At 64.8% G+C, this 115,094-nt stretch carries 103 protein-coding genes (2 of these 103 only partly in view); 37 read left to right on the top strand and 66 right to left on the bottom strand.

Features of this window, described 5'->3' with window-relative positions; translation table 11 throughout:
• The 6 genes from QCE62_RS30345 to QCE62_RS30320 form a co-directional block, all read right to left on the bottom strand.
• A protein-coding gene (locus QCE62_RS30345; RefSeq protein ID WP_309820144.1) for a branched-chain amino acid ABC transporter permease crosses the window boundary here: on the bottom strand, positions 1-578 show its 5' portion. It extends 295 nt beyond the left edge of the window; the window shows 578 of its 873 coding nt (coding positions 1-578); it begins with the start codon at positions 576-578; its stop codon lies beyond the left edge, outside the window.
• Positions 579-664: 86 nt separating this feature from the next.
• A complete protein-coding gene (locus QCE62_RS30340) occupies positions 665-1,873 on the bottom strand; it encodes an ABC transporter substrate-binding protein (RefSeq protein ID WP_404987799.1) in 1,209 nt (402 codons plus the stop codon).
• Positions 1,874-2,221: 348 nt separating this feature from the next.
• A complete protein-coding gene (gene dhaK / locus QCE62_RS30335; protein ID WP_309926261.1) occupies positions 2,222-3,211 on the bottom strand; it encodes a dihydroxyacetone kinase subunit DhaK in 990 nt (329 codons plus the stop codon).
• 21 nt (positions 3,212-3,232) lie between these two features.
• On the bottom strand, positions 3,233-3,868 hold the full coding sequence (dhaL, locus tag QCE62_RS30330) for a dihydroxyacetone kinase subunit DhaL (protein ID WP_309926259.1): 636 nt from the start codon (positions 3,866-3,868) through the stop codon (positions 3,233-3,235).
• 82 nt (positions 3,869-3,950) lie between these two features.
• Entirely contained in the window at positions 3,951-5,789 is a 1,839-nt protein-coding gene (locus QCE62_RS30325) for a glycoside hydrolase family 15 protein (RefSeq protein ID WP_309926257.1), read from the bottom strand.
• A gap of 106 nt (positions 5,790-5,895) precedes the next feature.
• Complete coding sequence (locus tag QCE62_RS30320) at positions 5,896-6,120, bottom strand: hypothetical protein (protein WP_309926255.1); 225 nt, start codon at positions 6,118-6,120, stop codon at positions 5,896-5,898.
• Positions 6,121-6,260: 140 nt separating this feature from the next.
• Here QCE62_RS30320 and QCE62_RS30315 point away from each other — a divergent pair, with 140 nt between their 5' ends.
• Positions 6,261-7,880, top strand: a complete 1,620-nt coding sequence (locus tag QCE62_RS30315; protein WP_309926253.1) for a Na+/H+ antiporter — start codon at positions 6,261-6,263, stop codon at positions 7,878-7,880.
• Here QCE62_RS30315 and QCE62_RS30310 read toward each other — a convergent pair whose 3' ends face one another.
• Together QCE62_RS30310 and QCE62_RS30305 are read right to left on the bottom strand one after the other, a co-directional pair.
• Positions 7,881-9,149, bottom strand: coding sequence for a hypothetical protein (locus QCE62_RS30310; RefSeq protein WP_309926251.1), 1,269 nt, complete (start codon positions 9,147-9,149; stop codon positions 7,881-7,883).
• A 391-nt stretch (positions 9,150-9,540) separates the two neighbouring features.
• Entirely contained in the window at positions 9,541-10,332 is a 792-nt protein-coding gene (locus QCE62_RS30305) for a TerC family protein (RefSeq protein WP_309926250.1), read from the bottom strand.
• Positions 10,333-10,475: 143 nt separating this feature from the next.
• On the opposite strand from QCE62_RS30305, the gene QCE62_RS30300 reads away from it, so the two are divergent.
• The gene (locus QCE62_RS30300; RefSeq protein ID WP_309926248.1) at positions 10,476-11,357 is read left to right on the top strand and encodes a LysR family transcriptional regulator; all 882 of its coding nucleotides are present in this window, start codon (positions 10,476-10,478) and stop codon (positions 11,355-11,357) included.
• 95 nt (positions 11,358-11,452) lie between these two features.
• Positions 11,453-11,878 carry an HPF/RaiA family ribosome-associated protein gene (locus QCE62_RS30295; protein WP_309926246.1) on the top strand — a complete coding sequence of 142 codons (426 nt, stop codon included), beginning with the start codon at positions 11,453-11,455 and terminating at the stop codon, positions 11,876-11,878.
• Between the two features lie 58 nt (positions 11,879-11,936).
• Here QCE62_RS30295 and QCE62_RS30290 read toward each other — a convergent pair whose 3' ends face one another.
• Positions 11,937-12,179 carry a hypothetical protein gene (locus QCE62_RS30290; RefSeq protein ID WP_309820123.1) on the bottom strand — a complete coding sequence of 81 codons (243 nt, stop codon included), beginning with the start codon at positions 12,177-12,179 and terminating at the stop codon, positions 11,937-11,939.
• 407 nt (positions 12,180-12,586) lie between these two features.
• Here QCE62_RS30290 and QCE62_RS30285 point away from each other — a divergent pair, with 407 nt between their 5' ends.
• From QCE62_RS30285 to QCE62_RS30270, 4 genes are all read left to right on the top strand, one after another.
• Positions 12,587-13,606 carry an aminotransferase class I/II-fold pyridoxal phosphate-dependent enzyme gene (locus QCE62_RS30285; RefSeq protein ID WP_309926244.1) on the top strand — a complete coding sequence of 340 codons (1,020 nt, stop codon included), beginning with the start codon at positions 12,587-12,589 and terminating at the stop codon, positions 13,604-13,606.
• Positions 13,607-13,615: 9 nt separating this feature from the next.
• The gene (locus QCE62_RS30280) at positions 13,616-14,722 is read left to right on the top strand and encodes a hypothetical protein (RefSeq protein ID WP_309926243.1); all 1,107 of its coding nucleotides are present in this window, start codon (positions 13,616-13,618) and stop codon (positions 14,720-14,722) included.
• Positions 14,719-16,473 (top strand): pyridoxal-dependent decarboxylase, encoded by a 1,755-nt coding sequence (locus tag QCE62_RS30275; protein WP_309926241.1) that lies wholly within the window; start codon positions 14,719-14,721, stop codon positions 16,471-16,473. The genes QCE62_RS30280 and QCE62_RS30275 overlap by 4 nt, the downstream gene beginning before the upstream one ends.
• A gap of 151 nt (positions 16,474-16,624) precedes the next feature.
• A complete protein-coding gene (locus QCE62_RS30270) occupies positions 16,625-17,629 on the top strand; it encodes a hypothetical protein (RefSeq protein WP_309926239.1) in 1,005 nt (334 codons plus the stop codon).
• Here QCE62_RS30270 and QCE62_RS30265 read toward each other — a convergent pair.
• The 8 genes from QCE62_RS30265 to QCE62_RS30230 form a co-directional block, all read right to left on the bottom strand.
• Entirely contained in the window at positions 17,626-20,013 is a 2,388-nt protein-coding gene (locus tag QCE62_RS30265) for a DNA polymerase II (RefSeq protein WP_309926237.1), read from the bottom strand. The two genes, QCE62_RS30270 and QCE62_RS30265, sit on opposite strands and share 4 nt — an antisense overlap.
• Before the next feature lie 163 nt (positions 20,014-20,176).
• Entirely contained in the window at positions 20,177-20,836 is a 660-nt protein-coding gene (gene flhC, locus QCE62_RS30260) for a flagellar transcriptional regulator FlhC (RefSeq protein WP_309926235.1), read from the bottom strand.
• Positions 20,837-20,854: 18 nt separating this feature from the next.
• Entirely contained in the window at positions 20,855-21,172 is a 318-nt protein-coding gene (gene flhD, locus QCE62_RS30255; protein ID WP_309926234.1) for a flagellar transcriptional regulator FlhD, read from the bottom strand.
• A 526-nt stretch (positions 21,173-21,698) separates the two neighbouring features.
• A complete protein-coding gene (locus QCE62_RS30250; RefSeq protein ID WP_309926233.1) occupies positions 21,699-22,850 on the bottom strand; it encodes a purine nucleoside permease in 1,152 nt (383 codons plus the stop codon).
• A 131-nt stretch (positions 22,851-22,981) separates the two neighbouring features.
• Positions 22,982-25,555 carry a mechanosensitive ion channel domain-containing protein gene (locus QCE62_RS30245; protein WP_309926232.1) on the bottom strand — a complete coding sequence of 858 codons (2,574 nt, stop codon included), beginning with the start codon at positions 25,553-25,555 and terminating at the stop codon, positions 22,982-22,984.
• A gap of 466 nt (positions 25,556-26,021) precedes the next feature.
• Positions 26,022-26,957 (bottom strand): cation diffusion facilitator family transporter, encoded by a 936-nt coding sequence (locus tag QCE62_RS30240; RefSeq protein WP_309926229.1) that lies wholly within the window; start codon positions 26,955-26,957, stop codon positions 26,022-26,024.
• Between the two features lie 34 nt (positions 26,958-26,991).
• A complete protein-coding gene (selD, locus tag QCE62_RS30235) occupies positions 26,992-28,038 on the bottom strand; it encodes a selenide, water dikinase SelD (protein ID WP_309927507.1) in 1,047 nt (348 codons plus the stop codon).
• Positions 28,039-28,116: 78 nt separating this feature from the next.
• Positions 28,117-28,662, bottom strand: coding sequence for a putative glycolipid-binding domain-containing protein (locus QCE62_RS30230; RefSeq protein WP_309926227.1), 546 nt, complete (start codon positions 28,660-28,662; stop codon positions 28,117-28,119).
• Between the two features lie 232 nt (positions 28,663-28,894).
• Here QCE62_RS30230 and QCE62_RS30225 point away from each other — a divergent pair, with 232 nt between their 5' ends.
• On the top strand, positions 28,895-29,317 hold the full coding sequence (locus QCE62_RS30225) for a BspC domain-containing protein (protein ID WP_309820088.1): 423 nt from the start codon (positions 28,895-28,897) through the stop codon (positions 29,315-29,317).
• A gap of 15 nt (positions 29,318-29,332) precedes the next feature.
• Here the strand turns inward: QCE62_RS30225 and QCE62_RS30220 are convergent, their stop codons facing one another.
• Positions 29,333-29,857, bottom strand: a complete 525-nt coding sequence (locus QCE62_RS30220) for an Rrf2 family transcriptional regulator (protein ID WP_309926226.1) — start codon at positions 29,855-29,857, stop codon at positions 29,333-29,335.
• A gap of 422 nt (positions 29,858-30,279) precedes the next feature.
• On the opposite strand from QCE62_RS30220, the gene QCE62_RS30215 reads away from it, so the two are divergent.
• Positions 30,280-30,501, top strand: coding sequence for a hypothetical protein (locus tag QCE62_RS30215; protein WP_309820084.1), 222 nt, complete (start codon positions 30,280-30,282; stop codon positions 30,499-30,501).
• An 87-nt stretch (positions 30,502-30,588) separates the two neighbouring features.
• Here the strand turns inward: QCE62_RS30215 and QCE62_RS30210 are convergent, their stop codons facing one another.
• The 5 genes from QCE62_RS30210 to QCE62_RS30190 form a co-directional block, all read right to left on the bottom strand.
• A complete protein-coding gene (locus tag QCE62_RS30210; RefSeq protein WP_309926223.1) occupies positions 30,589-31,383 on the bottom strand; it encodes an anti-sigma factor in 795 nt (264 codons plus the stop codon).
• Positions 31,380-31,904, bottom strand: a complete 525-nt coding sequence (locus QCE62_RS30205; RefSeq protein ID WP_309820080.1) for an RNA polymerase sigma factor — start codon at positions 31,902-31,904, stop codon at positions 31,380-31,382. The genes QCE62_RS30210 and QCE62_RS30205 overlap by 4 nt, the downstream gene beginning before the upstream one ends.
• Positions 31,905-31,959: 55 nt before the next feature.
• A complete protein-coding gene (locus QCE62_RS30200; protein ID WP_309926221.1) occupies positions 31,960-32,097 on the bottom strand; it encodes a hypothetical protein in 138 nt (45 codons plus the stop codon).
• Positions 32,098-32,182: 85 nt separating this feature from the next.
• Positions 32,183-32,566 (bottom strand): hypothetical protein, encoded by a 384-nt coding sequence (locus tag QCE62_RS30195; protein ID WP_309820075.1) that lies wholly within the window; start codon positions 32,564-32,566, stop codon positions 32,183-32,185.
• Between the two features lie 165 nt (positions 32,567-32,731).
• On the bottom strand, positions 32,732-33,739 hold the full coding sequence (locus tag QCE62_RS30190; RefSeq protein ID WP_309926219.1) for an AraC family transcriptional regulator: 1,008 nt from the start codon (positions 33,737-33,739) through the stop codon (positions 32,732-32,734).
• A gap of 216 nt (positions 33,740-33,955) precedes the next feature.
• Here QCE62_RS30190 and QCE62_RS30185 point away from each other — a divergent pair, with 216 nt between their 5' ends.
• A complete protein-coding gene (locus tag QCE62_RS30185) occupies positions 33,956-34,996 on the top strand; it encodes an aldo/keto reductase (protein ID WP_309926217.1) in 1,041 nt (346 codons plus the stop codon).
• 202 nt (positions 34,997-35,198) lie between these two features.
• Entirely contained in the window at positions 35,199-36,380 is a 1,182-nt protein-coding gene (locus tag QCE62_RS30180) for a 4-hydroxybenzoate 3-monooxygenase (RefSeq protein ID WP_309926215.1), read from the top strand.
• A 46-nt stretch (positions 36,381-36,426) separates the two neighbouring features.
• Here QCE62_RS30180 and QCE62_RS30175 read toward each other — a convergent pair whose 3' ends face one another.
• Positions 36,427-38,703: an amylo-alpha-1,6-glucosidase gene (locus QCE62_RS30175; RefSeq protein ID WP_309926214.1), complete on the bottom strand. Its 2,277-nt coding sequence runs from the start codon at positions 38,701-38,703 to the stop codon at positions 36,427-36,429.
• 179 nt (positions 38,704-38,882) lie between these two features.
• Here QCE62_RS30175 and QCE62_RS30170 point away from each other — a divergent pair, with 179 nt between their 5' ends.
• Both QCE62_RS30170 and QCE62_RS30165 read left to right on the top strand, forming a co-directional pair.
• Complete coding sequence (locus QCE62_RS30170; RefSeq protein WP_309927505.1) at positions 38,883-39,677, top strand: sulfite exporter TauE/SafE family protein; 795 nt, start codon at positions 38,883-38,885, stop codon at positions 39,675-39,677.
• Positions 39,678-39,903: 226 nt separating this feature from the next.
• A complete protein-coding gene (locus QCE62_RS30165; RefSeq protein ID WP_309926213.1) occupies positions 39,904-41,625 on the top strand; it encodes an acid phosphatase in 1,722 nt (573 codons plus the stop codon).
• 16 nt (positions 41,626-41,641) lie between these two features.
• Here QCE62_RS30165 and QCE62_RS30160 read toward each other — a convergent pair whose 3' ends face one another.
• Complete coding sequence (locus QCE62_RS30160; RefSeq protein ID WP_309926211.1) at positions 41,642-42,034, bottom strand: RidA family protein; 393 nt, start codon at positions 42,032-42,034, stop codon at positions 41,642-41,644.
• Positions 42,035-42,233: 199 nt separating this feature from the next.
• Here QCE62_RS30160 and QCE62_RS30155 point away from each other — a divergent pair, with 199 nt between their 5' ends.
• Entirely contained in the window at positions 42,234-43,139 is a 906-nt protein-coding gene (locus tag QCE62_RS30155) for an NAD-dependent epimerase/dehydratase family protein (RefSeq protein ID WP_309926209.1), read from the top strand.
• A 76-nt stretch (positions 43,140-43,215) separates the two neighbouring features.
• Here the strand turns inward: QCE62_RS30155 and QCE62_RS30150 are convergent, their stop codons facing one another.
• The 3 genes from QCE62_RS30150 to QCE62_RS30140 all read right to left on the bottom strand — a co-directional run bounded on the left by QCE62_RS30150 (position 43,216) and on the right by QCE62_RS30140 (position 48,556).
• A complete protein-coding gene (locus QCE62_RS30150) occupies positions 43,216-44,325 on the bottom strand; it encodes a malate/lactate/ureidoglycolate dehydrogenase (protein ID WP_309926208.1) in 1,110 nt (369 codons plus the stop codon).
• A 183-nt stretch (positions 44,326-44,508) separates the two neighbouring features.
• Positions 44,509-45,978, bottom strand: a complete 1,470-nt coding sequence (locus QCE62_RS30145; RefSeq protein ID WP_309926206.1) for a M20 family metallopeptidase — start codon at positions 45,976-45,978, stop codon at positions 44,509-44,511.
• 130 nt (positions 45,979-46,108) lie between these two features.
• Positions 46,109-48,556, bottom strand: a complete 2,448-nt coding sequence (locus tag QCE62_RS30140) for a penicillin acylase family protein (RefSeq protein WP_309926204.1) — start codon at positions 48,554-48,556, stop codon at positions 46,109-46,111.
• Positions 48,557-48,730: 174 nt separating this feature from the next.
• Here QCE62_RS30140 and QCE62_RS30135 point away from each other — a divergent pair, with 174 nt between their 5' ends.
• Entirely contained in the window at positions 48,731-48,910 is a 180-nt protein-coding gene (locus tag QCE62_RS30135) for an oxidoreductase-like domain-containing protein (RefSeq protein WP_309926202.1), read from the top strand.
• A gap of 140 nt (positions 48,911-49,050) precedes the next feature.
• Positions 49,051-49,560, top strand: a complete 510-nt coding sequence (locus QCE62_RS30130) for a DUF1993 domain-containing protein (protein WP_309926200.1) — start codon at positions 49,051-49,053, stop codon at positions 49,558-49,560.
• 44 nt (positions 49,561-49,604) lie between these two features.
• Here the strand turns inward: QCE62_RS30130 and QCE62_RS30125 are convergent, their stop codons facing one another.
• Both QCE62_RS30125 and mprF read right to left on the bottom strand, forming a co-directional pair.
• A complete protein-coding gene (locus QCE62_RS30125) occupies positions 49,605-50,900 on the bottom strand; it encodes an AcvB/VirJ family lysyl-phosphatidylglycerol hydrolase (protein WP_309926197.1) in 1,296 nt (431 codons plus the stop codon).
• Complete coding sequence (mprF, locus tag QCE62_RS30120) at positions 50,897-53,491, bottom strand: bifunctional lysylphosphatidylglycerol flippase/synthetase MprF (protein ID WP_309926196.1); 2,595 nt, start codon at positions 53,489-53,491, stop codon at positions 50,897-50,899. Before mprF ends, QCE62_RS30125 begins: the two co-directional genes overlap by 4 nt.
• Before the next feature lie 366 nt (positions 53,492-53,857).
• Here mprF and QCE62_RS30115 point away from each other — a divergent pair, with 366 nt between their 5' ends.
• Positions 53,858-54,214: a hypothetical protein gene (locus tag QCE62_RS30115; RefSeq protein ID WP_309926193.1), complete on the top strand. Its 357-nt coding sequence runs from the start codon at positions 53,858-53,860 to the stop codon at positions 54,212-54,214.
• A gap of 18 nt (positions 54,215-54,232) precedes the next feature.
• Here the strand turns inward: QCE62_RS30115 and QCE62_RS30110 are convergent, their stop codons facing one another.
• Both QCE62_RS30110 and QCE62_RS30105 read right to left on the bottom strand, forming a co-directional pair.
• Positions 54,233-54,739, bottom strand: coding sequence for a hypothetical protein (locus QCE62_RS30110; RefSeq protein WP_309926191.1), 507 nt, complete (start codon positions 54,737-54,739; stop codon positions 54,233-54,235).
• A gap of 149 nt (positions 54,740-54,888) precedes the next feature.
• Positions 54,889-55,584: a response regulator transcription factor gene (locus QCE62_RS30105; protein ID WP_309926189.1), complete on the bottom strand. Its 696-nt coding sequence runs from the start codon at positions 55,582-55,584 to the stop codon at positions 54,889-54,891.
• 192 nt (positions 55,585-55,776) lie between these two features.
• Between QCE62_RS30105 and QCE62_RS30100 the strand changes: the two genes are divergently transcribed.
• A complete protein-coding gene (locus QCE62_RS30100; RefSeq protein ID WP_309820036.1) occupies positions 55,777-56,229 on the top strand; it encodes a histidine kinase in 453 nt (150 codons plus the stop codon).
• A 109-nt stretch (positions 56,230-56,338) separates the two neighbouring features.
• Here the strand turns inward: QCE62_RS30100 and QCE62_RS30095 are convergent, their stop codons facing one another.
• The 9 genes from QCE62_RS30095 to QCE62_RS30055 all read right to left on the bottom strand — a co-directional run bounded on the left by QCE62_RS30095 (position 56,339) and on the right by QCE62_RS30055 (position 64,780).
• The gene (locus QCE62_RS30095) at positions 56,339-57,253 is read right to left on the bottom strand and encodes an aldose epimerase (protein WP_309926188.1); all 915 of its coding nucleotides are present in this window, start codon (positions 57,251-57,253) and stop codon (positions 56,339-56,341) included.
• Positions 57,254-57,329: 76 nt separating this feature from the next.
• Complete coding sequence (locus QCE62_RS30090; protein ID WP_404987798.1) at positions 57,330-58,169, bottom strand: ABC transporter permease; 840 nt, start codon at positions 58,167-58,169, stop codon at positions 57,330-57,332.
• 68 nt (positions 58,170-58,237) lie between these two features.
• Entirely contained in the window at positions 58,238-59,104 is an 867-nt protein-coding gene (locus QCE62_RS30085; protein ID WP_309926185.1) for a sugar ABC transporter permease, read from the bottom strand.
• On the bottom strand, positions 59,101-60,177 hold the full coding sequence (locus QCE62_RS30080) for an ABC transporter ATP-binding protein (RefSeq protein WP_309926183.1): 1,077 nt from the start codon (positions 60,175-60,177) through the stop codon (positions 59,101-59,103). Before QCE62_RS30080 ends, QCE62_RS30085 begins: the two co-directional genes overlap by 4 nt.
• A 90-nt stretch (positions 60,178-60,267) precedes the next feature.
• Positions 60,268-61,440 carry an extracellular solute-binding protein gene (locus tag QCE62_RS30075; protein ID WP_309926182.1) on the bottom strand — a complete coding sequence of 391 codons (1,173 nt, stop codon included), beginning with the start codon at positions 61,438-61,440 and terminating at the stop codon, positions 60,268-60,270.
• Positions 61,441-62,009: 569 nt separating this feature from the next.
• Positions 62,010-62,702 (bottom strand): FadR/GntR family transcriptional regulator, encoded by a 693-nt coding sequence (locus QCE62_RS30070; protein WP_309926181.1) that lies wholly within the window; start codon positions 62,700-62,702, stop codon positions 62,010-62,012.
• A gap of 193 nt (positions 62,703-62,895) precedes the next feature.
• Complete coding sequence (locus QCE62_RS30065; protein ID WP_309926179.1) at positions 62,896-63,732, bottom strand: 3-keto-5-aminohexanoate cleavage protein; 837 nt, start codon at positions 63,730-63,732, stop codon at positions 62,896-62,898.
• Positions 63,733-63,935: 203 nt separating this feature from the next.
• Complete coding sequence (locus tag QCE62_RS30060) at positions 63,936-64,364, bottom strand: DUF3303 family protein (protein WP_309926177.1); 429 nt, start codon at positions 64,362-64,364, stop codon at positions 63,936-63,938.
• 59 nt (positions 64,365-64,423) lie between these two features.
• Positions 64,424-64,780 (bottom strand): hypothetical protein, encoded by a 357-nt coding sequence (locus tag QCE62_RS30055; protein WP_309926176.1) that lies wholly within the window; start codon positions 64,778-64,780, stop codon positions 64,424-64,426.
• Between the two features lie 258 nt (positions 64,781-65,038).
• Between QCE62_RS30055 and QCE62_RS30050 the strand changes: the two genes are divergently transcribed.
• The 4 genes from QCE62_RS30050 (at position 65,039) to QCE62_RS30035 (ending at position 68,173) form a co-directional block, all read left to right on the top strand.
• Complete coding sequence (locus QCE62_RS30050; protein WP_309926174.1) at positions 65,039-65,341, top strand: EF-hand domain-containing protein; 303 nt, start codon at positions 65,039-65,041, stop codon at positions 65,339-65,341.
• Between the two features lie 31 nt (positions 65,342-65,372).
• Complete coding sequence (locus QCE62_RS30045; protein WP_309926172.1) at positions 65,373-66,095, top strand: response regulator; 723 nt, start codon at positions 65,373-65,375, stop codon at positions 66,093-66,095.
• Positions 66,092-67,420, top strand: a complete 1,329-nt coding sequence (locus QCE62_RS30040; RefSeq protein WP_309926170.1) for an ATP-binding protein — start codon at positions 66,092-66,094, stop codon at positions 67,418-67,420. Before QCE62_RS30045 ends, QCE62_RS30040 begins: the two co-directional genes overlap by 4 nt.
• A gap of 75 nt (positions 67,421-67,495) precedes the next feature.
• A complete protein-coding gene (locus QCE62_RS30035; RefSeq protein ID WP_309926169.1) occupies positions 67,496-68,173 on the top strand; it encodes a helix-turn-helix domain-containing protein in 678 nt (225 codons plus the stop codon).
• A 317-nt stretch (positions 68,174-68,490) separates the two neighbouring features.
• Here QCE62_RS30035 and QCE62_RS30030 read toward each other — a convergent pair whose 3' ends face one another.
• Positions 68,491-68,739: a hypothetical protein gene (locus tag QCE62_RS30030; RefSeq protein WP_309926167.1), complete on the bottom strand. Its 249-nt coding sequence runs from the start codon at positions 68,737-68,739 to the stop codon at positions 68,491-68,493.
• A 70-nt stretch (positions 68,740-68,809) separates the two neighbouring features.
• On the opposite strand from QCE62_RS30030, the gene QCE62_RS30025 reads away from it, so the two are divergent.
• Complete coding sequence (locus QCE62_RS30025) at positions 68,810-69,193, top strand: DUF3564 family protein (protein WP_309926166.1); 384 nt, start codon at positions 68,810-68,812, stop codon at positions 69,191-69,193.
• 17 nt (positions 69,194-69,210) lie between these two features.
• On the opposite strand, the gene QCE62_RS30020 is transcribed toward QCE62_RS30025, so the two are convergent.
• Complete coding sequence (locus QCE62_RS30020; protein ID WP_309820007.1) at positions 69,211-69,402, bottom strand: DUF2964 family protein; 192 nt, start codon at positions 69,400-69,402, stop codon at positions 69,211-69,213.
• A gap of 319 nt (positions 69,403-69,721) precedes the next feature.
• Between QCE62_RS30020 and QCE62_RS30015 the strand changes: the two genes are divergently transcribed.
• Positions 69,722-70,147, top strand: coding sequence for a phasin family protein (locus QCE62_RS30015; RefSeq protein WP_309926165.1), 426 nt, complete (start codon positions 69,722-69,724; stop codon positions 70,145-70,147).
• 69 nt (positions 70,148-70,216) lie between these two features.
• On the opposite strand, the gene QCE62_RS30010 is transcribed toward QCE62_RS30015, so the two are convergent.
• On the bottom strand, positions 70,217-72,436 hold the full coding sequence (locus tag QCE62_RS30010; protein WP_309926163.1) for a protein kinase domain-containing protein: 2,220 nt from the start codon (positions 72,434-72,436) through the stop codon (positions 70,217-70,219).
• A gap of 478 nt (positions 72,437-72,914) precedes the next feature.
• Between QCE62_RS30010 and QCE62_RS30005 the strand changes: the two genes are divergently transcribed.
• Positions 72,915-73,145 (top strand): hypothetical protein, encoded by a 231-nt coding sequence (locus QCE62_RS30005; protein WP_309926162.1) that lies wholly within the window; start codon positions 72,915-72,917, stop codon positions 73,143-73,145.
• 22 nt (positions 73,146-73,167) lie between these two features.
• Here the strand turns inward: QCE62_RS30005 and QCE62_RS30000 are convergent, their stop codons facing one another.
• A complete protein-coding gene (locus QCE62_RS30000) occupies positions 73,168-77,553 on the bottom strand; it encodes a DEAD/DEAH box helicase (protein WP_309926160.1) in 4,386 nt (1,461 codons plus the stop codon).
• Positions 77,554-77,809: 256 nt separating this feature from the next.
• Between QCE62_RS30000 and QCE62_RS29995 the strand changes: the two genes are divergently transcribed.
• A complete protein-coding gene (locus tag QCE62_RS29995; protein WP_309926158.1) occupies positions 77,810-80,206 on the top strand; it encodes a phosphoketolase family protein in 2,397 nt (798 codons plus the stop codon).
• A 4-nt stretch (positions 80,207-80,210) separates the two neighbouring features.
• A complete protein-coding gene (locus QCE62_RS29990; protein WP_309926156.1) occupies positions 80,211-81,317 on the top strand; it encodes an acetate/propionate family kinase in 1,107 nt (368 codons plus the stop codon).
• A 744-nt stretch (positions 81,318-82,061) separates the two neighbouring features.
• Here QCE62_RS29990 and QCE62_RS29985 read toward each other — a convergent pair.
• The 8 genes from QCE62_RS29985 to QCE62_RS29950 all read right to left on the bottom strand — a co-directional run bounded on the left by QCE62_RS29985 (position 82,062) and on the right by QCE62_RS29950 (position 90,560).
• Positions 82,062-83,411 carry an MFS transporter gene (locus QCE62_RS29985; RefSeq protein WP_309926154.1) on the bottom strand — a complete coding sequence of 450 codons (1,350 nt, stop codon included), beginning with the start codon at positions 83,409-83,411 and terminating at the stop codon, positions 82,062-82,064.
• Between the two features lie 31 nt (positions 83,412-83,442).
• A complete protein-coding gene (locus tag QCE62_RS29980; protein WP_309926153.1) occupies positions 83,443-84,390 on the bottom strand; it encodes a hydroxymethylglutaryl-CoA lyase in 948 nt (315 codons plus the stop codon).
• Positions 84,387-85,580: a CaiB/BaiF CoA-transferase family protein gene (locus QCE62_RS29975; RefSeq protein WP_309926151.1), complete on the bottom strand. Its 1,194-nt coding sequence runs from the start codon at positions 85,578-85,580 to the stop codon at positions 84,387-84,389. Before QCE62_RS29975 ends, QCE62_RS29980 begins: the two co-directional genes overlap by 4 nt.
• Positions 85,581-85,700: 120 nt before the next feature.
• On the bottom strand, positions 85,701-86,630 hold the full coding sequence (locus tag QCE62_RS29970; RefSeq protein WP_309926148.1) for a LysR family transcriptional regulator: 930 nt from the start codon (positions 86,628-86,630) through the stop codon (positions 85,701-85,703).
• A 16-nt stretch (positions 86,631-86,646) separates the two neighbouring features.
• On the bottom strand, positions 86,647-87,036 hold the full coding sequence (locus QCE62_RS29965) for a PaaI family thioesterase (protein WP_404987610.1): 390 nt from the start codon (positions 87,034-87,036) through the stop codon (positions 86,647-86,649).
• Positions 87,037-87,352: 316 nt separating this feature from the next.
• Positions 87,353-87,550 carry a hypothetical protein gene (locus QCE62_RS29960; RefSeq protein WP_309926146.1) on the bottom strand — a complete coding sequence of 66 codons (198 nt, stop codon included), beginning with the start codon at positions 87,548-87,550 and terminating at the stop codon, positions 87,353-87,355.
• 283 nt (positions 87,551-87,833) lie between these two features.
• Positions 87,834-89,006, bottom strand: a complete 1,173-nt coding sequence (locus QCE62_RS29955) for an FAD-binding oxidoreductase (protein WP_309926144.1) — start codon at positions 89,004-89,006, stop codon at positions 87,834-87,836.
• A 54-nt stretch (positions 89,007-89,060) separates the two neighbouring features.
• Complete coding sequence (locus QCE62_RS29950; protein ID WP_309926142.1) at positions 89,061-90,560, bottom strand: aldehyde dehydrogenase family protein; 1,500 nt, start codon at positions 90,558-90,560, stop codon at positions 89,061-89,063.
• Positions 90,561-90,822: 262 nt separating this feature from the next.
• Between QCE62_RS29950 and QCE62_RS29945 the strand changes: the two genes are divergently transcribed.
• Complete coding sequence (locus QCE62_RS29945) at positions 90,823-91,452, top strand: XRE family transcriptional regulator (RefSeq protein ID WP_309926140.1); 630 nt, start codon at positions 90,823-90,825, stop codon at positions 91,450-91,452.
• On the opposite strand, the gene QCE62_RS29940 is transcribed toward QCE62_RS29945, so the two are convergent.
• From QCE62_RS29940 to QCE62_RS29905, 8 genes are all read right to left on the bottom strand, one after another.
• Positions 91,449-92,942: a cytochrome P450 gene (locus tag QCE62_RS29940; protein WP_309926137.1), complete on the bottom strand. Its 1,494-nt coding sequence runs from the start codon at positions 92,940-92,942 to the stop codon at positions 91,449-91,451. The two genes, QCE62_RS29945 and QCE62_RS29940, sit on opposite strands and share 4 nt — an antisense overlap.
• A 142-nt stretch (positions 92,943-93,084) precedes the next feature.
• On the bottom strand, positions 93,085-93,306 hold the full coding sequence (locus QCE62_RS29935; protein ID WP_309926136.1) for a type II toxin-antitoxin system RelE/ParE family toxin: 222 nt from the start codon (positions 93,304-93,306) through the stop codon (positions 93,085-93,087).
• Positions 93,303-93,500: a stability determinant gene (locus tag QCE62_RS29930; protein ID WP_309926133.1), complete on the bottom strand. Its 198-nt coding sequence runs from the start codon at positions 93,498-93,500 to the stop codon at positions 93,303-93,305. Before QCE62_RS29930 ends, QCE62_RS29935 begins: the two co-directional genes overlap by 4 nt.
• Positions 93,501-93,586: 86 nt before the next feature.
• Positions 93,587-94,441: an IclR family transcriptional regulator gene (locus tag QCE62_RS29925; RefSeq protein ID WP_309926131.1), complete on the bottom strand. Its 855-nt coding sequence runs from the start codon at positions 94,439-94,441 to the stop codon at positions 93,587-93,589.
• Positions 94,442-94,509: 68 nt separating this feature from the next.
• Entirely contained in the window at positions 94,510-95,334 is an 825-nt protein-coding gene (locus QCE62_RS29920; RefSeq protein WP_309926130.1) for a sugar phosphate isomerase/epimerase, read from the bottom strand.
• 14 nt (positions 95,335-95,348) lie between these two features.
• Positions 95,349-95,960, bottom strand: a complete 612-nt coding sequence (locus QCE62_RS29915; RefSeq protein WP_309926129.1) for an NIPSNAP family protein — start codon at positions 95,958-95,960, stop codon at positions 95,349-95,351.
• The gene (locus tag QCE62_RS29910) at positions 95,957-97,705 is read right to left on the bottom strand and encodes an FAD-dependent oxidoreductase (RefSeq protein ID WP_309926128.1); all 1,749 of its coding nucleotides are present in this window, start codon (positions 97,703-97,705) and stop codon (positions 95,957-95,959) included. The genes QCE62_RS29915 and QCE62_RS29910 overlap by 4 nt, the downstream gene beginning before the upstream one ends.
• On the bottom strand, positions 97,702-99,510 hold the full coding sequence (locus tag QCE62_RS29905) for an FAD-dependent oxidoreductase (RefSeq protein WP_309926126.1): 1,809 nt from the start codon (positions 99,508-99,510) through the stop codon (positions 97,702-97,704). Before QCE62_RS29905 ends, QCE62_RS29910 begins: the two co-directional genes overlap by 4 nt.
• 218 nt (positions 99,511-99,728) lie before the next feature.
• Here QCE62_RS29905 and QCE62_RS29900 point away from each other — a divergent pair, with 218 nt between their 5' ends.
• The 3 genes from QCE62_RS29900 to QCE62_RS29890 all read left to right on the top strand — a co-directional run bounded on the left by QCE62_RS29900 (position 99,729) and on the right by QCE62_RS29890 (position 103,000).
• Positions 99,729-101,396 (top strand): SulP family inorganic anion transporter, encoded by a 1,668-nt coding sequence (locus QCE62_RS29900; protein WP_309926123.1) that lies wholly within the window; start codon positions 99,729-99,731, stop codon positions 101,394-101,396.
• Positions 101,397-101,575: 179 nt separating this feature from the next.
• Entirely contained in the window at positions 101,576-102,400 is an 825-nt protein-coding gene (locus tag QCE62_RS29895; RefSeq protein ID WP_309926121.1) for a shikimate dehydrogenase, read from the top strand.
• 114 nt (positions 102,401-102,514) lie between these two features.
• A complete protein-coding gene (locus QCE62_RS29890; protein WP_309926119.1) occupies positions 102,515-103,000 on the top strand; it encodes a hypothetical protein in 486 nt (161 codons plus the stop codon).
• 8 nt (positions 103,001-103,008) lie between these two features.
• On the opposite strand, the gene QCE62_RS29885 is transcribed toward QCE62_RS29890, so the two are convergent.
• Positions 103,009-103,968: an MBL fold metallo-hydrolase gene (locus QCE62_RS29885; RefSeq protein WP_309926116.1), complete on the bottom strand. Its 960-nt coding sequence runs from the start codon at positions 103,966-103,968 to the stop codon at positions 103,009-103,011.
• A 162-nt stretch (positions 103,969-104,130) separates the two neighbouring features.
• On the opposite strand from QCE62_RS29885, the gene QCE62_RS29880 reads away from it, so the two are divergent.
• Together QCE62_RS29880 and QCE62_RS29875 are read left to right on the top strand one after the other, a co-directional pair.
• The gene (locus QCE62_RS29880) at positions 104,131-104,910 is read left to right on the top strand and encodes a helix-turn-helix domain-containing protein (RefSeq protein ID WP_309926115.1); all 780 of its coding nucleotides are present in this window, start codon (positions 104,131-104,133) and stop codon (positions 104,908-104,910) included.
• Entirely contained in the window at positions 104,907-105,719 is an 813-nt protein-coding gene (locus QCE62_RS29875) for an IclR family transcriptional regulator C-terminal domain-containing protein (protein ID WP_309926113.1), read from the top strand. Before QCE62_RS29880 ends, QCE62_RS29875 begins: the two co-directional genes overlap by 4 nt.
• Here QCE62_RS29875 and pdxY read toward each other — a convergent pair whose 3' ends face one another.
• Positions 105,720-106,601 carry a pyridoxal kinase PdxY gene (pdxY, locus tag QCE62_RS29870; protein WP_309819951.1) on the bottom strand — a complete coding sequence of 294 codons (882 nt, stop codon included), beginning with the start codon at positions 106,599-106,601 and terminating at the stop codon, positions 105,720-105,722.
• A 523-nt stretch (positions 106,602-107,124) separates the two neighbouring features.
• Between pdxY and glgC the strand changes: the two genes are divergently transcribed.
• The 4 genes from glgC to QCE62_RS29850 are packed head-to-tail and all read left to right on the top strand — an operon-like array spanning position 107,125 to position 112,221.
• A complete protein-coding gene (gene glgC / locus QCE62_RS29865) occupies positions 107,125-108,399 on the top strand; it encodes a glucose-1-phosphate adenylyltransferase (protein WP_309926112.1) in 1,275 nt (424 codons plus the stop codon).
• Positions 108,400-108,438: 39 nt separating this feature from the next.
• Entirely contained in the window at positions 108,439-109,902 is a 1,464-nt protein-coding gene (gene glgA / locus QCE62_RS29860; protein ID WP_309926110.1) for a glycogen synthase GlgA, read from the top strand.
• 55 nt (positions 109,903-109,957) lie between these two features.
• The gene (locus tag QCE62_RS29855; RefSeq protein WP_309926107.1) at positions 109,958-110,758 is read left to right on the top strand and encodes an SDR family oxidoreductase; all 801 of its coding nucleotides are present in this window, start codon (positions 109,958-109,960) and stop codon (positions 110,756-110,758) included.
• A gap of 26 nt (positions 110,759-110,784) precedes the next feature.
• Positions 110,785-112,221 carry a dihydrolipoyl dehydrogenase gene (locus tag QCE62_RS29850; protein ID WP_309926105.1) on the top strand — a complete coding sequence of 479 codons (1,437 nt, stop codon included), beginning with the start codon at positions 110,785-110,787 and terminating at the stop codon, positions 112,219-112,221.
• 84 nt (positions 112,222-112,305) lie between these two features.
• Here the strand turns inward: QCE62_RS29850 and QCE62_RS29845 are convergent, their stop codons facing one another.
• The 3 genes from QCE62_RS29845 to QCE62_RS29835 form a co-directional block, all read right to left on the bottom strand.
• Positions 112,306-112,662, bottom strand: coding sequence for a hypothetical protein (locus tag QCE62_RS29845; RefSeq protein WP_309819941.1), 357 nt, complete (start codon positions 112,660-112,662; stop codon positions 112,306-112,308).
• Positions 112,663-112,938: 276 nt separating this feature from the next.
• Positions 112,939-113,823: a 3-hydroxyisobutyrate dehydrogenase gene (gene mmsB / locus QCE62_RS29840; RefSeq protein ID WP_309926103.1), complete on the bottom strand. Its 885-nt coding sequence runs from the start codon at positions 113,821-113,823 to the stop codon at positions 112,939-112,941.
• 16 nt (positions 113,824-113,839) lie between these two features.
• A protein-coding gene (locus QCE62_RS29835; RefSeq protein WP_309926100.1) for a CoA-acylating methylmalonate-semialdehyde dehydrogenase crosses the window boundary here: on the bottom strand, positions 113,840-115,094 show its 3' portion. The gene runs 278 nt beyond the window's last position; 1,255 of the gene's 1,533 nt are visible here — the last part of the coding sequence; the start codon falls outside the window, past its right edge; it ends in the stop codon at positions 113,840-113,842.

Genomic DNA, 115,094 nt, shown 5'->3' with positions numbered 1-115,094 from the left:
GCATACGAGAACGTGATGACCAGCCCGGTGTTGATGCCCATCAGCGCGGCGGCGTCGCGGTCGTTGGCGGTCGCGACCACGGCCTTGCCGAAGATCGTCTTGCGATTGAAGAACTCCACCGCGAGCATCATGACGAGCGCGCCGCCGACCACGAGCAGTTCCATCGGCAGCACGTTCGCGCCGAAGACCTTGAGCGGCGCTTCCGGCAGCGGCGAAGGAAAGCGCAGGTCGTCGCGGCCCCACACGTTCTCCGCCACATTCTTGAAGATGATGCCGAGCGCGATGGTCGACATGATCCAGCCGAACTCCGACTTGATGCGAATGGCGGGCCGCACGCCGATGCGCTCGACGAACGATCCCTGCACGAGTCCGAACAGGCAGACCAGCGGAATCATCAACCAGTAGTTGACGCCCGCCGACACCAGCGTCAGGCCGACGAGCGCGCCGAGCATCAGCGCGTCGCCCTGACCGAAGTTCAGCGTGCCCGACGTGGCGAACGTGAGTTGGTAGCCAAATGCGATCACGGCGTAAATCATGCCGAGCGCGATACCGCTATAGACGAGTTGCAGGAGGATCATCGTCGGGCACCAGGATAGAGCATGAAAAAGCCGCACTCGCCTCCCCGGCGAGCGCGGCTTTGATCGGCATGTCGGGACGGCCGGCCTTAGTTCGTCGCCGTCGTCTGCTTGGTGCGCAGCGTGCTGCCGCCCTTCTTGTCGGCGTCGTAGGCATAGACCACGCGGCCGCCCTTTACTTCGCCGACAACCGGCACGTTCGGGCTGATCGCCTCGTGATCGGTCTTCGTGAACGGCTTGTCATAGACCATGACCACGCCTTCAACCTTCGTGTTCAGGTTCTCCAGCGCTTCCTTGACCTTCGGGCCATCGGTGCTGTTGGCCTGCTTGATCGCCGCCGCGAGCAGATACACCGAGTCATAGCCCTGCGCCGCCGACACCGGCGAATCGATGCGTTCGTTCTTCGGCTTGAACTCCTTCAGATACGCCTCGATGAACGCCTTGCGCTTCGGCGTATTGGCTTCCTGGATGAAAGTCTGCGGCATGCGCGCGCCTTCGCCGTTGCTGCCTGCATTGTCGATGTAGTTCGCCATCGAAAGCGTCCAGCTGCCGATCAGCGGCACTTTCCAGCCGAGCTTCGCCATGCCGTTCGCGATCTGAGCGAGTTCAGGCCCGATGCCGTATGTCAGCACAGCTTCCGCGCCCGCCTCCTTCGCTTTCAGCAACTGGGCCGTCATGTCGACGTCCTTGATGTTGAACTTCTCGACCGCCACCGGCTTCACGCCCTTCGCGGCCAGCGCCTTCTCCAGATCCTCGCGGCCGAGCTGCCCGTAGTTCGTCGAATCGGCGAGGATCGCGACCTTCTTGAAGCCGCGCTTCGTCACCGCTTCCTCGACGATCATCGGCGCCTGAATGCGGTCGGCCGCGGCATTGCGGAACACATAGTTGTCGGGCTGGTCGTCGAACTGTTTGGTCACCACGGTGCCGGTCGCGACGTTGTTGAACACCGGGATCTTCGCTTCCTGGAAGAAGCGCTGCGAAGCGAGCGCCACGCCGGTGTTGATGTAGCCCACCACCGCGACCACCTTCTCCTTGTTGATGAGCTCCTGCGCGATCTGCACGCCGCGCTCGTTCTTCGCTTCGTCATCGCGCTCCACCAGCACGATCTGACGCCCGAGCACGCCACCCGACTTGTTGATCTCGGCGGTCGCGAGACGCACGCCGTCGCGCATGCTCACACCCATGGACGACGAACCGCCGGTGAACGGCCCATCGACGCCGATCTTGATCGGGTCCGCCGCGTGCGCCAACGAAAATACGCCGAATGCGAGCACGCCCGCGATGAGCTTCATCTGCATACCCATGTGTGTCTCCGTCGCCTCGATTGTTATGAAAAGGTCGGCGCGACGAACCCTCGGCGCGCGTGCCCGGTCCCGCAGGTTATTGCCAGCCGGCGCATGCAACGCTGTTGAGTGCAATCTGCGTTATCGATTACATCGGCCGTGTCCGATATTAGAAAAATGTAAGGATATGACCATATTCGGACATACCCGAGGGCACGCGCGCTGGCACACACGCGATGCATCGCACCGGTGCATGGCCTGCAAATAAAGGGAAATCGGATCAGATGAGGGATGCGCTTGAACAGCATCCCAAAGCTTTCAGACGGCGTATCGAAAGGCGCCGGTTCGCGGGTATACGTGTAGCTACATGCCCCAGCGCAAACCCGCCGTGTGCACCGGGCTGTCCCAATGACGGGTCATCTCGTCGTCGAGCGTACACAGCGTGATCGACGCGCCCGCCATCTCGAGCGACGTAGTCAGTGCGCCGACCTGCGAACGCGCGATGCCGAGACCGCGGCCATCGAGCCAGCGGCGCACTGCGTCATACAGCAGATACAGCTCGCCCAGCGCCGTTCCCCCAAGTCCGTTGACGAGCACGAGCAGGCGCGCATCGGCGGCGGGTTTCAGGTCTTCGACGATCGCGGCCAGCAGCTCGTCGGCGATCGCATCGGCGGTGGCGAACTTCGCGCGCCTGCGCCCCGGCTCGCCATGAATGCCGACGCCGATCTCGATCTCGTCGTCGCCAAGCGAGAAGGTCGGCTTGCCGGCGGCAGGCACCGTGCAGCTCGAAAACGCAACGCCCATCGACGCGATCCGTCCCGCCACGCGTTCTCCGAACGTGCGGCACGCTTCCAGGTCCGCGCCGGTCTCGGCGAAGCTGCCCACCAGCTTCTCGACGATCACCGTGCCCGCGACGCCGCGCCGGCCCGTCGTGAAGCTCGAATTTTCGACGGCGACATCGTCGTTGACGAGCACGGTGGCGTTAGGCATCTCGCAGAGCTCGGACGCCATCTCGAAGTTCATCACGTCGCCGGAATAGTTCTTCACGATGAACAGCACGCCCGCGCCAGTGTCGGCGGCCTGCGCGGCGGCCAGCATCTGGTCCGGTGTCGGCGACGTGAACACCTGGCCGGGACAGGCGGCATCGAGCATGCCGTAGCCGACGAAGCCCCCATGCAGCGGCTCATGTCCCGAGCCGCCGCCCGAGATGACGGCCACCTTGCCGGGCTTGAGCACCTTGCGCACGATGAACGCCGGATCCAGGTTCACCGTGACGAGATCCGCATGCGCAGCGCCGAAGCCCGCGAGACTCTCGCTCAGGAAGTCATCCACGCGATTGATGAACTTCTTCATGTCTCCCTCTCCTTGTGAGGTTCAGGCCGCGTCTTGCGCGAGGCGCGCGCAGACGGCCGCGATCATGAGCTGACTGGAACGCGCGCCCGGATCGATGTGACCGCGCGAACGTTCGCCGAGAAACGAAGCGCGGCCCTTGGTGGCGAGCATGTCGCGCGTGGCGAGCATGCTCTCTTCTGCAACGCGCGGCAGCGCATCCAGTGCCTCCGCTTTCGATGCGCCCGCCCCGGCCAGCGCGGTGAAACGCTGCGCCACCGGAATCAGGACGTCCATCATGGTCTTGCTGCCGGTCGAGGTCTTGCCGCGTTGCCCGACTGCCTCGACGCCCGCCGCGAATGCGCGCGCGAACGCGGCGACGCTATCAGAGGCGTCATCGATCGGCGTCTTTGCCATGCCGGTCAGCATCGAGAAGAACAGCGGTCCGGATGAACCGCCTACCGTGGAGAGCGTCTTCGCCGCGGCGAGTTTCAGCGCGGGCGCGAAGGCTTCGGCTTCGATCTGCGTGCGCAGCGCCACGAGGGCATCCATGCCGCGCAGCAGGTTGATGATGTGATCGCCGTCACCGATAGCCTGATCCAGCGATGCGATTTCGTCTGCATGTTCCTTGAGCGACGCATGCGCTGCGTCGATGCACGCCATGACCGTCTTGCCGTCCATGCGCCGATCCTCCGTTCACGGGCAGAGTGAGCGGAAAGGATACCGCGTCGTGCGGGGTCACGTCGTGCATCACGCGGGCGCTTCAGGTCCAGGGCACATGCACGCGGTCGAGATCGCGATCGAGCTGATACGCGGCGCTGATGAGCGCGAGATGCGTGAGCGCCTGCGGAAAGTTGCCGAGCGCCTCGCCACTCGTCGCCACTTCCTCTGAGAACAGGCCGACATGGTTCGCATAGGCGAGCATCTTCTCGAACACCAGCCGGCCCTCGTCGACGCGGCCCGCGCGCGCCAGCGCTTCCGCGTACCAGAACGAGCACGCGGAGAAACCGCCTTCGGTGCCGGGCAGGCCGTCCAGCGTCGGGCCACGCGTATAACGGAAGATCAGCGGATCGACGCGCAGTTCGCGGCCGATGGCATCCAGCGTGCCGATCCAGCGCGGATCCTTCGGCCCGATGAAGCGCACCAGCGGCATCATCAGCGTGGAGGCGTCGAGCGTGTCGGAATCCGGGGTCTGCACGAAGCTTTGCAGTTCGTCATTCCAGAAGTGCTCGTGAATGTCGTGATGAATCTCGTCGCGAGTGCTGAACCAGCTGGCGAGCGGCGCGGGCAGCGAGCGCTTTTCCGCGAGACGCAGCGCGCGGTCCACCGTGACCCAGCACATCAGGCGCGAATGCAGCAGCGGGCGCGTGCCGTTGCGGAATTCCCAGATGCCGTTGTCCGCATCGCGCCAGTGCTCGACCACGTAATCGACGGTGCGCGTGACGTGCCGCCAGCCTTCGTAAGAGATCGCCGCGCCATACTTGTTGTACAGATAGAGCGAGTCGAGCAACGCGCCATAGACGTCCAGCTGGATCTGCGCGCGCGCCTCGTTGCCGATCAGTAGCTGGCCCTTCCCATCGCCGACGAGGCTGTCGAGGTTCGCCTCCGCGAGCGCATCCTCGCCGTCGACGGAATACATCACACGCAACTGCCCATGCGAGCTGCAATCGCGGCTACGTCCGGCGATCCACTTCATGAAGCCCTCGGCCTCGCCGGTATAGCCGAGCCGCAACAGCGCGTACACGCTGAACGCGGCGTCGCGAATCCAGGTAAAGCGATAATCCCAGCGGCGCGAACCATCCTGCGCCTCGGGCAGCCCGAAGGTCGGCGCCGCGACGATCGCGCCGAACTCCTCCGAACTCAGCATCTTGAGCGTCAGCGCCGATCGCAGCACCACTTCGCGGTAGCGTCCGCGATACGTCGAGCGCGCCGACCAGCTCTTCCAATAGTCGATCGTCGCCGCCAGCACTGCATCGTGTTCCGCCTCGATATCCGCGAGGCCTTCCGGCAAGCCGAAGGCAAAGCACGCACAGTCGCCTTCCTCGAGTTCCAGGGTGGCGCAGGCTCGCGCGCCGTCGAGCGACAGCGGCACGTTGGCGAGCAGTTGCACGGGCGGCGAGCCATCGGCGGGAATGAATTCGACGCCCCGCTCCACCGCGCGCGCCTCATGCCCGGCGCGCGCATAGTCGAAGCGCGGAGCGCACGTCACATCCAGCGTCATGCGGCCAAACACAAGCCGCACGATGCGCAGCACGCAGTTCGGCGCCTGATCGGCGCGCGGGGCATCGGCGGCGACGGGCATCAGGTCGAGCAGCTCGCATACGCCGTCGCCCGTCATGAAGCGCGTGAGCAGCACATTGGTCTCGGGCAGATACATCTGCTTGACGTTGGCGTGCGGCACGCGTGGCGTAATGGCGAACGAGCCGCCACGCTCGCCGTCGAGCAGCGCGGCGAACAGCGTGGGTGAGTCGATACGGGGAAAGCACATGAAGTCGAGCGCGCCGCGCAGCGAGACCAGCGCGGCCGTCTTCATGTTGCCGATCATGCCGCGCCCGTCGACAGGCAACGCGACCGGTGGAACCTGCTGGGGATGGTGTCCCATGACGTTGTGCTCCCGGCGAGCCGTGGTTGGCGTCGTCGGAGGGGAGCAAGTCATATTCCTGTCGCGCGCGTCAGCAAGGCTCCCGGCGCGACAAAGTCTCGACAGCTCAGCGCGCGGCCGCTTGCTCGGATGTTGCCGTGGCGGGCTCTGCCGACGCGCTGCCGAACACCGATGCACTCGCCGCGCCTTCCTGCACGGCCAGCGACGTGGCGGCCGGCACCGGCGCCTCCGCGTGACGCGACCGGCCGATGCTCGCGATATAGACCACCGCCGCCACGGCAACGCCTATCAGCACCGCCGCCACCGCGAAGCCTGACGACTTTCGCCTCATTGTTCCTCCTGATCGGATACGATGTCCCCGGCTCGCGGGCCGGCCCCGTGCCGATGTTAGCAGCGCCACCCGTCAAGGCCGCGTGGCCCGCCGCGCATTGCAGCACCGATCGATCAAAAAAACCGACCCGAGGGATATTCATGCACGCCGTCACGGCCTTCAATCTGGTGCTCATCTCGCTGATCGCGATCATCGCGCTCGAAGTCCTCGCGCGCAGGCTGCGTCTGCCGCCCGCCGCCGCGCTGCTGATCGGCGGCGTCGCCATGGCCTTCGTGCCGGGATTGCCGAAGTTCGAACTCGATCCCGAACTCGTGCTTGTCGTGTTCCTGCCGCCGCTGCTCATGTACGGCGCCTATTTCTTCGTATGGGACGACTTCAAGCGCAACCTGAGCGGCATCCTGCTGCTCGCCATAGGCGCGGTGGCCTTCACCACTTTCGTGGTCGGCGTGGCCGTGCATCTCGTCGTGCCTTCGCTGCCATGGGCCGCCTGCTTCGCGCTGGGCGCGGTCGTCTCGCCGCCCGATGCCGTCGCCGCCAAGGCCGTGCTCGAACGGGTCGCGTTGCCGCGGCGCCTGATGGTGCTGCTCGAAGGCGAAAGCCTGCTCAACGACGCTGCCGGCCTCGTGCTGTTCCGCTTCGCGCTCGTCGCGGCGATGAGCGGCGTGTTCAGCGCGCCGCGCGCCGTCGCCAGCTTCGCGGGGCTCGCGATCGGCGGCGTGGTGGTCGGCATCGTCGCGGGGTACATCGCCGTGAAGCTGATGCGCGCGCTCGCGGACGACTATCTCGTCATCACCACCTCCATGCTCACCGCGTGGGTCAGCTATATGGCGGGCGAGATGCTCGGCGTGTCCAGCGTCATCGCCACGGTCACCTGCGGCATGATGGTCGGCTGGCATCAGCACGAAGTGTTTTCGGCGGCGCAGCGCATGCGCGGCACAGCCTTCTGGCAAGTCGTCGTGTTCGTGCTGGAGGCGCTGGTGTTCGTGCTGATCGGGCTGTCGCTGCGCGGCATCGCCGTGCGTCTGGGCGGCGTCGGCGATGCCTTTTCGCTGCTCGGGCCCGCGACCGCCGCGGTGATCGGCGTCGTGATCGTGTCGCGCTTCGTGTGGGTGTTCGGGGTCGAGGGACTGAAAGGCATCGTGTGGTCGCTCAAGGGCCGCAAGCTCGCAGGCGCGGATGCCGAAGACGCGCGCGCCATGCGGCCCGACTGGCGCGCGGCCACGGTCGTCAGCTGGGCGGGCATGCGCGGCGTCGTGACGCTCGCGGTCGCGCTCTCGCTACCTGAGGAAATGCCGGGCCGCGACCTCATTCTGTTCGCGGGCTTCGCGGTGATCCTCGTCACGGTGCTGCTGCAAGGCGCGACGATCGGTCCGCTGATCAAGTGGCTCGCGCTCGCGACCGGGCATGAACGCTCGGCGCGGCATCTGAGCGAGCCACAGGCGTGGGCGCGCATGGAAATCGCGCAACTGGCCGCCATCCAGCCGCTCGTCAGGGACGCGAACGGCGAGGTCATTCACCCGCGGCTGCTGGAGCAGTACACGTATCGCGCGGACTTGTCGTCGCGCTTCCAGAACGAAGAGGACTTCCCGACCGAGGCGCGTCATGCGCACTACGATGTCGTGCTCGCGGCCATCGCCGCGGGTCGCGCCGAGTTGCTGAAGATGCATCGCGGCGGGCAGATTCACGACGAGCTGCTGCATTCGCTCGAACACGACCTCGATCTGCAGGAGATCATCGCGCTGCATTCCCGCGGCACGTGATCAGTCGCCGCCGTCGCGGGAATGAACAGGCGCGGCAAGCGGCAGGTCTGCCGACGCTTCATCGCCCGACATCCAGGCGAATGCCGTGACCGCCGTGCGCGCATTGTTGCGCAGGCGGATGAGCCACCGGCCTGACGGGGCCCTGTGCGTCGTGGGTTGAACGGCGATGAGGATCATCGGCCGGGCGCCCCGCGCGCCCCGGCCGAGATGCACGACGCTGCACAGCGTATCGGCGCCCTGCCTGTAGACGCCGATCTCGCCACGCGTCAGCCACGCACTGCCGACGCCGTCCGGCGTGACTACCTGAATGTCGATGTCCGGGTCCGCGCCTGCGCCGTCGAGCCAGATCTCCGCGAAACTCGGCGACGCGCAAGCGGCGGGCACCTGCCACGGCAACGCGGCCTGCGTGATGAGGGTGCGGGTATCGCGGCACTGCGCCCAGTTGTCCGTGCCGGACGGAAGGATGATGGAGCACGCGCCGATGTCCATCAGCTCGTCGAGCGCGCCTTCGATCAGCGAACTGCCGTCCTGCTGCCAGGCGACATCCCCGGCGTTCATGCTGACGAGCGGATGGCTGCGCGGGCCGCCGATATCGTGCGCCCGCTGCGCCACGTAGCGGACGGCGTCGAGCAGGCTGGCGTCCGGGCTCGGCCCGACTCCGCCGCGTACCGTGCGGCTGCGGCGCTGGAGCTGTACGCCGATCATCGGCGGGCGTTCCTCAGGGCCGGTGAGCGGACCCGGACGATGCAAGTGCGTCTGGTTCGACGTGGCGGACGCGTCGCTCAACAGCGCGTTCATCCGGTTCTTGAGCAGTTCGCCGCCGTACCCGAGGCCGCGCGCGCTGTTGGCTGCATCGTTCTGGTTCCAGAAACAATGAAAGCGCGTGTCGGTGCCGAATGAATGCTGCGCGTGACGCCGATGAAAAAATGAAAGCTCTTCCTCGCACACGCCCACGATCATGCGCGCCGGAAAGGCGCAGGCCGGTACGGGGCTAAGCGCGGCCCGGCCGTGCGGACGCACGCCGTGCGCCGACGCGAGTGTCGTCATGCCCGTTAGCCGTTCGATTTTTCCGGAGAGATCGGTACCGAGCCGTGTGAAGAACTCGCGTGTGACGTGAGCCGTGCAGAAACGCGTGCTTTCGAGTCCGTCCGGAGGATCCCGATACAGCGCGGAAATCCAGATCCAGTCCTGCCAGCCATAGCGGTCGATCTCCTGCGCGAGCTGCCGCGCGGTGAAACCGCCCCGCTTGAGTTCCAAGGCAACCGGCATGCGCGCGCCTGCTTCGCCGGCGGGATTCGCGCGCCGCTCCAGGTTTGCCCACACGAAATAAGGGTCGAGCCGGATTCCGGATGCGAGGAGCTGGCGGGCCGCTTCGCCAAACACATCGCGGGGAACCGTTCTCTCCCAATGCGGCGCCATGCCTGTTTCCCTCTTTATCGGTGTTGTCGTGGCTCGAACGCGTTTGACCTCGGGCGTTGGTGCGACACGACTCATCTGATTATTTCGGGTACCGAAATTCCAGTCGAAACCCGATCAGGGCTACCGTAGTCACTCGGCGCGTCCTTGGCAAGCGGGATTGCCCTTGCATTCCGCGCGCAAGCTGGCTCCTCTTACATTCGGCACACGATTTCAATGTGCCGAACGATATGAGGCAAGTGCTTCATTCGGCCGCGCGCGACTCCGGTTCAGGAAACACGGACGAAGTCTTTCGTCCATCGCGCGAGGTCTTCTTTCTGCGCGCCACCAGGTTCAGGCCTTCGACGAAGCCCGCGAAGCCCATCGCGGCGTAGATGTAACCCTTGGGCACATGCGTGCCGAACCCTTCGGCAATCAGCGTCATGGCGATCACGAGCAGGAACGACAGCGCCAGCGTCACGACCGTCGGATTGCGTTCGATGAAGCGCGACAGCGGTTGCGCTGCAAACAGCATCGTCGCAACCGCGAAGATGACGGCGATGAACATGATCGGCAGATGTTCGGTCATGCCGACCGCCGTGATGATGCTGTCGACGGAAAAGACGAGGTCGAGCAGCAGGATCTGGCCGATTGCGGACCAGGCCGTCATCGTGCCGATACTCGACGCGACGCCCGGCGCATCGTGCGCCCCCTTCCCCACGTGGTGATGCATTTCCTTGGTTGCCTTCCACACGAGAAACAGGCCGCCCGCCAGCAGGATCAAATCGCGCCATGAGAACGCATGATCGAAAAGCGAAAACACCGGCGCGGTGAGACGCGCGATCCACGCGACCGTGCCCAGCAGCGCAAGGCGCATCACGAGGGCGAGCATGATGCCGATACGCTGCGTGCGCGCGCGTTGCTCCACGGGAAGCTTGTTGCTCAGGATGGAAATGAACACGAGATTGTCGATCCCGAGCACCACTTCCATCACGATCAACGTAACGAGTGCGGCCCAGACGGCGGGATCGGTGGCGAGCAAAAGAAGATATTCCATGGATTTTTTTGTGGATGTCGGTCAGCTGAGGAATGGTGCAATCATCCACAGTCCGTCCCAACGGAAAAATCAGCGATAATCGGAACGGTACTTCGGTTTTTCCGAAGTCAGGTCTCACGCCCTAACCGCCGGGGAATATCCGCATGCTCAACTATCGTCACTTGCATTACTACTGGGTCGTCGTCAAGGAAGGCGGCTTCGCACGGGCCGCCGAGCGGCTCGACATGGCCGTGCAGACCATCAGTGCGCAGGTGCGGGAACTGGAAAAGTCGCTCGGGCATCAGTTGCTCAAGCCGGCGGGACGCGGCGTCACCATGACCGAAGCGGGCCAGGCCGCGTTCGCCCGCGCCGAGGAAATCTTTCAGCTGGGGCAACTGATTCAGGACGAAGTGCGGGAAGCCGCGAGCGGCACGCTGGCACGGCTGGCGGTCGGCTTGTCTGATGGCATTTCGAAGCTAGCCGCGCACGCGTTGCTTGCGCCGGTGCTCGGCAATTCGTCGCTGCGGCTGCTGTGTCATGAAGGCGAGACCGACGAACTGCTCGGCGAACTGGCCTTGCATCGGCTCGATCTCGTGCTGTCAAGCCATCCCGCGCCGCATAACCAGAACCTGCGGCTGACGAGCGAACGGCTCATCGCGTCGCCGGTGGATTGGTACGGGCCCGCGTCGATCGTCCGCAAGAGCGCCATCGACCGCTTTCCGGAGAGTCTCGCCACCCTGCCCATGCTGCTGCCCACCGGTCACTCGTCGCTGCGCGCGCGGCTGGATCGTTGGCTGGAGACGCAGGCGATTGCGCCGCGCATCGTCGGCGAATTCGAGGACAGCGCGCTGATGGCGGTCTTCGGCGCACGCGGGCTCGGCGTGTTTCCGCTCGCCGAATTCGGCGCCGGCGACGCACCCCTGCTGCGCGGTCTGCGCTGGCTCGGCCGCTCGCCGGACGTGAAGGAAGAGGTGCATGCCATCGTCTCGCGGCGCGGACGACATCATCCGTTGACGCAGCAGGTGCTCGCCAGCGCGCTCGGCTAACTTCGCTTTTTTCGAAGTCTTGGTTCCATTGATTCTGCTTTTTCGATGCGCCGCCGCCGCTTAACCTGAGCCTCACGTTCACCAAGGAGGCGTTCATGAAAGTCCTGTTCAAGTCCCGCGACCCCGAAGCCATCGCGATGCACGAACTGGCGAAAACCCGCAGCGAATTCGTTTTCCGGCGTCTGGCGTGGCTCATTTCAAAGGCGACGGTCAGCCTGTCGGACATCAACGGGCCGCGCGGCGGCCTCGACAAGCGCTGCCAGGTGGAAGTGCAGGTCAGCAAGGAGAACAAGGTCGTGGCGACCTCGATCGCCCGGGACTGGCGCGGTGCGATCGATCTCGCGCTCGCTCGCGCAGTGCGCTCACTGGTGCGCCGCCGCCAGCAGAGCAAGCCGAAGACGCGGCGGGTACGCGCCGGCAGCATCGCGTGGAACCTGACGGCGGAGCCGGAGCCGGCGTTGCAGGCCGCCGTGGCGCCGCGCGTACGCATGCTGCGCAGGCTGGCGGCGAGTAACGTGTGATGAAGCCCCTGCGGGCTCGCGCGCAGTAGACACGAGCCGGGCGTTCATCCGTCCGGCGCTAGCGCTCCGCCATGGCGACGCGCGGCCCGCGCTCCGCCAGCCGCCCGTCGAGTTCGGCCTTGCCGTACTGGATGGCGTAGTTCTCGGCAGCCTGCGCTGTCGGGAACGAACGGAACGGGCCAATCGCCCGGCGCGTGCCGCCAGGACGCTCGATCAGCAGCGTCGCGACGAATTCGCCGGACAAATGCCGCACGATCGCGGAAAGCTCACAACCTCGATACTCGACTGGGGTGGAGTCCATCACTCACCTCGCTCGCTTGAATGGACAGGGGCATGAGCCAATCTACTCAAGTGTCAAAAAACGCGTAACCCCGCTTGTGAGTGCCTGCGAACGCAGGCCTAGCGATTCTTTCGTTTGTCCGACGGCACCCCTTCACGCAAACGATTGGCCGATCTCCGTCCGGGCAGCGCCCTTCCGCTTTCAATCAGGGTTCTCCCATTTCGTTTTAAGAATTTTCCCGCTCGTGAAGCGGAAAACGTGATTTATTCTGTTTCTTGAAACGACATGACGAATAGCGCATTCGATTATTAACGCACGGCCTGGCAAGCATTCGATTCTTACTTGATAAAGAATTGTTTCGAATGTGATGATGGAGCAAAGTTTTGATATCCCCGTTTGCACGTAGTGTCATTGATGAGCTTGGGCCCTTGGTTCCAAAGCCACCGGATCCCGACAAGCCCGCTACTCTGCTTCTGAGAAACAACGAAAACCCATTTGGCACAGAATATTGTCGTTATCCTGGTTTTGGCAATGACGCAATTTTCAAGCTGACTGAAAGCTATCTGGACTGGCTCCAGCTATCCGAGCAAACCGATCACGCGGCGCCGCTCGTGCTCGATGCTTCGAACCTCATTTTCACAACGGGTGCTGCCGGCGCGCTGGAACAGGTAATCAACGCGTTCTTCGAACCCGGAGTTGAGCGAATCGCCCTGACGCCGCCGTGTTTCGGCGTGTTCTCCCGATTGGCGACGATTCATCGCATCGAAGTCGTGCCCGTGCCACTCTTCGGTTCGGCATATGACCGCCTCGATGTCGATGCCTTGTGCGAAAGTCAGGCCAAGGGCGTCGTACTGTGCGACCCGAATAATCCAGTTGGAAGCCGCCTGAATCAGGCTGACCTTGAGTTGCTGATGAGGCGCTTTCCGGGCCTTGTCATCATCGACGAAGCTTATGTCGAGTACAGCCGGAAACCCTCGAATCTCCGTCGTCTGGAAGCGTTTCCCCGGCTTTTGATTCTCCGCACGATGTCCAAGGCTCTTGGCATGGCCGGACTGCGAATTGGCGCGGCGATCGGCGCGGAAAGACTCATCGAGCCGCTGCGCCGGGTTCAACTGCCGTTTGCGATCTCGTCCGTGGCCGCGAACGCTGCCCACGCGGTCCTTGCGAATCCAGAAAGGGTCATGCGCGGCATCGAGCAATTCCGGCGCGCCCGCGACGCGCTCTATCGGGCCCTCGCCTCTCTCGCCTGCGTTTCCGACATCTGGGGTGACGACTGTGGCTTCATCAGCATTCGCACGCGCGCTTTCAGCAAGGTGGTCCATGCACTGCGCGCTTGCCGGATCGAGCCGCTTTTCAACCCTGAAGGGCTGCATGACTGCATTCGTTTTTCGATCGGTACGGCCAGCGAGAACGAACGCGTCATTCACGCATTGAAATCAATCAACTAGTCAAACAAGATGACCCACGCAGAACATTTCACCTCACACGCGCTTTCGAAAGTTCAGGTAATCAGGCGCTGTGATATCCCGGCTATCACATCAATTCAAGTCGATGACGAAATTCACTCACTCGGTGAACATCGCGATTTTCGCCGGCATCCCTTCTTTCGCGACTTCATTCCGGACCAGGGACGCAGTTCATTCAGCTGGGTCAGTCTGAAAGACGGTGAAATACTGGACAATCATGTTCATCCGGTGCAATCGATGATTCTGATTTGCAGCGGCTCAGTTTATCTGACGGGAGAAACCGGACAGCTGCTGAACGAAGGAGACGCTGCCTGCGTGCCAGCCGGAAAACTACATGGATTTCGGACCTGCAAAGGACAGCAATTCCACGGACTTTCAATTCAGTTCGACGGCAACGGATTATATGAAGTCGAAAGCTTGCCGAGAGTCGCATTCAGCAATGACGCAACGCATTCGTTCGCGAGCCTCGAAAAAATCAACGCGCTGCTGCTCGAGCGACACGGCCGCAATCCGCTGTTCCAACTGTTGCGCGGCAACCGGTTACGCTCGGATGCGGCACGGCGCAAGCGCTTCCTGGAGGCGCTGCTCGTCTGGTCGCGCTATTTCCAGCGAATGATTCATGCGCGGCAGGCGTTCTGCACGGAGCCGGGGCTGCTACCGCTTTATACCCGTCATCTGCGCGACGAGCTCGGACACGACACGATGTTGCAGGAACAGCATGGTCTTGAAGGCAATACCCGCGACCCGCTGCTCGAAAGGGCGGCGCAATGGTTCGTCGACAGGATGCTGCATGCCGATGAAGCGGAAAAACTGGTGATCGTTCATCAGGTGGTGGAGGCAAGCGGATTCCTGTTCGGCCAGGCGAGCCGCCCGCTTTTCTCCCCGCAGCGCATGCGGGACGCGTGCTACTTCGACCTGCATGCTGAAGCGGACGGCGACCACCGCGATGTCGGCCGAGCCTGGCTGCAGAACCTTCCTGCCGAACGATTCGCCGGTCTGATCGGGACGTGCCGACAGGCGTGGGATCAGATGGACGAGGTTCACGCACGCATCGCCGCGCTGACGGAGGCGTTCGGTTCGACCGGCCTCGCCGCGTGAATCCGGAGTCTCACGATCCGCTCGCGCGCTGGCGGCATCTATGGCCGCATCGGGATAACCAGACGGTCTTTCGCGAAACGCTCGGGCGTCTCTTCGACGACTACTGCCGGTGGCATGAGCATTGGCAAGGGCCGCTGTCCGAACGGCCGCCGGCCGACAACCGACCGCTGCTGCGCGCGATCGAGTTGCTGGACGATCTGTCGCGGCGGCTGCAAGCGGATTCCACGCCGTGGCCCGCGCCGCAGTATCTCGCGCACATGAATGCGGACCCGCTGCTTCCCGCGGGACTCGCGTACTTCGCCGCGATGCTCTACAACCCGAACAACGTCACGCCGGAAGCAGCGCCGGTCACCACGACGCTGGAACACGAACTGAGCGACGACTTCTGTCGCCTCTTCGGGTTCGATCCGCAACAAGGCTGGGCGCATCTCACGTCGGGCGGCCATGCCGCCAATTACGAGGCCATCTGGATCGCCCGGAATCTGCAGCGCGTGCCCTTTGCTCTCGCAGAAGGGAATAACCCGCAGGATGACGCCCGCCTCTGCAATCTGCCGCCTCGGGAGATCGTCGCGCGGCTCTCGCACGCGCTCGAAAACGCCCCACCGGAACGTTTGCGGGCGCGGATCGACGCACTCCACGATCATCCCGCACTGCGCGGGGGACGCATTCTCGTGGCGAGCGGCCGCCACTACGCGTGGGACAAATGCGCCGACCTGCTCGGACTGGTGCTCGAACCGGTGGAGATGGACGCTTCGATGCGCATCGACATCGCGGCGCTGCGCGAACGCCTGTTCGCTCACTTCAAGGCGGCGTATCCGGTCGTTGCCGTCATTGCCACGGCGGGCAGCAGCGGCGAAGGCAGCGTCGATGAGATTCACCGCATCGTGGCGCTGCGGCAGGAGTGCGAGGAGCGCTTTGGCGTGTCGTTCTTCCTGCACGTTGATGCCGCGTTCGGCGGTTATTACCGCACCTTGCTTCAGCCTTTGATCGATGAAGACGCATGCACGGCGCCGCACGTCTCCGGGGTGCTCAAGCCTGAAGTCGTGGAAGCACTGCAAGCGCTTTGCCACGCCGACACCATTACGGTCGATCCGCACAAATGCGCCGGCGTGCCGTATCCCGCCGGCTGCCTGGCGATTCGCGACCGCCGCTTCTCATGGGCGGTCTCCAGCCAGACCCGCTATTTCAGGCCGTCATCTTCGCGCCATATGGAACATGGCCCTCACACGCTCGAGGGCGCGCGGCCTGGCGCTGCCGCGGCGGCCGTATGGATGGCGCATCGGCTGTTCGGCCTTCACCGAAGCGGGCTGGGCGCCTTGCTGGCCGGCAACGCGCTCACCGCGACGCAACTCCATCACGCGCTCAACGCGCAGCCGGCCTTCCTGCTCGATGGCGTCGCTCACTGCTTCAGAAGCATGTTCGCGCCGGACCTCTGCATCCTCAATTTCTGCATCCATCCAGCGGAACAGGTAGTATTAAACGCGCGCAGAATTGAACTGCTCAGTGAGCGAATGATCGGCAACGCACAGTTGCCCGGTAGCGGAGATGAAAAGCTGCCATGGTTTTCGCGTAATCGGGTGTCGTTGCGGGACATCATGCCGGACGCCGTTCGCCGGGAAACCGATGAGACGGACGACACGACCGTGGTGCGCTGCTGCGTGATGAAACCGGTCTCGCACGACGCGTTCGCTGCATTTCTGCGCAATAGCCTCGACCGCCTGTTTGCGCGGATCGGGGGAAGAGAAACCTGAAGCGGTCCGACAAGGCGCCTCCACGCGTATGGGATGGCCGACAACCGGACCGCACCTGCTGTCCGTCTGTCCGGGCCAGCCGTTGGTTCCGACAGTTTGCGAATCCGACGGTCTGACCGTGCGCCGGACAGTCGCGCACCCCAATCGCTTCATGACAAAGCCCAAAGAAGACCGACATCGCAAGACCGCCGCCTGCCTGATCGCCTGTGCGGCGCTCGGCGTCGCTAGCAAGGCCGCCCATGCACAGGAATTCAGCGTCCTGGCCGGTCCGCTCAAGAGCAGCAGCCAGCACACGTATTCGTGGGAGGCGAGCTATCGCGAGGGCATTGGCCGTTACGCCGCGTGGAGTTTTTCCTGGGTCAACGAAGGTCACATCCCGGATCATCATCGCGACGGCCAGTCGCTGCAGTTCTGGGGGCGTTTGCCGCTGTGGAACGATCGGCTGGAATTGTCGGCGGGCGCGGGGCCGTATCGCTGGTTTGATACCAAGCAGGCGCAACTGGGCGGCGACTACTCCAATACGCACGGCTGGGGCGGCCTGTTTTCGCTGCGCGCCGCGTATTACTTCGATAACCGCTGGATCGCCGAAGTGAAGCTCAACCGCGTGCAGGCGTCCGGCGGCCCGGACACGACCGCGCTGCTGTTCGGCATCGGCTATCAGCTCGATGCACCGGAAGGCCGCGGACCGCGCGCGCGTCCGGTCTCGCGCTCGACCAACGTGACGAACAACGAAGTCACCGTCATGCTCGGGACGACCATACTCAACAGTCTCGACTCGGAGTCGAATCTCGCGGAGAGCGTCGAGTACCGGCGCGGGCTGTGGCATTACGTCGATGTCACGGCCACCTACCTGCACGAAGGCGGCCACGTGCAGTCGCGCCGCGACGGCATTGCCGCGCAGATCTGGGCCACGCGCGCGTTCTTCGACGACCGGCTGACGCTGGGCGTCGGCGCCGGGCCTTATCTGGCGGTCACGCAGAACGACGACCTGCCGCAGAACCGCACCGGCGATGGCCGTTTCTCCGGGCTCGTGTCGCTGTCGGCGAGTTACCGGTTCGATCAGCGCTGGCTCGCGCGCGTCACGTGGAACCGTGTGGTCACTCGCTATGATCGCGATGCGGACATCATCGAGGCAGGCGTCGGGATGCGCTTCTAGAACAACTCCTGCTGGCCCGACATCAGTCCGGCGAAGTCGTCGCGCATGAAGGGCAGGATGCCGTCGGCGACGGGCTGGAGTTGCTTGCTGACGTAGTGCTCGTAGTCGATCGGCGCATGACGCGCCTCCACCGGCTCGGGGCCGGCCGTCGTCATGACGTAGCTGATCCAGCCGCCGTTCTGGTATTGCAGCGGACGGCCCTGTTGCCGGTTGTACTCATCCGCGATGCGCGCCGCGCGCACCTGGGGCGGCACGTTGCGGTGATAGTCGCCGAGCGTGCGGCGCAGGCGCTTGCGATACACGAGCAGTTCGTCGAGTTCGCCGCGCCGCGTGCGGCCGACGTAATCGCGCACGTAGTCGTCGTAAGGCTGGCCCTTGAAGATGCGCGTATAGAGTTCCTGCTGGAAGCGCTGCGCGAGCGGCGTCCAGTCGGAGCGTACGGTTTCCAGGCCCTTGTAGATGATGTCGTCGCTGCCGTCCGGGCGCGTCGTCATGCCCGCATAGCGCTTCTTGCTGCCCTCTTCGGCGCCGCGGATCGTCGGCATCAGGAAGCGCCTGAAATGCGTTTCGAACTGGAGTTCGAGCGCGCTCTCCAACCTGAAGGTTTCGCGCAGATGCTCGCGCCAGTATTCGTTCACATGCGCGACGAGCGCCCGTCCGATGCGCGCGGCGTCGTCCTCGCTGCGCGCGCGCCGCAGCCAGACGAAGGTCGAATCCGTATCGCCGTAGATCACCGTGTAGCCGCGCGCCTCAATCAGCTCGCGCGTGCGATGCATGATTTCGTGGCCGCGCATCGTGATCGACGAGGCCAGGCGCGGATCGAAGAACCGGCAGCCGCTCGAACCGAGCACGCCGTAAAACGAATTCATGATGATCTTGAGCGCCTGCGACAACGGCTTGTTGTGCTGGCGCTTGGCGGCTTCCCGTCCCTGCCAGACCTGCGCGACGATCGCGGGCAGGCAATGCAGGTCGCGCGCGAAACGTGCGCCGCGAAAACCGGGCACGGTATCGGCGTCATCGGACAGGCTCATGCCTTGTGCGAGCCCGGCCGGGTCGATCAGGAACGTGCGGATGATCGACGGATACAGGCTCTTGTAGTCGAGCACGAGCACCGAATCGTACAGACCGGGCCGCGAGTCCATGACGAAGCCGCCGGGACTGGCTTCCTCGGGCACGTCGCCGAGATTCGGCGCGACATAACCGAGCCGATGCATGCGCGGCATGTACAGGTGCGTGAAGGCCGCGACCGAACCGCCGCTGCGATCGGCCTGCAGGCCGGTGACGGTGGCGCGTTCGAGCAGGAACGACAAAAGTTGGGTTTTCTCGAAGATGCGCGTGACGAGTTCGCAATCGACGAGGTTGTAACGTGCGAGCGCGGGCTTGTCGTGCCGGAAGCGCCGCTCGATTTCGTCCATGCGCGCATAGGGCGTGTCGATGGCCTTGCCCTCGCCCAGCAGCGACTGCGCGACATGCTCCAGGCTGAATGACGGGAAGCTCCAGGTGGCCGAGCGCAATGCCTCGATGCCGTCGATCACGAGCCGTCCCGCGATCGAGATGAAGAAGTGATTGCGGTTGATGCCGTGCTCGCGCCACTCCACCGGGCTGCCGTCGCGGCCGATGGTGAGCGGCACGCCGAAGTCGTCGGCATGGCGCTGCAGCACGCGCAGATCGAACTGCACCACGTTCCAGCCGATGATCGCATCCGGATCATGATGCGCGATCCAGGCGTTGAAGCGGCGCAGCATGTCGGCGCGCGTGGCGCAGTATTCAAGCGCGAAGTCGACGTCGCCGGGTGTTTCGTCCGGCGCGCCGAGCATGTAGACCTGACGGGCGCCGCAGCCTTCGAGCGCAATGGAATAGAGTTCGCCGCGCGCGCTCGTTTCGATATCCAGCGACACGAGTTTCAGCGCCGGCCGGTAATCCGGCGCCGGCTTGAGTTCGCTCGCGATGGTGCCGTCGCGCGCGACGCCTTCGAACGATACCGGCGCCGTGATGAAGCGCTCCATCAGATAGCGCTCGGGCGGGCGGAGATCGGCTTCATAGACATTGACGCCCGCATTGCGCAGAGACTTCTCGAGCGCGAGCAACTGGCGATATTGCGTGCAGTACAGCCCGAGCACCGGCTTTTGCTGGAAGTCCCGCAGCGGTAAATCGCGCAGGTAGGCATCGCGTATTGCGCTGATCAGCGGTTCGGCCTTCGCCCGCTCTTCCTCGCGAATGAACGCGACGCTCGTCTGCACGCCGATGCGAATTTTCTGCGGCCCGTCATCGGTAGCGAGCCAGAAATCGACTTCGGCGCCGGCCGGTGTGTCGCGCCAGTGACGAGTCAGCAGAAAACCGTGTCGTGCGGGAGCCAGATCGTTACCTTCGAGAGCGCGTGCCATCGAAGCATTTTACTTGGCGTAAAAACAAACAGCCCGGCGTAAACATCGCGCCGGGCTGGAACATTCAACTGAGTTGCGGTGAAAAGATAAGTGCGGTGGCGGCGGTCCGGTCGTCTACCGTCCTGGCGGGCGGTCCCCCGCAGGCGCCCGGTGCCGCCACCGCTCAAGCAGCCTGTGCGACCAGGCTTGCCCGTTGCGACTGTAACGCCGCTACGTGATCGAGTACCGTGTGCTCCGCATGCTCCGGCACTTCGTTCTTCGAGATTACCTCCAGCGCGGCTTCTTGACTGGCCTGTTTCGCGGCCGCCGCTTTCTTGGTCTTCCCCGCGCGTGACGGCGGCTGGCAGGCCCCGCACACCACGTTGTTCTGCAAATCATGTTTGTGTGCGACGAACTTCCCGGTGCAGCGGCAGCATGAGGTCATCTGCAGCATGCCCGCGTCGAAGAAGCGCACAAGAGTCCAGGCCCGCGTGAGATCGAGTACCGCCTCGGCGCCGCTATGATTGCAGTGCTCGAGATACAGCCGATACCCTTTGGTCAACGCTTCGAGATGCGAGCATCCCGCTTCGTTCTTCAGGAACGTATAGGTGTTGTAGAACAGCGATGCGTGGATATTGGCCAGCCACGTCATGTACCAGTCTGCCGAGAACGGCAGCATGCCCTTGGGCGGCGATGCGCCCTTCACTTCGCGATAGAGACGGATCATGCGGTCCCGCGAAAGCGTCAGTTCGCTTTCGAGCACTTGCATGCGCGCACCGAGTTCAATCAGCGCGATGGCGCGGAACACTTCCTGGGCGTCTTCAGTGAGGCTCTTCTTCAGCATGGCTCGCTCCGTCGTCACTTAAGCGAACTGTTCAGCCGGCTGGCCAGCCAGCAGGATTGCCGCGTGCGTTGGCGCAATGTCCGCGTTCTTCGCGGGTTGCGTCAAAGCCGACAGCATCGTGTGATCGTTGAAACGGAAAGCGCAAAGCAGGTTGTCCGACGAAGCAAGCTTGACGACCTGAGCGAGCGTGAGACCCGACAGCAAGTCGGCCAGCTCCCCCGACAGACCGAGCCGGAACATGCCGATGGCGCGGTCTTCGCGCAGCAGACGCTGCGCGAGCATGATGTACGACAGATTGATTTCCCGGATCGATTCCAGCGTTTCGCGACCGTTCATGGTTGCAACTTCCAGTAAATCCCCGAATTTCCCGCCGGCTTTTAGCCGATATCTTTTTTGTGGCCTCACCAGGCTCGTTCCGCCCGGCTACGTACTGCGTAATCTTTGTTTCAGTGCGTTACATCTTGTAACAACACTGTGAAACGGATTCTAAGTACGGGCTGAAGCGAAAGCAAGGTCATCTCAATAATATTTTGTTGCAAACAACACTTTGTATCGGTAATTTTTTCGATCGATCCAAAGTTACCTGTAGCGACCGCAAACTTTATTCTTCTGATGTTTAAAGGGTTCGAAGCCCACTGACGTCTTTTTCTTCAGAGTATTTGCGCAATGTCAGCCATAACGGGGGCTTCAGCCAGTCCGTTGACAGCGTTTTCCTGATTTTTTTAGATATTCATCAGATGATATGGACGTTAAAAAGCCGCATTTCTGCTGTATTGCAGATATGCGGCTTGGCGAGTAATAAATACCTCTTACGTGTTACGGGGTTGTTACTGCCAATCGCAGTCCCGTTGTTACAGACTCGTCAACGTTGAGGCATACCCTTTCTCCACGCGCCCCAATGTGTAACAACCTCCTGCACGAACGGATTGCCGGTCAGATACAAGTTTTCGATCGCGGGCGTGAACCCGCCCTGTGTCGAATAGTTCAGAAGATTATCTTCCGCGGTCTGTCCCTCGTAGGGGCGATCGAAGTCCGATCCAGCCCGCAGCACCGCCAGCCGGGACAGATCGACACGTTTCACGCTCGCGGCCCGCTTGAGCGCTTCGAAGGTCGCGTTGTCTTCCTGCTGCGTGGTGCAGTAGACACCCTTGCCGTCCGTCAAGAGACGGGTCCACTCGCGTGCCCGCTCGCCAATGTATTTCCCCGACCACCACGTGTCGCCGGCCAACGTGTCGCACTGAATCACGCGCGGCGGCTGGTTGGCCGGCGCATAGCCAAACTTTGCGCGCGCTACCTTTGCTTCGTCGCTGTCCGAAAGGGTTACGTTGCGTGACATGGCGTAGGCCGCATCGGCGAGTGCCGGATTCAGCGCGAATACCTCGGTCCGATAGTCGAGCGGCGGTTTCTCCTTCGGCCCCTTCGTGTTGATGCCCAGGAATCCGCTCGGCCAGTCGGCGGGTTTCTCGCGCGCGTCCAGTTCCCACTGGATGCCGAAGTCGACGAGATATTTCGCCCAGGCCGCCGAGCCCACCGTACCGCGCGCCGGATCGATGCCCGCGATCCCCGCGATCAGGAAGTAGGTGCGCCGCAGGTCGAACCGGTCGGAGAAGGTCAGCGCCATGATCGAGGCCGCCGCGTTCGTGTGGCCCATGCCCGTTGTGATGACGCAGACTTCGTCGCGATTGCAGTGCACCGCGGGATAGTCCGGCGACAGCCCCGGCACCTGCACCGTATCCCATGGACCGAGCTTGTCGAGCCAGATCTGGCCTTCGGGCCCGAACATGCTGATGATCATGACCTTGACCGGACGGCCGCCGTTGCCGTGCCGGTCGTGATCGTTGCTGAAAGTGTCGTCGCGTTGCTGGGCGAAGGCGCAGCCGGTGACGGTGGCCAGGCTTGCAATACCCAGCGCAAGCGCAGTGGCGCGGATCGATTTCGTGAGTTTTGCAGCGGGGGAAGTGGTTCGAAGCGCGCTTGATTGATATTTCGGACGTGACGCGGGAGCTATTTTCATGCGGGCGGATCCTCATAAAGGTTCGACCTTCGAAAGAAGACCGCGCCCGCTCACCGGGCACGGCCAGCCCGCGCAATTATAGGAGAGCCAATAAGCGCTCCATGTTGCAAATCGTGTCGAACGGCGCTCCGTTACGAGCCGCCCTGCGTCGCGCGCGGCGGCGGTGCGCTCGAGGCCACGCCCGCCTCGCTGGTCGGATGCTGGGCCGCTCGCGACGGCTCGCCGCGCTGCTCCGCGCCCGCCTTATCGGCGTCCTGAACGCCGGCATCGGCGGGATCCTGGGTCGAATCCTGAGCACCCTCCGCATTCCCGCCGTTGACGATGACGAAATTGCGCTGCGGATTCGCGATCTCGATGCCGCGCGCCGTGAATTCGTTGAGAATGCGCCGGTTGAATTCGCGCTGCACCGGCCAGCGCGAGCTGTCGCGACACTGGATCTGGCCTGCCAGCGTGACGGTCGAACCGTCGACGGCATCGACGCCCCAGAAACTGAAGTCGGACAGGATGCCGTCGCGGAACGCCGCGTCGTCGCGCAACGCCGTGCCGATTTCCTTCAACGTGGAGATCGCCAGATCCACATCCTGGCCCAGTGCAATCGACACGCGCACCGCCGCGTTGCCGATGCCCCGGTTCGTGTTGTTCACCGTCGATACCGAACTGAACGGCACGGTATAGAGCGAGCCGTCGCCGCCGCGCAGACGCACCGTGCGAATCGACAGATATTCCACCGTGCCTGAGACACCCGCGAGCGTGACCCAGTCGCCGACCTGCATCGCGTTTTCCATCAGCAGGAAGATGCCGGTGATCAGATCCTGCACCAGCTTCTGCGAACCGAAGCCGAGCGCGACGCCAAAGATGCTCGCGCTCGCCAGCAGCGGCGCCGTGTTCACACCGATCTCCGACAGCCCCGTCAGCACGACGACCATCGCGATGACGATGAAGAGGCCGCTGCGCATCATTGGCAGCAGCGTGCGCAGGCGTGCGGCGCGCAGGCGTTCGCCGCTAGCGGTCCACTGCTCGAGGCGCTGCTCGACGATCGCGTTCGCCCCTTCCCACACCAGCAACGCGAACAGCGCCGCAACCGCGATGGTCACGATCGCCGAGGCCAGCCGGTTGCCGATGCCGCCCGCCGTGAAGAAATGGATGATGTCGATGCCCCACACTTCGAGCAGCGCAATCAGCGTGACGATCCCGATGAGCACCTGCACGAAGCGCCGCAAGCCGGGGTAATAGCGATACGCGCGACGGCGCACGATGGATTGCTGCGCGGTGTCGTCTTCGTCGTTCTCACGGAAGACACGGCCGAGCGCACCGAACACGACGATCGCCAGCACGCGCGCGCCGATCAGCACCAGCAGCGACAGGCCGCCGAGATGGAACAGCGTGCGATAGCCGTTCTTTACATCGAGCGCCCACACGAACCACAGCGCGATCACGAAGAAGATCGCGACGCCGGCCCAGACGTCGGCGACCCAGTTGCCGAACAGGCGCACCGAGCGGTTCGCACGTGCGCGCTCGCGGATGCCTTGCGCGACCGAGTTGCGCGACTCGAAAATGACATATGCGATCATCAGATGCACGATCAGCAGCGTGATCTTGAGGACGGCAATGCGCGCGTCGCCGGACAGGCCGATTTCCTCGCCCGCATTGGCGAGCGCGATGCCCACGCCCGCCACGGTCGCGATCCGCCTCACGCAGCGGTGCGTGTACACCGCATAGATATCGCGCATTTGCAGCAGTCGCAGGCCGCTGGCGCGCGGCGCAAGAAAGAACGCGCTGACGATGACGATGGCCCGGCACACGAGATAGACATCGATGAGCGCGCCCGCGACGCGCGCCTGGGGCGTGTTGTCGTCGATGAAGAGCGACATCAGCAAGGTCACCGCGCCGATGAACACGACCAGCGGCGCCAGCATCAGCAGCCCATTCAGCAGCGCGCTCGGCAGCCGTTGCAGCAAGGTCCAGTGCCGCGCGGCGTGACGTTGGCCACGTGCGCTGTCGGCCTTGCGTTCGGCGAGATGCATCGCGGTTTCGTCGCCGCTGCGTACCGCGGCGTCTTCCGCATGCTCGGCCGCGCGCTGCTCCTGCACGAGTTCGGGTTCCTGCACCTCGGCGTCCGCCACGCCGCGCGCCGCGAGCCGCGCGCGCGGCTTCTTCAGCAGACGCGAGCACAGCAGTTCGAGCAGCACCGCAGGCAGCAACGACGCCAGCACCGTCCACGCGACGCGGCCCAGCAGCGTGCGCCCCTGATCGGTCGCGGTGCTGCCGCGCCACCATGCGGCGACTGAGCCGAAGTCGAGCAGCGTGGAAATCGAGTGACGCGTGCCCGAGCCGATCTGCACGAGCCAGTGCCCGGCCTGACGCGACAACTGCGAAGCCAGGCCATTCGCGGTCAGCGAATGCGCCAGCACGCCGGATGCGCCGGACGCAGGCGCCGCCGCCGACGCCTCCTGCGCCGCGCTCGCGGGCTGAGGCGTGGCGAGCGCGCCCGCGGCGGCGACCGCGCGCAGCGTGTCCTCGACCTGCGAGCGGCGCGCGGGATCGTTGAGCACGGAGAGCGCGTCGCGCGCCTGCTGCGGTGTCAGCGCGACCGCCGGCTGCGACGCATGCGTCGCGGCGCCGGCTGCGGCAAAGGTGGATCGCGGGAACGTCGAGAGCAGACTCGACACGGTGACGAACAAGACGGCAAGAAGAACTTTGCGCATGGGTCGGATGAAGATTACGAAATTTCGGGGACTCGATGCGGACAACACGCACGACCTAAGGTGATGCGAACAACGCTGCGCGACAGACAGGTTTCCTGGGCGCTTGACTGCTGCGGAACAAACTCTGCTTGCGATGCAGCGTGGAATTACAACGGGCGCTTGCATCGATGCAAAAGAGAACGGAACGAACGTGGCGCAGCACCACGACACGTCATAAGCTGCTGACCGCCCTGATCGGGGTAGCACTTGGCGCGCCCGCTGCCGCGCAGACGGCGAGCGGCAGCCAGGGCATGGCGGCATCGGCGACGGCCGCGCCGTCCCGATATGATGCGGCGCCCTTGCCCGAGATGGGCGTTACCCAGGTTCCGTCACGCGAACAGACACAGGTGCCCGCCACGCCCGTGACACCGCGGCCGCATCCGGGCGCATCCGCAAGAAGTCTACGCTAACACGTGCGTCTCACGTCTCACGCTTCACCTGCGGCGGCCGGCTCGTTGCGGTCGCGTGCAACGTCCGGCTCGAAGAACACCCAGCGCACTTGCGGAAACGCGCGCTGCAAGTCGTCCTCGATCACGTTGATCGCGTCGATCATCGCGCGGCCGCTCGGGTAGTCGATCATTTCCGCCTGCACCGCCACGACCACATGCTTGCCCCATTGCAGCGTGATGAGGCTGATGATGCGCGTGATCTCGGGACGCGCCCGCAAGTGCGCCTCGACGGCCTTGCGCACTTCGGGGCTCGCGGACTCGCCGACGATCATCGACTTCACTTCGCGCGCCACCAGATACGCGATGATCATGAGCAGCACGCCCACGCCGATGGAACCCGCCGCGTCGAAGGCGGGATTGCCGGTGAGCATCGTCATCAGCACGGCGGCGAACGCGATGGCGAGGCCCAGCAACGCGGCGACATCCTCGCCCGCGACCACCAGCAATTCCGATTCGCGTGTTTCGCGGAACCAGCGCCACAGGGATTTGTTGGGCGTGCTCTTGCGGATCTCGCGAATCGCGCCCGCGAGCGAAAACCCTTCCAGCACGACAGAAATGCCGAGGATGACCAGCGCCACGACCGGGTTCGACAGCGGCTCGCGATGCATGAGCCGGTGCGCGCCTTCATAGACCGAGAACGCGCCGCCCACGAAGAACAGCAGCAGCGCCACGATCAGCGCATAGAAGTAGATCTCGCGGCCCGAGCCCAGCGGATGCAGCGCGTTGGCCGGCGCCTGCGCGCGCTTCAGCCCGAACAGCAGCAGCAATTGATTGCCGCAATCGGCGGTGGAATGGATAGCCTCGGCGAACATCGAGCCCGAGCCGGTGAACGCCGCCGCCCCGAACTTGCACACGGCGATGCCGAAGTTCGCGGCGAGCGCGTAGAAAATCGCTTTCGGTGATTCTTCCTTCATGCGGTCGTGTGGTTGCGTGGTGATCAGGGACGTTTCAGGAAACCTCGACGCGCCCCGCGCCATCGACCATCTCGCCGATGACGGCGGCTTCGTCGAAACCATCGGCGCGGAAGAGGGCGAGCACGTCGTTCACCGTTTCCGGCGCACATGAAACGAGCAGGCCGCCCGAGGTCTGCGGGTCGGTCAGCAAGGCGCGCGCCTCGTCGCCCCCGACGTGCAGCGCGATGTCGGCGCCATAGGCGTTCCAGTTCCGTCCGGACGCGCCCGTGTAGATGCCTTCGCGTACGAAATCCTGAACCTGCGGCAGCCACGGCAGGTCTGCATAGCGGATGCGCGCCGTCAGCTGCGCGCCGTGCGCCAGTTCGAGCGTGTGGCCGAGCAGGCCGAAGCCGGTGACGTCGGTGAGCGCGTGCACGCCGTCGAGTTGCGCGAGTTCCGCGCCCGGTCGATTCAGCTTGGTCGTCGCGGCGATCATCGCGGCATAGCCGGCCGCGTCGAGCCGGTCCTTCTTCAGCGCCGCCGACAGCACGCCGACGCCCAGCGGCTTGCCGAGCACCAGCACGTCGCCGGGACGCGCGGCGGCATTGCGCTTCACGCGCGACGGATGCACGACGCCGATCGCCGCCAGACCGTAGATCGGCTCGACTGAATCGATGGAATGGCCGCCCGCGACGGGAATGCCCGCCTCGGCGCACACCGCTTCACCGCCCTTCAGCACTTGCGCGATGACCTCGTGCGGCAGCACGTTGATCGGCATGCCGACGAGGGCGAGCGCGAGGATCGGTTTGCCGCCCATTGCGTAGACATCGGACAGCGCGTTGGTCGCGGCGATGCGGCCGAAGTCGAACGGGTCGTCGACGATCGGCATGAAGAAGTCGGTGGTGGCAACGATCGCCTGTTCGTCGTTGAGCCGGTAGACGGCGGCGTCGTCGGCGGTGTCGTTGCCGACCAGCAGGTCCGGGAACACGGGCAGCGGCGTCGCGCGCTTCAGCAGGTCCGCCAGCACGCCGGGCGCGATCTTGCAGCCGCAGCCGCCGCCGTGGGACAGGCTCGTGAGACGTGGAGAGGTCGTATCGTTCATGGTCGGGGAAAGGGATGTGGGGTCGTGCATTGATGCGTGCCTGAACGGGCATTATCGCCGCTCGCGCCGTAGTACGTTCTACACGATCCGTTTGAACAAATCGGGATAGTCGAGCACGAGGCCGTCCGCATCGACGGTGATCTCCGCCGTGAAGCCCGTGTCGAGCCCCTCGTAGCGATAGCGCCGCCCCGGTTCGATACACGTGTACGCCTGCTCCGCCGCATTGACCGCAAGCTCGGGCACGCGCACGTAGGCCACCCGGATCACGCGCCGCTCGCCGCGTACGAGCGCGAGCCGGCGGATCGGCAGCGTGTTGGTGAAAGGGGTCGCGGTGAGATCGACGTCGATGCAGCCGCGCAGCGCATCGAGCGGCGTGCCGTTCGCATCGCGCCATGCGTCGTGATCGTCGCGATGCAAGTCTAGCGCCGCGCCGCCTGCGAGCTTCAGTGCGAGGCGCGTGACCTGCCAGCGCGCATCGCATTCGATGCGGTACACGAGACCGAACGTCTGCGCATCGCTTTCGCCGACCACGGCGCTCTCGATCACGACGCCCTTCCCCGACACCTCCATCACGAGATGCTCCAGTCCCGTGCCATCTTCCTGCGACCAGCGCGCGCTCTTCATTGCGTGTCCTCCCCGGCGTGATGCGGATCGGCCCAAGGATACAACGCGTCACAAAGCCTTTCGATATGCCTTCGGGAGCCGCGTTTCGCTCGACGACACGAAACCTCACACGGTATACTCCGCGCCATCCCTGCGCAGGCGCGCGCATCGTAGCCACAGCGCCATTCACGCGATCCGTGTCCCGGCGATCCGCGCCTGTCGAACGTCCCCGCTTCTTTGGATCGCCCACCGCATGAAGAACACTCTTGCTCCCGCCTTGCTCGCGCTCGCGCTGTCGGCTTCGATGTTTCAGGTCGTCCAGGCCCAGGAAACGCCGGACCGGCCCGAGGACTACTCGTATCTGACCAAATTGCGCGTGCCCGACTCCGTCGTGCAATGCGTCGCGGCATTCGATCGCTGGGTGGAACACGCGCCGAAGTACGACACGCTGATCGTCCCCGACCGCCGCGTGCTGGCCGCGAAAATCGACAGCGAAACGCCGATCCTGAGCCTCGGCAATCCGATTCCGGTGGACAAGGTCATCGTGATGCGCGCGTTCGCCAAGTCGCGCGGCAAGGAACAATGGACGCGCATGGACAGCCGTTGCGGCGTGCGCGACGGACAGGTCGTGGGCGTTTCGCTCACGCCCAACATGAAGCCGAAGATCGTTCGCTGATCCTCCTGCTTCAAGCTACCTCTGACGGGGACGCCGCTGCAGGGTGCGACCGTCCAGCCACTTGACGACCTGCCGCCCGTAAGCGCGCGGCGCCTTCGCGTGAACGCGGCCCGCCAGGTCCGCCAGACGGTCCGCGGCCAGCGCCTCGCGCATGCGCTTCTCGGCGTTCTTCATCACCGCGTGCACGGCACATACACCGCTGGTTGACCAGGGCGGCGCGTCCTCGCCAAACACCGCGCAGCGTGCGCGAATCTCCCGGCATTCGAACAGCGGCTTGTCGCCATCGATGGCATCGACGACATCCAGCACGCTGATCTCACTCGATGGCCGCGCAAGCGCAAAACCGCCGCGCGCGCCTTCCGTCGCCACCACGAGTCCCGCCTTGTGCAGCTTCGTGAACAGCTTGGCGACGTAGTCCGCCGGCACGCCTTGCAATTCAGCGAGATCGCGCACGCCGGCCTCGCGCACGCCGTGTGGCGGCTCCGCGAGATACAGCATGCAGTGCAACGCGTACTCCACTCCAGTGCTGATGTGAGCCATGTCCACTCCGACGCATCATGTCGGAGTTCAGGATAGCCCTGCTTAACCAGTCGTGCAATCCACTGATAGGCAGGGGTACGCCTTTACAGACGGCCGTCGCGAATATTTCAGATTACACGTTTGCTTACAAAGGAACACGGCTTGTCATTTTGCTAACCGCTACATTGGTCTCCATGGATTCACAGGGAGAAACCAATGAAAAGACTAGCGATCCTTGCAGCGTTGGGCGTGTTGTTGAGCGGTGCGCTGTCCGGCTGCATCGTCGTTCCGGATGGCGGCGGTTATCACCACCATCACGGCGACTACTATCGCTGACCTTACCCGTGCAGTACCCAGTCAACCTGGATTGAGCATGTCGCAGTTTGTGTTGTAGCTGATCGCGCGAACTCGCAGCGCCCAGACACGAAACAGGAGCAAACATCATGAACAAGACGAAGAAGAGTGTGTTGATCGCCACCCTTGCCGCGGCCCTGGGTTTGGGCCTCGCAAACGCCGCCTCGGCGGACACGCATCACTACGCGCCGCATCACGTCAGCGTGGGCTGGCACGGCGAACGGTACTGGGACGGGCATCGCTATTGGCAACGGCGTGAATGGGAAAGCCATCATCATCACGTAGCGCCGCCGCCCCCGCATCGTTATTGATGCATCGGGCATGCGCCTGAGTGCATGAAAAAGGCCGCAGCGATTTCCATATCGCTGCGGCCTTTCTGCATGGGCGGACGGTGCGCGTCACCAGCGCTTCGGATCGCCGCCGAGTTCCTTGCAGGTATCGTAGGCGATCGCCTGCAGCTTCGCCTCGCCGATCTGCCCCGACAACGCATAGCCCACCCGATTCCACGCCCAGTAGAAGGTGGTGCGCTGCCCGTCGCGCAGCACGCGGATCTTCGTGTCGTTGCGCCGGATGGTTGCCGTGGTCATATAGAGCGTGAGTCGTTCGCCTGCCGCGTTCTGGTACATGAACTGCGCCGCGGGCCCCTCCTCGTCCGGCAGCAGCCGTCCGCCGACCAGCTGGAAGCCGTATTCCGCCAGCGATGGAATCGTCACCGAACGGTTCAGGCGCTTGGACAGCCACGTGACGAGGTGATCCTGCTGCGACGCCGCCACTTCCACCGCGTGCCGTTGCTCGGGCGCATAGACCGCGTAGGCGATGTCGGCGCGTTCGGCAAAAGGCGGACTCGACTCGCCGAGCGCAGGCAGCAGCATGTGCAGCAGGAAGCCGCACGCCCCGCCGACCACCATGAAGCACGCGGCCAGCAGATAGCGCTCGCGCGGACGCGCCTTCAGACGGATGACCTGCGGCTCGCCCTGATCGGCGAACAGCGCGCGCAATGCATTGTCCTGCGCACGATAGGCGGCCACGGTCGCCTCGCTTGCGGGATCGTTGGCGACGCGCTGGGCCGCGGCCTCGCGCTCGCCGCCGCTCAGTTCGCCGTCGACGAAGGCGGACAGCGCCTGAAGGTCGCGATCCGGCACGGGCTGCCCGGAGTGCGCGCCGTTACCGGGTGAACGGTCTTGATCTGTCATGAGCGGCTCACCACTTTCAACGACGACGCCGAAGCCTTGCGGTTCGGTTCCTCACCGAGCAGGACCCGCATGTGCTCGCGCGCTCTCGACAGACGCGACATCACGGTTCCGGTCGGCACGTTCAACACCACGGATGCCTCCTGATAACTCATTTCCTCGACGCACACGAGCAGCATCACTTCGCGTTGTTCCACCGGCAGGCAGTAGAGCGCGCGCTGCACGTCCCGCAGCACCAGTCCGTCGACTTCTCCGCGCGGCGCGGCCATCTGCCGCCAGGGCGCGGTTTCGTCGTCCACCGCGATATCACGCCGACCACGCAGCTGATCGATATACAGGTTGCGCATGATGGTGAACAACCACGCCCGCAGATTCGTGCCTGCATGAAACGATCCCGCGCGATTCAGCGCGCGTTCGGTCGCGTCCTGCACGAGATCGTCGGCCCAGGCGCGGTCGCCCGTCAGCGCGCGTGCATAGCGGCGCAGCTGCGGCAAGTGCGCGAGGAGATCGCCTTCGAAGCTCACGTTCCGGACTTCCTTCGTCGGCACCGCAATCGCGCCGGCTGCCCCGAATCGGCCATCAGTAGCTCCCTCCGCCGGCGGGTCCGCCCGGCGCGCCCGATGAAGGCGCCGCCTGCGTTCCGCTTGCACAGCCGGCCAGCCCCGCCCCGAGGACGAGCGCGACCAGGAGCGCCGTCACTCCGATCGATCGTTTCATGATCGTGTTCCTTTCAGTGTATTGACTGGCGGACGAGCCGCTTTATTCCGCGAGCCCGTCCTGGTGCCGCGTCGTGCCGCCTTACTCAAGGCTTCACGACATGCCACACGTCGCGGAAGTTGTCGCCGTTCTTGTCGCCCGGCTTCGTGTCCTTCGCGAAACGGTACACACGCTTGCCGTCATAGGCCCACTGCTTGCCCCCGTCGGCGGCTTCCATGGTCCATTTGCCCGACGGCTTGTCGGAGTCGGCGGCCATCGCGGCGGGCCACGCCTGTGCGCAGCCGCCCGTGCAGGCGCTCGGGCTGCCTTTCGAATCCTTGTCGAAGGTATAGAGGGTCATGCCGTTTTCATCGACGGCCATGCCGTTGGCTTCCTTCGGCGCCGCCGCATGGGCGGACGAAGCAAAACCCGCCGTGAACACGGCCTGAGCGGCAAACGCGGCGACGGACATCAGGATGCGCTTCTTCATTTCATCTTTCCTTGTTGTAGAAGTATCCGTAGAACGTTCGTCAGCGCTGCACTATTCCGCGGACGATGAAATTAATCGATGCGGCAGCGCCCTCGCATCGCCAGACGGCATCCATTCAAGACCATTCGGGCGCGCTCGGCCAGTGATTCGTGATGTCACGCACGCTCAGACGCCGGCTGCCGCCGCCGTGGCGTCGCGCCAGCGGCGCGTGTCGCGCAGCGGCGGCGCACCGAACAGGCGGCTGTACTCCCGGCTGAACTGCGAAGCGCTCTCGTAGCCGACGCGATGCGCGGCGGTCGCGGCATCGGCGATATCGAGCAGCATCAGGCGGCGCGCCTCCTGCAGGCGCAACTGCTTCTGATACTGGAGCGGGCTCATCGCGGTCACGGCCTTGAAGTGATGATGCAGCGACGACACGCTCATATGCACGTCGCGCGCGATGTCTTCCACGCGCAGCGGCTGATCGAAATACTGGCGCAGCAGCTGAATGGCCTTGGCAATGCGCTGCGTCTGGCTGTCCTGCAGCGCGATCTGCCGCAGGCGCGCGCCGGAGCCGTTCATCAGCAGCCGATAGAGAATCTCGCGCTTCACCAGCGGCGCGAGGATCGGCACGTCTTCAGGCGTGTCGACGAGCCGCAGCAGACGCAGGACCGCGTCGAGCATCGAGTTGCCCAGGCGGTTCACATAGAGACCACGGGAGGCGTCGGCCTGGGTCGCGGGCGGCAGTTTTTCGTCCTGGATCAGCGAAGTGATTTCCTCGACATCCAGCTCCAGCCGCATGCCGAGATACGGCTCTGATTCACTCGCCACCGACACCTGCCCGCACACCGGCAGATCCACCGACGACACCAGGTAGTGCATCGGGTCGTACACATAGACCTCGTCGCCGACCATCAGCCGCTTGCTGCCCTGCGCGATCAGCGCGAGCGCGGGCGTCTGGATGCCGTGCTTCGGACCGCCGGGATTCATGATGCGATGCAGGGCCAGCCCCGGCACCGGCGTTTCGACCGACCCTTCGCAGCCGGCGGTGAAGCGGTCCAGCAGCGTGACGAGATCGAGGCGGGCCTGATCCAGCGCGGGATCGGCGTGGCCGCCATGCCCGCCGTTGCGTGCGTCCCGCGGCTGCTCGTGCTCCTCTTTACCGGCGAATTCGGGTGTGTCGTTCAAAGCCATGATTTCCGGACCATTTTCGAGATGGGAGAGTGCGTTCAGGATACTCGCGCGAGGGGGAGATTGCTCGGGGACACCCGATGCGTTTGCAGGAACAGGCAAGGATCGAGCAGGATCAGGCTATGACCGCGCGGCACGGCGGGACGATACTGCACTGCCGGGGCGGTTCGTCGCTAGTCCGTGGCGATGCCGCGCCCGTTCAGCCATTCGGGAGCAACCATGCGCTACAGAAAATTCGGCAATACCGGTCTTTTCGTCTCCGAACTGTGCCTCGGCACGATGACGTTCGGCGGCGGGACCGGCGGAATCTGGGACAACATCGGCCAGTTGCAGCAAGCGGATGCCGACACGCTGGTAGGCCGCTCGCTCGATGCGGGGATCAACTTCATCGACACCGCCGACGTGTATTCCGACGGCCGCTCGGAAATCATCACTGGCCAGGCGCTGAAGAACCTCAAGGTGCCGCGCGAAAACGTGGTCGTCGCGACGAAGATTCTTGGCGAAACCGGCACCAAGGGCGCCAATTCGCGCGGTGCTTCGCGCTATCACATCATCGACGGCGTCAGGGCGAGCCTGCAACGCCTGCAACTGGATCACGTCGACCTGTATCAGATCCACGGTTTCGATCCCGCCACGCCGATCGAGGAAACGCTGCGCGCGCTCGACACGCTGGTGCAGCACGGACATGTGCGTTACATCGGCGTGTCGAACTGGGCCGCGTGGCAGATCATGAAGGCGCTCGGGATTTCGGAGCGGCTCGGGCTGGCGCGCTTCGAATCGCTCCAGGCGTATTACACGATCGCCGGTCGCGACCTGGAGCGCGAACTCGTGCCGCTCCTGCAAAGCGAGAATGTCGGCCTGATGGTGTGGAGTCCGCTCGCGGGCGGCCTGCTTTCAGGCAAGTTCACGCGCGACGGCGGCAAGGAAGAAGGCAGCCGCCGCAGCAAGTTCGATTTCCCGCCGGTCAACGTGGACCGCGCTTATGACTGCGTCGACGTGATGCGGCGCATGGCCGAGTCGAAGGGCGTGACGGTTGCGCAGATTGCTTTGGCCTGGCTGCTGCACCAGAAGGTCGTGACGAGCGTGATCATCGGCGCGAAGCGGATCGAACAACTCGACGACAACATCGCGGCCACCCAGGTGAAGCTCAACGAAGACGAGCTGGCGGCGCTCGACGAAGTCAGTCAGTTGCCTGCCGAATATCCGGGCTGGATGCTCACGCGCCAGGGAGAAGCGCGTCTGAAGCAGATGAAGGACTAGTCCTCGGCCTGAAGCGGGACGACGGGCGGCCTTCCACCCGCCCGTCAGGCCTAGGGATTTACCCTCGATTCAGGGCGATTTACTGCCTTTTACCCCCTTTATCTCGAAATAAGATATTCCCTATCCCGGCTATCGCATTGCTGCATAGAAACAGTCTGTCGACACTGTACGCACAACATCACATTGCCTCTCGGAGACAAGCATGCGTACTCAAGTCGGCATCATCGGCGCGGGCCCGGCCGGGCTTCTTCTTTCACATCTGCTGCATCTGCGGGGCATCGAATCCGTCGTGCTCGAGGCGCGCAGCCAGAACGACATCGAATCGACGATCCGGGCCGGCGTGCTCGAACAGGGCACGATGGACACGCTCAATCAGGCCGGTCTGGGCGCGCGGATGCAGGCTGAAGGTGCGTTGCACCACGGCTTCGAACTGGCTTTCGAGGGACAGCGCCGCCGCATCGCGCTGACCGAACTGACCGGCCATTCGATCACGGTCTATGCGCAGCACGAAGTCATCAAGGACCTGGTCGCGGCGCGGCTGGCCGCGAATGGCGCGCTCAAGTTCAATGTATCGGACGTCTCGCTGCACGACTTCCACGGAGGCAGCGACCGCAAGCCGCGCATCACCTACCGGCACGAGGGCCGCGACGAAACGCTCGAATGCGATTTCATTGTCGGCTGTGACGGCTCGCAAGGCGTCTCGCGGCAGTCGATTCCCGAAGCGGTGCGGCAGGACTATCAGCGCATCTATCCGTTCGGCTGGTTCGGCATTCTGGTGGAAGCGCCGCCCTCCTCGGACGAACTCATCTACGCGCGTCACAACCGCGGTTTCGCGCTCATCAGCACGCGGTCGCCGGGCGTGCAGCGCATGTACTTCCAGTGCGACCCGAAAGACACGGTCGATGCCTGGTCCGACGATCGCATCTGGGCCGAACTGCACGCACGCGTCGACACCGCCGATGGCTGGCAGATCACCGAAGGCCGGATCTTTCAGAAGAACATTGTCGGCATGCGGAGTTTCGTGTCCACGCCGATGCAGTCCGGCAAGCTGTTCCTCGCCGGCGATGCCGCTCACATCGTGCCGCCGACCGGCGCCAAGGGCCTGAACCTGGCGGTGTCCGACGTGCGTGTGCTGAATGCCGCGCTTGTCGACTTCTACAAGGAAGGCAGCGGCGAGAAGCTGGCGCATTACACGGAAACTGCGCTCAAACGCGTCTGGCGCGCCGAGCACTTTTCCTGGTGGATGACGCGCATGCTGCACAAGCTCGAAGACACCTCGCCGTTTGAGCAGCGTCTCCAGGTGGCGGAACTGGAGCATGTGACGACGTCGCGTGCGGCCGCCATCGCGCTTGCCGAGAACTACGTGGGGAGCGTTGCGGTTTGAGCTTCTGTGCCCGCATGGCGCCTGCGAGGCGCCATGTGGGGGCACCTCACAGCACCGCGACCACCCGGACATCCCCCTCGACCGACGGAATCACCTGCCCGCCGACGCGCCGGAACGTGATCGTCACGTTCTTGTCGCCGAGCCGCAGGTCACCGATTTCGAGCCAGTCGATGCCCTCGGGCAATTGCGGACGATCGATGCGCACTTCGTCCTTCACCGCATCCACCGACACGCCCAGACACGCTTCCAGGATCATGAACGGCGTGCCGGCTGCCCAGGCCTGCGGCAGACACGCGACCGGGTACGCGATCGGCCGTTCGCCGCGCTGCCGCGTGAAGCCGCAAAACAGTTCAGGCAGGCGCATGTCGAAAGTGACGGCCGCCTCGAAAAGCGCCTGCAACAGACCGACTGCCGCGCCGCGATCGCCATAGCGTGCCAGACCGCGCGCGCACAGGGCCGTGTCATGCGGCCAGACCGAGCCGTTGTGATACGACATCGGGTTGAAGCGCGGCTGCCCCGCCGCCAATGTGCGCACGCCCCAGCCGGTATGGAACAGCGTGGATTCGAGCTGACGGGCAACCGCTTCGCCTCGTGTCCGGTCGACGAGATCGAAGGCCAGCAAATGTCCCGCGTTCGATGACAGCACGCGGCACAGATCGCCCTTGCCGTCCAGCGCGATGCCGTAAAAATCCATCTCCGGCATCCAGAACATTTCTTCCACCCGCTCGCGAATGTGACGCGCACGCCGCTCGAACTCGCGGGCGCGCTCTTCTTCGCCTCGTTCGCGCGCGAGACGCGCCATCGTGGAAAAGGCCGTCGATGCATAACCCTGCACCTCGACCAGCGCGATTGGGCCGATGGGAAACTTGCCGTCGGCGTGGAACACGGAATCCTGGCTGTCCTTCCAGCCTTGATTGGCCAGACCGTGTTCGGAGGCGCGCTGATAGTCGAGCAGGCCCCATGGATTCTTGTCGCAGTGGCGCGCCACCCAGTCGGCCGCGAGTTGCAGCGCGGGCCAGATTTCGTCGAGCAACGCGCGGTCGCCGGTGCGCTCGGCATAGGCACCCGCCAGCACGATGAACAGCGGCGTGCTGTCCACGCCGCCGTAATAAAGCGCGAACGGGACTTCGCCGGTGGCGGCCATCTCGCTCTTGCGCGTCTCGTGCATGATCTTGCCGATTTCCGCGTCGCGGAACGCCGAATCCTCGCGGGCCTGGTGGGCGGCCAGGAAGCGCAGGACGCCACGCGCGAGCGTGGGATGCAGCCAGAGCATCTGCAGCGACGTGATGATGGCGTCACGCCCGAAGGCCGTGGAAAACCATGGAATGCCGGCGTACGGATACGGACCGGTGTCGAGATCCGTGGTCAGCAAGCCGAGATCCGCCAGGGAACGGTCGATCCACTCGCTGAAGAGCGGATTGCTCGAACGCACGCGGGCACTGGCCCGACGCCGGTCCCGCATGCGCCGGTGCGCCTCGACGAGCGCTTCGCGGATGGCCGGCCGCCCTGATTCGGGCTCGCACTCCGCGGCTTCAGCCGCGTTGCGCTTGCTTTCCTCGCTGGCGTCGCTCAATGCGCGGGTGACAGCCGTGACGGACAGATAGACCGAGATGGCCGTCTCCGACTGGATATGCAGCGCGTAGTCGGCGCGCGAGGGCGACAGTACGTCCGGCGCCGGCGTGAACTGGATGCGCGCGGTGCGCTCCACTTCATCGAGACCGACATAGCGGAGCACGACCTCGCCGTTCTCCACCACCGGCGCGCGCAGGCTGCCGCGTTTGCCGCGTTTCGCGCCGCGCACCTCGAACATGTCGAGGAAATCCGCCTTGAAGGAAATGGACAGCGGTACCGTGGACGGCTCCGTGCCGTAGTTCGTGAGGACGATGCTTTCATGCAGCACGTGCCCGGACAACACGCGCTTGCGTTCGACGTGAATCACGCCTTCCGGCGTGCGCGCCCCGCCGATGGGCGGCAATGGGCGGTTCGTCAGATGCGCGGTGAAAACGGCGTTGTCGCTCGATACGCTGCCTGAAAGCAGTGAAGGAGCGCGGCCGCCAAAGGTCAGGACGAGTTCGGACAGCACCCGCGTGTCGTTGACGAACAGACCGTCGTCGCCGCCACGGATGTCGCCATTGGCGTCGTACACGGCGAACGTGTTGCCCGACTTGAGCACGAACTGGCGCTCGCTGGGCATGTTCGAATGCTCGGTCGGGATGAATGCCTCGTCCGTGCCGGCAGGCTTCAATTGCCCCTCCGATTGCTGCTGCTGTTGCTGTTGCTGCTGCTGTTGGCCGGGGTCCTGCTTCTGTTCCTGATTAGTCATTGCACCTTCCTGAAAGTGATCTGAAGGGTGTTCGTGAACTACGATTGAATGCACCCGGAGTGGCGCGGCATGCGCCGAACGCCCGTGCGGACGGCACCTGCATGCACCCGGTAAAGCGCTTACCCGCTATCATCGACGGTTTTTCGACTCAACCGGGCCTGACGGGTTCTCCGCGCGCAATGTCATTTCCGCATATTGATCTACTCTATTCCGCCTCGGGCCTCGCGGTGGGCTTCCTCGTCGGACTGACGGGCGTGGGCGGCGGTTCGCTGATGACGCCGCTCCTCGTCCTTCTGTTCGGCATTCACCCCGCGACAGCCGTGGGCACCGACCTGCTCTATGCAGCCGCAACCAAGACCGCCGGCACGCTGGTACACGGCCTCAAGGGTTCCGTGGACTGGCGCATCACCGGCCGGCTCGCGGCGGGCAGCGTGCCGGCAGCTGCCATCACGCTCTATTTCCTGCACGCGCACGGCATAGGCTCACCGGATACCGCCCGTCTCATTCAGGTAATTCTCGGCAGCGCACTGCTGATCACCGCCGTTTCACTCATCTTCCGCCCGCAACTCGCGCGCCTCGCCTACCAGAAGGGCCGCAGCCGTCCCGAGCGGCCGGCGCGCACGGTTGCCTGGACCGTCTTCACCGGCGCCGTGCTCGGCGTGCTGGTTTCGATCACCTCGGTGGGCGCGGGCGCGATTGGCGTGACCGTGCTCCTGCTGCTGTATCCGCGGCTCGCGACCGTGCGCATTGTGGGCTCGGACGTGGCCCACGCCGTGCCGCTGACGCTGATTGCCGGCGCGGGCCACTGGATGCTCGGTTCAGTGGACTGGGCCCTGCTCGCCTCCCTCCTCGTGGGCTCCATTCCAGGTATTGCCGTGGGCAGCATGCTCTCCTCAAAGGCGCCCGAGGCCCTGTTGCGACACGTGCTCGCCGCCACGCTGGTGCTCGTGGGAGTCAAGCTCGTTTTCAGTTGATGTTAGTCACGTCGCATGATGGTTTCCAGTCGGCCAAAAGATATAGGCCGATTCTGACCCTGCCGCATCCCGGCGCCGTTTGATTCCGTATTCGTCCTAGCCCATTCGGCCAGCTTTCGCACGAGCGGCCAATGCGGCATCATGGCCGCTCCATCGACCGCCGGGTAATACGGGCGTCTGGCGTGCGTCATCGGGCGTGTGCCGTGTCTTCACGAGGAGTCAGGCGATGAATCAGAACGACCATCCGCAGAACGAGCTTTCTGACGAGCACGCATCATCGAGAAACGAAGGCTTGGCCAGCGACGCTCCCGCGGACCCTGCGCGGCGCAGGCTGCTGGCGGCGGGCGTCGCGGGCGTGGGTTTCGCGGGGCTCACGCTCAGCGGTTGCAACCTGTTCGAGCAGAAACCGTCCACACCGAAGACAGCGGCAGACCTCGCGCTCGACCGCACGCTTGCCGCGCAGGTCAGGAACATTGTCGTGATCTACGCGGAAAACCGCAGCTTCACCAATCTCTACGGCAATTTTCCGGGCGTTCAATATCCGCTCTCGGCCGTGCCTGCGTCGCACTACACCCAGCTGGACCGCGACGGCGTCACGCCCATGCCCTCGCTGCCGAAGATCTGGGGCGGCCTCGTCCCGCAGGCGCAGGAAGTGAACGGCGTGCGTTACGCCATTTCCGAGCAGCAGATCACCGGCTTGCGCAACGGGCCGTTCCAGATTCCCGATGCAAACGGCGCACCGCTGCCCAATTCCGTCATCACGCGGGATCTCGTGCACCGGTTCTATCAGAACCAGATGCAGATCAACGCCGGACGCAACAACCAGTTCGCGGCGTGGGGCGATTCAGGCGGCCTCGTCATGGGTCATTACCAGAACTCGCCGGACACACTGAGACTCTGGGGGCTCGCACAGCAATGCACGTTGTGCGACAACTTCTTCATGTCGGCATTCGGTGGGTCATGGCTGAACCACATCTTCCTGATCTCGGCTCAGCCGCCGTTTTACACCGACGCCAGCACCGGTCCGGCAGCCAAGCTGCTGGCTGTAGTCGAAGGCGACGACCCCACCGGCTCGCGCCTGAAGCTCGCGCCGAATTCTCCGGCGTCGGCACTCGAAGGCCCGCCGAAGTTCGTCCGCGATGGCGCCCTGACCGCCGACGGCTACGCGGTCAACACCATGTTCCCGCCGTTCCAGCCGAGCAACGTGCCCCCTCCACCCGGCGGCGATCCGCGTCTGGCGGACCGGGCCAACGCGCTCGTGCTGCCGCCTCAGACCTACGCGAACATCGGTGACCGGCTGTCCGCGAAGAACGTCGACTGGGCGTGGTATAGCGGTGCATGGCAGTACGCGCTGGAGCATCGCGACACCGGCGCGGTGCCGGATTTCCAGTATCACCACCAGCCTTTCAACTACTTCGCCAACTACGCGCCCGGCACGGCAGCGCGCGCCCAACATCTGCGCGACGCCGGCCTCGGCGATGACCCGTCCACGAACAGGCTGCTCGCTGACATCGACGCTGGCCGCCTGCCCTCTGTCACGTTCTACAAGCCGCAGGGCAATCTCAACATGCATGCGGGCTATGCGGACGTCGCATCGGGCGACCGCCACATTTCGAATGTCATCGAGCATATCCAGCGCGGGCCGCAGTGGCAGAACACCGTCATCATCGTCACTGTGGACGAAAACGGCGGCTGGTGGGATCACGTGTCACCGCCGAAGGGCGACCGCTGGGGACCGGGCTCGCGCATTCCCGCCCTGGTGATTTCGCCGCTTGCGAGAAAGGGCTACGTGGATCACACCGTTCACGACACCAACTCGATCCTGCGCTTCATCTCGCGCGTGCATGATCTTGAACCGCTGGATGGCGTCATCAGACGAGACCGGGCGATGGCCGAACGTGGGCAGGCGCCGCTCGGCGACCTGACCACCGCGCTCGACCTGACCTAGCGCCGGTCATATGCCGCTAGTCCCGCTCGATCCACGCGCGCGCGGCTATCTCGATCAGATAGCCATAGTGCAACGCGTTCACCGGCACCACGGCGCGCGCCGGCTTCCACGCGCCGAAGTGGCGCGCGTAGATCTCGTTGAACGCCTTCCAGTGTTCGACGCCTGCGAGGTACACCGTCACTTCGATGCAATCGCCGAGGCTTGCGCCCGCCGCCTCCAGCACGGTGCACAGATTGGCGAGCGTCTGCTCGGCCTGCTCTTCGAACGGGCGATCGCCGGTATGCGTGCCGTCCGGACGCACGGGCAACTGGCCCGAGACGCAAACGAGATTGCCCGCCCGCGTCGCGTGGCTGTAATGGCCTGCGGGCATGGGCAGACCAGGGGCGTTGATGAGTTCAATGGGTGGCATGGCGTGCTGTCAATTGATGTCGATGATGAGGAAAGCGCCGGTCCACGAAAACCAGGCACGTGCAAACAAAGAGCGATTCGAACACATTGGATTCTTGATCTGCAGTCAAGTTTGATTTGAAACTATCGCTGTTTTTGCGAAAGTCGAAGCGGTTCATACTCGCTTCATCGATTCTGAATCATTCAACTGGAGCAAGAACATGAACATTTTCATCACGGGTGCGGGCGGGTTCATCGGCGGTTCAATCGCCGCCGGGCTTGCGCGTGACGGACATCGCGTCCGCGGACTCATCCGTCGCGCCGAACAGGCCGGCGACTTGAAGCAACTCGGCATCGAGCCGGTAATCGGCAGTCTGGACGACACCGCCGTGCTCGCCGCCGAAGCCCAAGCCGCCGACGCCGTCATCAACGCCGCCAGCAGCGATCATCGCGGCGCGGTCGAAACGCTGCTTGGCGCGCTCGAAGGCTCGAACAAGCCGTTCCTGCATACGAGCGGATCGAGCATCGTCGGGGACGCGTCGGGCGGCGAGGCATCCGAGCGGATCTACACCGAAGACGATCTGCCCGAACCGACAGCCGACAAGGCGCCGCGCGTCGCCATCGACCGTCTCGTGCTCGACGCCGCCAACCGCGGCGTGCGCTCGGCCGTGTTGTGCAACACGCTGATCTACGGCCATGGCGTAGTGCCCGGCGCGTGCAGCGTACAGTTGCCGCGCCTGGAAAGACAGGCGCGGAAGAGCGGCGTTGTGCGCCACGTCGGCCGGGGCCTGAATATCTGGTCGAACGTGCATATCGACGATGTCGTGGAAGCCTACCGGCTCGCGCTCCAGAAGTCGCCCGCGTGCACGTTTTATTTCATCGAAAGCGGTGAAGCGCAATTCCGCGACATGACCATGGCAATGGCGCGTGCGCTCGGACTGCGCGGACCAGAAGACTGGCCGCTGGAGGAAGCGATCAAGGAATGGGGCTATGAAATGGCCTCGTATGGCCTCGGCTCGAACAGCCGCGTGCGCAGCCAGCGGATCCGTGAAACGCTCGGGTGGCAGCCGAAGCGGACGTCCGTGATCGAGTGGATCGAAAACGAACTCGTCACCAAGGCGGCGTAAGCACGGATAGCGTTGAGCGCCCCAGTGCGCGGCAAACTGGCTTGACCAATTTGCCGCGCAGGCCGAAGACATCGACTTATTTCAGCTCGCTCGAATAACGCTCGATATCCGCCTGAGGCATGCCCGATTTCTCCGCCGATTCACGAATCTGTTGCCACGTGGTCGGATCGACGGCAATGCCCTTCGCGCCATATTCCGCACGGCGCGCTTCTTCCACATCGCCGGGCGCCAGGATCTCGTCTACGCCCTCGGCACGCGGCGAAGCCTTCATCCAGGCAAGAAACGCTTCCGCTTCCTGTTGTGCGGCGGGTGCGTCGAAGGCGTTCGGGTCGAGAATCACCGAGGTCATGCAATTCATGATCGCGCTCGTCTTCTCCAGCGTGCTTTCATGCGTCGTATAGCCGCCCGACAGCGCTCCGCCAAATATCTCGCACAACGCGGCGAGCCCCGAGCCCTTGTGCAGACCGAAGGCCGTCAACGTACCGAACGGCTCCTCGTGCATGACCTTCGGCTCGATAGTCGGATGCCCTTCGTGATCGAGCAGCATGCCTGGCGCAACTTTCACGCCCTTGTTGTATGCGACGCGCGTCTTGCCGTACGCGATGCCGGCCGTCGCGAAGTCGAGCACCAGCGGCGGTTTGCCGTCGCGCGGATAAGCCGCGCAGAACGGATTCGTGCCGAAACGGCGGTCGATGCCGCCGAACGGCGCCACCAGCGGATCGCCCGCGACGTTCACGAAATGGAAGGACACGAGGCCGGCCTTCGCGCACTGCTCCGCCCAGTGACCGATCCGGCCGATGTGATGCGCGTTGCGCAGGCCGACAGCGCATACACCCAGTTTCTTCGCGCGCTCGATGCCATGTTCCATCGCCTCATAGGCGACGACCTGGCCAAAGCCCTTGCGGCCGTCGATGCTCAACACCGCGCCGGCATCGCGCACGATTTCGGCATGCGTGTTGAGTTGCAGTTGCCCTTCGCCGAGCGAAGCGACATAGCGCGGAATCATGCCGATGCCATGCGAATCGTGCCCCGACAGGTTCGACATCACGAGGTGGTCCGCGATCAGTTCGGCCTCGCGCGGCGCACTGCCCGCGTGCGTCCAGATGGCGCTGACATAGGCGTGCAGCGTGTCGGCGGCAATGCGCCGTTCCGGGGCGTTCGTGCTGGGCGTGGAAGATGCGTTCATTGCAAGACTCGTCTCCATGATGATGGGCTTGCGCGTCCGGCGTCGGGACGCGTGCGGGCCTATCACTTTACCGACGATCAACTGGCCTTACCAGTTTGAATTCACAGTTTTCCGCGAACGGCCGACAAAAAGCCCGGACAAGCCGGGCCTTGCTGAAGCCTGTGTCTTGCAAAAACCTCGCTGTCAAGGCGCCAGCGCAATCACCTCCGCCACCGAAGCCGTCAGCTTCTTCGCATAAGGCACATGAAGGAATTCATTCGGCCCATGCGCGTTCGACTTCGGGCCGAGCACGCCGCACACCATGAACTGCGAGCGCGGGAAGCCTTCCTTCAGCGTATTCATCAATGGAATCGTGCCGCCCTGCCCCATGAAGGCCACATCCGCGCCGAAGTGCCGCCGCGACGCCTCGCTCAGCGAGCCGGCGAGCCAGGGTGCGAGGTCGGGCGCATTCCAGCCTGTCGCCGCTCCCGCCTCTGGCTTGAACGTCACCCGGGCGTTATAGGGCGGATCGAGTTCGAGCAAGGACTTCAGTTGGGCCACCGCCGCCGTGGCCTCGACGAGCGGCGGCAGGCGCAACGACAACTTGAACGCCGTACGCGGCGCCAGCACATTGCCGGCGTCGGCGAGCGCTGGCAGGCCGGCCGCGCCTGTCACGGTCAGCGAGGGACGCCAGGTGGAATTGAGCAACGCCTCGTGCGGGTCGGTGGTGGTCGGCAGGACACTGCCGCCGTCCTGCCCGCAGCTCCACGGCAGCTTTTTCCAGACATCGTCGCCGAGGATATCGGCGGTGACTGCCGCTTCGCGCTGCCGCAGCAACGGGATCTCGCAATGAAAGTTCTTCGGCAGGAGATCGCCGGTGCTCGCGTCCTCGAGGCGCTCGAGCAACTGCCGCATGATGCGGAACGTCGACGGTGCAATGCCGCCGTAGCCGCCCGAATGAATGCCCTCGTCGAGCACCTGCACTTCGAGGTCGCCGCCGACCAGACCACGCAGCGACGTGGTCAGCCACAGCTGATCGTAGTTGCCGGCGCCCGAATCCAGGCAGATCACCAGACCGACCTCGCCGAGTCTGTCGCGCAACGCGTCGATGTAGGGCAGCAGGTCATAGCTGCCCGACTCCTCGCAAGTCTCGATGATGCCCACGCAGCGCGGCCGCTCCACGCCTTGTGCGTCCAGCGCAGCGAGCGCCGTGATGCTGGCGTAGGTGGCGTAGCCGTCGTCGGCGCCGCCGCGGCCATAGAGCTTGTCGTTCTCGAACTTCGGCGTCCAGGGGCCGAGGTCGTTGCGCCAGCCTTCGAATTCCGGCTGCTTGTCCAGATGGCCGTACAGCACCACGGTTTCCGTGCTGCCCGAACGGGTCGCGGGTGCCTCGAAGAAGATCACCGGCGTGCGTCCGGCCAGGCGCACGATCTCCACCTTGAGCCCCTTGACCGGCTGCGTCTTCACCCAGTCCACCGCGTCCGTGACCACGCGCTCGATGAAGCCATGGCCCGCCCAATCGTGGTCGAACATCGGGCTCTTTGCGGGAATCGCGATGTAGTCAGTCAGCGCCGGAACGATCTCGTCGTTCCACTTGCGTTCCACAAAATCGCGCAGCGCAGCGGAGTCCAGCTGCACCGCCTCGTCGTGTTGCATGCCGCCGCCGGTAGTCATGAGCGTGTGTCCATTGAAGCAAAAATCTCATGATAGACGGGTTTCACGCCAGATTCGAATTGCGACTCATTGCTCATACAATTTGTTTGACTTCGCTCTATCGACTGGGGACTGCGTTCCGGCTACATCATCACGGCGCAGCCGATACCACCACGCGCGTCACGGCAGGATCGGCGTCGATTGCCTGCTCGGTGAAAGGGAAGCGCGCCCAGCGCTTCGCCGCGAATGCGCGGGTTGCGTCGGCGGAGTGAGGCGAGGCCGGATCGTCCGATTCGGAGTGCGACAGCATCGTGTCGGCCTCCACGCCGTCCACTCCATCTGCGCCGAACGTCACGACCTGGACATAGCTGTCGCCCTGCCCGTTCGGATCCATCGGATAGCCTTTCGCGTCCAGCGGCCGCCGCGCGCACACGACCGTGAAGTATCCCGCCTCGTCACACCCGCCGTAGAGCGGCACGCGCGCGCCCTGGCGAGTGGTGTAGAGAATGTCGCCGCGTCGCGAATCGAGCGCGAAGCCGTTCAGCCTGAGCGCAAGCGCCGCGCCGCCCAGCGCCTGACGCAGATCCTGCAGCACGGCCGGATTGTCGACGTTGAAGTCGGCCGGCGTCGCAAGCGGCTTGTCCGGATCGAAACCCGCTACGTACAGCCGCTCGGGCGCAATGCGCGTGATGCGCATCCAGAACTCGTCCCACAGGTTGGCGCCGCGCGCGTCGATGTCCGCCGTCCCGTTCCACTGGCGCAGCACCTCGCAGGCGTCGTGCAGGTTGGACAGCGCATCGTTGACAGTGCAGACGGCGTCGAGCAGCGGCTTGCGGAACAGCCGTTCGGACATCGAGTGAGTCTCGAGCACGGCCGTTTCCAGCGCGTCGCGCGTCACCCCGCCGCGCTCGCGTTGCAGGCGCGCGGCGAGCAGATGGCCATAGCGCGTGCGCAGCGATTGCTCGACGCGCGTGGCCCCGGCGATGCGCGGATAGCCCGTCAACGGCGCGTTGGCGTTGGTGAGCCAGTAGCTGTCATTGAAGTTGCCGACATAGTCGCCGCGCACGGTGTTCGCCATCTGCCCGACGGCCAGCGCACCCGCTTGCGCGCTGGCCGGATCGACGCGCCACGCGCAGGCGCTCCGTGCGCCGTCGAGGAACGGCACGCCCGGCACGCGCCCCGCGAACGCACGGCCGGCGGGCGTCGTGCAGGTTTCCAGGAGATCGTCGGGGACATCGGGAATCGGGCCGATGTCCGCGAACCACACGCGTGCATCGCCGCGACCGATGGCGAACGTGTTGACCCACGGCATCCCGGCGTAGCGTTTCTGGATCGCGATGAAGTCGTTCAGCGAACGCGCCTGGTTCCACGCGAAGAAGTTCTGGAAGGCGCGCAGGTTGTCGGCATTGACGTCGGCGAGCGCGTAGGCGCGCTGCGCATTCCAGCCGAGGCCCGGCGCCTGCGCCGACAGATCGACGACCGGACCATAGCGCGTCTTGTAGAGCGTGCGCGCGACCATCTCGAAGGAACCGTCGGCGCGCCGCGCGCGCACCGTGAGCGGCACGGGCGTCATGGCCTCGCTTTGGCCGTCGACGAGATAGCGCGTCGGATCAGCCGGATCCAGCGTGAGCTGGAAGATGCCGAAGCGCCGCGCGCTCGACACCGTATGCGTCCACGCGACGTTCTCGTTGAAGCCGAGCACGATCAGCGGCACGCCGAGAAACGACACGCCCGCGACATTCACCTTGCCCGGAATGGTCAGCTGCGCCTGATAGAAACGGTCCGGGCCACGCCAGAACCAGTGCGGATTGCCGAACAGGATGCTGCGTCCGTCGTGTGTCACCGGAGCGCCGAACGCAAGCGCATTGCTGCCGATGCCGGGCGTGTCGCCGATCGCAAAACGCAGCGTGTTCGCGGTCTGCTGCGGCGCGTCGAGTGCGCCGCGCGGCGCGGTGGTGGCCGCGCTCGGCGGATGGGCCATCGCGATCGGCGTGATGAAGCGCACCGAACCGCCGGCCAGATTGGCCGCGATCAGACGCCGGTAGATATCGTCGGCGCTGATCTTCGCGATCCACGGCTTGCCCCGGCACGCCGCATGCGCGCCCGGCGAACGGCCTGCATCGATTTCGGTGAGATAGCGGTTGTAGCCACTGGCGAAACCATCGATAAGATTGCGCAAGTCGGCCGGCTGCGCCGCGCGAAAGCGGTCGAGATTCGCCTGCTCGCCGATCAGCTTGAAGAAGAAGTCCGAGTCGATATTGCGCGGCTGACCGAAGGTCGCGGGCGCGGAAGGACGGGCATCCGCGCCGAAGAAGGCGGAACGCTCGCCCCGATAGGTGACGAAGGCATCGGCGAGCGTGCAGAGGTTATCGTCCGCCTGTGCATACCCGAAACCGAAACCCAGACTGCCCCAGTCGGCGGCGCGGATGTGCGGAATGCCGTCACGGGTGCGGCGGATTTCGGCGCTCCAGGTGCTCGTGCTCTGTGTGAACTGTGCAGACGGCGGACCGCCATCGGACGATGGCGGCGGATAGGCGCAACCGGCCAGCAAAACGCTCGCGAGCATACCGGAGATGACGAGGCTGATGGTCTGATTCATCGCGCGAGTCCCTCGGTCCAGTCAGCGTGACACCATGAAACCATGAAGCCGTGACGATGGGCGAACCACTGTCCGCGCGCAGTATCGCATCGGGTGCGAAGCATGCACCGCCAAAGTCTAGCCGCTCGCGGTGGTATCGCGAACCGGTGCCGCCCCTGACCATTCACCCCGAAGATGACCGATTCCGACGATCCCCGCCCCACTCCGCCCGAATCCCCGCTGCCTGGAGATTGCTGTCAAAGCGGCTGCGACCCCTGCGTGTTCGATCTTTATGACGAAGCGCTAGCGCGCTATCGGACGGAACTGGCGGCGTGGGAAGCGCGTCATCGTCCGCAAGCAGCCCGGGACGATTGACAGACGGCTTTCGTCCGGCGATCCGAGCAGTTACGCGGGCACGGCGCTATGCTGGTGTCCCCCTGTCGGCCGGAGCCGGTTCCGGCTGCCTGGTAGCAGGCAAAAGGCAGGCAAAAACCATTCTCTAGGAGCAGCGCCCCATGTCTCTCACGATGTATCACGCATCGATTCCCGTCTTCATCCGCGGCCTCGAAGTGTGCGCGGATCTGCTCGCCAAAGGCGCCGCCTTCGCGGACCAGAAAGGCCTCGCCCACGCAGATGTCCTCAACGCCCGGCTCGCACCCGACATGCTGCCGCTCGTCGCGCAGATCCAGCGCGCCAGCGACACAGCCAAACTGTCGGCGGCACGCCTGTCAGGCGTCGAGGCGCCGCGTTTCGAGGACGACGAGGACAGCTTCGCGTCACTGCAGGCGCGCATCGAGAAGACGATTGCGTTTCTGACGAGCATCGACAAGTCCACACTCGTCGACAGCGAAGCGCGCACGGTCACGCTGAAGTTTCCGGACTTTTCGCCGTCGTTTTCCGGCGTCGATTATCTGCTCGGCTTCGGGCTGCCGAACTTCTATTTCCACGTCGTCACGACGCACGACATCCTGCGCCATCTCGGCGCGCCGATCGGCAAACGGGATTTCCTCGGTCCGCTCAAGTAGGACTCAAGTGAAGACGCCGGGCGCTGCGGGACGAACCGTCCCGCTCACCCCTGCCGCGCCGCGATCTGCTTGCGCCAGCCGGCGAGAATCCGGCGCGCGAGCGCGTCGTAGTCGCCGCCGAAGTGGTGGTCGCCCGGCAGCTTCACCACTTCAATACCTGTCTTCGTCAGGTCCGGGCATAGCGTGTCTTCTTCCTTCTCACCGTAGATGCATTGCACCATCGCCGGCGGCACCTTGTTCAGTTCCGGCCGCACCTTCAGCGCCTTGTCGCTCGCCGGCATGCCGAGCCAGCCCGTCACGCGGATCTGGAAATCGGCGGCGGGCGAAAAGCCCATCAGCGAGATGTACGACACCTGTTCGCGCACCCCGTCCGGCAGACGGTTGTAGGCGAACGGCATGACGTCGGCGCCGAACGAGTAACCCAGCAGCGCCACGTGGCTCGTATGCCAGCGCGCGTTGTAGAAGCGGATCACGCGAGCGAGGTCGTTGGCCGTCTGCTGCGGCGTTTTTTCGCTCCAGAAGTAGCGCAACGAATCGATGCCGATCACCGACACCCCGTCACGCTGCAACGCAAGCGCCATGGTCTTGTCGAGATCGCGCCAGCCGCCGTCGCCGGAAATCACGATGGCGAGCAGATCGGTCGCCTTGTCAGCGCGCAGTTCGATCAGCGGCAGATCGGAGACATCGCCCTCGGCGACCGGCTCGGCCTTCTTCAGGTGCGGCGCGGTCAGCGCGACCAGCGCATCGGCCTTTGAATGACCCGGCTGCGGCGCCGCCGCGCGCTCCAGAAACCCCGGCAAACCCTGGGCGTGGATGATGGTCGGGTCAGGCGGACACGGATCGAACCGGGCGTCGAGCTGGGCATCGGCGTTGAGCGACACCGCGCCCGCCACCGTATTGTCCGGAGCCTGCCGCAGCGAACTCTCGGCGAGCGCCGCGCCCTGGCCCGTGCCGGCGAGGATCGGCGAATAGTAGTGGTTCGTCTGCACGGTGCGCTCGAGCTGATGGCTCATGTTCTCCGCATCGCCGACCAGGTTGTGACACTCCTTCTCGCTCTTGTCCGCCTTCACCTGCGCCGCGTATTTCAGCGTATCGACGCCGATCACCATCGCGCCTTTCGCGGCGAGGGCGTCAGCGGCCTGCTGGTCCGACGGACTCCAGCCGCTCTTCTCCGAAAACAGCACGACGAAACCGGTCATGTCGCCGGCGGGTTTCGTCAGCGTCACTTGGCCGTAGCGGCCGCCGGGAATCGATTCAGCGGCATGCGCCGCGCCCAGCCAGGAAACAGCACACACGGCGGCGGCTACGAACGCCGCCGCTTTCTTGCAAAGGAATGTCATGAACGCCAGCCGCCCGCGAGAAGCGAGAGATCCGCCAAAGTGAAAAATACGCCAACCGAACCGGATGCCGCCAGATAACGCGGCTCCCAGCGCGGCTGGAACTTGCTCTTGAATCCGCGCAGCCCGCGGAAGTTGTAGAAGCGTCCGCCGAAACGCCAGACGAGGCCGGCGAAGCGGTGCCAGTGCGACGCGAGCGGCGTCGGCTCCATGCCCGATAAAGGCGCGATGCCCAACGACAGCGACTTGAAGCCCGTTTCCTTCAGATGCAGCGCGAGCTTCGTGAAGAGATACTCCATCGCGTACGACGACGCCGCTTCGACATGGCGCATCACGCCGACGGTCGCTTCGGTGTTCATGTCGGTGGTCATGAAGGTGACGAACGCCACCGGCACGCCCTGCTGCCGGACCAGCAGCACCGATTGCGCCGACAGATAGTCCTCCGTGAACGCCGCCACCGAAAAGCTTTTCTCGCGCGCGGAACGGCTGTCGAGCCAGTCGTCGGAGATGGCGCGCAGCATCGGCAGGCTGGCGACGATGCGGTCCGGCCCGATGACCTCGGTATCGAAGCCATCGCGCTCGCCGCGCTTGAGCGCATAGCGCAGATGCGAGCGGTGCGATCCCTTCAGGTCGAAGTCCGCCAGCGCCACGTGCGCTTCCTCGCCGAGCTTCATCAGCGTCAGGCCGGCGTCGAGATACAGCGGCAAGGCGTCGGCGCGCACCTGATAGAACGCGGCGCGGCCGTTGTGTGCATGCGCCAGTTCCACGAATTTGCGGATCAGCTCCGCCCACTCGCGGCGCGGACCCACCGGATCATGCAGCGCGGCCCACGTGCGGCCGTGCTTGGCGTACATCAGGAAGGCTTCGCGCGACTCCGAAAACAGGAAACTCTTGTCGCCCATCATCGCGAGGCCGGCGTCGCTGCGTTCCTGCGCGCGGAAGATGCGCGCGGCATCGGCGAGATCCTGCGGCGCGGGCTTCACGAAACGGCCCGCCGCCGGACGCAGCAGCTGCCACACGGCGAACACCGTGCCGAACACAGCCGCGGCGAGCGTCGCGCGCAGCGCACGCGGGGCGCGCTCGTCGAACGCGAACTGCCACCAGAGATCGCCGCTGTACGGCACGTCGCGGAACGCGAAGAACATGATCCAGAAGGCGAACGCCATCACGACGCCGATCGAGATCAGCCAGGTCGCCGTGAAACGCTCGGCAAACAGCGACGAACGGCGGTTGAAGCGCTCGCGCGTCAGCACCAGCAGCACGATCAGGAATGCCAGCACGCCGACTTCGACGAAGGCCAGACCCTTCGCCAGCGACAGCGCCAGGTTGGCGACCGCCAGGCCCAGCGCGAGCCACCAGGCGGCGTCGAGCCGGCGCAGCAGGCCGCGCGCGACGAACAGCAGCAGCACGCCGAGCACGGAGCCGAGCAGTTGCGAGCTTTCCAGCACCCACAGCGGCACGAGGGTCTGCAGGAGCGCGATGCGCATCTTGAAGGCCGGCGTCGCGCCGGAGATGACGAGCATGGTGCCGGCCGCGAACGTGACGATCGACAGGAACACCGGCGCGAGCTGCGACACGTGATGCGGGCTCAGGAAGCCGAAGCGGCCTTTCAGCGCGCGGCCTTCGAAGGCGGCCATCACGCCGGCCGAGAGGATCAGCGGCAGGCCGAAGTAGATCGCGCGATAGGCGAGCAGCGCCGCGACCACGTCGGGCGTCTGCGCGCTGCCGCCGAGCGCGAAGACCATCGCTGCCTCGAACACGCCGACGCCGCCCGGCGTATGACCGATCATGCCGAGCAGCATCGCGGCCGAGAAGACCGTCATGAAGTCGATGAAGCCGACTTGCGGATTTGGCAGCAGCGCCCAGAGCGCGAGGCCCGCGCCGAAGACATCGACGACGGCCAGCGCCGCCTGCGCGACGAAATCGCGCCGCGCCGGCACGGTGAACGACACCCACTTCCAGCGCGACTGCAGCGTGCGCGGCGCGCGGCCGCACAGCAGGACCATCGCGGCGAACACGGCCAGCAGCGCTGCGCCCGTCGCGCGGAGTGCGGCGGGCGGCAGATGCAGCAGGGCCGCGAGCGTGTGCGCGTCGAACAGCATGCCGGCCGCGGCCATGAAGGCCAGCGAGAGCGCCAGCGTGATGCTGGTGAACAGGGTGAGCCGGCCGACTTGCGCGGGCGTCACGCCGGAGGCGCCATAGACGCGGCAACGCACCGCGCCGCCCGTCAGCGCGCCGAAGCCGGTGACGTTGCCGAGCGCCGAGCCGACCGTCGCGCCGACCCACAGCAGCGAGCGCGGCAGCGTCACGCCGATGTGCCGCAACCCGACCGCATCGCGCCCGACGAGTGCGGCGAAGGACAGCGCGGTGGCGAACAGCGCGGCGAGCCAGGCTTGCGGCGTCATCACGCGCAGCGAATGCACGACCGACTTATAGTCGACCGCGCGCGAAAGATGCTGGAAGACGATCAGGAGCAGCACGCAGATCACGACCGTCAGGACGGGCGCGGCGAGCCGCTGAAGCTGGAAGCCGCCGGCCGTGGGGCCGGACGGGGCGATGGCGCGAAGCCGGGCGAGCAACTTTGTGCGGGACATGCGTTCTATCAGACTGGCTCACGATGCCAGCCGGCGAGGAATCGCCGGGGGCAGCGGTACATCGGGGTTATCGGGCTCGCGCACCGTACGCGCCACACGCGCTCAGAAAACGCGCTTTCGGCTCGGGTCGCCCGCGCTCGCGCCATACAAATGGCTTCAGGCAATGAAACGCCTATATAACGGCGACGGTTGACCCGACTTGACGCATATTGGGAAAAGTACGGACTGTAAGGTTAGCAGCCGCTGCTGCGGCGCTTCCGTTATTACTGATTGTAATAACCGTTGTCGGTCGGAATGCAAGAAAGCCGCTAAGATCGGACCGGCCACGCGGCAACGCGGAAATGACTAAAAAAGGTATCGAATCATATGAAGAGAAAAGTGACACTCCTGTGCGCGGCCCTGAGTGCTTCCCTGCTGTGCGCGTGCGTCGCGACGGACGACAGCCTGCTCAGGACCGTGCCGATCGGATCCGGCACCTCGCAGAGCAAGCCTTACGAGTTCACACGTTGTGTGAAGTCGGCCTGGACGTCGATTGGCGGGCGCGTGCGGGAATACTCGCCGGGCCCCGACACGCAGGCCATCTCGATTCCGAGCGGCGGTCCGACGAGTCAATCCGTGGTGTTGTTGATCGCGCAGGCATCGGCGAACAACACCGGCTACACGATCTATGGCGATATCGGCGTGGCGGGCCGCTATGTCGCGGCCACCCATACTTGCGACTGAATTCTCCGGCGCGGCGGCTCAGGAAGGCTTGCCGTCGCGCATGTCGACGCCCGCCAGATGGGTGCCGACCACCCGTCCGATCAGATAGCCGTCCGACGCGCACGCGTTGACGCGCTCCTTGCCATCCCACTGGATCTTGTATTGATCGTCCTGCGAGTGGATCGCGGAGGGATCGAACTTGCGCTTCGGCTTGCCGCCGTTGCGCGCGTCCTCGCCGACCATCCGGTTCCAGGTGAGCGCGTAACCGTAGCGGACGCCGTCGGCGAAGGCATCGTCGTCGCACACCTGGCTGGGAGTCTTCGTCTTGACCATCAGGTGGTAGCCGTCCGGGCTGCCGACCATGATGCGGCGCTCGCCGGGAGGCAGGGCCGGCGCGGGCGGCCGCACCGGCGTGCGCGCCGTCTGGACCGGCGCCGTGCCCGACGCGGGCGCGGCGGCATCCGTGCCGTCCTGCTGTGGAAGGGGCGCACACGCGCCGAGAATGAGCACCGCGCTCGCGGCAACCGCCGCGCCGGCACCTTGCATTGTCTTGAACGATAGCCTGCGAATCACCTGCGCTGAACCCGTCTCGAATTAGTCCGGGCTCTACCTTACCATCTCGCGATGAATTCCTCGGAACGTTCCTAAACGACGATGGGCCGCCTCCGAGACGGCCCTGCGCGGCTGCGTGCGGATCAGGACGCCGACGAGGTATTGCTCATCGGCATCTCGATGCCGCGCCGCGCCATCTCGACAATCAGGAAGGTTCGCCGCGTGACGTGGAAGCGCGCGAGCAGATCGCTCGAATATTCCTTTGCGGTGTTTGCGCTGATGTACATGGTGCTCGCGAGGGCCTTGTTCGACAGCCCCTGCAGCTTAGAGCGCAGCGTCTCGGTAAGGCGCGGCGGCAGGTCGAGCGACTCGACCGTCACGCTCGGATGCGGCGTGACCGGCCTCGGACTGTGACCGCCCTTGCCGAGCACCGTGTTGGGCAGGTACACGCGGCCGTTCAGGATGGTCTTGAGCGCCTCGCGGAACACGCCGGCGCCCTGCTCGCTGCCCTTGGAAATGAAGCCGCACGCGCCGTTCTTGATGCATTCGAGCACGGTGTCGCGGTCGTCCTGCGCGGACAGCATGATGGTCTGGACTTCGCGCTCTTCCTCGCGGATCCAGTTCAGCAGGTCCATGCCGGTGTCCTGGCCACGCAGATGGTAGTCGAGGAAGATGAGGTCGTAGGTATTGGCGGAAAGCTTGGCTTTCGCCTGTTCGAAACCGTCGGCCTCGTCGATTTCGAGCAAAGGCTCATTGGCCAGGATGAGACTTTTCATCGCGCTCCTGGTGAGCCCTTCGTCCTCAACTAGCAACACTGTTTTGAAATAGCCATTTTCCATTGCGACGCTCCGAGAACGGTTTCGATCTTACGCGGGCCTTGGACGACTTCTACCCCCCTTTCGCAGGGATCCATTCGGCAGTCTCCCAAAATCTCTGAACTCCCCTTCCCGTGCCGGGTTGAGCGATAAGCATGGCCGGTCGAAACTGGCGGCATCGAATCAGCCATATCAAATAACGACCAGGAGGATGAGATGTCAAGCCGTCTAGCCCACAACGAGAGCGAGTTCGCGTTGTGGCGAATCAAGCGGGCTCGTACCAGCGATGCATCACGCCGCGTGCTGATCGCCCACAAGGACAAGTCGATCGGCGATTCGCTCGCCGTGCAACTTCGGCTCAAAGGCTTGCAGGTCATCCATTCGCAGGATCTCAAATCCGTCCGCGCGCTGGTCGGCAGCTGGCAGCCGCACGCGCTGCTGCTCGACACCAGCCTCGACAGCGACTCCGGCTACGTCTTCCTGCGCACGCTACAGATGGATTCGGAGATGACCGGGCGCCTGCTCGTCGCGATGAGCAACGTCTGGCCCGCCGATCCCGTCCAGATGCTCAAGGACGCCGGGTTCGACGCGCATTGCCGCCGGCCGTGCGCGACCTGGCGGATCGTCGATATGGTCGAAGCGTTCTTTTCAGCGCCGCTCAGGCGCTGATGTTTCCATGTTTGCAGGAGGTGTCGCATGAACCCGCTTGCCTGTCTTGTGGCTCGAGGCCTGTTGCCGGCGAATGCCTCGCGTGTGCGGACCTCGGTGGAAGCGCGCGTCAGGCGCCGCCGCCGTCGCCTGGGGCCGGGATCACGCCGGTTGCCATCGCGAGCGACGCCCGTATTTCACTACCTGGCTCGATGACCGCCACACCCGTTCCGTCCACGCCGCGCGCCGCGAGATTGAAGCCGTCGCTGACGTGCGACACCGGCTCGACGCACAGATAGCCCGCCCCGGCCGGACAATGCACGACGACGTGGCTCAAGGCGTTGCCGGCTGTGAGGGCAAGCGTACGGCCGTGCGCGTAATGCAGCGTCGCGCGGCCGTCCCAGCCGCTGAGATAGCGCGTGTAGCCCTGCATCTCGCGCGCGTGCCGGCGGGGCGGCGCCTCGCTGGCGACCCCGACCGCGATCTCTTCCTCATGGCGCCACAGCGTGGCCGCGTCGACTTCCGCCTCCGTCGCGGCGAAATAAGGATGGAAACCCAGCCCGACCGGCATTGGCAGCGATGAGCGGTTCAACACGCGCATCGACAGGCGCGCGCCCTCGGGCGTGGCCTCGATCAGCTGCACCGCTTCGAACGCCCACGGCCAGCCATGCTCGTCCGCGCGATGCACGAAGCGCAGCACGGCGCAATCCGGCTCGTGCAGTTCCACCTGCCACGCCGCGAACTGGCCGAAGCCATGCAGCGCGTGCCGCATGCCGGGAAATGTCGCCAGTTCGACGAGTGAACCGTCCGGCCCCGCGAAGCGCGCATCGCGCACCCGGTTGGAGAACGGCACGAGCGGATAGCTTCCGCCTTTCGGCCACGCGTGGCAGGGCCAGCTCGCCGCCGTCACCGGCGCGAGCCATTCCTGAACGCCGTGTGCATCCGCGGTGGCGAAGCGCGTGATGCGCCCGCCGGCCTGCGGCGCGATCTCCAGCGTATGCGGCCCGCTGGAGATGACGAGCTTCGGCTCCGCCTCGAGTGTCACGACCTAACGCATCTTCGTCACGTTGCTGTTTCGTCAGGGAGAAACCGGCGCGCGGCCGCGTCCATGTCGGTCACGGTCACTGTTTCTGTTCCTTCACCCGCGACACGAGCTGCGTCGGGCTCACGAACTGCAGCGCGATCAGCACCCAGACCATCGTGATCGCCATGTAGATCATCGCCATGGCGTCGATGGATTGCGGCGCGCGCACGCCCGTCGAGAACACCGCGTAGTACAGCGCGACCACCAGCGTCTGCGTGGTCGGTCCGGCGGTGAAGAAGGTGAGCTCGAACATGCCGATGGTGCGCACCAGCACCAGCAGCCCTGCCGCGAGCATGCCCGGCACGAGCAGCGGCAGCAGCACGTAACGAAAATAACGGAACGTGTTCGCACCAAAAATGCGTGCGGCTGATTCCAGATTCGGATCGATCTGCTCGATAAACGGCGTCATCACCAGAATCACGAACGGCAGCGCCGGCACCAGGTTCGCGAGAATCACGCCGGTCAGCGTGCCCGCGAGATGGAACTTGTACATGACCGTGGCCATCGGAATGCCGTAGGTCACGGGCGGCACCATCAGCGGCAGCAGGAACACGAGCATCGCGAAGCGCTTGCCGGGGAACTGCACGCGCGCCAGCGCGTACGCCGCCGGCACGCCGAGCACGATGGACAGCAGCACCACCGCGCCCACCACTTCGAGCGTCACGAGCAGCACGCTCGAGAGCTGGAAATCGCTCCATGCCTGCGCATACCAGTGCAACGTGAAGCCCTGCGGCAGCAGCGTACCGAACCAGCGTGTCGCCACCGAGTTCACGGCGACGGTCGCGATCAGCAACAGTACGTTGAGCAGGAAGAAGCCCATCGTCGCCCAGACGATGCCCTTCCACAGTCGGTCGCGGAGGCTCGTTTGCTGTTTCATCGCACGGGTGGCGCCTTGTGTCGGGGCGCCGGCCTGCCAGCCGGACGCCGCGTGGTTATCGGTTGTCATCAGCCCTTGCCTCCGGTCACCGGACCCGTATAGAAGAAACGGCGCGCGCCGAGCATGCCGCCCACCACGAGCAACTGCACGAAACCCATGACGATCGCGATGGTCGATGCCAGCGCATAGTCATAGCTTTCGAACGCGGCTTCCGACGCAGCGATGGAAATGACGCGCGTCGGACCGGCCGGCGCGCCAAGCAGCACCGCCGACGGGAACACCGAAAACGCCTGCACGAAGGACAGGCACGCAGTCATCGTCAGGCCCGGCAGCAGCAACGGCAGGTAGACCTGGCGAAACTGCTGCCAGGGACTCGCGCCGAGCGTCGCGGCCGCGCGCGCGAGCGTCGGGTCGATGCCGGTCACGTAGGACAAGGTCAGCAGGAACGCGAACGGAAAACCCGACACGATCAGCGAGATCAGCACACCCCAGTAGTTATGCGTGAGGCGCACTTCATCGCCGTACAGGTGCAACGCCTGCAAGGCCTGCGGAAACCAGCCGTTGGGGCTGAAATAGGTGAGCATGCCGTCGGCGATCAGCACCGTGCCGAGCGTCACCGGCACGACCAGCAGCGTGGTCACGAACTTCTGCCACGGCGACGTGCGGCGCAACGCGAACGCCACCGGGACCGAGACGCCGACGTTGATGACGGTGGCAGGCACGGCGAGCTTCAGCGTGACGATGATGGTCGGCCACATCGACGTATCGGTGAAGAACGTGATGTAGTTGGCCCAGATGCTGCCGCCGTTCATCGGCTGGAACGACAGCATCAGGCCGTACGCGAACGGATAGATGAACAGCGCGACGATGAAGAGCAGCGCCGGCGCAACCAGCCAGCCCTTCGGATCGCGCGGCTGGGCGGGCAGCGCGATCATTGCTCTGCTCCGTAGACGAGGATCTTCGATGGCGCCACGCGCAGCGCAATGCGCTCGCCTTCCGCACATTCACCCGCGATGCGCGCCCACAGCCTGCCGAACGCCGTATTCACGATGATGAGCGAATCGCGGCCGCCATACTCGACCACTTCCACGTGCGCATCGAAGGCGTTTTCAGTGCCGGGCGTCGCGCGCTCCATGTCTTCGGGGCGCAACGCCACCGCGACCTGCTTGCTGTCGAAACCTTCCATCGGCGTGCCGAGCAGCTTGACGCCGTTCGCGTTCACGGCGACCGCCTCGCCCTGCGTGCCTTCGAGCGTCGCCGCGACTACATTGCGAAAGCCCATGAAGCGCGCGACGTGCAGGTTCTTCGGTCGCGAATAGACTTCCTTCGGCGACGCCACCTGCTGCACCACGCCTTCCCTCATCACGACGATGCGATCCGCCATCGACAGCGCCTCGTCCTGATCGTGCGTCACGTAGAGCGTGGCGCGCTCCAGCTTGCCGTGAATGCGGCGGATCTCCGCGCGCATCTCGATGCGCAGCTTGGTGTCGAGGTTCGAGAGCGGTTCGTCCATCAGCACGAGCGGCGGCTCGATGACGATCGCGCGGGCAATGGCCACGCGCTGCTGCTGGCCGCCGGAGAGCTGGCCGGGCAGCTTGGCGTCGTGACCGGTCAGTTGCACGAGTTGCAATGCGGCTTTTGCGCGCCTGGTCGCTTCGGCTTTCGGCACGCCGCGCATCTTGAGGCCGAAGCCGACGTTGTCGAGCACCGACATATGCGGGAACAGCGCGTAGTTCTGGAAGACCATGCCGAAGCCGCGCTTCTCGGGCGGCAGCACGTCGATACGTTTGTCATCGAGCCAGATACCGCCCCCCGTCAGCGGCTGCAGGCCGGCGATGCAGTTGAGCGCGGTGGACTTGCCGCAACCCGATGGCCCCAGCAGCGCGATGAACTCCCCGCGCTGGATGTTCAGATCGAGGCCTTTCAGTGCGGCGAGCTGTTGCCCTTCCGCGTTGGTGAAGCTGCGCGAGACCGAGTCGAGGCGCAGTTGCTCAAAGGTGTGCTTCATGACGAATTCCTGCGCGCGGATAAGCGCGTGTCTTGTGCAGGCGGCGACGCTCCTTGCCAGGAACGTCGCCGCATCGGGGCCGCGGTGGGCTTACTTCGTCTTTGCCGCGCCGATCTCGCGATCCCATTTCTGGAAGGCGGCGACCATCGCCTGGGCATTCAGCGGCACGACGTGCGGACGGTCCGCAAGCAGCTTCGCGTACTCGGGACGGCCGAACTTCTGGATCACTTCCTGGCTCTTCGCCGGGGCCATCGAGAGCGGCACGTCCTTCACCGCCGGGCCCGGATAGAAGTAGCCGTCGTCATAGGTCAGCGCCTGCTGCGCGGGCTCCAGCATGAAGTTCATCAGCTTGTAGAGCACGTCGAGCTTTTCCTTCGGCACGCCCTTCGGGATGACCATGTAGTGGGCGTCGTTGACCCAGGTCATGTTGTCGAAGGCGCCGACCTTGAATTCCGCGGGCACGATGCCGAGCGCGCGCGGATTGATGTCCCAGCCCGTCACGGTCACGGTCATGTCGCGCGTGCCTTCCCCGAGTTCCTTCATCACGGCCGACGTGCCGCCCGGATAGTACGGAACGCAGTCGTTGAGCTGCTTGAGGAACGCCCAGGTCTTGTCCCAGCCGTTGATCGGGTCCATCGGGTCCTTGTCGCCGAGCACGTACGGCAAACCCATCAGGAAGGTGCGGCCCGGGCCGGAGTTGGCTGGACGCGCATAGATCAGCTTGTTCGGATGCGCCTTGCACCACGCCAGCAACTGATCCGGAGTCTTGGGGACGTCGGTGACCTTGGCCGGGTTGTATTCGAGCAGCGGACCCGCGGGCATGTACGTCACTTCGAGGCCATAGCCTTGCGCGATGTCCTGCATCTTGCGCGGACCGGGCGCGTACTTGTCGAGTACGCCGGGGAATGCCTTCGATTGATCCGGCAGGAGCTTCTCCCACAGGCCCTGCTGGATGCCGGCCGCGAGCGCGTCAGTGCCCGTCACGACGAGGTCGATGTCCGAGCGCCCCGCCGCCTGCATTGCCTTGATCTTGCCGGGCAGCTGCGGCGCCGGGGCATTGGTGAAGGTGATGCTGGAAACCAGGTCGGGATACTTGGCCTTGAAAGCCTCGAAGCCCTTTTGCGTCAGTTGCAGATTGCCTGCGACGTCCACGATGTTGATCGACACGGGATCGGCCGCCTGCGCCGCACTCATGCCGAAGGCCGCGCCGACGGCGATGCACACCGTCGCCAGCTTCACTGACAGTCCTGCCTTGAAAACCATGTTGTCGTCTCCTCACTTCGCTCGCAACCACGGGTCGGGAAGGGATCGGTCGCGTCACCGACATCGCTTGCCGCGCGAGCGCCGCCCCGTTTGTGATTCTTTCTCTGTGCTGCGTGTTTTTTAAGTCGGGCTTGTCTGGTGGTTTGTTTCTGCGCGCATCCTGATTGCCGCTGGAAGCTGAAAAATAGCTAACGAGGTTATAGGATGTCAAGCAAATTGCCTTGTGCTGGCGTGTTACCGAAACCTTGAGAGGTATCGTTTTCTTAAGCTGATAACGGCTTGCGGCCGTATCTCGGGAGATACCCGAAGCCAGTGTTTTCTCGACGGTTTAACCGCTCATCAAGAATGTTTCCTTGAGCGTTTCCGTGAGTTTCCTTTGAGGCTTCAATTGGGCGGCCACGCCGTGAGTCCGAGCGCCTGGACTCCTTCAGGCAGACTAGCGGCCGGTCTACATGGACTCGATGCCACCCCCAAATTCTTCCTGCCTTCATGCGAGATGTTGTCAGGCAACTTCCGAAAGCTCTGCGCGGTTGCCAAGGTTGTATGACAACGCATTGCCGAAGAACTCGCTAAACGCCGAACATGCGCTCGAGTGCGTGCCTGAGATGAGCGTCCATGGCAGCCGCAGCTTTCTCGCGATCATGGGCTTCGATCGCTTCGAGCACCTCGAGGAGCTCTTGCTGAGTGAGCCGCTGACGTTCCAGCGCATTGAGCGGCGACAGCGTCTGCGACAGATTCGAACTGAAGATGATCTGCTCTTCGATGAAGGACAGCATCGTGACGAAGAAAGGGTTTCTGGACGTTCGCGCCACGGCTAGCCGGAAGGCAAAGTCGTCGTGCGCATCGATGCCCTTTTGCGCCTCGACGGAGCTTGCCATCCGGTTCCAGGCAAGCCTGAGCGCGTGCAGGTCGGAGTCCTCGGCCTTGTCGGCGGCCAGCTCGGCCGCGCCGGTTTCCATCACCAGACGAAATTCATAGCAGCGCCGGATGTCGGACAAGGTTTCCACAGGCGCAAAGCGGCGAGCGTCCGGATCAGGCCGACGCCCGACCACGGTGCCCGAACCGCGCCGCGTCACGATGATGCCGTCGGCGCGCAGGCGGGCAAGCGCCTCGCGCACCGTGGGGCGCGAAGTGGCGAAGCGTTCTGCGAGCGCGTGCTCTGTCAGCAGGCGATCGCCTTCCTTGAACTCGCCTTCGACGATGCGGTTGAGAATGTCGCTGTAGATCCGGTCGGCGAGGCCGGCTGCCTTGCGCTCGTTCATGTTCTCGCGAGGGCACGCTTGTCAGGAAGAGCACCGATTGTAAGGCAGCTTTTTTTGATTCGGCGGATGAGTTTTGCATCACGAATGCAAAATGCAACGTGCAAACGCGTTTCAGTGCTGCGTGGAAACGACAAGGGCGCGCCCCGATGCCCGGCGGCGCGCCCTTCCCTGTTTGCGGAACTGCTTCGTTCGTCTACAGCGACAGCAGCCTGCGCGCTTCCTTCGCGGTCGCTACCGGCCGGCCATACTCCGCGCACAGCGAGGCCACCCGGCTGACCAGTTGTGCATTGCTCTTGGCGAGGGTGTCCTTGTCCCAGCGCACGTTGTCTTCGAGACCGGTACGGCAGTGACCGCCCATTTCGAGCGTCCAGTGGTTTACCTCGAGTTGATGGCGCCCGATACCTGCTGCGGTCCAGGTTGCATCGGGGAGATGCTTGCGCAACTGCTCGACTTCGAACTCGAGGATCTCGCGCCGCGCGGGCAAGGCATTCTTTACGCCAAGGACGAACTGCACATGCACCGGCGACTTCAGCAAGCCCTGGTTCACGAGATCGACGGTGCTGTACAGCATCGCCAGATCGAAGATTTCGATCTCGGGTTTCACGTGATGGTCGAGCATGGTTTGCGCCAGCGAGCGCACGAAGTCCGGCGGATTCTCGTAGACGATAGTCGGAAAGTTCACTGATCCCGTGGCAAGCGACGCCATGTCGGGCTTCAGATCCAGCATCGCGCCCCGCTGCTCGAAGGAGCGGCCGCGTCCGCCCGTCGAGAACTGGATGATGATGTCCGGACAGTGCTTGCGAATGCCCTCCTGCAGTTCCGCAAAGCGGTGACGGTCCGAGCTGGAGCGTTCGTCCTCGTCGCGCACATGCAGATGCACGAGCGTCGCGCCCGCGTCGTAGGCTTCGTGCGTGCTTTCGATCTGCTCGGCAATCGTGATGGGCACGGCGGGATTGTCTTTCTTGCGCGGCACCGATCCGGTGATCGCGACGGAAATCACGCAAGGTTCCTGGGTCTTCGCTTCAGTCACGCTTCGCTCCTATGCGGCAATATCGTCAGACGGAGCACGCAATCGCGCAACGCCATCCAAAATTAACTATCTAGTACGTTTGTGAATGCTGAGGCATGGCCTGCCGCGCTGCAAGCCACACAAACCCTTAGAACGTTCATCGCGGACAGTTGCAAACGACCGTTCGTTGTACGGTGCGGTTGACGCCCGCGCGCGCGGCCTCTCTATGGTTTCTGGGCGTGTTCCGCAAGCATTCTGCCGACCTGCTCGTCGGTGATGGCTGGCTTGATGTCGAACATGAAGATGTCGGCCCATTCGAGCGCCCAGCGAGCCAGCGGTTCGACGTCATCGCATTCACATACGGCGATACCCCAGATTGAACCGATTGCATGCCATCGGCCAATCAGATGAATGCCATCCGGCGGCTCGCCGCGCGTCTGGAGGAATCGCTCGGCGGCCTGTCTTTCCACTTCGGGTTGCGCCGTCCAGTTGACGATGAATAGCATGGCTCGATCCTCCCGATGGACACCGCGACGCGTATGCATGGCGACGTACGCGCGGCTGCATCGGCGCGCGGCCGATGCAATCACTGCAGTATAGGAGGCGGCCGGAAAGAAAAGCGTGAAACGTATTTTGCGTATTGCATTACGCATTCAGCATGCCTCGAATGCACTATGCTCTTGCCACCCGTTGCGTCGCATTGAAGAAGCGTTCAGGGCAGCACGACAACGGGCACCCGTGTCACCGGCTGCGCGTAAGTCACCCGGATCGCGGGCGTCACCGCATAAGCTGGCAGCGGGACCGGAGCGACGATCACTGGCGGCCGCGGGGGCGGCGGTGCAATGACTGCCACCGGAGCAGCCACTGGCGCAATCGTCACGGTACGCGCGGGCACATAGTAGTACGGAGGCCGCGGAGGCGGTGCGTAGTAGTACACCGGGCGCGGCGCTGCGATGACGACTGCGGGCGCCACATAGGAAACCTGCACGCTCGTACCGGCCATTGCGGTCCTCGCGCAAGTCAGGGTAATGGCGGCCACGGCGGAAACACTCAGCAAGCGAAAGTTCATGATGATGGTCCTCAATGCACGTCAGACGTTGGGAATGGCCGAGCAAAGGAAGCGTCGGCCGGCGATGAGAACGATAGCGAAGCGCCGCGCAAAGCGTGAGCGATGACTTGTGTCGGCGCGTGTCATCGCCGGCCATGCCGTGCACATGACATGCGGCGACATGGATTCACGGCGCGCTCGGGATTGCGCTTGCAACGCGGCTCAATAGAATGAGCCTCACCTGTCTTGCTCATTCGCATCCGAATCAAGGAGAGACTCATGCGAAAGACCCTTGCCGCTGTTGCTGCCTGCCTGGTGTGCGTCGCTTTGGCCCCGGCCTTCGCGCAGACCGCCACCCAACCGATGGGCGCAAGCCCGCATGTCGAACGCGCGCTTGGCCAGTTGCAGGCCCGCTTCACGAACGCCAACACCACGCGCGATGGCAGACTCACCCGTGAGCAGGCCGCCAGCGGCATGCCGATGGTGGCGAAGCATTTTGACGAGATCGATACGCAGAAGAACGGTTTCGTCACCCTGCCGCAGATCGAGGCGTTCATGCGCGCCCACGCCTCGCAACGCTGAACGCTGAACGCTGACCGCCCGGAGCCCGCTCATGGACACCCTGCCGAAGATCATCGTGCTCGACGACGAAGCCGAGTTGCGCAACATGCTGCAGCGCTTTCTGAGTTCGCAGGGATTCGAAGTGCGTGTCGTCGAGAACGGCAAGCGGCTCGACCGCTATCTCCAGCGCGAACCTTATGACCTGCTCGTGCTCGACTGGATGATGGAGCCGGAAGACGGTCTCTCCGTGTGCAAGCGTCTGCGTGCCGAAGGCCAGACGCTGCCGATCCTCATGCTCACGGCCAAGGGCGATCCCGTCGACAAGGTCGTCGGCCTCGAGACCGGCGCGGACGACTATCTCGCCAAGCCGTTCCTGCCGCAGGAACTCGTCGCGCGGGTGCGCGCGCTGCTGCGCCGCCAGAAGATCGCCGCCGGCGATCCGACGCATACCCGGCAAGTCATCCGCTTCGGCGAATTTCGCCTCGATCTCGCGCGCCAGATGCTCTTCAGGAATGGCGAGCCCTTCGAGATCCACTCTGCGCAGATGCAGTTGCTGAACGCGCTCGGTTCATCGCCGAATCGTGGGGTGAGCCGCGACAACCTCATCGCGCGCACGCGAGGCCGCGATCATGACGCGCTCGATCGCAGCATCGACGTGCAGGTGTTGCGGCTGCGGCAACTCGTCGAGGAAGATCCGGGCAAACCGCGTTTCATCAAGACCGTGTGGGGCGTCGGCTACATGCTGCTCGCCGAAGTCGAGGCGGATGCGCCGTGAAGCTCGCGCCGCGCTCGCTCTTCGCGCGCAACGTGCTGTTGCTTGTCGCGCTGGTCGCGGTGAGCCAGGTCTGCGCCATCGCCGTGCTGCTGCATTTCATCCAGACGCCGCGCATTGAGCGCGCGGCCTCCGCGTTCGCGAGTTACATCGTCACCCTCGACACGCTGCTCAGGACGACCCCGCCCGACGCCGCGCAAACCGTCACGTCGCATCTCGACATGCGCGCCGAATTGCCCGCGGGCGCCGCGCCCTTCACGCCTGAGTCGCGCCTGCATTTCTATGAAACCTATCAGCGGCGGACCTTTGTCGAGAGCCTGCGGCGTCATCTGCCCGCAGACCTGCTGGTGCGCTGGCAAAGCGGCGATACCAGCGACGACGGTCAGCAGCGCTTGTGGATTCGCGCGCATCTGTCGAACGAGCCGCGCTGGATTGCATTGCCGGTTCCCGAAGCCGCCCATGGCGACGGCATCGCTACGGCCCTGCTGCTCTCGCTGGGACTGGGCGCGCTTGCCACCGGCACGGCGTATGTGATCCAGCGGCACCTGAACCGCCCGCTCGCCCATCTCGCCGACGCGGCGCGCCGTGTCTCAGCGGGTGGGGACCCGGGCGTCCTGCCGAACGATGGCCCGACCGAAATCGCGGAAGTCAGCGACGCCTTCAACCGCATGACCGCCGCGCTGAGGGAAGCCGACGCGACGCGCGCACTGATGCTCGCCGGTATTTCGCACGACATCCGCACGCCGATGACCAAGCTGCGTCTCGCGATGGCCATGTCGTCCGTGCCGTCGATGGACGCGTCATTCGCGGCATCGGCGGAAGGCTACCTCGAGACCATCGACACGATCCTGCAGCAGTTCATGGACTATGCCGGAAGCGGCGCGAAGGAGATGCCGGTCGTCGGCGACCTGAATGCGCTGATCGCGAATCTCGCCGCTGATTTTGCAGGCCTGGGTCACGAGTTCACGCTGGAACTCGGCGAAGTGCAGCCCTTCGCGTTCCGTCCCATCAGCATGATGCGCATGTTGATGAACGTCATGCAGAATGCGGTCCTTTACGGTGTGGTGGGACTGGAGGCTCGCACCTGGACCGACGCGCGGACACGAAGCGTGTGCGTCGTGATTGCGGATCGCGGCAAGGGACTCGCCGGGCAGGATCCCGAGGCGCTCAAGCAGCCGTTCAGGCGCGGCGGCGGCGAAGGCCAGCCGAAAGGCACGGGGCTGGGCCTCGCGATCGTCGAGCGCATTGCCAGGCTGCATGGCGGCACGCTCGAACTGCGTCCGCGCGAGGGCGGCGGCGCCGAGGTGCGTATCGTTCTGCCGCTCTGATGCTTACGCCATCAGCGGCGGGTTGTCCTTTCCGCGATCCGTGAACCATACTGCAATCAGCAGGAGGAGCGCGCCATGGAACCCTCGCTTCACCGCAACACGGCAGTCACGCTTCACGTCCGCTTAGCCGACGCGGATGCCATTCCGTTTCCCACCCGTACTCTCGAACGAGGCGCCGCGCTCTACACCACGGGTGAGCCGCTGCGCTCGCTTTATACCGTGCAGAGCGGCTGCTTCAAGAGCGTCGCGACCTTTCCGGCGAACGATCTGGACAGCGCGCCTCATACCCAGGTCACCGGCTTCCATCTGCCGGATGAAACGCTTGGCCTCGACGGCATCTGCACGGGACGACATGAAAGCGACGCCATCGCACTCGAAAACAGCGTGGTGCGCATCATGCCCGTGGGCATTCTCGAACCGCTGTGCCGCGAATATGCGGCCATGCAGCACGAACTGCTGGCGGTCATGAGCGCCGAGATCGTGCGGGCCTCGCGACTCGCACTGATGCTGGGCACGATGCCCGCGCGCGAGCGCGTGGCGGCGTTCCTGCTGGACCTGTCCGAGCGGCTCGACGCGCCAGCGCCGCCGGCTGACCTGCTGCTGCCAATGACGCGCGGCGACATCGGAAGTTATCTCGGTCTCGAACTGGAAACCGTGAGCCGGATGCTGTCGAAGCTGCAACGTGAAGGCGTGATCGGGCTCAACGGCAGGCAGTTGCATATCGTCGATCGCATGAAGCTGGAACGCCTTTGAGCGCATCGGTGCGCGATCCATTTCGCCATGCCAACGACGCCTGGTTCTTTGCATGATGCATTCTGCATTCATTGTTGCACCGCACACGCAACGGATCCGCCCGACGCCGCCGTTCGTGCGGGTTGCAACCTGCTGGGGCGTTCATTGTCCAGCGTGGTGCAACGCGCACGGACGGCGGGCGGATTCGCGTGTCACCGTCGGCACGCTTGCGGCTTATGTGATGGGGTTGCGCCTTGGAAGCCTGCGGCAAAACGCCTACTGAAAGTCGTCATATTGCCGAGCTAGACTGAAATTGATGCGCCGGTACTTTCGTGACGTCATCCGACGCAAATCGGCATTGGACTTGCTTGATGCTTGCGTGCTTCGCTCTGCTGCAATGCGCAAGCGCTGTCGATAGAGGCTCCCTTTCCGAACGTCGCGCCGATGAAACTTGTCCATGCGGCGCCATTAAACTTATTGGCCGTATGCCGTTCGAAACCGACATTGCTGCTCTCGGCGTGCGAGGCCCGAACCAATACGCGCGGCGCAACGCCTGAAGCGAGTTGCTTCGAGACGCCGCCTTTCATTCGACGACGCTCATGGCCGGCGTACATGCGCCGAGCGTCATGTCCATCGATTCGTATCATGGAGGATGACATGCGTATCACCGTGAAGCTGGATGGTTTCGAAGGCGCCCAATCCGCGGCATACGCCATTCTGTGGCTCGACAAGGAAACACGCCGCTGGTCGCGCGAGGGACACCAGGCGGTCGAAGTCCCTGACTGGGGCGGACTGCGCGCGGGAACGAACGGAACGATGATCTGCGGCCAGCGCATCGAAGAGCCGATCTGCGTGCTGGAGCGTCTTGACTTCGATACCCCCGGCGGCCCTTGCGAAGGCCTCGCCGGACGCGTGCTGTGGTATGCCGGTGGCGTCGATGGCTCAAACCCGCACAGCACTGGACGCTGGCATGTGCAGTGCATCGACCGCGAACAGATCCAGGCCGAGCATGGCGTGTTCGCGGGAGGAGAAGATCGCTGATTCACCCGGCCGAAGGATCAGGGATCATCGCCCGGCAGAGGCGTCAGCATCACGACAAACGACGCCGCCCCCAGCAGAATCGCGAGCACGCCGTACCAGGTCACAGCGGTCTCGTCGAACAGCAGCCCGCGCAGTGCCGCATGAATGCCGCCGAGTGTCACGAAGACCGCCCCCAGCGCCGCAACGATTCGTCCTTCGCCCTTGATCATGATGCGCTCCCGCCTGCTTCCGCGGTGGGAGCCAGCTGCCCGTGAACCGCTCGCCACCGCCTGTCACCGTGTATTCATGGTCGTTGCGGCACCGTGGCGCACGTTGACCTGCATCAAGCGGGCATCATGGCGAGCGCGATCGTCATCGTCGCCCACATGGCGTTTTCCCTTGCCCCAAGATCGGCCTTTAAATTGGTAGTATCAGGTGCCGGCGGCGTCTCGGCCTGGGGACGCACGCAAGGTGAGACAGCCCGGTCATCCGCGCTCTTCATGCAGTCGGACAGCGGAATCCGCGCTCGACCGAACGAATCTGGGAGACATGATGAATCAAAATTTCAGCGATCCGTTCAGCCAGTTTGCCGCCATGTTCCAGCAATATCAGTTGCCGGGATTCGATGTCGCCGCGATCATGGAATCGCGTCGCAAGGACGTCGAGGCACTCGCGGCAACGAACCGCGTCGCGTTCGGCGGCATCGAAGCGTTGCGCGACAAGCAGCTTGAAATCCTGCGCCGCACCTTGAGCGATCTGGAGGGCATCGCCAAGCAGTTCGCCACTGGATCGGCGCAACCGCCGTTCAACGCCAACGAAGTCGTCCAGCGCGCCTTGCATAACGCACTCGCCGACATGCAGGACATCGCGCGCACCACTCAACAGACGCAGGCCGAAGCCTATGCGCTCGTCAGCAAGCGGATGGAAGATGCGCTGAAGGAATTGAAGTCATCGATGGAGAAGCCTCAAAGCTAGGCGCTCCGGCGCGGTTCCGTTCTTCTCGTCTTCAAGTCCACCGCGAACGGAACCCGCTTCGACATCCCGTTACTGCTTCGCCTGCGTCGTGATCTGGAACATGTCGACGGCCACCTTGTCGCGTCCGTACTTGCTTGCCAGCGCCGCCAGGCGTTTCTCGACTGCGCGCAGATAGTCGGACTTCGCTTCGCTGTCCGGACGCGGTGCATCGAAGAGCGGCGCGGGCGCGAGCATCAGCACGATCATCTCCGAACCGAACGGCTTGCCGACGATCCAGTCACCCATCGAGCCGATCGTCGCCGTGTAGTTCGGCGGCGCCTGGTTGTCGCGCGAGCGCTGGTTCGGCAGCAGATGCACGACGCTGCCGTCGAGCGTGAAGTAATCGACGTTGACGCTCGAATCGAAGCCGGGCGTCATCAGGTCGATGATCAGCGGCTGCCCTTCGGTGAGCCGGGTCGCCTGCGAACGCGTATGCACCGAGGCCGGCCGTCCCGACTGACGATTCGCCGACCAGTACGGCGCGAATACCTTGAGCAGATCGCACTTGTCATCCGCGACCTGCTGCACGCCGAAATTGGTGGTCTTCACGCCGGGTACGCGTCCGAGCGTGTCCTTGAGCCGTGCGAGGCCATAACGCTGTGAAACGAAGCCCTGCACGTCGACGGTCTGGTCGTGCACCGAAGCCACCAGCGCCGAGCACGGCACGCTTGCCAGCACGGGCGTGACCGCTGCCATCGTGAGCACCGGCGCGGGCGGCGCAGGCAGGACGGGCGTGATCGCCACCTGCGAACCGGCTGACGGCGGCGCTGCGCGTTCAACATGCGCGACGGACGGCCGCGGTGCTTCGTGTGCCGCTTCGTGAGCCACTTCCGTCACGCCCTTGCTACGCTCGTAGTAGTAATACCCGCCACCGGCAATCAACAGCGCTGCCACCGCCGCCGCCGCGCCGATCGCCAGTTTCGGCGTCCCGCCCTGCTTGCTCTTGCGCATTGCCGCAGTGGCTGGCTGCGGGTCGCTGATGTCCTCCAGCAGTTGCGCCACGCTCGCCGTGCGCGCTTCACGTTCGAACGCCAGCGACGCCTTCAGCGCTTTCCACTGCTTGTTGCCGAGATGCTCCGGACGCTGCGGCTTCATGCCCGCGGCCTTCGCCTGTTGCGCGGGCACGCGGTCGAACGGATGCTTTCCTGTCAGCAACTCATAGGTGATGCAACCGAGCGCATAGACATCGTCGCGCGGGTCCGGCTCGCGATGTTCCAGCATTTCGGGACTCGCGTACGCGGGCGTCAGCGCGCCGAGGCTGCCTGGATCGAAGACGGTTGCCTCGCTCTCTTCCTCGGGGCGCTGAATCACGCGCGAAATGCCGAAGTCGATCACCTTGACTTCCGACGTATCCAGCAGGAACACGTTGGCCGGCTTGAAATCGCAATGAACGAAGCCGCGCTCGTGCGCATAGGCGAGCGCATTGGCCATGCCCTTGAAGATGGGAAACACCTCGGCGAACGGCATGCCCTTGAAGTTCGGATTTCGCAGCAGGCGCGAGAGCGGCTGTCCGGAAAGATATTCCATCGTCAGATAGACAACCGGGCCGTCGCGATCGAAGTCATACACGGTCACGATGTTGCGGTGCGCCAGTTGCTGCGCCTTGCGGGCTTCGCGTTGCAATGCGATCAGCGACTTCGGATTGCCACGGAACTGCAGGTTGAGCACCTTGATCGCGACATACGGGCGACGGTCCGATGCTTCGAGCTTGCGCAGGTCCAGGGCCTTGTAGACCGTGCCCATGCCGCCGATGCCAAGACACTCCTCCAGCACGAAGCGACTGTTGAGCGTGTCGCCGACGCCTTTCATGCGCTGGTCGTGGTCGGTTCTTATCTGCGTCGCCTGACCGAACGTCCCGCCGGTGCCGCTGGTGCCGCTGGTGCCGCTCGTTCCGCTTGTCGCGCCGGATCCGCCCGAGCTGCTGCTCGGATCGCGCTCGGGCAGCGAAGGCGGCATGGGGGGCGGGGCGAAGCTCGTGGTGGTCTGCAGGCGCGTCTCGTCGCTGCCGACGGGGCCGGTGTCTGAGTCGAGTTCGGGACGAATGCGTGCCGCATGGTCGACACGGCGCCGGATGGCCGCGTAGACATCCGGGGGCAGAGGCTTGACCGCGTGCTCCTCGTCGAGGATCTCCATGAGTTGCTTTGGCGCGGACTGCTCGGTCGCAAGGGCGCCGTCAACCCGGGAAAAGAACTCGTCGCGCGACGCGCTGTTGCTCTGGAAAGTACGTATCGCTTGCGCAAAACTTGTCATCTGTGCGACGCGACGCGGCTCCTGTTCGATCGACCAAGTCCACTTGTCGTAACAAATACTTCATGCTGGTTCGATACTAGACTTCGCTTGCGCCTTAAGCAAATGACGTTTTTGATTCTGCGCGGCATCGCGCACATGTCTTTCGGATACCGACACATTTCGCTGAAGTGTCGGCTCACGCACGACGAACGCTGTGGCGCGGTTCGATTTTGGCGCCCTCGATATCGCGCGCAACGCCCGCTGCGCGGACCTCGGAGCCTCCGATGCGCCGATCACGCCGTATCTGGCATGCCTTTCGCGTCATTCGGCACGAGCGATCAGGCGCTGTCGGTCAGGGCGGAAGGTTCAGACCTCCTGCCCCGCAGGCGCTGGCGCGGTTTGTTGTGTTTTGCATGCAAAGAGCCAAACAGTGCGAAGGCTGAAGTCGACCCGACTGAAGCGCGGCGCGCCGGCTCACGAACCCACGGAGGACCTCATCATGGCTGTCATCAAAATCAGGGATCTCGCCGACAGCGTCGAACTCGACCGGCAAGCGATGCATACCATCGTCGGCGGCGCGCGAGACGGGCTCAAGCCATCGTTTCGTATCCGGACCGCAGCGAACCCGAATCGTGTCGTCGACTATCCGGGCGTGCCGGTGAGAGACGTGCCGGTGCAGCCGCCCGGCCCGTTCACGACGAAGATCGTCGGCAAGAAGGAAGAAAACTGACGCCACGGCCGGCGCAGGCGCGTCATCCCTGGCGCGCCGGCACGGCACCGCCCGTCAGACCGGCGCCCGGCGCGCTCGCCGACAGCGCGAGCGAACGCGCCGTGCGCTTCACCAGCGCGAGACGCACCTGCTCACGCGTCGCAGCATCGAATTCGCCGAGATAACGGGTCTTGCCCGCGATCACCGCGCCCGCCGGCACGCCATCGAGATACAGCACCCGATTGCCCGCGAGCGCCGGCACTTTGTCGCCGGGCAACAGCGTACCGACCAGATTGAGCGGATCCACCGCCGACAGCGCGACCAACGCCCCGTCTCGTGCGCGGCGGCGCATGTCGCGCAGCAAGGGCACCGCCTCCGGCAGCGCGAACTGCTCGCCCGCCAGACCGGCGACGAAGCGCCCGCCGCGAATCTCGCCTCGCGCTTCCAGCCGGTGATAGACGCGCAGCAGATCGCGCCAGGGCGGCAGCCATCCGGCTTCGCGTTCGAGCAGGCGCCAGAACACCACGCCATAGCGCCGCAACAAAGTCAGCGCGACGTGTTCGAGCGCGGCGTCGTCGCGCTCGCCTTCTTCGCGGGCGCGCCGCAGCAGCGCCCAGCGCCCGGCGTCGTCCATTCCGCCGATGAACAGTCCGCCGCGCCGCGGACGCCGTGCGAAGGCGTTGCGCTTCGCCGCGGGTGCGAGCAACGCGCGCAGACCGGCAAAGCTGTCCGCGTTGACGAGTCCGAGCGACACGAGTTCGCCGAGCGCATCCTCGAGCTCCGTGCGAAGGAGACGCGCGTCGGCAAGGAGTTCGTCGAAGAACATGGCGCCATGAGTTTGCAACGCATCGAACACGCGCTGCGCGCGCGACGACATTTGCGGCGCTTCATCGGCGGACAGGAGCGCATTCCATGCGTCGAGATGGCGGCGTGGCAACAGCACGATGGGTGTGCCGCGCACCGGGGCGCCCGTCGCGCGTGCGCGTCCCGCCGGCCGCGTCCAGACCAGCTTGCCGGCGCGGCAGAGTTCGTCGAGCCAGAGTCCCGAATAATCGCCGATGCGGGCCGGCAGTATCTCGTCTTCCCACGCGACGGCCGGCGCCTCGAAACCTTCCAGTTGTTCCAGCACGGCGCCGAGCGCGTCACGGCCGGCACCGCGCGCATCCGTCCCGACGCGCTGCCATTCGAACAGGAAACGCATGAAGTCCTGCCGCTCGACCGGCTCGATCTCGCGCCGCAACCGCCGCACCGTGTAGCGATGAATCCGCGCGAGCAGATGCCGCTCGCACCATTCCTCGGTCTGCGCGCCTGGCGTGAAGCGTCCGCGCATCACATAACCCTGTGCCTCCAGCCGTGTCAGCGCGAGAGCGACAGCCGAGGCCGGCAACGCAAGCGGCCGCGCGATGTCCGGCACCGTCAGCGGCCCGCAACCGGACAAGCGCGCCCGCACGATCTCGACGAGCGCGTCGTCGGGGCTCCAGACCTCGTCGAAGCCGGCGGGCGGCCGCAACGTCGGCTGCATCGGCGCGTGCTCATAGACCGCGCGCAGGCACGCGAGCCGCTCGACGGGCGTCCACAGCGCATCGTGTTCCGCGACCTGCAGCCGCGTCGCCCGGCCGCCGCGCGCCAGCGTCTCCAGCCACGCGGGCCAGTGCGGGTGGCGCTGCGCTTCGCGCTCGGCGATGCAGGCAAGCGTCGTCAGCGCCTCGTGCATCTCGTCGGCGCTGGTGACATCGGGCCAGGCTTCCGCGCGGACGCTCTCGATGGCTTCGGGATCGAGCGCACCCAGATCGTCGACCGATTGCGGATCGGTCCAGCGGCGCGCCAGCACCGCCTGCGTGCGGCGCTCTTCGAGCGGTGCGTCGTCGAGGAATGCATAGGGCTTGGCCGACAGGATCTCGGCCGCCAGCGGCGACGGCGCCGGCAATTCGCGCGTCACCAGCCGCACCGCGCCGCTTTCGATGCGGCCCAGCAACGCGAGCCAAGCGTCGCTGTCCATGGCGTCGTGCAGGCAGTCGTCGAGCGTCTGCTCGACCAGCGGATGCGCGGGCACCTCGCGCTCGCCCGCCAGGTTTTCTGCGCACGCCACCTGGTCCGGGAACACCGCCGCGAGCAGGTCCTCGCTCTTCATGCGCTGCAATTGCGGCGCCACCTTGCGCCCGCCCGCATAGCGCGGCAGCGCGAGCGCGTTGGTCGCGTTCCAGCGCCAGCGCACGCCGAACAGCGGCGCATCGAGCAGCGCCTGGATCAGCACGTGCTCGGCGGTGCTGGACTTCAGATAGCGCCACACTTCGTCGAGCGTGAAACTGTGACTGCCTGTCAGCGAGAGCACGATGGCGTCCTCGGTCGCCGCAGCCTGTAATTCAAAATTAAAAGTACGGCAAAAGCGCTTGCGCAGCGCGAGACCCCACGCGCGATTCACGCGGCTGCCGAACGGCGCGTGAATCACGAGCTGCGTGCCGCCGGATTCATCGAAGAAGCGCTCCATGACGAGCGTGTCCTGCGTCGGCAACACGGTGAGCGCGGCGCGCGCACGCGCCAGGTATTCGACGATCTGCCGCGCCGCCTCGTCGCCGATGCCGCTCTCTTGCGCCAGCCACGCGATGACCGCTTCGATGCCGTCGTCCTGCGCCAGCCGCGTATCGATGCCCGCACGCATGCGCGCGATCGCGTGCGACAGCTCATCGCTGCGCCCGGGCGCTTCGCCGAGCCAGAACGGAATATTCGGCGGCTGCCCGTTGGCATTCTCCACACGCACACGCCCGCCTTCCACGCGCACGATCCGGTACGACGTATTGCCGAGCTGGAAGACATCGCCCGCGAGACTTTCAACGGCGAAGTCTTCGTTCACGGTGCCGATCTGCAAGCCCTGCGGCTCCAGCAGCACCGCGAAATCGGCGTTATCGGGGATCGCGCCGCCCGAGGTCACGGCAGTCAGCTTGCCGCCGCGCCGTCCGCGCAGCGTCCGGCTCACCGCGTCGCGATGCACATAGGCCGCGCGCACGCCCTGACGTCCCGTATAGCCTTCCGCGAGCGTGCGCAGCACGGCGTCGTAGCGGCTGCGCGCCAGCTCCGCATACGGAAACGCCTGCGTGATGCGCTCGTACAGCGCATCCTCGCTCCATTCGCGGCATGAGACTTCGGCGGTGATCTGCTGCGCGAGCACGTCGAGGGGCGCGCGCGGAATCTTCAGCGCATCGAGTTCGCCGCGCCGCACGCAATCGATCAAGGCGGCGCATTCGATCAGATCGTCGCGCGAAGTCGGAAACAGCCGCCCTTTCGGCATGCCGCCCACGTGATGCCCCGAGCGCCCGATCCGCTGCAGGAACGCGCCGATCGAACCCGGTGAGCCGAGCTGGCAGACGAGATCGACATCGCCGATATCAATGCCCAGTTCCAGCGACGCCGTTGCAATCAGCACACGCAACTCGCCGCGCTTGAGGCGTTGTTCGGCGACCAGCCGCTGCTCGCGCGCCAGGCTGCCGTGATGCGCGGCGACGGCGTCCTTGCCGAGGCGGTCGGTGAGATGGCGCGCCGCGCGCTCCGCCATGCGTCGCGTGTTGACGAAAACAAGCGTCGTGCGGTGTTGCGCCGACAGATCCGCGAGACGGTCGTAGACGCGCTCCCACATGTCGTTGGACATGACGGCTTCGAGCGGCATCGGCGGGAGATCGAGCGCGAGATCGCGCGCGCGGACATGCCCGACGTCGACGATCTCGCACGGCTCATTGCCACCGACGAGAAACCGCGCCACGCGTTCGATAGGCTTCTGCGTGGCCGAGAGACCGATGCGCACGGGCCGCTGATGACCTGCTTCCTCGCACAGCGCGTCGAGCCGCGCAAGTGACAGGCTCAGGTGCGAGCCGCGCTTGCTGCCCGCCACGGCGTGAATTTCATCGACGATCACGGTGCGCGTGGTGGACAGCATCGCGCGTCCCGAGTCCGACGAAAGCAGTACGTAAAGCGATTCCGGCGTGGTGACGAGGATGTGCGGCGGACGCTTCCTGACCGCATTGCGCTCCTGCTGCGTGGTGTCGCCGGTGCGCACGGCGGCGCGGATCTCCGGCGCCGCCGTGCCCGATTCGCGCAAGGCCTGCGCGATGCCCGCGAGCGGCTCTTCCAGATTCACGCGGATGTCATTGGACAGCGCCTTCAGCGGCGACACATAGACGACCCGCGTCTCGTCCGGCAACACGCCACCGGCGGCAATGCCGTCGCGGACGAGTTCATCGAGTGCAGCCAGGAACGCGGTGAGCGTCTTGCCCGAACCCGTGGGCGCGGCAACGAGTGTCGAACGGCGCGCCTGCACCAGCGGCCAGGCGCGCGCCTGGGCGGGCGTCGGCGAGGCGAAGCGTGCGCGGAACCAGCCGGCGACGGCCGGATGAAAGCCTTGCAGGGCGTCGTTCGCGGGAGGGGATTGTCGGGGCATCCAGCTATTCTAGGGGCGCTTTCGAAACGGCGCGGGAGCGCTGAATATGCGTGCGCGCAGGCGGAAGACAAGCCCCGCGGTGGATTGTCGCCTCCGCTGCCCGATCGCGCCGACCGTTCTATGATGTCTGCCGATACCTGATCGTCAAACCAGCGCCACGAACGCGCCTGAACATGGAGACACGCGCGGGACCCGATCTTGCGCCAAGCCGCACGCACCACGTTCGACCCCTCATCCCACCTGCAAGGAGAAGCCCTTGAACGACGACGTCACCCCGACTTCCCTCGAGACGCCTCTCGCCCCCGATCTCCTCGCACGAATCGATGCGTACTGGCGGGCCTGCAATTATCTTTCGGCCGGCATGATCTATCTGCGCGCCAATCCGCTGCTGCGCGAACGCCTGCAACCGGAGCACATCAAGCGGCGTCTGCTCGGGCACTGGGGCTCCGATCCGGGACAATCGTTCGTGTGGGTGCATCTGAATCGCCTGATCAAACGCGACGATCTCAACATCCTGTTCGTGTCAGGCCCGGGCCACGGCGCGCCCGCGACGCTGTCCAATTCTTACCTCGAGGGTCACTACTCGGAAATCTATCCCGACCGCAGCACCGACGAACGCGGCATGCTCAAGTTGTTCCGCGCGTTTTCGTCGCCGGGCGGCATCGGCTCGCATTGCACACCTGAGACGCCGGGATCGATTCACGAAGGCGGCGAGCTCGGCTATAGCCTGTCGCATTCGTTCGGCGCGGCGTTCGACAATCCGGACCTGATCGTCGCTACCGTAGTGGGTGACGGCGAGGCGGAGACCGGCCCGCTCGCCACGTCCTGGCATTCGAACAAGTTCCTCAACCCGGCCACCGATGGCGCCGTGTTGCCGATCCTGCATCTCAACGGCTACAAGATTGCCAATCCGACCATCCTTGCGCGGATCCCGCATGAGGAACTCGCTGCGCTGTTCAAGGGCTATGGCTACGAGCCGCACTTCGTCGAAGGGCACGAGCCCGAGAAGATGCATCAGCGCATGGCGGCGACGCTCGAACGCTGCATCGCCGATATCCGCGCCATCCAGGCGAACGCGCGCGCGAATCCCGGCAACGTGACGCGGCCGCGCTGGCCGATGATCGTGCTGCGCACCCCGAAAGGCTGGACGGGGCCGAAGGAGGTCAATGGGCACAAGGTCGAGGACTTCTGGCGTTCGCATCAGGTGCCGATCGCCGATCCGGCGAGCAACCACCGCAACCTTGCCTTGCTGGAAGAATGGCTGCGCAGTTACAAGCCCGAAGAGCTGTTCGATGAAGACGGCCGGCTGATCGAATCCTTGCGCGCGCTGGCGCCCGAAGGCCTGCGGCGCATCAGCGCGAATCCGCACGCGAACGGCGGCTTGCAGCGCCAGTCGCTGGATCTGCCCGACATTCGCGAGTACGCGTTCGAATTCAAGCGGGCGGCGAACACGTATCAATCGCCGACGATGGTGCTCGCCACCTTCCTGCGCGACGTGATTCGCCGCAACATGACGAGCTTCCGCCTGTTCGGTCCCGATGAAACGGCGAGCAACAAGCTCGACGGCGTATATGAAGCCTCGGGCAAGCGCTGGCTCGCCGAGACGCTGCCGGAGGATGCCGACGGCGGCGCGCTGTCCATCGACGGACGCGTAATGGAGATGCTCTCGGAACACACGCTGGAAGGCTGGTTCGAAGGCTATGTGCTGACCGGAAGACACGGCCTGTTCGCGACGTATGAAGCGTTCGTGCACGTGATCGATTCGATGTTCAACCAGCACGCGAAGTGGCTGGAGAAGGCCAAGAACGAACTCGACTGGCGCAAGCCCATCCCGTCGATCAACCTGCTCATCACGTCGCTCGTGTGGCGTCAGGATCACAACGGCTTCACGCATCAGGACCCGGGCTTCCTCGATGTCGTCACCAACAAGAGCCCGGGCGTTGTCCGCATCTATCTGCCGCCTGACGCGAACTGCCTTTTGAGCGTCGCGGATCATTGCCTGCGTACGCACGATTACGTGAACGTGATCGTCGCGGACAAGCAGCCGCATCTGCAGTACCTGAGCATGCAGGATGCAATCGTGCACTGCGCGAAAGGCATCGGCATCTGGGACTGGGCCTCGACCGATCAGGGCGCGGAGCCGGACGTGGTGGTGGCGTGCGCGGGCGACATCGCGACCATGGAAGCGCTTGCCGCCGTCGAGATCCTCAAGGCGAACTGTCCTGACCTGAAGATTCGTTTCGTCAACGTGGTCGACCTGTTCAGGCTCATGCCGGATACCGATCATCCGCATGGTCTGTCCGACCGCGACTTCGATTCCCTCTTCACGCGCGACAAGCCGGTCATCTTCAACTTCCATTCCTATCCGACGCTGGTGCACAAGCTCACCTACAACCGCACCAATCACGAGAACATGCATGTGCATGGCTATCGAGAACGCGGCAATATCAACACGCCGTTCGAACTCGCGATCATCAACGGGGTGGACCGCTTCACGCTCGCCATCGATGTGATCGACCGCGTGCCGCGCATCGCAGAAAGCAGCGCGCATGCGAAGGAGTGGCTCAGGAACGAGATCATCGAGAGCGTGCGGTACGCGCATGAGGAAGGCATCGATCGCGACGAGATCCGTGACTGGACCTGGAAGGGTTGATGCCATGGACGAAGGCATTCTGGTGCTCAACAGCGGCTCGTCGTCGCTCAAGTTCGGCGTGTTCACCGCACGCGACGGCGACGAGCACGCATGGCTCTCGGGCAGTGCGAAAGGTATCGGGCGCGACAACGGATCCTGGTCGATGAAGTCGTCGGACGGCCGTATCGATGTCGCGCAGGATCATGTGATGGAGACGCAGCACGATGCGCTGAAGCGCGTCGCCGACGCGCTCGCCGAGCATCTGGATGTGCCGCTCGTGGGCGTCGGGCATCGTGTCGTGCATGGCGGACCGCGGCTGCGCGAACATTGCCGCATCACCGAGGACGTGAAGCACACGCTGCAAGAAGCGGTGCCGTTCGCGCCGCTGCACCTGCCGCCCGCGCTGGCGCTGATTGACGAGGCACAGCGCATCTTCGCCGATGTGCCTCATTTCGCTTGCTTCGATACCGCGTTCCACCGCACGCTGCCTGAGCGGGCAACGCGCTTTGCGTTGCCGCGCGAGTATGCGGAGCGGGGTGTCGTTCGCTATGGGTTTCATGGGCTGTCTTACGAGTCCATCGTCGGCGAGCTTGGCGCGGACCTGCCGGCGCGCACGGTCATCGCCCATCTCGGCAGCGGCGCCAGTCTGTGTGCGCTGCAGAACGGGCGCTCCGTCGATACGTCGATGGGCATGACGCCCGCCGGCGGGATTCCGATGGCCACGCGCAGCGGCGATCTCGATCCCGGCGTGCTGATTCATCTGCTGCGCCATGCCTCGCTCGACGCCGACGGCATCGAAACGCTGGTGAACCGGCGCGGCGGAATGAAGGCGTTGTCGGAATCGGACGACGACATGCAAGGGCTGCTGGCACGCCGCGCGCAGGGCGACGCGGATGCGTCGCTGGCCGTCGATGTGTTCTGCACGGCGGTGCGCAAGACCATTGGCGCGTATGCGGCGTTGCTGGGCGGCGTCGATCTGATCGTGTTCAGCGGAGGGATCGGAGAGCACAGCGACGCGGTGCGTTCGCAGGTGCTTGAAGGGCTCGGGTTTTTGGGGGCGGCGCATCGCGTGGTCGCGACTCAGGAGGAACGGCAGATCGCGCGGCATTGCAGGAGGTTGGTGGGGGACTGAGGTGACGCTTGCGTTGCGCCTTTGCAGGGTATGATGGGCGTCGGTGGGTTGGCGTGCCGGGGTCGGTTCTGCTTGCTTTGTGGCATTTTTCATGCGGCCCGGAAAATGCCATTTGGTCGATGGCGTTCGAAATGCCGGATGCAAAGGGGCTGGGCTGGACTGTCGGGCGAAGTCTTTTGCAGCGGAGCGAGGCATGTTGCGATCCTGCGTTGCGCCCTCTTCGCCTTATTGCTTCCCGAAGCATAGGCTTGCTCGCCTCGCGGCATTTTGAATACGGCATGCTTAACGCCATTTGGCCGAATGCATGCAAAATGCCTGATGCGAGAAGCTTCGGCGGGGTAGTCGAGCAAGTCGTGATGTGACTTTGCCTTGCTCTGTATCACCGCGCGGCGGATCGCTCGTTCGCTGCGCGCCGCAGTTAGCCCGTCTCGCGACATCCTGCATCCAATACGCAAAACGCCATTTGGTCGAACGTATGCAAAACGCCAAATGCACGAATCTCAAGCAGATCTGCCGAGCAGGTCGCGATGCAATCTTGCGTTGCTCCGCATCAAAGCGTGGCGGACCACTCGTTCGCCACGCCTCGCCCGGGTCGTTTCGCAGCATTTTGAATGCGTCACTCAAAATGCCATCTGGTCGAACGCATTCAAAACGCCAAACGCTCTATCAAAAGCTCAAAGCGGCAGGCATATCAACCGCCGCATCGAATCTCCGCTACCCGCCTCGCGCAGGAACGCCCAGACACTACCCCCGAACACCTCCCCCCTCTTCCGCATGATCCCGCTGCCGCAGCGACTGGGGCAACCCGAACAGCAACAACAACGCGCACAACACACTCATCGCACCAATCGCATACAGCGCAGGCGTCGTGCTGCCCATCGTGTCGCGAATGCGGCCGACCATCACCGGGCTCACGATGCCGCCAAGTTGCCCCAGCGTATTGATCAACGCGATACCGCCCGCCGCGCCCGCGCCGGTCAGAAGCTTCGGCGGCAGCGCCCAGAACGCCGGGATCGACGCGATCACGCCCGCGCCCATCACGCCCAGCGCGGCGATCAGCAAGCCCGTCTGCTTGTCGAAGATGCCCGCTGCGAAGAACCCCACGGCCGCCATGACCAGCAGGATCGCGACGAACTTGCGGCGTTCGCCCGAGCGATCCGACATGCGGCCGACCACCACCATGCAGATCGCGCCACAGATATACGGCACCGCCGTAAGCAGACCGATGATCGTCGGATTCTGCGTGCCCGCCGCGCGAATCAGATGCGGGGCCCAGAAGTTGAGGCCGTAGGAGGCGATCTGAATCAGGAAGTAGATCAGGCCGAGCATCAGGAAACCGGGCGTCCTGATCGCGCCGAACAGCGAATGACCCGTATCCGTGTGCTGGCTCTGTGTCGAGATCTGGCTCTTCAGACAGGTCTTCTCGGCGCTGCTGAGCCAGGCGGCATCATCGACACGATCCTTCAGCACCTTCAGCACGAGAATGCCCAGCAGCACGCACGGCATGCCGCCGAGCAAAAACAGCCAGTGCCAGCCCGCAATGCCCGCCACACCGTTCAAGTGCCCAAGCACGAGTCCTGAAAGCGGCGCACCGAACAAGCCGGAGAATGCCGACGCGAGAAACAGCATCGAAGTAATGCGGCCGCGATAGCTCGCCGGGAACCATAGCGTCAGGTAGTACAGCACGCCGGGCGCGAAGCCCGCCTCCATCGCGCCGATGATGAAGCGCAGTCCGTAGAACTGCCATTCCGTCTGCACGAAGACCATGAGCGCCGTCGCGATCCCCCACGAGATCATGATGCGCGCGATCCAGCGGCGTGCGCCCACCTTGTAGAGCAGCATGTTGCTGGGCACTTCGAACAGCACGTAGCCAATCACGAAGAGACTCGCCCCGAGACCGTAGGCCGTATCGGACAGCCCCAGCGAACTCTGCATCTGAAACTTCGCGAAGCTGATATTGATGCGATCGAAGAACGCAAAGAAGTAGCACAGCATGATGAGCGGCATCAGCCGCCATGCCACCTTGCGAATGATGTCCGATGTGTTGGCGAGGGAATGCGGCTCGTCGGCCGCGTTGACGCTCAGGTCGCTCATGTTTGTCTCCAGTCTTGTTGTGATGGGTGGGTCAGATGGACCGCACGTAGTCGGGCACCGGATGCAGATCGCAGTTGCGGCCCGCCTTCGCGACCTGCCCCGGCACGTCATGACCGACCAGTCCAGGCAGCGTGCGCGACAGACGGATCAGTTGCGAAAGATCGATCCCCGCAGGAATGCCCGTTTCGTCGCACAGATTCACGAGGTCTTCAGTGCAGATGTTTCCGGACGCACCCGGCGCGAACGGACAGCCGCCGAGTCCGCCCAGCGCCGCATCGAAACGGCGGGCACCCGCCTGGTAAGCAGCGAGCACATTGGCGAGCCCGAGGCCGCGCGTATTGTGGAAATGCAAAGTGAGGTCGGCGGCGGGCACGTCCGCAAGCACGCGTTCGACGAGCCGCGCAACCTGACGCGGATTCGCCATGCCGGTGGTGTCGGCGAGCGTGATGCCGGCAATGCCCATCTCACGGTAGGTCCGGGCTATCGACACCACGCGGTCTTCATCCACCCGGCCTTCGAACGGACAGCCGAACGCCGTCGCCACAGTCGCGTTCAGCGAGACCGTCGTCGACGCCCCCTGCACCAGCCGCACGATATCGCCGAAGCCCGCCAGCGAGTCTTCGCAGCTCATGCGCATGTTGGCGCGGTTGTGCGTCTGGCTTGCCGACATCACGAGATTGAGCTCATTCGCCCGTGCCGCAAGCGCGCGCTCCGCGCCCTTCACGTTGGGCACCAGCGCGACGTAGATCACCCCCTCCTTGCGGGCGATGCCGTTGAACACCGCCTCGCCGTCGCGCAACGCCGGAATCGCTTTCGGCGATACGAACGAGCCCGCCTCGATGCGCGTGAAACCGCACGCCGCAAGCGCATCGATCAGCGCAATCTTGTCCGCCGTGTCGACCCACTGCTTCTCGATCTGCAAACCGTCGCGCGGCGCGACTTCCTGGACGATCAGCGGTTCTTTGTATGCAAAATTCATTGAACCGCTCCTTCCGCGCGCAGATGTTCGACCTCGCCGGCATCGAAGCCGAGCGATTCCAGCACCGCTTGAGTGTGTTCGCCGAGCGCCGGACCTTGCCAGCGCACTTCGCCCGGCGTTTCGGAGAGCTTCGGCACGATGCCCGGCATCTTCACCGACGCCCCGCCCGGCAGGTTCGCGTGCAGCAGCATGTCGCGGGCTTGGTAGTGCGCGTCGTTGACGATGTCCGCGACCGAATAGATGCGGCCCGCGGGCACTTCTTCGCGCTCGAGCACAGCGAGCACGTCGTCCATCGAGTGATGCGTGGTCCACGCCGTGATGGCTTCGTCGAGCATCGCGCTGTGACGGACGCGGCCGTCGTTGCGGGCGAGCGCGGGATCGTCGGCGAGATCGGGCCGGCCGATCACGTGCATCAGGCGCTTGTAGATCGGATCGCTGTTGCCCGCGATCACGACGAAGCCGCCCTCTTCCGTCCGATACGTATTCGACGGCGCGATGCCCGGCAATGCGCCGCCGCTGCGTTCGCGCACGTGGCCGAGCAGGTCGTATTCCGGCACCAGGCTTTCCATCAGGTTGAAGACGCTTTCGACGAGCGATACATCGACCACCTGTCCGTCGCCCTGTCCGGTCTTGACGCGCAACACCGACATCAGGGCGCCGATCACCCCGTGCAGCGAGGCCAGCGAATCGCCGAGGCTCACGCCGACACGCGCCGGCAGTCCCTCCGCGTCGCCGGTCGTATAGCGGATGCCGCCCATCGCCTCGCCGATCGCCCCGAACCCCGGACGGTCGCGATACGGACCGGTCTGGCCATAGCCGGAGATGCGCACCATCGTCAGCTTCGGATTGATTGCGTGCAGCACGTCCCAGCCGAGGCCGAGCTTTTCGAGCGCGCCGGGACGCATGTTTTCGACGACGATGTCCGCGTCCTTTGCAAGACGCTTGATGACCTCCGCGCCGTCCGGCGACTTGAGGTTCACGCAGACCGACTTCTTGTTGCGCGATTGCAGATACCACCAGAGCGACGTGCCCTCGTGAAGCTTGCGCCATTTGCGCAGCGGGTCGCCGCCATTGGGCGTCTCGATCTTGATGACTTCCGCACCGAACTCGGCCAGCATGCGCGCCGCGAAGGGCGCGGCGATCAACGTGCCGATTTCGATGACCCGGATGCCTTGAAGGGGTCCGCTCATGCCGCTCGTCTCCTGATTTCGTTTGATGGAGACAAGCTTATTGGCGAACGCTCGGGGGCGTCCAACCGCATTTCGGCAAGGATCGTTCGCGAAACGCGAACGATCGCGGGCTTTTGAGCGTTAGGCCGACGTGCCGGAAGACGCTTCGACCGTGCGCAAGTGATCGAACAGAAGACGGCTGACCGGCGACAGCGCGTCCGCATCGCGCACGACGATCACGAGACTGCGCGCGGCCCATTCCTCCTCGAGCGCGACGGCGGCAAGGCCAAGCTGCCGCCCGATCGCCTCGAACACGTGCAAGGGCAGCACGCCCACGCCCATGCCGGCCTGCACCATGCGGCACACGGCGTCGAAGCCCGGCACGTGGATGCGCAACCGCAACGCGCGGCCCGCCTGACGCGCGGCCAGATGCGTGCGCATGTTGATCGAACTCGCTGAATGGAGGCCGATGTGATCGAAGTCGAGAGTATCGGCGAAGCTCACGCGGTCGCGTTTCGTCAACGGATGCGTCAGCGGCGTCACGATGACGAGCCGGTCGTGCCGGTAATGCACGGTGTCGAGGCCGCGCGTATCGGCGTCGCCGGAACAGATGCCGAGATCGACGAGACTGTCCGCCACACCCTCGATGATGCCGCCGCTCGGCCGCTCTTCCAGATCGATCTTGACCTGGTCGTGCATCGAGATGAACGCGCGCAGATCCTCCGGCAGGAATTCCACGATCGCCGACAGGTTGGCCATCATGCGCACGTAGCCGCGCACGCCGCTCGCATGTTCCGCCAGTTCGATGCCGATGTTCTCGACATCGCGCAACACGCGGCGCGCGTGATGCAACAGCGTCTCGCCGGCAGGCGTGAGCGCCATGCCGCGCGCCTTGCGCTCGAACAGCACGGCGCCGACGGCCTGCTCCAGTTCGAGCAGCCGCTTGCTGGCCGCCGACACCGCAATCGCCTCGCGTTCCGCCGCGCGCGTGAGAGTGCCTTCCTCATGGACCGCGAGGAAGAGTTGCAGAGTCGTGAGATCGAGACGTCGGAGAAGATTCTTGAGGGCCATCGCCGGATGGGCGCGCCTAGCGGGCGTATTTGAAGGTGCCTTGCGCGCTCGCGATCATCACGCGACCGTCGACCCACGCCTCGCCGCGAGCGAAATAGACCGAGCGCCCCTGACGCTCCAGGAAGCCTTTGGCGACCACCTTGTCGCCGACGCCCCGGTCCAGATAGTTCACCGTCAGCGAAAGCGTGAAGCCGTGCACGGGTTCGGGGCCGGTCGTGAAGAGACCGGCGTATCCGCATGCCGCGTCGAGCAGCGTGGCGATCGCGCCGCCCTGCAGGATGCGTTGCCGGTTCAGATGCCCGGCGTGTATCGGCATCAGGAATTCGGCGTAACCGGCGCGCCACTCGCTGAACGTCGCGCCCAGCGCTTCGAGAAACGGATTGTCCAGGTCCAGGTGCGCCACCATTGCTCCTTCTCCGTTTTCGTTGCGTGCAATTGTGCCACCTGGAGCTCCACATCGCTGCGGGGCACAAAAAAACCCGCTCGCAGCGGGTTGGATGAATTCAGGAACGGTCAACGCGTAAAACATGGCCAATTGGCAAAATCTGCATGCTCGAAAACCAGTGACGCGCGAGCGGAGATTTTTTACGTCTCCGCCAGTCATTCACCAATTTCACATGACTCATGAAACCGGAACATCAATTGAAATTGACAAAATTTGTTACGCTTAAAATGCCTCGTGACAAAGCGTGCCATGCACGCAACACATTGCGATGTTGCGATCAGTTATATCCACGAATGACGCAGGATTTCTGTTCCTCTTCCGATTTCTCACTGGCAAAGCGTCCGCAGATTTCCGCGACATAATCCGGTTCCGCCGATACCTGGCTGGAGCGGTGCGATACGGACACGCTTGTATCCGGGGGCAGTTCGCCGTCTTCGATCCAGGCGTAGTAATGCGCGCTCGTATTGGCATCCATCGTTAGTCTCCTTTCGTTCGATGCACTCGACAAGATTGATGGTTCCAGAATGCGCCTCCTTGAAGCGGCTGGCCCTAGTGGATTTCATTAATGGACGCGGCCGAAAAACGAAGCAAGACTCAAAAGAATGTCTGCGTGTTGCGCAAACGGAATCGTTTCAATCTACCTGTCCTTTTTCGAAGCGAAAAGAATGCCCGGTCGCAGCCGGGCATTCTCAAATCGAATGAGTGCGAAAGCGGTGCTTTAAAAGCACTCCACATTCCGCACTGCACTCTTCTATGAGTTACACCACATTCTTTTCCACGATCGGCCGGCCTTCCAGCACGCGCGTCCAGTCGAGCGGCGAGAGATCGAGCGTTTCATAGCGCCCGTGCAGGATCATTTCGCTGACGCCACGCCCCGTCGCCGGACCTTGCTGCAGTCCATGGCCGCTGAAGCCATTGGCGAAGAAGCAGTTCTCGACCTCCGGATGCGCGCCGATGATCGCGTTCTGGTCGAGCACGTTGTACTCGTAGTAACCGGACCAGCAACGCTCGACCCGCAGCGCCTCGAAGCCCGGCACGCGATGGGCAAGCGTCGGCCAGATCACGTCATCGAAGAGCGCGTGATCGACTTCGTCAAGCGGCAAGTCGTCGGGATCATGTTCTGCGGAAGGCGAGGTCCCGCAAATATAGGTCTGCCCTTCAGGCCGGAAATAGACGCCGCTCGGATCGATCAGCAACGGCGCGCCTTCGAGCCGCGCCGGCGACGACACATTGAAGATGCTCCGGCGCCGCGCATGCACCGGCAGGTCGATGCCCAGCATCTTCGCCACCGGCCGCGCCCACGCGCCCGCGGCGTTCACCAGCACGTCGCACGCATGGGTTTCGCCGTTCGCCGCCTGCACCGCCGTCGCGCGCCGGCCGTCACGCCGGATGCCCGTCACCTCGCTCGCCACGTAACGCGCCCCGAGCGCCTGAGCCTTGCGCCGCAAAGCCTGCACGAGGCCGTAGCCGTCGAACCAGCCTTCGCCGCTCTCACCGTAGGCGCCCGCCGCCAGATCCCCGGTATGCAGCCAGGGAAAGCGCGTGGCGAGCTGCGCGGCATCGAGCAGACTGATATCCGCGCCGAGTTCGCGTTGCAGCGCGTGGTTCTCGCGCAGCGTCGCGGCCCCGGGAGCGGTCGCGAGGAACAGATAGCCGCCTTCATGCAGATCGATCGACGGCCGTTCGCCGTTCACCTCCAGCCGCTCGCCGATCGAGCGCAGGAACTCGATGCCGTAGAGCGACATGCGCACCGAGAGCGGCGTCGAGAACTGCTGGCGGATCGACGCCGCCGAGAGCGCCGACGACGAGCGCGCGTAAGTCGGATCGCGCTCGATCACCGTGACCTGCACGGTCGGATCCGCAGCCCGCAAGAAATACGCGACCGAACTGCCGATCACGCCGCCACCCACAATCACCACTTGAGAAGCCACGCCGCCTCCGTGCGAATGCCACTGCCGATATTCGATGCCGACGCCGCTGCGCGCTTAGCCCAGGTTGAAGTCGATGCCCTGCGCCAGCGGCAATTCCGACGAGTAGTTGATCGTGTTGGTCGCGCGGCGCATGTAGCCCTTCCACGCATCCGAGCCGGATTCGCGTCCGCCGCCGGTTTCCTTCTCGCCGCCGAACGCGCCGCCGATCTCCGCGCCGCTCGGCCCGATGTTCACGTTGGCGATGCCGCAATCGCTGCCCGAAGCCGACAGGAAGCGCTCGGCTTCGCGCAGGTCGGTCGTGAACGTGCATGACGAAAGGCCATGCACGGCCGCGTTGTTGGCGGCGATGGCGTCGTCGAAATCGCTGTAGCGCATCACATAGAGGATCGGCGCGAAGGTTTCCTTCAGCACGACGTCGGTCTGCGACGGCATTTCGACCAGCGCCGGACGCACGTAGTAACCATTCTCGTGACCCTTCACGGCGACGCGCTCGCCGCCATGCACGGTGCCGCCCTCGCCCTTGGCCTGCTCGAGCGCGTCCTGCATGCGCGCGAACGCCTGCACGTCGATCAGCGGTCCCATCAGCACGCCCGTCTCCAGCGGATTGCCGACCGGCACCTTGCCGTACAGCTCTTTCAGACGCGCGACGGTTTCGTCATAGATGCTGTCGTGCACGAACAGCCGGCGCAGCGACGTGCAGCGCTGCCCCGCCGTGCCGACCGCCGAGAACAGGATGCCGCGCAGCGCCAGGTCGCGATTCGCAGTCTGCGAGACGATGCCCGCGTTGTTGCCGCCGAGTTCGAGGATCGAGCGGCCGAAACGCTGCGCAACCGCGACGCCGACCTTGCGGCCCATTTCCGTGCTGCCGGTTGCGCTGACGATATCGGAACGCTTGTCCGCGACGAGCGCCGTGCCCACCTCGCGCCCGCCGATGAGCAGCGCAGCCAGTCCGGCCGGCGCCGAGCCGAATTCGTCGAGGGCGTCGCGCAGGATGCGATCGACGGCGAGCGCCGTGAGCGGCGTCTTTTCCGACGGCTTCCACACGACGGCGTTGCCGCACACGAGCGCCAGCGCCGCGTTCCATGACCACACGGCCACCGGGAAATTGAAGGCGGAGATGATCGAACAGACGCCCATCGGATGCCAGGTTTCGGCCATCCGGTGACCCGGACGCTCCGACGCGATCGACAGGCCGTAGAGCTGACGCGACAGGCCGACCGCGAAGTCGCAAATGTCGATCATTTCCTGCACCTCGCCCAGCCCTTCCTGAAGAATCTTGCCCGCTTCGAGCGACACCAGCTTGCCGAGCGCTTCCTTTTTCTCGCGCAGACGATTGCCGAGCAGGCGGACCAGTTCGCCGCGGCGCGGCGCGGGCACGTTGCGCCAGGTGGCGAAGGCGTCGCGGGCGGCGGCCAGCGCGGTGTCGACGTCGGCGGCGGTGTGCTGCTTCACGCGGCCGATGACGTCACCCGTGATCGGCGAAGCGACGGCAAGGTCGCCGTCGGCGACGAGATGCGCGATGCCGAGGTCGGCGAGGATCGATTGTGCGTTCACGATGAGGGTCCTTTCGAAAGTAAGTCCGGCTCGCACCGGCCGTGCAACGCGACGGCCCAGCGCTGTTTCTTATCAGAAACTTGAGAGAATTTCGGAAACTATACGCGCTGCGGCTCCGCGCCACAACAGCGCTCAATATCATGGTTGTTACGCATGCTTGCCAGCGCTTTTGGGCATTCCTGCACGTCCCGCCCGGCGCTATCGCGATGTTATGATCGGAAACAAAACGATGTCCTCTGCGACCCACGACACCCATCTTCCCATGGCTAGCCCCAGCACGAAAAACCCGCCGGATACTTCCCCGGTCGATCTCGGACGGCGGGTCAGGCACGCGCGGCTCGCGCTCGACCTGACGCTCGACACTGCGAGCCGCGTGTGCGGCGTGTCGCGTTCGGCGCTGTCGAAGATCGAGAACGGGCTGATGTCGCCGACCTTCGACGTGTTGCAGAAAATTGTCCGCGGGCTGCGCATCGACCTCGGCGAACTGTTCGGCACGGCGCCGGCGCCCAGCGCGAGCGGACGTCGGGCGCTCACCCGGCGCGACGCCGGGCAGCGTCACGCGTATCGCGGCTATCAGATGGAACTGCTCGCCACCGAGCTCGCGCACAAAGCCATGCTGCCGTTCCGCATCCGGATCTCGGCGCATACCCTCGACGCATTCGACGACTGGGGCCGCCACGAAGGCGAGGAATTCCTGTACGTGATCAGCGGCAGCGTGTGCCTGTATTCCGAGCTGTATGCGCCCACCCAGCTGAACGCCGGCGACAGCATGTACTTCGATTCGCGCACCGGCCACGCGGCCATCTCGACGAGCGAGGAAGACGCCGAAGTGCTCTGGATGGCGACGGGCGGCAGCGTGCCTTCCGGCGATCCACCCGAAAACACCGCCTAGCTGCGCGCGCGCAACGCAAGCCGCATCGGCATGGCGCTCGGCCCCACCGTGAATGCGCAGGTCTCGTGGATCCGCGACGCGTCCACGGCGAGCCGGGCGGTGAAGTTCGCCGTCAGCATCGAGATCACGAGCCGCATCTCGACCGCCGCCAGATGGCGTCCCGGACACACCCGCGGCCCCGCGCCGAATTGCAGATAGGCATGGGGCTCGTGCGCGCCACGCTGCGCCGGACAGTCGTCCGGCGCGCCCTGCTGCGCCCGGTGCTCATGCAGCCAGCGGTCCGGATCGTAGCGTTCGGGCGCGGCGAAGTTGCGCGGGTCGAGCATCGCGGGGCGATGCAGCAGGAAGATCTTGGTGCCGGCCGGCAGGCGCACGCCGCGCAGCCGCACGTCTTCGACCGGTTCGAGCGAAAGATACGGCGCGACCGGATGCAGACGGCTCGCTTCCGTGCAGAGCGCCTCGCACAGGTCGAGCGTGCGCATCGCGGCGTAGCCCGGGCACACGGCGGCATCGCCGAGGACCGTGCGCGCGTGCGCCGCGACCCGCTCCTGCAAGGCTTCGTCCGCGCCTAGGAACAGCAGCGCCCAGGCGATGCTCGTCGCGGTCGTCTCCTCGCCCGCCACGAGCATCGTCAGCACGTTGGCGGCGACTTCGTCGTCGGTCAGGCCGGAGCCGGGCACGTCGCGCAGCGCGAGCATCGCTTCGAGCAGATTGCGTGGTTCGACGTCGAGATCCATGAACGGCATCTCGCGGGCTTCGGCCCGCGCCTCCTCGCGCATGCGCGCGCGCGTGCGCGCCATCAACGAACGGATATGGCGATGCACGTCGATCATCGCGGCGTCGAACTGGCGGTCACGCGGGAGCTTCACGTAATGCCACCACGCGAACGGCGAATTGACGCGCGCCATCAGCGTCGGCAGCAGCATGGCCAGTTGCTGCTGGATCAACTCGCGCCCGTTTTCCAGCGTGTTCGGGTCGTCGCCGAGTGCGAGCGCGCTCGTGACATCGACGGTGAAACGCTTCAGGTCGTCGAGCATGTCCACCACCGCCCCGGCGCGCGCCGCGGCTTCCCAGCGGCGCCGCAGACGCTCGGTGATGGCGGCGAGCGTCGGATAGAACGTCTTGATGTGCGGAATGGACAGCGCCTGCATGACGAGGCGGCGTTGCGATTCCCATCCGTCGCCTTCGATCGAAAACAGCCCGTTGCAGCCGAACTCCTTCAGGATTCTCTCGATGGGCGCATAGCGGCGGTAGCGATACGGACGTTCGCGCAGCACTGTATGGGACAAGTCGATGTCGTCCCAGACTGTCACCCGCGTGGTGCCGAAGCGGAAGACGTAGGGCGTGCCCAGTTCGGTGGCCCAGCGCTCGAGCGTCAGGTGGTGCGTGGCGGGCGGTAGCTGATGCAGATTGCCCAGCAGAGGCAGGCCGCGCGGAGACGGCAGGTCGTCGACTTCGCGGAAGGACGGCGTAACAGGCGCTGCGTGCATGATCGGCCTCGCGAAGGCTTGATCCGGGCAGGAGGGTGCCGAGGCCCGCTGGTGGCGGCTCTACGATCCGCCGCGACCATACGGTTATAAAAAAGGGGAACTTTGTCGCGAATGAAGTACGTGAGGATTTCGATGGGTTCCTTCACTGCATACACAATGATGAAATAAGGGTGAACGACGATTTCGCGAGTTCCGAAAACGCGGCCAGTACGATAAAGATAAGGAGCTCCGCGGCCGACTCAGGTGCCGCCCCGATCAGCGCTTTGATCATGCGGGCAGCGGCGGGACTGCGTTCTGCGATGTACTGGATGATCTCCTTGAGGTCGAGGCGCGCGGCTTGAGTCCAGACAACATTTAACGTCAAGTTGCCCTCGACTTGTGGCGTCTCTCGGCAGCTAGAATGATTTCTTCCATTTCGGCCATGACCTGATCATGCGGAATCCGCGGCCGCGTATCCGCCATGGACCGTCTCACTTTCTCGCGAAACCACTTGTCATAGGCTTCGGCTTCTTCGACGGTAGCGAACTCGGACACGATGGGATCGAGCGGAGTAGTCATTTGCGGTTCTCGTTTCATGATGAATTCATGATATCGCAGGGCCGCGCGGGGCGTCACCTCGGCCATTCGGCCAGCGCGCCCGCCGCTTACCCGGCCTTCGACGTAGGGCTGCCCTTGCCGCCCGACGCCAAGACCACGTGCCCCTCCACCTTGCCCGCCGATCGCTTGAAATAAGGCGAACTCAGAGTCGCCGCACTCATGTCCGACGCGGCTTCGAGCAACGCGGGCGCGAGCGCCTCCAGGCGGGTGTCGGGCAGGCGGCTGGTCGGCCCGGCCAGACTCACGACGCCCACCACCACGCCCGTTACCGGATGGTGGATCGGCGCGGCCATCGACGTCATCCCGGCCTCGTACGTTTCGCTCGCGATGCCGTAGCCGCGTTCGCGCGCCGCCTGCAAGCCGGCAAGGAAATCCTGAATGCCCTTCGGCGCCCGTGGCCCGCCCGCGCCCGGCTTGCCGAGGCCGCCCTGCCTCGCCACGAGTTCGAGCGCGGCTTCGTCGGTCAGTGACGACAGCCACGCCTGCCCGCTCGCCGTGCAATGCAGCGGCGGCTGGCTGCCCATGTCGGGGTCGTAACGCAGGCCGGATTTTGCGCCCTGCGCCTTGCCGACGAACGTGATGTGGTCGTCCTCCACGACGCCCAGCCGCGCCAGTTCGCCCGATTGCGCCGCGAGCCGGTCGAGCACCGGCTGGGAGACGTCGAGCACGCCGCCGGTCGACAGATAGATGAGCGCCAGCGACACCAGCTTCAGCGCCAGCATATATTCGCCGTGATCCTCGTCCTGACGGACGTAGCCTTCGTCGATCAGCATCGCGAGCAGCCGGTGCGTGCCGCTGCGTGGAATGTTGAGCGTGTCGGCGATGGTGGCAAGCGGCATGCGCCCGCCGTTTTTCGCCAGCAACTCGATGATCGACAACGCCCGCTCCAGGTTTCCTGCCATCTTCAGCCTCTCGAAGTTCCGATTCGGAATAAGAACACGATTCCACCTCGGAATTCAACCGCCGGATGTCATTCTCTTGCGTGCGCCGCTTCCAGCACCGCCAGCGTCGCCTCGCGCAGACGCGTGGCCCGCGTGAGGGCATCGGCGCTGCGGGCCCACTGGTTCATTGGCGTTTCGATCGACAGCGGCAGATCCTGCGGCAGCGCCCGCAGCATGCCGGTCAGATCGAGGCCGCCTTCGCCCGGAATCATGCGTTCGGCGCGCGCCTGATACAGCAGCGTGTCGAGGTCCGTCGGACGTTCGGCGGGCGCGTCGCAGAATTGCAGATAGCCGAACCATTCGCGCGGCAGGTCGGCGAGCGCGACGGTCGACGAACCGGCGCGGTCAAAATGAATCGGATCGACGATCAAGCCCGTGTTCGCGCGCCCCGCCGCCCTTACGATGCGCGCGCCCTGCACGATGTCCTTCGCGTCCGTCCACGGCATCGGTTCAAGCGAGGGCGACAGGCCATACGGCTGCGCAAGATCGCACAGCGCCGCGAGACGCGCGGCGGTACGCGCCTCGTCGGGATCGTTGCCCGCGACGAGCACGTAGCGCGCGCCGAGTTCGGCAGCGGTCGCGAGCATTGGCTCGTACGCGGCGACATCCGTGTCCGGTTTCAAACGCAGGATCTCGGCATCGAGCACGCCGATGCCGGTATCGTGCAACGCCGCCAGCGTCTCGCGCTTGAGCCGCGTCGCACCGACGATCTCATGGCGCACCTCCGTGTCCGTCGCCGGCAAGAGCCGCAGGCCGACAAAATCGTAACCGGCCCGCGCCGCGCACTCGACCATCTGCGGCGGCGTCAGCTCCAGCACCGTCAGGGCCGACAGGGACAACTTGCGTCGTGACATGGCGGCGTCTCCCTTCAGCGCAGCGGCGAGAACGGCGCCGGCATGTAGATGGTCGATTCCATCGTTGTCAGATGGGCCGGTCCGCCCTTCGGCGGCCAGATGCCGTCCGCCACCGCTTCGGCGCGGATGCGCGAACGCTCGTCGACGCTCGCATACGGCCAGATGTTGAGAAAGCGCGGCACCGTGCCGTCGAGCGCATACATGGCGCCGATCAGCGGCGAGCGCTTCGTGCGCTCCGGCAACGCGCCCTGCCATGCGTCGATCGTGTGTTGCAGGCTCGCGAGCTTCGTGCCGTAGACGCGCATCTCGTAGATGCCGCCGTGCACGGCAGGCTCGATCGGCGGAAGGAACGGGAACAGCGCGTAGCTGCTCACCTCGACATCGGTGACGAACTCGCCGCAGCCGAACGGATTGCCTTCGAGCAACAGCCGCTGCCGTTCGCGCACGAGCGCCGCTTCCGAATCGAAGCCGCGCAGCACCATCACGCGGCCCAGTGCGCCGATGTCGGAATACCAGCAGCCGAGCAGCTTCACGCCCGGCGCGGCGCCGTTCGCCTCGATGTGCTCGAAGACCCGCGCGTTCGCGCCGAGCTTCACCGTCAACGTGACTGTGTCGTAGAGAGTCATTGAAAAGTCCTTGCCTGTGTGGAATGAGAGTCTTGCGCACAGGCGCCGCTGTCGTCATGCAGCGGCGCCTGCGCCAGTTCGAGGCCGGCCAGATAGCCGAAGGTCATCGCCGGACCCAGCGTGATGCCGCCGGCGGGATAGTGGCCGCCCATCATGCTCGCGGCGTCGTTGCCGACCGCATACAACCCGGCGACGGGCGCGGCGGAGGCATCGAGCACGCGCGCGCGGGCGTCGGTGGAAAGTCCGGCGAAGGTGCCGAGACTGCCGGGCACGATCTTCACCGCGTGGAACGGACCGTCCGCGAGCGGCGCGACGCAGGGATTCGGCCGATGCAGCGCATCGCCCTGGAAGCGGTTGTACGGCGTCGAACCCTTGTGGAACTGCGGATCGAAGCCGTCCTTGGCGTACGCGTTGCAGGTGGCGACGGTATCGGCGAGACCGCGCGCGTCGATGCCGCATTGCTGCGCGAGCGCTTCGAGCGTCGGCGCGGACTTGAGATAGCCGGCGCGCTGCAGCGGCCCGAGCGGAAACGGAAACGGCTTCGCCGCACCCAGGCCATAGCGCCGCTGGAACCGGTGATCACACACGAGCCACGCGCAAACTTCCTCGCCGGGCGGCACCGTGCCGATGAGTGCCGAGACGAAATCGTGATACGACGACGCCTCGTTCGTGAAACGCCGCCCCGCGCGCGTCACGGCGATCACGCCCGGCTTCGCGCGCTCGATCAGGTGCGGGAACGCCGCCTCCGCGCCGTGCGCGCGCGGCACCAGCGAAACTGGCGCCCACGCGGCGGGCGCGTCCAGCGCGGCGTCGAAATGCGCGCCGGCGTCGATGCCCGCGCGAATGCCGTCGCCGGTATTGCTCGTGGGCGCGGCGGACCAGTGCGGCATGCAGGGAAACGTGCGCGCCTGACGCGCGGCATCGTGCGGATAGCCGCCGCAGGCGAGCACCACGCCGCGTTTTGCCAGCACGTCGTGCGGCACGCCGTCGATCTCGACGCGCGCGCCCGTCACACGCGTCGTGCCGTGCAGAAGCGTCACGGCCTTCGCACGCGTGCGCAGATCGACACCGCCATCCTCCGCCGATTTCAACAGCCGCGCGACCAGCGCATTGCCGTTCACGAGATGCATCGAGCGGCCGTAGCGCAGCTTCTGCCATGCGAACGCTGCGAAGCGCCGCGCCACATGCCAGGCCGACGCTGCACTGCGCGTCGCGTTCAAGAAATGCGTCAAGTCCGCGCCCGATGCGATCGCCATGCCGGCCACCGTGGTTTCGGCGAGCGGCGGCCGCAGACGGTCGAGCAGCGGGCCGAGCGCACGGCCGTCGAACGGCATCGCGCCTACCGAGCGGCCGCCGTTTGCCGAACCTTGCGTCGTGTGGAAGTCGGGAATGCGATTGCCGTCGATGAAACGCACCGCCGTATGCCGCTCGAAGAATTCGATCATGCGTGGACCGTGTTCGATCAGCGCATCGATCTTCGCGGCGTCGAAGTGCGCGCCGAGTTCGCCCGCGAGGTACGCGCGCGGCGCATCCGCCGGTTCGACGATCCCGGCGCGCTGCGCGAGCGGATTGCACGGAATCCACATCCAGCCGCCCGACCACGCGGTCGTGCCGCCGAACACGTCTTCCTTCTCGCAGACCAGCACGGACAAGCCCTGCTGCGCCGCCGTGACCGCTGTGGACAGACCGCCGGCGCCGGAGCCGAGGACCAGGACATCGCAATGGATCACCGGTGGCTGGCTCATTTCACCACCGCGTGCGCGTGCAGGCTCGATCCGGTTTCCATAGGCACCACGAGCGCTTCATCGCGTGCATCTATCAGCGCGTGTTGCGCGTTTTGTGCCCGAACCGCCGCATGCCGCGCCGCCAGATAGCCGAATGCGAGCCCCGGGCCAAGCGTGATGCCCGGGCCGGGATAAACGCCGCCCATCACCGACTGCATGTCGTTGCCGCAGGCGTACAGGCCGGCGATCGGCTGATCGTCCCGATCGAGCACGCGCGCGTCGGTATCCGTGACGAGACCGGTCGCCGCACCGATATCGCCCGGATAGAGCCGCACCGCATAGAACGGCGCCCGTGCAATCGGCCCGAGGCACTTGTTCGGTCCGCTCCAGTTCGCGTCGCCATTGGCGTTCTGATACGCGGTCGTGCCGCGCTGGAAATCGGCATCGACGCCCGTCTGCGCATAACGGTTGTTGCGCGCAACGCTGTCCGCGAGTCCCGTCTGGTCAATACCGAGCCGGTCCGCCAGTTCGTCGAGCGTGCTGCCCTCGACGAGATAGCCGTCGGCGAGAAACGGCGCGAGCCCCTTGCCGCCGGGACGCACCATGCCGAGCCCGTACTTGCGCAAGCCATCCGCATCCGTGACGAGGCACGCGGGGATCGACGGCTGCGCGCGGTGCGCTTCCTGCATCGCGATGCCGAACAGGTGATACGACGTGTTTTCGTTGAGAAAGCGCCGGCCGTTCCGATCGACGACGATCATCCCCGGCTTGCCGCGATCCATCAGGAAGTGCGGGAACACGGCGGTGCTGCCGTCCGCGCGGTTGCGGGTCGACACCGGCGCCCAGAACGCGTTTGACCGCGCGCCCTCGCCAAAGCGCGCGCCGGCTGCGAGCGCCAGGTCCTGCGCGCCGCCGGTATGTCCGGGCGCGCCTGCGCACCACGCGGGATCGGCGCCCGGCAGCAGTTCGGCGCGCCGCGTCGCGTGCCGGTTGAAGCCGCCGCTCGCCAGGATCACGCCGCCTGTCACGCGGATACGCCGACGCTCGTTGACTTGACTCAGCGACACCGCTTCGATGCCATGTGCGCCGCTGTGCAGCGCATCGACCCGGGTTTTGGTCAGGATCGTCACGCCGCGCTGGCGCAGCGACAGCAGCAGCCGTCCGATCAGCGCATTGCCCATCACGAGCCGCGTGCCGCGCGGCGAATTCAGCCGGTCGCGCGCGTGCCGCGTGAGCAGCGCCGCAGCGTGCCGCAACGACCTCAGTGATTTCGTCATGCCGAGCAAATGCGCGACGTCGTCGCGATCGACCATCATGCCGCCCAGCACAGTGAATTCGGGAAGCGGCGGACGGATCAGCGCAAAGTCGGGGCCGAGCGTGCGGCCGTCGAAGGGCAGCGGCTCCAGCGCGCGGCCGCGCAACGTCGAGCCTTCGACTTCCGACAGGTAATCCGGATGGAACGGGCGCGCGCGGTATTTCACTTCGCTATGGGCTTCCAACTGCGCGACCGCCTTCGGACCGGCGTCGAGAAACGCCCGGCGCATCGCGGCCTGGCTGTGTGCGCCGACCGCACGATCCAGAAATGCTTCGGCATTCGCCACGGTGTCTTCGGGATTGACGCCCGGCCCGTGCATCGAACCGGGTATCCAGGTGGTGCCCGCCGAGTAAGCCGTCGTGCCGCCGACGTATTCCGTGCTTTCCACGAGCAGCACGCGCGCGCCGTCAATGGCCGCCACCAGCGCCGCCGACATCCCCGCGCCGCCCGCGCCCACCACGACGACATCGAATTGCTCGTCCGATCCCAACTGCTCCAGTGTCTCCGTCATCGATATGCTCCGCTCCCCGCTCATTCGCTGAACTTTCTTCTATTTCAGAATCCTATTCCACTTTAGCGAATGAAGCAAAGCCATTTTCGTTCGACGAACCCTCGCGCGGCTTGGCAGCCATCCGTCCTTGGGGCACGATTCGCTTCTTCGATGACCCGCGCCCGCCCATGCAGCCATCCCCTCGCCGGCCCGCCCTCCATGCCTGGCTATTGAAAGGCATGCTCCCGCTGAACCGCGCCGCCGCGCTGCGCGATGCGCTGGCGGGCGTCTCGCTCGCCTCTATGGATATTCCGCAGGTGCTCGGCTACGCGCGCATTGCGGGGATGCCGCCGGTCACCGGCCTGTACACGGCTTTCCTGCCGCTGTTCGCGTTTGCGCTGTTCGGCGCGTCGCGTCATCTGGTGGTCGCGGCGGACTCGGCGACGGCGACCATCCTCGCCAGCCGCGTCTCGACGATGGCCGCCATGGGCAGCGCCGAATACATCGCGCTCGCCGGCATGGTTGCATTGCAGACTGCCGCGCTGCTGTTGCTCGCGCGGCTCTTCAAGCTGGGCTTTCTCGCCGATTTCCTGTCGCGCACGGTCCTGGTCGGCTTTCTGGCGGGTGTCGGCGTGCAGGTTTCCATCGCGATGCTCGGCGATCTTCTCGGCATGACCGTGCCGGAGCCTTCGTCGCGCAGTCTGGCGCAACTGGCCTATGTCGCCGGACATGCGCTGCAATTCCATGGGCCGACCTTCGGGCTTGCGCTGCTCGTGATCGTCCCGATCCTGCTCTGCAAGCGCGCCGCGCCGCGCGTGCCGATGCCGCTCATCGCGGTGGTCGGCAGCATCGTTGCCAGCAAGCTGTTCGATTTCTCGGCGCATGGCATCGCGGTGCTCGGACCCATCGACGGCGGCCTGCCCGCGCTGCGCTTCCCCGCCGTCACCTGGCAGCAGTTCCTCGACCTGATGCCCGTCGCGGCCTCGTGCTTCGTGATGATCATCGCGCAGAGCGCGGCCGCCGCGCGCGTCTATGCGCAGCAGTATCGCGAGGACGTCGACACCAACGCCGACATCCTCGGTCTCGCCGCCGCCAACACGGCGGCGGCCTTCAGCGGCACCTTCGTCGTCAACGGCAGCCCCACGCAGACCGCGATGGCCGAGCGCGCCGGCACCCGCAGCCAGTTCGGACAGGTCGCGTTCGCGGCAGTGGTCGCCGTCGTGCTGCTGTTCCTGAGCGGCTATCTGCGCTACCTGCCGCACTGCGTGCTGGCGGCGATCGTGTTCACCATCGCCATCGGCCTCGTTAACGTTCGGAGCCTGCGGGACATCCGCGCCGAAAGTCCGGGCGAGTTCACGCTCGCGCTGGTGACGGCGGCAGCTGTGGTGATGATCGGCGTCGAGCACGGCATCCTGCTCGCCGTGGCGTTGTCGCTGATGCGGCACGTGCGCCACAGCTACCGTCCGCACACAATGGTGCTGACGCCCGTTCCGCCCGACGGGCGCTGGCAGTTCGTGCCCACGGCGCCGGGCGCGATGACCACGCGGGAACTCATCGTGTATCGCTTCGGCGCGGATCTGTTCTATGCGAACGATCACTTCTTCACGATGGAATTGACGGAGCTCGTCGATACGGCGCCCGGCGCTCTGCGCCATCTCGTCGTCGATGCCGGAGCGATTACCGACCTCGATTATTCGGCGGCGCGGACGATCGGCGGTCTCATCGAAACCTTGCAGGCGCGTGGCATCGCGGTGCGTTTCGGGCGGGTGAATCGCTTCCTGCGCGGCGACATGGACCGGCATGGGCTGACGCGCGTGCTGGGGGCGTCGAACGTGTTCGGGACCTTGCATGAAGCGCTGGCGGCGGCCGGCGTTCCCGCGCCGATGCACGGACCTGATCCGCTGTAAGCAGCCTTTTGCGGCATGGATCCCGCGACGACGCTCCTGATTTGAGGGCGGGTTCGAACGAAGACGATTAGTTGCGGTCTTTCGCCTTAAATATTGAACAGAATTCCACATTAGATTAGAGTTCTCCATGAACAGGCGAACCGATCCCGATCGCATCGAATTCCAATCCGGAGACAACAATGGCGCAGGACCCCTCTTTCTCGGCTTCGCTCGACGAAGGCCTCAGCGGCGCGACACGCGTGTACTTCATCGTCGGCGATCCGATCGCGCAGGTGCGCTCCCCGGCCGGCGTAACCGCCGCGCTGCGTGCGCAAGGCCAGGATGCGATCGTGATTCCCGCGCACGTCGCGCCCGCCGACCTCGAAGCGTTCTTCGCCGGTCTCGCGCACTTGCAGAACTGCGACGGCGTGATCGTCACCGTCCCGCACAAGTTCAGCGCGACATCCTTCTGCAGCACCCTGACCGACGAAGGCCGCTTCCTCGGCGCGGTCAACATGCTCAGGCGCAATGCGGACGGCAGCTGGCACGGCGGCGCGTCGGACGGCATCGGCATGGTCGCGGCGCTGCGCGATGCCGGCTGTGAACCGACGGGCAAGCGTGCGTTGCTGATCGGCGCGGGCGGCGCGGGTTCGGCGATCGGGCATGCACTGGTGGATGCCGGCGTGGCGATGCTCGCGATCCGCGATTCCGACGCCGCGCGCACCGATGCCCTCGTCACGCGTCTTGCCGCATTGAAACGCGGCGCGGTGCAGGTCGCGGACGATGCGGGCGCGGAAACCTATGAACTGATCGTGAATGCGTCGCCGGCGGGCATGCGCGCGGGCGATCCGCTGCCGATCGACGTCTCGCGCCTTGCGCCCACCACGTTCGTCGGCGACGTCGTGACCAAGCCGCCGTTGACGCCGTTCATTGAAGCGGCCCGCGCGCGCGGCTGCGTGACCGTGACCGGCACGCAGATGTTCGGTCGAGTATGCGATGCCATCGTCGCGTTTCTGGTCGCCTGACCGGTTCGGCAGTCGGAAAAGCGCACACGCACGACGCATGCGGAAACACTCATAACAAAGGACTCTGGAACAATCCACACCGCCGTTCCTTCGTTACCCAAAGGAGTTCCCGCGATGATTTTCCATGCCTCCATACCCGCCAACGATCCGAAACACGTCGCGCAGGTGCTGGCCGAACTCTGGGATGGCTTCGCCGCGCCGTTCTCGCCGTTCCCGGACGCGTGGATGGCCGTCGCGGGCGACGAGCGCGGCAGCATCATCGAGGTATATCCAGGCGACCGCGTGATCACGCCGGGCGGTGGTGAGGAAGAAAGCGTGGGCTACGGCGCGGACACCGCAGCGCGGCCGCGCTACAGCGCCTTCCATATGGCGATTGCGACGCCCCGGACGAGCGCGGAAGTCATCGCGATTGGCGAGCGTGAAGGCTGGCGCGCGGTGCATTGCACGCGCGGCAACAACTTCTTCCACGTGATCGAACTGTGGATCGAGAACTCGACGATGCTCGAATTCCTCACGCCCGACATGCAGGCCGAGTATCTGGCTTTCTCGACGCCCGAGAATTTCAAGGCGATGGCGGCGGCCAACCCTTATCAGGCGTAAGCGCCTCGTCAGTCCTGCAGCGCGGCCCACATCTCCTGGTCGCGCTGGGCGGTCCAGATGCGCGGATGGCGGATGCCGCTGGCTTCGTCATAAGCGCGCGACACGTCGAACGGCAGACAGTGCTCATAGATGAAGACGTGACCGAACTTCGCATCCATCGACTTGCGCGCGTGCGCCATCGCGCCCTTCAGGTCGAGCTTCTGCGCAACGGCCTCGCGGCCCGCCTGAAGCAGCGTCGTGACGAAGTCCTTCGTATAGTCGAGTCCTTTGTTCACATCCGCCGGCGACAGCAACGCCGGGCCGCGTCCCGGCACCAGCTTGTCCGCATTGAGCGCGCGCAAGGCTTCGAGCGTCGCGGGCCAATCCTCGAGCTGCGCGTCGCCGCAATAGCAGGCTGCGTCGTACTCCACCAGATCGCCTGAAAACAGCACCTTCTGCGACGGTAGCCAGACCACGGTGTCGCCCTTCGTGTGACCCGAACCGAGATGCGCGATCCTCACTTCGAGCTTGCCGAGGAACAAGGTGATCTCGCGCTCGAAAACCAGCGTCGGCCAGGTGAGACCGGGCACCGTCTCGACGCCCGCAAACAGACGCGGAAAGCGTTCGATCTCCGACTTCATGTCCTGCTCGCCGCGCTCGACGATCATCTCGTAAGTGCCGCGGCTCGCGATCACTTCCTGCGCACCTTCCTTGAAATACGCCGATGCCCCCAGCACGCGCACCGCGTGGTAGTGCGACAGCACGACGTACTTGATGGGTTTGTCGGTGACGCCGCGAATCTTTTCGATCAGGTCCTGGGCCATCGCAGGCGTCGCGGTGGTATCGACGATCAGCACGCCGTCGTCGCCGACGATCACGCCCGAGTTCGGATCGCCTTCCGCCGTGTAGGCGTACGCGTTGTCGGAGAGCTGCGTGAAGGTGATCTTCTTCTCCTGCAGATCCGCCTGCGATGCGAAAGCCTTTGCCATGATCGTGTCTCGTCCAGTCTTGTGAGGATGAACCGATGATCGATGCGAGCCCATACTTTGTCAACAGCAAGTACACTTGCCATAGGCAAATTTCGGGTAAATACTGAAGGGCATCGGCCGTTCGGTCGAGCCGCCCGGTTACTTCCCATCACGGAACGCACTTTGGCCCGTCTCCTATCCGCTGCGCAGCATGCGGCACCCGTCGAAACGAAACAGCAGCGCGGCATTCAAAGCGTCGAAGTCGGCGCGCGCCTGCTCGACGCCCTCGCGAAGCGGCGCGAACCGCTTGCGCTCAGTGCGCTTGCCGACGCCGCCGCGATGCCCACAGCGCAGGCGCACACCTATCTCGTCAGCCTGACGCGGCTCGGGCTCGTGAAGCGCGATGCATTGACCGGCAATTACGAACCCGGCCCGCTCTCGTTGCGCCTGGGCGTCATGAACCTGGAGCAGCAGCCGGCGTACCGGGCGGCGGCGCCGCGCGTCGCGGCACTGGCGCTGGAGACCGGCATGAGCGTGGCCGTCAGCGTAGCCGGGCCGCAGGGGCCGACTATCGTGCGCTACGAACGCGGCGGCCAGCCCTTGCATGTCAATTTGCATGTCGGCACGGTGATGTCGCTGCCGGCCACGGCGACGGGCCGGATCTTCCTCGCCTTCGACACCCCCGCCAGCGTCTCGGCCATGCAGGCGCATCAGGCGGAAGCCGACCTGCCGAGCCTGAACGCGCGGCTCGACGAAATCCGGGCGCGTGGCATCGAACGCGGCATCGATGCGCCGAGTCCGGGCGTCAGCAGCATGAGCGTGCCGGTGTTCGACGCCGCGCAAAAGATGCAGCTGGCGCTGACCGCGATCGGTCCGACCGGCCTGTGCGACGTCGCTTGGAACGGCGCACTGGCGCAGGCGCTGCGGCATACGGCACGCGACCTCACCGCCGCCTTGTCATGACGACGCACGCTCCCGACGCCCGTCCGCAGCGCGGCATCAACGCCCTCGATGCGACCGGTGATCTGCTGCACGCGCTGGTGGCGGCAGACGGCCCGCTGCTGCTGCGCGACCTCGCGGCGGCGGCCGGCATGCCGCCGGCCAAGGCGTTCGCGCATCTGGTGAGCCTCGTGAAGGTCGGCCTGCTGTCGCGCGACGACGCCGGGCGCTTCCACGCGGGGCCATTGAGCCGCGAGTTGGGTTTGATCGCGCTGCAACGGCTCTCGCCGGTCCGCGATGCCGAAGCGGAGATCGTCGCGCTCGCGGCGGATACGTCGATGACGGTCGCGGCCGCCACGCTGGGGCCGCTCGGACCGACGGTCATCCGGCTGGAGGAATCGGCGCGGCCGCAGCACGTGAGCCTGCGCATCGGCACCGCGATGTCGCTCGTGAACACGGCCATTGGGCGAGTCTTCGCGGCGCATCTCGGGGATGAAATGCGGACGAGTCTGCTGCAACAGGACGGCATCCGCCTCGCGGGCGTGGCGCCGACATCGTTCGCCACGACGGACGACGGTGACTATCACGTAACGTTGTCACGCATCCGCGAGCAGGGTTTCGATACGGCGCTCGATGCACCGGTCCCCAGCATTCACTCGCTGGCCGCGCCGGTCTTCGATCACACCGGCAGCGTGTGCCTGGTGCTGGCGCTGATCGGTTCGGCGGGCGGTTTCGACAGCGCCGCCGACGGCCCGCTCGCGCGCACGTTGCTGGCCGCGACGCGCAGGCTGTCCTGGCGTTTCGGCTTGCTTGAAGCGACCGAGGCGGGCTAGTCAGGCCCGCTTGACGGTTTCGGAGCCCATCACTCGGATGGCGGGAAAGCGGTCGGTGGGCTTCGCGATCTCGTCCTGCGACGCGACGATCTCCAGCTCGTACCGACCGGCCTCGTAGGTGGCCTTGACCACTGCGTTGACGGCCGCGAGTGTGTGTTCGAGCGCGTTGCGGAGTGAATCGCCGAGCAGCGTGCGCGCGACGAACACGCCGCTCGTCAGATCGCCGACGCCGACCGGCTGGCGCGCGAACGGATACAGCGGACGTTGCGCGAACCACGCCTCGGTCGGGCCGACTGCAAGCATGTTGAAGGTATCGGCGCGGCTGTTGCGGTCGAGCAGATGCTTGACGAGCACGATGCGCGGCCCGCGCGCAATGACCTCGCGACAGGCGTCCACCGCTTCTTCCACGGTTTCGATGCTGCGTCCGACGAGCTTTTCCAGTTCGACGTGATTGGGCATCAGCGCGTCGGCGATGCCGGGCATCGTGGTGACGAGGAAGTCCTCGATGCCGGGCGCGACCGTGCAGCCGCCCGTCTGGCCCATGACCGGATCGCAGAAGAAGAGCGCGTGCGGATTCACCGCCTTGACCATCTTCACGATCTCGACCACCGCGCGGCCCTGCTCGGGCGCGCCGAGATAACCCGAGAGCACGGCATTGCAGCGCCCCAGCACGCCGATCGCGCCAATCCCTTCGATCACGCTCTGCAACTCGTCGGCATCGAAGGCGCTGCCGGTCCAGCGGCCATACTGCGTGTGATTGGAGAACTGCACGGTGTTGAGCGGCCAGACGTTGACGCCCAGCCGCCGCATGGGAAAGACCGCCGCGCTGTTGCCCGCATGGCCGAACACCACATGCGATTGAACGCTCAGGACGTTGTTCATATTCTGATTTCCCGCTTGGTTCCAGTTGTTCGGTCCGACGAAACGTCGCCTTGCAGTGCAGCGATCGCGGGTGCGCGCCAAAGGTCTGCCTCAGACGGCCCCTTCAGGACGCCCGCCGGCATCGCGTGTCTTGTATTGTGCCGTGCCTCGACGCACTGCGGCACGGCCTCGTCATTAAAAATCGGCGAACCTTGCTTGTCGAGCGTCGCGAACATCGACGCCGGTCATATCGGGCATGGCAAGACTGCTTTGCGCAATTCGGCATGCGCCTTGCTCGGCCGGAACGTCCGCGGCATGGTATAGATCATCCGACGAACGGCACAGGTCCACAGCAAGGACGAACGTCCGGCAAAAAACCAGCCGACTTCCGCACAGGAAGGGCCACGCCGCCTGATAATGCGTGAATGACAGCGCGACACGCCGCGCAACGCACGCACTCCCCGGCCTGGAAATCAGACACACGAACACGAGGACGAACTCTCGGCAGGACATCCATAGTCGCAGGTCAAATCAGGAGGCAGGAATGGAGACGCTGATCAAGAATCGCACCGATTTGCAGAAGTCGACCCTCGCAATCGTCCTCGCCGGCGGGCGCGGCACCCGCCTCGGACCACTCACCGACAAGCGCGTGAAGCCCGCCGTCCACTTCGGCGGCAAGTACCGCATCGTCGATTTCGCGCTGTCCAACTGTCTCAACTCCGGCATTCGCCGCATCGCCGTCGTCACCCAGTACAAGGCTCACTCGCTGATCCGCCACATGCAGCGCGGCTGGGGTTTCCTGCGCGGCGAGTTCAACGAGTTCATCGATATCTGGCCGGCGCAGCAACGCGTCGATTCGAGCTGGTACCGCGGCACGGCGGACGCCGTGTACCAGAACATGGACATCATCCGTTCGATCGGCCCGGAATTCGTCATCGTGCTGGCGGGCGATCACATCTACAAGATGGACTACACGCGCATGGTGCTGGATCACGTCGAGAGCGGCGCGGACTGCACGGTGGGCTGCATCGAGGTGCCGCGCATGGACGCGGTGGCGTTCGGCGTGATGCACGTCGACGAGAACCGCCGCGTGACCGACTTCCTGGAGAAGCCCGCCGATCCCCCCGCGATGCCCGGCAAGCCCGATGTCGCGCTCGCGAGCATGGGCATCTATGTGTTCAGCGCGAAGTATCTGTACGAGATGCTGCAGGACAATATCGAGACCTCGAATACCGATCACGACTTCGGCAAGGACATCATTCCGCGCGTCGTGACGACCGGCAAGGCCATCGCGCATCCGTTCAGCATGTCGTGCGTGACGTCGTCGAGCGACCCGGAAGCGCCCGCGTACTGGCGCGATGTCGGTACCGTCGATGCCTACTGGGCAGCGAATCTCGACCTCGCCTCCACCATTCCGGAGCTCGATCTCTATGACCGCAAGTGGCCCATCTGGACCAATCAGGAGCAGCTTCCGCCGGGCAAGTTCGTGCGCGACCTCAACGGCCAGCAAGGCGCCATCACCAACCTGCTGGTCTGCGGCGGCTGCGTGATCTCGGGCTCGCAGGTGTCGAAGTCGGTGTTTTCGTCGGCGGTGCGGGTGCACTCGTTCTGTAACATCAATGAGGCAGTCTTGTTGCCGCAGGTAACCGTCGGGCCGAGTTGCCGGCTGCAGCGCGTCGTGATCGACCGCGGTTGCACGGTGCCCGAGGGACTCGTGGTGGGCGAGGATCCGGACGACGACGCCGCGCGCTTCTTCCGCACGGAGTCGGGTGTCACGCTCATCACGCGGGACGCGCTCGCGCGACTGTCGCAGGGATAGACGCGGGAGCACCATGACCATCAATCGACGGGAGCGCCGATGACCGTACGCGTGCTGCATGCCGCAGCAGAAATGTTTCCGCTGCTGAAGACCGGCGGTCTCGCCGACGTGGTCGGCGCCCTGCCGCCCGCGCAGTCGCAACTGGGCACGCACGCGCGGGTCGTACTGCCGGGCTTCCCGGCCGTGCTTGCAGGGCTCGACGACCTGCAGCCGGTCGCCGATCTGGGCGCGGCGTTTGGAGTCGGCCAGATCCGGCTCGAACGCGGCGTGTTGGCGCCGCACGGGGTGGTTGTGTACGTCGTGCGGGCGGACCCGTTCTACGACCGCCCGGGCAACCCTTATCTCGACGCGGCTCACCGCCCCTACGCCGACAACGACCGCCGCTTCGCGCTGCTCGGCTGGGCGGCCGCACGCATCGCGACGGGCGCCGATCCCGCCTGGAAGCCGCACATCGTCCATGCGCACGACTGGCATGCGGGGCTCGCGCCCGCCTATCTGCGCGCGTTCGAACGCGCGGGCGCCGCGAAGACCGCCAGCGTGATGACGGTCCACAACCTCGCCTACCAGGGCACGTTTCCGGCGTCGGAATTCGGCGCGCTGCAACTGCCCGGCGATTTTTTCGCGGTGGATGGCGTCGAGTTCTATGGCCTCGTGTCGTTCCTGAAGGCCGGGCTGTATTACGCCGATCGAATCACCACGGTCAGCCCCACCTACGCGCGCGAGATCCAGACGCAGGCTCACGGCGCGGGCCTGCACGGCCTGCTGCAGACGCGCACGCACGACATCACCGGCATCCTGAACGGCGTCGATTACGCCATCTGGAGTCCGGCCGTGGATGAATCCATCGCGACGAAATACACGCCCACGCGCGTCTCCGGCAAGTCGAAGTGCAAGTCCGCGTTGCAGGAACGCATGGGCCTGGAACGCGACGACAACGCGCTGCTGTTCGGCGTCGTCAGCCGGCTGACGGAACAGAAGGGACTGGATCTGCTGCTGTCGGTGGTGCCGGACATCGTGCAGCGCGGCGGGCAACTGGTCGTGCTCGGCACCGGCGATCCGGCGCTCGAAACCGGCATGAAGAACGCGGCGGCGGCGCATCAGGGCGCGGTGGCGGTGGAACTCGGCTTCGACGAGACGCTGTCGCATTCGATCATCGCCGGCAGCGACGTGGTGATGGTGCCGTCGCGCTTCGAGCCGTGCGGGCTCACGCAGCTGTACGCCCTGGCCTATGGCTCGCTGCCGCTCGTGCATCGCGTGGGCGGGCTGGCGGACACCGTGACGGATTGCTCGCTCGAAAATCTCGCCGACGATCTCGCCACCGGCTTCGTCTTCGACACGTTCGATCGCGCCACCATGGTCGCCTCGATCCGCCGTGCCTTCGCGCTGAAACAGCGGCGCGCCGACTGGAAGACGGTGGTCAGGCGCGGCATGGACCAGCGCTTCAGTTGGGAAGCGGCCGCGCTCAAATACGCGGAGGTGTATCAGGGGCTGACCGGCGGCTGAAGCGCGGGCGCATGCCTTGCTCCCGATCCGTCACCCTCAGACACGGACGGAGCATATGCACAAACCCCTCGCAGGTCAGATCGCGCTGGTGACGGGCGCAAGCTCGGGTATCGGCGAAGGCGTGGCGCACGCACTCGCCGACGCGGGCGCGCACGTCGCCATCAACTATCACTCGCATGCCGAACCCGCCGAGAAGCTCGCCGCCGCGATCAGCGCAAAAGGCGGCGAAGCGTTCGCGGTCGGCGCGGACGTCGCCGATGAAGCGCAAGTGGACGCCATGTTCGACGCCGTCGTGCGGCGCTGGGGCACGCTCGATATCGTGATCGCGAATTCGGGCTTGCAGCAGGACGCGAAATTCACCGAACTGACGCTTGCCGACTGGCGGAAGGTCATCGACACCAATCTCACCGGCCAATTCCTCACCGCCCAGCGCGCCGTGCGCGAATTCGAGCGGCGCGGCATGCGCGACGTGTCGAAGGCGCTGGGCAAGATCATCTGCATGAGTTCCGTGCACGAAGTCATTCCGTGGGCGGGGCACGTGAACTATGCGGCGTCGAAGGGCGGCATCCAGATGATGATGAAATCGCTCGCCCAGGAAGTCGCGCCGCAGCGGATCCGCGTCAACGGCATCGCGCCCGGCGCCATTCGCACGCCGATCAACCGCGAAGCCTGGGACCAGCCAGAGCAACTCGAGAAGCTGCTGACGCTGATTCCATACGGACGCATCGGCGAAGTCGACGACATAGGCCGGGCGGCCGTCTGGCTCGCCTCCGACGACAGCGATTACGTCGTCGGCACGACCCTGTTCGTCGATGGCGGCATGACGCTCTATCCGGGCTTTGCCGACAACGGCTGAACGATGGCAGCAACACGGGGAAGCTTATGAAGGACATGAAGGTGGATGTGGCGGTGATCGGCGCGGGGACGGCCGGCATGGCGGCGTTTCGCGCGGCGCGGCTCGCGGGCGCGAGCGCGGTGTTGATCGAGAGCGGCGAGTTCGGCACGACTTGCGCGAGGGTCGGCTGCATGCCGTCCAAGCTGCTGCTCGCGGCGGCGAACGGTTTGCACGAAGCGCGGTCGCTGGCGGCGCGCGGCATCGAGGGCACGCATGCGCTGGAAGTAAATCGCGAACACGCGCTCGATTATGTGCGGCGCGAGCGCGATCATTTCGTCAAAAGCGTGCTGGACGAAGTGGAGTCGTTTCCCGACGACTGCATCGTGCGCGGCCAGGCGCGCTTCGAATCGCCGACGCGGTTGATGGTCGGCGACGACACGCGTATCGAGGCGGCGCGCGTGGTCATCGCGACGGGCGCGGCGCCGAGCGTGCCGGACGAACTCAAGGTCTTCGGCGACAAGCTCATCACCAGCGACGACCTGTTCGAACTGCACGCGCTGCCCGCGAAGATCGCGGTGTTCGGCGCGGGACCGATCGCGCTGGAACTGGGCCAGGCACTGGCCCGTCTCGATGTCGACGTCTTTGTGTTCGGCAAGGGCGGCAGCGTGGCTGCGCTCACGGATGCGCCGGTACGCGACGCGCTGAGAGAAGCGCTCGCCGACGAGTTCTACTTCGATCCGGACGCGAAGTTCGATGCGATGTCGTTGGAAGACGACCAACCGACCTTGCGCTTCACCTCACCGGGAGGCGAGCCGCGGACCGAACGCTTCGATTTCGTGCTGGCGGCCACGGGCCGCGCCCCGAACCTGAAAGCGCTGGCACTGGACAAGACGGGCATCGCATTGAACGACAAGGGCGTGCCGCTATTCGACGAAACCACGATGCAATGCGGCGACAGCACGATCTTCATTGCAGGCGATTGCGACGGCACACGCCCCTGGCTTCACGACGCCGCCGACGAAGGCAAGCTCGCAGGCGACAACGCCGCGCGCTTCCCCGACGTGCAGGCGATCAAGCGCAAGGTGCCGTTCTCGCTGGTCTTCTGTGAGCCGCAGGTGGTGATCGTCGGCGCATCCTATGACGATCTCGAGAAACAGATGACGGTAACGGGGGAAGCGTCGTTCGAGGATCAGGGCCGCAGTCGCGTGATGCGGCAGAACCGCGGTCTGCTGCACGTCTACGCCGATGCGAAGACCGGCAAGCTGCGCGGCGCGCAAGGCTGCGGTCCGGCGATGGAACATCTCGGGCATCTGCTTGCGTGGGCGCTGCAACTCGACCTGACGCTCGATGAAATGCTCAAGCTGCCTTTCTATCATCCGGTCGTCGAAGAAGGCTTGCGCAGCGCGCTCAAGGATGCGGACACGAAATGCTATGAACAACGCTCTGAGACGCCGCCGGCATTAGCGAGTGCTGCGGGCTGTTGATGCTTGCAGCAGTGCACAAAAAAAACGCCGGTTGCGCATGCGCAACCGGCGTTTCGTTTTGGCCTTCGAAATACGGCTTGAGACTTAATTGCCGCTCAAACCATATTGCAGTGCAAGATCGAATCCGAGGACGACCATCGAACAGAACAGACCCAGCGAGAGATTGGCCAGTCGATGACCGACATCCTTGTGTCGGGTCAGCACAGCGCCTGCGAGGAACGCGATTTCCACGATGACTTGCATGCAGAACACGGCGACCATCAGCGCGAATTCATAACCCATCGCGTTGAAGTTCATGAAGTTGAAGCCGTTCACTGCAACCCAGGATCCCACTCGCCATACTTCGTATGCCAAAAGCAGCAACGGAAAGAAATAGCTGGCGACATAAGTCGGCACCGTGGCGTGCCGCAATTCCATGTTCAAGTGACGTGTAACTTGCATCGCGTACTCCTCATCTGATTGCCCGAAAACGACGGGCGTTCTACCAGCACCGTGGCGCTACCGGAGCGTTCGTACCGAACGGCAGACGGGCGTCGTGCTTTCAGAATAGGACAATTTTCTGGAAAGCGAATCATCGTATTCCCGATGGTCTTTCCCAGTAACGGACTGCGCGACGCGTTGTGCAGTGCAACTGAACAAACTAGTTATAAACAGAGGGCAGGATCGGCACGCACGGTCGTGCCGCCACCCTCCTTCGTTTGATACTGTTGGCCGCTATCAGTTCTTCCCGTACAACTTGATGATGCCCGAGAAATCGAGTCCGCCAAGGCCTTGCTGGCTCATCGACTGATAAAGCTGCTGCGCCAGCGCACCCATGAAAACAGGCTGTTTTGCGCCGCGCGCCGCATCGACGGCAAGGCCCAGATCCTTCAGCATCAGATCGGCGCCGAAGCCGCCCGCATAGCCGCGTGAAGCCGGTGCCGTCTCGACGATCCCCGGATAGGGATTACACGTATCCGAACTCCAGCAGCGTCCCGTCGAGGTATTCACGATGCTCGCCAATTTCGACGGATCGATACCTAGCGTTTCCCCCAGCTTCATCGCTTCAGCCACGCCGATCATCGAGATGGCCAGCAGCAGGTTGTTGCAGATCTTCGCAATCTGACCCGTGCCGGTTTCGCCGCAGCGCACCATGTTCTTGCCCATGCCGCTCAGCACCGGACGCAGCGTGTCGAACAACGCTTCGTCCGCGCCGACCATGAAGGTCAGCGTGCCCGCCTGCGCCCCGACGACGCCGCCCGACACCGGCGCATCCGCAAACGGATTGCCGTGCTGGGCCGACGCCTCGCCGATCAGCTTCGCCGTAGCCGGGTCGATCGTGCTGCTGTCCACCAGCGGCACGCCCTTCGCGACGCCCGCGAGCACGCCGTCGTCGTTCAGATAGACGGCTTTTACATGCTGCGCCGCGGGCAGCATCGTGATAACGACTTCCGCACCTTCCGCCGCCGCACGCGGCGAGTCCGCGAGCGTCGCGCCCGCCGAGCGCGCGGCGTCCAGCGCGGCCGGCACGAGATCGAACGCCGTGAGCGCATGCCCTGCCTTCAGCAGGTTCGCGACCATCGGGCCGCCCATGTGTCCGAGACCAATGAAACCAATCTTCATCGCTGCCTCCTCGTTGTTATTTCAGTGCGATGGTGGTGTTCACGCCGTCGTTCACGGTGGCGTCGTCGAACCAGCGTGCCGTGACCGTTTTCGTCTGCGTGTAGAACTGCACGACCTGCTTGCCGTACGGCCCCAGATCGCCGAGCTTGGAGCCGCGCGAACCCGTGAAACTGAACGACGGCACCGGCACCGGAATCGGAATGTTGATGCCCACCTGACCGATGTCGATCTCGCTCTGGAACTTGCGCGCCGCCGCGCCGCTCTGCGTGAACAGGCCGACGCCATTGCCCATCGGATTGCGGTTGACGAGCGCGATGGCATCGTCCAGCGTCTCGGCTTCGAGCACGCACAGCACCGGACCGAAGATCTCCTTCGTATAGATCGTCATCTCGGTATCGACGCCCGTGAAGATGGTCGGCCCAATGAAGTTGCCCTGCTCATAACCCTTCACGCCGATGTTCCGGCCGTCGAGCGCGAGCGTCGCGCCCTCTTCCACCCCCTGGCCGATCAGCCCGAGAATGCGTTCCTTCGCCGCCTTCGAGACCACCGGGCCGACATCCGTGCCCGGCTCCGCGCCGCCGTTGACCTTGAGCGTCTTCGCCTTCTCGACCAGTTCCGGCACCCACTCCTTCGACGCCCCGACGAACACCGCCACCGACGTCGCCATGCAGCGCTGTCCCGCCGCGCCGAAGCCCGCGCCGACGAGCGCGTTGAGAGTCTGCTCCTTGTTGGCGTCGGGCAGGACGACGGCGTGGTTCTTCGCGCCCATCATCGACTGCACGCGCTTGCCGTGCTGGCTCGCGAGGTTGTAGACATGCGTGCCGACAGCCGTCGAGCCGACGAAGGAAATCGCCTCGATCTCGGGATGCGTGCAGATCGCATCGACCACTTCCTTGCCGCCATGCACGACGTTCAGCACACCGGGCGGCACGCCGGCTTCGAGCGCCAGTTCGACCAGTTCCATGGTCGAGAGCGGATCCTGCTCGGAGGGCTTCAGCACGAAGGTGTTGCCGCACACGATGGCCATCGGGAACATCCATAGCGGGATCATCGCCGGGAAGTTGAACGGCGTGATGCCGGCACAGACGCCGATAGGCTGGCGCAGCGTGTACGTATCCACGCCGCCCGCGACGTTCTCGGCGAATTCGCCCTGCTGCAAGGTGCTGATCGAGCACGCATGCTCGACGACTTCCAGGCCGCGGAAGATGTCGCCCTCGGCGTCGGCGAGCGTCTTGCCCTGCTCCGCGGTGAGCGTCTGCGCAATGCGTTTC

The organism is Caballeronia sp. LZ033 (genome assembly GCF_031451265.1).
Taxonomy (GTDB): domain Bacteria; phylum Pseudomonadota; class Gammaproteobacteria; order Burkholderiales; family Burkholderiaceae; genus Caballeronia.
Note: the sequence above shows the minus strand (reverse complement) of the source record. Positions and strands in the feature narration are given on the sequence as shown.

Bases quoted from the DNA above. Each gene is read 5' to 3' on its own strand.
- QCE62_RS30340 (WP_404987799.1), bottom strand. From the start codon at position 1,873: ATGCAGATGAAGCTCATCGCGGGCGTGCTCGCATTCGGCGTATTTTCG.
- dhaK (WP_309926261.1), bottom strand. From the start codon at position 3,211: ATGAAGAAGTTCATCAATCGCGTGGATGACTTCCTGAGCGAGAGTCTC.
- dhaL (WP_309926259.1), bottom strand. From the start codon at position 3,868: ATGGACGGCAAGACGGTCATGGCGTGCATCGACGCAGCGCATGCGTCG.
- QCE62_RS30325 (WP_309926257.1), bottom strand. From the start codon at position 5,789: ATGGGACACCATCCCCAGCAGGTTCCACCGGTCGCGTTGCCTGTCGAC.
- QCE62_RS30320 (WP_309926255.1), bottom strand. From the start codon at position 6,120: ATGAGGCGAAAGTCGTCAGGCTTCGCGGTGGCGGCGGTGCTGATAGGC.
- QCE62_RS30315 (WP_309926253.1), top strand. From the start codon at position 6,261: ATGCACGCCGTCACGGCCTTCAATCTGGTGCTCATCTCGCTGATCGCG.
- QCE62_RS30310 (WP_309926251.1), bottom strand. From the start codon at position 9,149: ATGCCGGTTGCCTTGGAACTCAAGCGGGGCGGTTTCACCGCGCGGCAG.
- QCE62_RS30305 (WP_309926250.1), bottom strand. From the start codon at position 10,332: ATGGAATATCTTCTTTTGCTCGCCACCGATCCCGCCGTCTGGGCCGCA.
- QCE62_RS30300 (WP_309926248.1), top strand. From the start codon at position 10,476: ATGCTCAACTATCGTCACTTGCATTACTACTGGGTCGTCGTCAAGGAA.
- QCE62_RS30295 (WP_309926246.1), top strand. From the start codon at position 11,453: ATGAAAGTCCTGTTCAAGTCCCGCGACCCCGAAGCCATCGCGATGCAC.
- QCE62_RS30290 (WP_309820123.1), bottom strand. From the start codon at position 12,179: ATGGACTCCACCCCAGTCGAGTATCGAGGTTGTGAGCTTTCCGCGATC.
- QCE62_RS30280 (WP_309926243.1), top strand. From the start codon at position 13,616: ATGACCCACGCAGAACATTTCACCTCACACGCGCTTTCGAAAGTTCAG.
- QCE62_RS30270 (WP_309926239.1), top strand. From the start codon at position 16,625: ATGACAAAGCCCAAAGAAGACCGACATCGCAAGACCGCCGCCTGCCTG.
- QCE62_RS30265 (WP_309926237.1), bottom strand. From the start codon at position 20,013: ATGGCACGCGCTCTCGAAGGTAACGATCTGGCTCCCGCACGACACGGT.
- flhC (WP_309926235.1), bottom strand. From the start codon at position 20,836: ATGCTGAAGAAGAGCCTCACTGAAGACGCCCAGGAAGTGTTCCGCGCC.
- flhD (WP_309926234.1), bottom strand. From the start codon at position 21,172: ATGAACGGTCGCGAAACGCTGGAATCGATCCGGGAAATCAATCTGTCG.
- QCE62_RS30250 (WP_309926233.1), bottom strand. From the start codon at position 22,850: ATGAAAATAGCTCCCGCGTCACGTCCGAAATATCAATCAAGCGCGCTT.
- QCE62_RS30245 (WP_309926232.1), bottom strand. From the start codon at position 25,555: ATGCGCAAAGTTCTTCTTGCCGTCTTGTTCGTCACCGTGTCGAGTCTG.
- QCE62_RS30240 (WP_309926229.1), bottom strand. From the start codon at position 26,957: ATGAAGGAAGAATCACCGAAAGCGATTTTCTACGCGCTCGCCGCGAAC.
- selD (WP_309927507.1), bottom strand. From the start codon at position 28,038: ATGAACGATACGACCTCTCCACGTCTCACGAGCCTGTCCCACGGCGGC.
- QCE62_RS30230 (WP_309926227.1), bottom strand. From the start codon at position 28,662: ATGAAGAGCGCGCGCTGGTCGCAGGAAGATGGCACGGGACTGGAGCAT.
- QCE62_RS30225 (WP_309820088.1), top strand. From the start codon at position 28,895: ATGAAGAACACTCTTGCTCCCGCCTTGCTCGCGCTCGCGCTGTCGGCT.
- QCE62_RS30220 (WP_309926226.1), bottom strand. From the start codon at position 29,857: ATGGCTCACATCAGCACTGGAGTGGAGTACGCGTTGCACTGCATGCTG.
- QCE62_RS30215 (WP_309820084.1), top strand. From the start codon at position 30,280: ATGAACAAGACGAAGAAGAGTGTGTTGATCGCCACCCTTGCCGCGGCC.
- QCE62_RS30210 (WP_309926223.1), bottom strand. From the start codon at position 31,383: ATGACAGATCAAGACCGTTCACCCGGTAACGGCGCGCACTCCGGGCAG.
- QCE62_RS30200 (WP_309926221.1), bottom strand. From the start codon at position 32,097: ATGAAACGATCGATCGGAGTGACGGCGCTCCTGGTCGCGCTCGTCCTC.
- QCE62_RS30195 (WP_309820075.1), bottom strand. From the start codon at position 32,566: ATGAAGAAGCGCATCCTGATGTCCGTCGCCGCGTTTGCCGCTCAGGCC.
- QCE62_RS30190 (WP_309926219.1), bottom strand. From the start codon at position 33,739: ATGGCTTTGAACGACACACCCGAATTCGCCGGTAAAGAGGAGCACGAG.
- QCE62_RS30185 (WP_309926217.1), top strand. From the start codon at position 33,956: ATGCGCTACAGAAAATTCGGCAATACCGGTCTTTTCGTCTCCGAACTG.
- QCE62_RS30180 (WP_309926215.1), top strand. From the start codon at position 35,199: ATGCGTACTCAAGTCGGCATCATCGGCGCGGGCCCGGCCGGGCTTCTT.
- QCE62_RS30175 (WP_309926214.1), bottom strand. From the start codon at position 38,703: ATGACTAATCAGGAACAGAAGCAGGACCCCGGCCAACAGCAGCAGCAA.
- QCE62_RS30170 (WP_309927505.1), top strand. From the start codon at position 38,883: ATGTCATTTCCGCATATTGATCTACTCTATTCCGCCTCGGGCCTCGCG.
- QCE62_RS30165 (WP_309926213.1), top strand. From the start codon at position 39,904: ATGAATCAGAACGACCATCCGCAGAACGAGCTTTCTGACGAGCACGCA.
- QCE62_RS30160 (WP_309926211.1), bottom strand. From the start codon at position 42,034: ATGCCACCCATTGAACTCATCAACGCCCCTGGTCTGCCCATGCCCGCA.
- QCE62_RS30155 (WP_309926209.1), top strand. From the start codon at position 42,234: ATGAACATTTTCATCACGGGTGCGGGCGGGTTCATCGGCGGTTCAATC.
- QCE62_RS30150 (WP_309926208.1), bottom strand. From the start codon at position 44,325: ATGAACGCATCTTCCACGCCCAGCACGAACGCCCCGGAACGGCGCATT.
- QCE62_RS30145 (WP_309926206.1), bottom strand. From the start codon at position 45,978: ATGACTACCGGCGGCGGCATGCAACACGACGAGGCGGTGCAGCTGGAC.
- QCE62_RS30140 (WP_309926204.1), bottom strand. From the start codon at position 48,556: ATGAATCAGACCATCAGCCTCGTCATCTCCGGTATGCTCGCGAGCGTT.
- QCE62_RS30135 (WP_309926202.1), top strand. From the start codon at position 48,731: ATGACCGATTCCGACGATCCCCGCCCCACTCCGCCCGAATCCCCGCTG.
- QCE62_RS30130 (WP_309926200.1), top strand. From the start codon at position 49,051: ATGTCTCTCACGATGTATCACGCATCGATTCCCGTCTTCATCCGCGGC.
- QCE62_RS30125 (WP_309926197.1), bottom strand. From the start codon at position 50,900: ATGACATTCCTTTGCAAGAAAGCGGCGGCGTTCGTAGCCGCCGCCGTG.
- mprF (WP_309926196.1), bottom strand. From the start codon at position 53,491: ATGTCCCGCACAAAGTTGCTCGCCCGGCTTCGCGCCATCGCCCCGTCC.
- QCE62_RS30115 (WP_309926193.1), top strand. From the start codon at position 53,858: ATGAAGAGAAAAGTGACACTCCTGTGCGCGGCCCTGAGTGCTTCCCTG.
- QCE62_RS30110 (WP_309926191.1), bottom strand. From the start codon at position 54,739: ATGCAAGGTGCCGGCGCGGCGGTTGCCGCGAGCGCGGTGCTCATTCTC.
- QCE62_RS30105 (WP_309926189.1), bottom strand. From the start codon at position 55,584: ATGGAAAATGGCTATTTCAAAACAGTGTTGCTAGTTGAGGACGAAGGG.
- QCE62_RS30100 (WP_309820036.1), top strand. From the start codon at position 55,777: ATGTCAAGCCGTCTAGCCCACAACGAGAGCGAGTTCGCGTTGTGGCGA.
- QCE62_RS30090 (WP_404987798.1), bottom strand. From the start codon at position 58,169: ATGAAACAGCAAACGAGCCTCCGCGACCGACTGTGGAAGGGCATCGTC.
- QCE62_RS30085 (WP_309926185.1), bottom strand. From the start codon at position 59,104: ATGATCGCGCTGCCCGCCCAGCCGCGCGATCCGAAGGGCTGGCTGGTT.
- QCE62_RS30080 (WP_309926183.1), bottom strand. From the start codon at position 60,177: ATGAAGCACACCTTTGAGCAACTGCGCCTCGACTCGGTCTCGCGCAGC.
- QCE62_RS30075 (WP_309926182.1), bottom strand. From the start codon at position 61,440: ATGGTTTTCAAGGCAGGACTGTCAGTGAAGCTGGCGACGGTGTGCATC.
- QCE62_RS30070 (WP_309926181.1), bottom strand. From the start codon at position 62,702: ATGAACGAGCGCAAGGCAGCCGGCCTCGCCGACCGGATCTACAGCGAC.
- QCE62_RS30060 (WP_309926177.1), bottom strand. From the start codon at position 64,364: ATGCGTAATGCAATACGCAAAATACGTTTCACGCTTTTCTTTCCGGCC.
- QCE62_RS30055 (WP_309926176.1), bottom strand. From the start codon at position 64,780: ATGAACTTTCGCTTGCTGAGTGTTTCCGCCGTGGCCGCCATTACCCTG.
- QCE62_RS30050 (WP_309926174.1), top strand. From the start codon at position 65,039: ATGCGAAAGACCCTTGCCGCTGTTGCTGCCTGCCTGGTGTGCGTCGCT.
- QCE62_RS30045 (WP_309926172.1), top strand. From the start codon at position 65,373: ATGGACACCCTGCCGAAGATCATCGTGCTCGACGACGAAGCCGAGTTG.
- QCE62_RS30035 (WP_309926169.1), top strand. From the start codon at position 67,496: ATGGAACCCTCGCTTCACCGCAACACGGCAGTCACGCTTCACGTCCGC.
- QCE62_RS30030 (WP_309926167.1), bottom strand. From the start codon at position 68,739: ATGAAAGGCGGCGTCTCGAAGCAACTCGCTTCAGGCGTTGCGCCGCGC.
- QCE62_RS30025 (WP_309926166.1), top strand. From the start codon at position 68,810: ATGCGTATCACCGTGAAGCTGGATGGTTTCGAAGGCGCCCAATCCGCG.
- QCE62_RS30020 (WP_309820007.1), bottom strand. From the start codon at position 69,402: ATGATCAAGGGCGAAGGACGAATCGTTGCGGCGCTGGGGGCGGTCTTC.
- QCE62_RS30015 (WP_309926165.1), top strand. From the start codon at position 69,722: ATGATGAATCAAAATTTCAGCGATCCGTTCAGCCAGTTTGCCGCCATG.
- QCE62_RS30010 (WP_309926163.1), bottom strand. From the start codon at position 72,436: ATGACAAGTTTTGCGCAAGCGATACGTACTTTCCAGAGCAACAGCGCG.
- QCE62_RS30005 (WP_309926162.1), top strand. From the start codon at position 72,915: ATGGCTGTCATCAAAATCAGGGATCTCGCCGACAGCGTCGAACTCGAC.
- QCE62_RS30000 (WP_309926160.1), bottom strand. From the start codon at position 77,553: ATGCCCCGACAATCCCCTCCCGCGAACGACGCCCTGCAAGGCTTTCAT.
- QCE62_RS29990 (WP_309926156.1), top strand. From the start codon at position 80,211: ATGGACGAAGGCATTCTGGTGCTCAACAGCGGCTCGTCGTCGCTCAAG.
- QCE62_RS29985 (WP_309926154.1), bottom strand. From the start codon at position 83,411: ATGAGCGACCTGAGCGTCAACGCGGCCGACGAGCCGCATTCCCTCGCC.
- QCE62_RS29980 (WP_309926153.1), bottom strand. From the start codon at position 84,390: ATGAATTTTGCATACAAAGAACCGCTGATCGTCCAGGAAGTCGCGCCG.
- QCE62_RS29975 (WP_309926151.1), bottom strand. From the start codon at position 85,580: ATGAGCGGACCCCTTCAAGGCATCCGGGTCATCGAAATCGGCACGTTG.
- QCE62_RS29970 (WP_309926148.1), bottom strand. From the start codon at position 86,630: ATGGCCCTCAAGAATCTTCTCCGACGTCTCGATCTCACGACTCTGCAA.
- QCE62_RS29965 (WP_404987610.1), bottom strand. From the start codon at position 87,036: ATGGTGGCGCACCTGGACCTGGACAATCCGTTTCTCGAAGCGCTGGGC.
- QCE62_RS29960 (WP_309926146.1), bottom strand. From the start codon at position 87,550: ATGGATGCCAATACGAGCGCGCATTACTACGCCTGGATCGAAGACGGC.
- QCE62_RS29945 (WP_309926140.1), top strand. From the start codon at position 90,823: ATGGCTAGCCCCAGCACGAAAAACCCGCCGGATACTTCCCCGGTCGAT.
- QCE62_RS29940 (WP_309926137.1), bottom strand. From the start codon at position 92,942: ATGCACGCAGCGCCTGTTACGCCGTCCTTCCGCGAAGTCGACGACCTG.
- QCE62_RS29930 (WP_309926133.1), bottom strand. From the start codon at position 93,500: ATGACTACTCCGCTCGATCCCATCGTGTCCGAGTTCGCTACCGTCGAA.
- QCE62_RS29925 (WP_309926131.1), bottom strand. From the start codon at position 94,441: ATGGCAGGAAACCTGGAGCGGGCGTTGTCGATCATCGAGTTGCTGGCG.
- QCE62_RS29920 (WP_309926130.1), bottom strand. From the start codon at position 95,334: ATGTCACGACGCAAGTTGTCCCTGTCGGCCCTGACGGTGCTGGAGCTG.
- QCE62_RS29915 (WP_309926129.1), bottom strand. From the start codon at position 95,960: ATGACTCTCTACGACACAGTCACGTTGACGGTGAAGCTCGGCGCGAAC.
- QCE62_RS29910 (WP_309926128.1), bottom strand. From the start codon at position 97,705: ATGAGCCAGCCACCGGTGATCCATTGCGATGTCCTGGTCCTCGGCTCC.
- QCE62_RS29905 (WP_309926126.1), bottom strand. From the start codon at position 99,510: ATGACGGAGACACTGGAGCAGTTGGGATCGGACGAGCAATTCGATGTC.
- QCE62_RS29900 (WP_309926123.1), top strand. From the start codon at position 99,729: ATGCTCCCGCTGAACCGCGCCGCCGCGCTGCGCGATGCGCTGGCGGGC.
- QCE62_RS29895 (WP_309926121.1), top strand. From the start codon at position 101,576: ATGGCGCAGGACCCCTCTTTCTCGGCTTCGCTCGACGAAGGCCTCAGC.
- QCE62_RS29890 (WP_309926119.1), top strand. From the start codon at position 102,515: ATGATTTTCCATGCCTCCATACCCGCCAACGATCCGAAACACGTCGCG.
- QCE62_RS29885 (WP_309926116.1), bottom strand. From the start codon at position 103,968: ATGGCAAAGGCTTTCGCATCGCAGGCGGATCTGCAGGAGAAGAAGATC.
- QCE62_RS29875 (WP_309926113.1), top strand. From the start codon at position 104,907: ATGACGACGCACGCTCCCGACGCCCGTCCGCAGCGCGGCATCAACGCC.
- pdxY (WP_309819951.1), bottom strand. From the start codon at position 106,601: ATGAACAACGTCCTGAGCGTTCAATCGCATGTGGTGTTCGGCCATGCG.
- glgC (WP_309926112.1), top strand. From the start codon at position 107,125: ATGGAGACGCTGATCAAGAATCGCACCGATTTGCAGAAGTCGACCCTC.
- glgA (WP_309926110.1), top strand. From the start codon at position 108,439: ATGACCGTACGCGTGCTGCATGCCGCAGCAGAAATGTTTCCGCTGCTG.
- QCE62_RS29855 (WP_309926107.1), top strand. From the start codon at position 109,958: ATGCACAAACCCCTCGCAGGTCAGATCGCGCTGGTGACGGGCGCAAGC.
- QCE62_RS29850 (WP_309926105.1), top strand. From the start codon at position 110,785: ATGAAGGACATGAAGGTGGATGTGGCGGTGATCGGCGCGGGGACGGCC.
- QCE62_RS29845 (WP_309819941.1), bottom strand. From the start codon at position 112,662: ATGCAAGTTACACGTCACTTGAACATGGAATTGCGGCACGCCACGGTG.
- mmsB (WP_309926103.1), bottom strand. From the start codon at position 113,823: ATGAAGATTGGTTTCATTGGTCTCGGACACATGGGCGGCCCGATGGTC.